This window comes from Streptomyces sp. NPDC049887, from assembly GCF_040656535.1.
Classification (GTDB): domain Bacteria; phylum Actinomycetota; class Actinomycetes; order Streptomycetales; family Streptomycetaceae; genus Streptomyces.
In genome coordinates this window covers 170310-285652 of record NZ_JBFAMM010000004.1, presented here as the reverse complement: position 1 = coordinate 285652, position 115343 = coordinate 170310, and the positions used below count along the sequence as shown (strand labels likewise).

At 72.0% G+C, this 115343-nt stretch carries 87 protein-coding genes, 3 tRNA genes and 2 pseudogenes (2 of these 92 cut by a window edge); 42 read left to right on the top strand and 50 right to left on the bottom strand.

The annotated features are described in order from the left end of the window. The 8 genes from mrdA to AB0J10_RS07265 all read right to left on the bottom strand — a co-directional run. On the bottom strand, window positions 1-2166 hold the 5' portion of the coding sequence (gene mrdA / locus AB0J10_RS07300; RefSeq protein ID WP_363058715.1) for a penicillin-binding protein 2. 9 nt of this gene lie to the left of the window's left edge; 2166 of the gene's 2175 nt are visible here — the first part of the coding sequence; its start codon is at window positions 2164-2166; its stop codon lies off the left edge, out of view. Window positions 2167-2185: 19 nt separating this feature from the next. Next, entirely contained in the window at window positions 2186-2851 is a 666-nt protein-coding gene (gene mreD, locus AB0J10_RS07295; RefSeq protein WP_363058713.1) for a rod shape-determining protein MreD, read from the bottom strand. A gap of 18 nt (window positions 2852-2869) precedes the next feature. After that, a complete protein-coding gene (gene mreC / locus AB0J10_RS07290; RefSeq protein WP_363058711.1) occupies window positions 2870-3886 on the bottom strand; it encodes a rod shape-determining protein MreC in 1017 nt (338 codons plus the stop codon). Window positions 3887-4027: 141 nt separating this feature from the next. Continuing rightward, on the bottom strand, window positions 4028-5047 hold the full coding sequence (locus tag AB0J10_RS07285) for a rod shape-determining protein (RefSeq protein WP_017944902.1): 1020 nt from the start codon (window positions 5045-5047) through the stop codon (window positions 4028-4030). Window positions 5048-5364: 317 nt separating this feature from the next. Continuing rightward, on the bottom strand, window positions 5365-5775 hold the full coding sequence (ndk, locus tag AB0J10_RS07280; RefSeq protein ID WP_269730389.1) for a nucleoside-diphosphate kinase: 411 nt from the start codon (window positions 5773-5775) through the stop codon (window positions 5365-5367). A 106-nt stretch (window positions 5776-5881) separates the two neighbouring features. Then, window positions 5882-6247 carry a DUF4233 domain-containing protein gene (locus AB0J10_RS07275; RefSeq protein WP_363058708.1) on the bottom strand — a complete coding sequence of 122 codons (366 nt, stop codon included), beginning with the start codon at window positions 6245-6247 and terminating at the stop codon, window positions 5882-5884. A gap of 4 nt (window positions 6248-6251) precedes the next feature. After that, a complete protein-coding gene (locus tag AB0J10_RS07270) occupies window positions 6252-7766 on the bottom strand; it encodes a folylpolyglutamate synthase/dihydrofolate synthase family protein (protein ID WP_363058706.1) in 1515 nt (504 codons plus the stop codon). Window positions 7767-7929: 163 nt separating this feature from the next. Then, window positions 7930-10578: a valine--tRNA ligase gene (locus tag AB0J10_RS07265; protein WP_363058704.1), complete on the bottom strand. Its 2649-nt coding sequence runs from the start codon at window positions 10576-10578 to the stop codon at window positions 7930-7932. 138 nt (window positions 10579-10716) lie between these two features. Between AB0J10_RS07265 and AB0J10_RS07260 the strand changes: the two genes are divergently transcribed. Then, the gene (locus AB0J10_RS07260; protein ID WP_363058702.1) at window positions 10717-11781 is read left to right on the top strand and encodes a hypothetical protein; all 1065 of its coding nucleotides are present in this window, start codon (window positions 10717-10719) and stop codon (window positions 11779-11781) included. A gap of 83 nt (window positions 11782-11864) precedes the next feature. On the opposite strand, the gene clpX is transcribed toward AB0J10_RS07260, so the two are convergent. The 5 genes from clpX to AB0J10_RS07235 form a co-directional block, all read right to left on the bottom strand. Further along, complete coding sequence (gene clpX, locus AB0J10_RS07255; RefSeq protein ID WP_017944896.1) at window positions 11865-13142, bottom strand: ATP-dependent Clp protease ATP-binding subunit ClpX; 1278 nt, start codon at window positions 13140-13142, stop codon at window positions 11865-11867. A 143-nt stretch (window positions 13143-13285) separates the two neighbouring features. Beyond that, complete coding sequence (locus AB0J10_RS07250) at window positions 13286-13969, bottom strand: ATP-dependent Clp protease proteolytic subunit (RefSeq protein WP_017944895.1); 684 nt, start codon at window positions 13967-13969, stop codon at window positions 13286-13288. Window positions 13970-14053: 84 nt separating this feature from the next. Beyond that, window positions 14054-14659 (bottom strand): ATP-dependent Clp protease proteolytic subunit, encoded by a 606-nt coding sequence (locus AB0J10_RS07245; RefSeq protein ID WP_283296451.1) that lies wholly within the window; start codon window positions 14657-14659, stop codon window positions 14054-14056. Between the two features lie 420 nt (window positions 14660-15079). Then, window positions 15080-16462, bottom strand: coding sequence for a trigger factor (gene tig, locus AB0J10_RS07240; RefSeq protein ID WP_363058700.1), 1383 nt, complete (start codon window positions 16460-16462; stop codon window positions 15080-15082). A gap of 191 nt (window positions 16463-16653) precedes the next feature. Next, a tRNA-Pro gene (locus AB0J10_RS07235) sits at window positions 16654-16730 on the bottom strand. A gap of 188 nt (window positions 16731-16918) precedes the next feature. Here AB0J10_RS07235 and AB0J10_RS07230 point away from each other — a divergent pair. Further along, window positions 16919-16992: transfer RNA gene (locus AB0J10_RS07230), tRNA-Gly, on the top strand. 72 nt (window positions 16993-17064) lie between these two features. Here the strand turns inward: AB0J10_RS07230 and AB0J10_RS07225 are convergent. After that, entirely contained in the window at window positions 17065-17715 is a 651-nt protein-coding gene (locus AB0J10_RS07225) for a site-specific integrase (protein WP_363058698.1), read from the bottom strand. 868 nt (window positions 17716-18583) lie between these two features. Between AB0J10_RS07225 and AB0J10_RS07220 the strand changes: the two genes are divergently transcribed. After that, the gene (locus AB0J10_RS07220) at window positions 18584-18730 is read left to right on the top strand and encodes a hypothetical protein (RefSeq protein WP_363058696.1); all 147 of its coding nucleotides are present in this window, start codon (window positions 18584-18586) and stop codon (window positions 18728-18730) included. Window positions 18731-18969: 239 nt separating this feature from the next. Here AB0J10_RS07220 and AB0J10_RS07215 read toward each other — a convergent pair whose 3' ends face one another. Beyond that, a complete protein-coding gene (locus AB0J10_RS07215) occupies window positions 18970-19164 on the bottom strand; it encodes a hypothetical protein (protein WP_363058694.1) in 195 nt (64 codons plus the stop codon). Between the two features lie 401 nt (window positions 19165-19565). Between AB0J10_RS07215 and AB0J10_RS07210 the strand changes: the two genes are divergently transcribed. Beyond that, window positions 19566-20765: an acyltransferase family protein gene (locus tag AB0J10_RS07210; RefSeq protein ID WP_363058692.1), complete on the top strand. Its 1200-nt coding sequence runs from the start codon at window positions 19566-19568 to the stop codon at window positions 20763-20765. Here the strand turns inward: AB0J10_RS07210 and AB0J10_RS07205 are convergent. Then, a complete protein-coding gene (locus AB0J10_RS07205; RefSeq protein ID WP_363058690.1) occupies window positions 20713-21162 on the bottom strand; it encodes an HD domain-containing protein in 450 nt (149 codons plus the stop codon). The two genes, AB0J10_RS07210 and AB0J10_RS07205, sit on opposite strands and share 53 nt — an antisense overlap. Window positions 21163-21198: 36 nt before the next feature. Then, window positions 21199-22341: a PP2C family protein-serine/threonine phosphatase gene (locus AB0J10_RS07200; protein WP_269730381.1), complete on the bottom strand. Its 1143-nt coding sequence runs from the start codon at window positions 22339-22341 to the stop codon at window positions 21199-21201. Window positions 22342-22447: 106 nt separating this feature from the next. On the opposite strand from AB0J10_RS07200, the gene AB0J10_RS07195 reads away from it, so the two are divergent. Next, window positions 22448-23677 carry a GNAT family N-acetyltransferase gene (locus AB0J10_RS07195; RefSeq protein WP_363058688.1) on the top strand — a complete coding sequence of 410 codons (1230 nt, stop codon included), beginning with the start codon at window positions 22448-22450 and terminating at the stop codon, window positions 23675-23677. A 286-nt stretch (window positions 23678-23963) separates the two neighbouring features. Here AB0J10_RS07195 and AB0J10_RS07190 read toward each other — a convergent pair whose 3' ends face one another. Both AB0J10_RS07190 and AB0J10_RS07185 read right to left on the bottom strand, forming a co-directional pair. Further along, window positions 23964-24782 (bottom strand): DNA-formamidopyrimidine glycosylase family protein, encoded by an 819-nt coding sequence (locus AB0J10_RS07190; RefSeq protein WP_363058686.1) that lies wholly within the window; start codon window positions 24780-24782, stop codon window positions 23964-23966. Then, complete coding sequence (locus tag AB0J10_RS07185) at window positions 24782-25276, bottom strand: ribose-5-phosphate isomerase (protein ID WP_363058684.1); 495 nt, start codon at window positions 25274-25276, stop codon at window positions 24782-24784. The genes AB0J10_RS07190 and AB0J10_RS07185 overlap by 1 nt, the downstream gene beginning before the upstream one ends. Window positions 25277-25480: 204 nt before the next feature. Between AB0J10_RS07185 and AB0J10_RS07180 the strand changes: the two genes are divergently transcribed. Continuing rightward, window positions 25481-26977 (top strand): amino acid permease, encoded by a 1497-nt coding sequence (locus AB0J10_RS07180; protein ID WP_363058682.1) that lies wholly within the window; start codon window positions 25481-25483, stop codon window positions 26975-26977. Window positions 26978-27170: 193 nt separating this feature from the next. Here the strand turns inward: AB0J10_RS07180 and AB0J10_RS07175 are convergent, their stop codons facing one another. Beyond that, window positions 27171-27767: a biotin transporter BioY gene (locus AB0J10_RS07175; protein WP_363058680.1), complete on the bottom strand. Its 597-nt coding sequence runs from the start codon at window positions 27765-27767 to the stop codon at window positions 27171-27173. 302 nt (window positions 27768-28069) lie between these two features. Here AB0J10_RS07175 and AB0J10_RS07170 point away from each other — a divergent pair, with 302 nt between their 5' ends. The 3 genes from AB0J10_RS07170 (at window position 28070) to AB0J10_RS07160 (ending at window position 31970) form a co-directional block, all read left to right on the top strand. Next, window positions 28070-29464, top strand: coding sequence for an amino acid permease (locus AB0J10_RS07170; protein ID WP_363058678.1), 1395 nt, complete (start codon window positions 28070-28072; stop codon window positions 29462-29464). Window positions 29465-29575: 111 nt separating this feature from the next. Continuing rightward, window positions 29576-31036: an amino acid permease gene (locus AB0J10_RS07165; protein ID WP_363058676.1), complete on the top strand. Its 1461-nt coding sequence runs from the start codon at window positions 29576-29578 to the stop codon at window positions 31034-31036. Between the two features lie 289 nt (window positions 31037-31325). After that, a complete protein-coding gene (locus tag AB0J10_RS07160) occupies window positions 31326-31970 on the top strand; it encodes a superoxide dismutase (RefSeq protein WP_363058674.1) in 645 nt (214 codons plus the stop codon). Between the two features lie 167 nt (window positions 31971-32137). Here AB0J10_RS07160 and AB0J10_RS07155 read toward each other — a convergent pair whose 3' ends face one another. Continuing rightward, window positions 32138-32761 (bottom strand): DsbA family protein, encoded by a 624-nt coding sequence (locus tag AB0J10_RS07155; protein WP_363058672.1) that lies wholly within the window; start codon window positions 32759-32761, stop codon window positions 32138-32140. Window positions 32762-32896: 135 nt separating this feature from the next. Between AB0J10_RS07155 and pepN (AB0J10_RS07150) the strand changes: the two genes are divergently transcribed. The 9 genes from pepN (AB0J10_RS07150) to AB0J10_RS07110 all read left to right on the top strand — a co-directional run bounded on the left by pepN (AB0J10_RS07150) (window position 32897) and on the right by AB0J10_RS07110 (window position 47656). Continuing rightward, the gene (gene pepN / locus AB0J10_RS07150) at window positions 32897-35488 is read left to right on the top strand and encodes an aminopeptidase N (RefSeq protein ID WP_363058670.1); all 2592 of its coding nucleotides are present in this window, start codon (window positions 32897-32899) and stop codon (window positions 35486-35488) included. Window positions 35489-35652: 164 nt separating this feature from the next. After that, window positions 35653-36660: a hypothetical protein gene (locus tag AB0J10_RS07145; RefSeq protein ID WP_363058668.1), complete on the top strand. Its 1008-nt coding sequence runs from the start codon at window positions 35653-35655 to the stop codon at window positions 36658-36660. Between the two features lie 573 nt (window positions 36661-37233). Further along, entirely contained in the window at window positions 37234-40563 is a 3330-nt protein-coding gene (locus AB0J10_RS07140) for a S8 family serine peptidase (protein ID WP_363058666.1), read from the top strand. A gap of 191 nt (window positions 40564-40754) precedes the next feature. Beyond that, complete coding sequence (locus AB0J10_RS07135; RefSeq protein WP_363058664.1) at window positions 40755-41783, top strand: aspartate-semialdehyde dehydrogenase; 1029 nt, start codon at window positions 40755-40757, stop codon at window positions 41781-41783. 212 nt (window positions 41784-41995) lie between these two features. After that, window positions 41996-44566, top strand: coding sequence for an aminopeptidase N (pepN, locus tag AB0J10_RS07130; RefSeq protein WP_363058662.1), 2571 nt, complete (start codon window positions 41996-41998; stop codon window positions 44564-44566). A gap of 202 nt (window positions 44567-44768) precedes the next feature. Further along, a complete protein-coding gene (locus AB0J10_RS07125) occupies window positions 44769-46283 on the top strand; it encodes an ATP-binding protein (protein WP_363058884.1) in 1515 nt (504 codons plus the stop codon). After that, on the top strand, window positions 46280-46687 hold the full coding sequence (locus AB0J10_RS07120) for a roadblock/LC7 domain-containing protein (RefSeq protein WP_269730365.1): 408 nt from the start codon (window positions 46280-46282) through the stop codon (window positions 46685-46687). The genes AB0J10_RS07125 and AB0J10_RS07120 overlap by 4 nt, the downstream gene beginning before the upstream one ends. Next, on the top strand, window positions 46684-47046 hold the full coding sequence (locus AB0J10_RS07115; RefSeq protein WP_363058659.1) for a DUF742 domain-containing protein: 363 nt from the start codon (window positions 46684-46686) through the stop codon (window positions 47044-47046). Before AB0J10_RS07120 ends, AB0J10_RS07115 begins: the two co-directional genes overlap by 4 nt. Continuing rightward, window positions 47027-47656, top strand: coding sequence for an ATP/GTP-binding protein (locus tag AB0J10_RS07110; RefSeq protein WP_363058657.1), 630 nt, complete (start codon window positions 47027-47029; stop codon window positions 47654-47656). Before AB0J10_RS07115 ends, AB0J10_RS07110 begins: the two co-directional genes overlap by 20 nt. A 128-nt stretch (window positions 47657-47784) precedes the next feature. Here the strand turns inward: AB0J10_RS07110 and AB0J10_RS07105 are convergent, their stop codons facing one another. After that, a complete protein-coding gene (locus AB0J10_RS07105) occupies window positions 47785-48459 on the bottom strand; it encodes a hypothetical protein (RefSeq protein ID WP_363058655.1) in 675 nt (224 codons plus the stop codon). A 623-nt stretch (window positions 48460-49082) separates the two neighbouring features. On the opposite strand from AB0J10_RS07105, the gene AB0J10_RS07100 reads away from it, so the two are divergent. Continuing rightward, window positions 49083-50312, top strand: a complete 1230-nt coding sequence (locus AB0J10_RS07100) for a S8 family peptidase (protein ID WP_363058653.1) — start codon at window positions 49083-49085, stop codon at window positions 50310-50312. Window positions 50313-50471: 159 nt separating this feature from the next. Here AB0J10_RS07100 and AB0J10_RS07095 read toward each other — a convergent pair whose 3' ends face one another. From AB0J10_RS07095 to AB0J10_RS07080, 4 genes are all read right to left on the bottom strand, one after another. Further along, the gene (locus AB0J10_RS07095) at window positions 50472-51203 is read right to left on the bottom strand and encodes an alpha/beta fold hydrolase (protein ID WP_363058651.1); all 732 of its coding nucleotides are present in this window, start codon (window positions 51201-51203) and stop codon (window positions 50472-50474) included. 186 nt (window positions 51204-51389) lie between these two features. Then, window positions 51390-51632 (bottom strand): hypothetical protein, encoded by a 243-nt coding sequence (locus AB0J10_RS07090; RefSeq protein WP_290349326.1) that lies wholly within the window; start codon window positions 51630-51632, stop codon window positions 51390-51392. A gap of 20 nt (window positions 51633-51652) precedes the next feature. Then, entirely contained in the window at window positions 51653-53824 is a 2172-nt protein-coding gene (malQ, locus tag AB0J10_RS07085) for a 4-alpha-glucanotransferase (RefSeq protein WP_363058649.1), read from the bottom strand. Continuing rightward, entirely contained in the window at window positions 53825-54085 is a 261-nt protein-coding gene (locus AB0J10_RS07080; RefSeq protein ID WP_363058647.1) for a hypothetical protein, read from the bottom strand. Window positions 54086-54350: 265 nt separating this feature from the next. Between AB0J10_RS07080 and AB0J10_RS07075 the strand changes: the two genes are divergently transcribed. Beyond that, a complete protein-coding gene (locus tag AB0J10_RS07075) occupies window positions 54351-57275 on the top strand; it encodes a beta-N-acetylglucosaminidase domain-containing protein (protein ID WP_363058645.1) in 2925 nt (974 codons plus the stop codon). A gap of 87 nt (window positions 57276-57362) precedes the next feature. Here the strand turns inward: AB0J10_RS07075 and AB0J10_RS07070 are convergent, their stop codons facing one another. After that, entirely contained in the window at window positions 57363-57899 is a 537-nt protein-coding gene (locus AB0J10_RS07070; RefSeq protein WP_017944864.1) for an HNH endonuclease, read from the bottom strand. 245 nt (window positions 57900-58144) lie between these two features. On the opposite strand from AB0J10_RS07070, the gene AB0J10_RS07065 reads away from it, so the two are divergent. From AB0J10_RS07065 to AB0J10_RS07010, 12 genes are all read left to right on the top strand, one after another. After that, window positions 58145-59197, top strand: a complete 1053-nt coding sequence (locus AB0J10_RS07065; protein ID WP_363058642.1) for a mechanosensitive ion channel family protein — start codon at window positions 58145-58147, stop codon at window positions 59195-59197. Between the two features lie 1120 nt (window positions 59198-60317). After that, window positions 60318-61925 (top strand): ricin-type beta-trefoil lectin domain protein, encoded by a 1608-nt coding sequence (locus AB0J10_RS07060; RefSeq protein ID WP_363058640.1) that lies wholly within the window; start codon window positions 60318-60320, stop codon window positions 61923-61925. 378 nt (window positions 61926-62303) lie between these two features. Continuing rightward, the gene (locus tag AB0J10_RS07055) at window positions 62304-63464 is read left to right on the top strand and encodes an ROK family transcriptional regulator (RefSeq protein ID WP_363058638.1); all 1161 of its coding nucleotides are present in this window, start codon (window positions 62304-62306) and stop codon (window positions 63462-63464) included. 463 nt (window positions 63465-63927) lie between these two features. Beyond that, window positions 63928-65235 carry a 6-phospho-beta-glucosidase gene (locus tag AB0J10_RS07050; protein ID WP_363058636.1) on the top strand — a complete coding sequence of 436 codons (1308 nt, stop codon included), beginning with the start codon at window positions 63928-63930 and terminating at the stop codon, window positions 65233-65235. After that, window positions 65226-66251, top strand: a complete 1026-nt coding sequence (locus AB0J10_RS07045; RefSeq protein WP_363058633.1) for a BadF/BadG/BcrA/BcrD ATPase family protein — start codon at window positions 65226-65228, stop codon at window positions 66249-66251. The genes AB0J10_RS07050 and AB0J10_RS07045 overlap by 10 nt, the downstream gene beginning before the upstream one ends. A gap of 359 nt (window positions 66252-66610) precedes the next feature. Beyond that, window positions 66611-68044 (top strand): hypothetical protein, encoded by a 1434-nt coding sequence (locus AB0J10_RS07040; RefSeq protein ID WP_363058631.1) that lies wholly within the window; start codon window positions 66611-66613, stop codon window positions 68042-68044. A gap of 11 nt (window positions 68045-68055) precedes the next feature. Continuing rightward, a complete protein-coding gene (locus AB0J10_RS07035) occupies window positions 68056-69144 on the top strand; it encodes a glutamate ABC transporter substrate-binding protein (protein ID WP_363058629.1) in 1089 nt (362 codons plus the stop codon). 134 nt (window positions 69145-69278) lie between these two features. Continuing rightward, a complete protein-coding gene (locus AB0J10_RS07030; RefSeq protein WP_363058627.1) occupies window positions 69279-70565 on the top strand; it encodes a hypothetical protein in 1287 nt (428 codons plus the stop codon). Between the two features lie 295 nt (window positions 70566-70860). Beyond that, on the top strand, window positions 70861-73500 hold the full coding sequence (locus AB0J10_RS07025; RefSeq protein ID WP_363058882.1) for a tetratricopeptide repeat protein: 2640 nt from the start codon (window positions 70861-70863) through the stop codon (window positions 73498-73500). A gap of 85 nt (window positions 73501-73585) precedes the next feature. Next, window positions 73586-75061, top strand: a complete 1476-nt coding sequence (locus AB0J10_RS07020; protein WP_363058625.1) for a PP2C family serine/threonine-protein phosphatase — start codon at window positions 73586-73588, stop codon at window positions 75059-75061. Window positions 75062-75149: 88 nt separating this feature from the next. Next, window positions 75150-76508 carry a VWA domain-containing protein gene (locus tag AB0J10_RS07015; protein ID WP_363058623.1) on the top strand — a complete coding sequence of 453 codons (1359 nt, stop codon included), beginning with the start codon at window positions 75150-75152 and terminating at the stop codon, window positions 76506-76508. Between the two features lie 101 nt (window positions 76509-76609). Beyond that, entirely contained in the window at window positions 76610-77806 is a 1197-nt protein-coding gene (locus AB0J10_RS07010; RefSeq protein WP_363058621.1) for an FHA domain-containing protein, read from the top strand. 6 nt (window positions 77807-77812) lie between these two features. Here the strand turns inward: AB0J10_RS07010 and AB0J10_RS07005 are convergent, their stop codons facing one another. Next, the gene (locus AB0J10_RS07005; protein WP_363058619.1) at window positions 77813-78832 is read right to left on the bottom strand and encodes a methyltransferase domain-containing protein; all 1020 of its coding nucleotides are present in this window, start codon (window positions 78830-78832) and stop codon (window positions 77813-77815) included. Between the two features lie 128 nt (window positions 78833-78960). On the opposite strand from AB0J10_RS07005, the gene AB0J10_RS07000 reads away from it, so the two are divergent. Next, window positions 78961-79365, top strand: a complete 405-nt coding sequence (locus AB0J10_RS07000) for a globin (protein WP_363058617.1) — start codon at window positions 78961-78963, stop codon at window positions 79363-79365. 259 nt (window positions 79366-79624) lie between these two features. Here the strand turns inward: AB0J10_RS07000 and AB0J10_RS06995 are convergent, their stop codons facing one another. From AB0J10_RS06995 to AB0J10_RS06960, 8 genes and pseudogenes are all read right to left on the bottom strand, one after another. Further along, window positions 79625-80293 (bottom strand): hypothetical protein, encoded by a 669-nt coding sequence (locus AB0J10_RS06995; protein WP_363058615.1) that lies wholly within the window; start codon window positions 80291-80293, stop codon window positions 79625-79627. Then, a complete protein-coding gene (locus AB0J10_RS06990; protein ID WP_269730338.1) occupies window positions 80290-80721 on the bottom strand; it encodes a thioesterase family protein in 432 nt (143 codons plus the stop codon). Before AB0J10_RS06990 ends, AB0J10_RS06995 begins: the two co-directional genes overlap by 4 nt. A gap of 12 nt (window positions 80722-80733) precedes the next feature. Beyond that, on the bottom strand, window positions 80734-82398 hold the full coding sequence (gene ettA, locus AB0J10_RS06985) for an energy-dependent translational throttle protein EttA (RefSeq protein ID WP_283296733.1): 1665 nt from the start codon (window positions 82396-82398) through the stop codon (window positions 80734-80736). Window positions 82399-82895: 497 nt separating this feature from the next. Continuing rightward, window positions 82896-83285, bottom strand: coding sequence for a hypothetical protein (locus tag AB0J10_RS06980; protein ID WP_363058612.1), 390 nt, complete (start codon window positions 83283-83285; stop codon window positions 82896-82898). A gap of 351 nt (window positions 83286-83636) precedes the next feature. Then, window positions 83637-85037: a TQXA domain-containing protein gene (locus AB0J10_RS06975; protein WP_363058610.1), complete on the bottom strand. Its 1401-nt coding sequence runs from the start codon at window positions 85035-85037 to the stop codon at window positions 83637-83639. A gap of 601 nt (window positions 85038-85638) precedes the next feature. Next, window positions 85639-86031, bottom strand: a pseudogene (locus tag AB0J10_RS06970) (single-stranded DNA-binding protein); the annotation flags it as partial. 316 nt (window positions 86032-86347) lie between these two features. Beyond that, the gene (locus AB0J10_RS06965) at window positions 86348-88336 is read right to left on the bottom strand and encodes a GTPase (protein ID WP_363058608.1); all 1989 of its coding nucleotides are present in this window, start codon (window positions 88334-88336) and stop codon (window positions 86348-86350) included. Beyond that, window positions 88333-89952, bottom strand: a complete 1620-nt coding sequence (locus tag AB0J10_RS06960) for a dynamin family protein (RefSeq protein WP_363058606.1) — start codon at window positions 89950-89952, stop codon at window positions 88333-88335. The genes AB0J10_RS06965 and AB0J10_RS06960 overlap by 4 nt, the downstream gene beginning before the upstream one ends. A gap of 314 nt (window positions 89953-90266) precedes the next feature. On the opposite strand from AB0J10_RS06960, the gene AB0J10_RS06955 reads away from it, so the two are divergent. From AB0J10_RS06955 to AB0J10_RS06945, 3 genes and pseudogenes are all read left to right on the top strand, one after another. Then, window positions 90267-90339, top strand: a tRNA-Arg gene (locus AB0J10_RS06955). A gap of 100 nt (window positions 90340-90439) precedes the next feature. Beyond that, window positions 90440-90583, top strand: a pseudogene (locus AB0J10_RS06950) (VapC toxin family PIN domain ribonuclease); the annotation flags it as partial. A gap of 95 nt (window positions 90584-90678) precedes the next feature. After that, window positions 90679-91107 (top strand): VOC family protein, encoded by a 429-nt coding sequence (locus AB0J10_RS06945; protein ID WP_363058604.1) that lies wholly within the window; start codon window positions 90679-90681, stop codon window positions 91105-91107. Between the two features lie 395 nt (window positions 91108-91502). On the opposite strand, the gene AB0J10_RS06940 is transcribed toward AB0J10_RS06945, so the two are convergent. The 3 genes from AB0J10_RS06940 to AB0J10_RS06930 all read right to left on the bottom strand — a co-directional run bounded on the left by AB0J10_RS06940 (window position 91503) and on the right by AB0J10_RS06930 (window position 94535). Beyond that, a complete protein-coding gene (locus tag AB0J10_RS06940; RefSeq protein ID WP_363058880.1) occupies window positions 91503-92015 on the bottom strand; it encodes a flavoprotein in 513 nt (170 codons plus the stop codon). 303 nt (window positions 92016-92318) lie between these two features. Further along, window positions 92319-93620, bottom strand: a complete 1302-nt coding sequence (locus AB0J10_RS06935) for an MFS transporter (RefSeq protein ID WP_363058602.1) — start codon at window positions 93618-93620, stop codon at window positions 92319-92321. Window positions 93621-93623: 3 nt separating this feature from the next. Continuing rightward, window positions 93624-94535 carry an alpha/beta hydrolase gene (locus tag AB0J10_RS06930; protein ID WP_363058600.1) on the bottom strand — a complete coding sequence of 304 codons (912 nt, stop codon included), beginning with the start codon at window positions 94533-94535 and terminating at the stop codon, window positions 93624-93626. A gap of 480 nt (window positions 94536-95015) precedes the next feature. Here AB0J10_RS06930 and AB0J10_RS06925 point away from each other — a divergent pair, with 480 nt between their 5' ends. Beyond that, on the top strand, window positions 95016-95504 hold the full coding sequence (locus tag AB0J10_RS06925) for a hypothetical protein (protein ID WP_363058598.1): 489 nt from the start codon (window positions 95016-95018) through the stop codon (window positions 95502-95504). A gap of 56 nt (window positions 95505-95560) precedes the next feature. Here the strand turns inward: AB0J10_RS06925 and AB0J10_RS06920 are convergent, their stop codons facing one another. The 4 genes from AB0J10_RS06920 to AB0J10_RS06905 form a co-directional block, all read right to left on the bottom strand. Next, complete coding sequence (locus AB0J10_RS06920) at window positions 95561-96022, bottom strand: anthrone oxygenase family protein (protein WP_363058596.1); 462 nt, start codon at window positions 96020-96022, stop codon at window positions 95561-95563. Between the two features lie 124 nt (window positions 96023-96146). Next, on the bottom strand, window positions 96147-97754 hold the full coding sequence (locus tag AB0J10_RS06915; RefSeq protein ID WP_363058594.1) for a von Willebrand factor type A domain-containing protein: 1608 nt from the start codon (window positions 97752-97754) through the stop codon (window positions 96147-96149). Window positions 97755-97952: 198 nt separating this feature from the next. Continuing rightward, the gene (locus AB0J10_RS06910) at window positions 97953-98846 is read right to left on the bottom strand and encodes an ABC transporter permease (protein WP_363058592.1); all 894 of its coding nucleotides are present in this window, start codon (window positions 98844-98846) and stop codon (window positions 97953-97955) included. Further along, on the bottom strand, window positions 98843-101671 hold the full coding sequence (locus tag AB0J10_RS06905) for an alpha/beta fold hydrolase (protein WP_363058590.1): 2829 nt from the start codon (window positions 101669-101671) through the stop codon (window positions 98843-98845). The genes AB0J10_RS06910 and AB0J10_RS06905 overlap by 4 nt, the downstream gene beginning before the upstream one ends. Before the next feature lie 518 nt (window positions 101672-102189). On the opposite strand from AB0J10_RS06905, the gene AB0J10_RS06900 reads away from it, so the two are divergent. Further along, entirely contained in the window at window positions 102190-103359 is a 1170-nt protein-coding gene (locus AB0J10_RS06900) for a S8 family peptidase (protein WP_363058878.1), read from the top strand. Window positions 103360-103959: 600 nt separating this feature from the next. Beyond that, complete coding sequence (locus AB0J10_RS06895) at window positions 103960-105402, top strand: MFS transporter (RefSeq protein WP_363058588.1); 1443 nt, start codon at window positions 103960-103962, stop codon at window positions 105400-105402. 224 nt (window positions 105403-105626) lie between these two features. Here AB0J10_RS06895 and AB0J10_RS06890 read toward each other — a convergent pair whose 3' ends face one another. The 5 genes from AB0J10_RS06890 to iolC are packed head-to-tail and all read right to left on the bottom strand — an operon-like array spanning window position 105627 to window position 111861. Next, complete coding sequence (locus AB0J10_RS06890) at window positions 105627-107129, bottom strand: CoA-acylating methylmalonate-semialdehyde dehydrogenase (RefSeq protein WP_363058586.1); 1503 nt, start codon at window positions 107127-107129, stop codon at window positions 105627-105629. 23 nt (window positions 107130-107152) lie between these two features. Next, on the bottom strand, window positions 107153-109069 hold the full coding sequence (gene iolD, locus AB0J10_RS06885; protein WP_363058584.1) for a 3D-(3,5/4)-trihydroxycyclohexane-1,2-dione acylhydrolase (decyclizing): 1917 nt from the start codon (window positions 109067-109069) through the stop codon (window positions 107153-107155). Next, the gene (iolB, locus tag AB0J10_RS06880) at window positions 109066-109893 is read right to left on the bottom strand and encodes a 5-deoxy-glucuronate isomerase (protein WP_363058582.1); all 828 of its coding nucleotides are present in this window, start codon (window positions 109891-109893) and stop codon (window positions 109066-109068) included. Before iolB ends, iolD begins: the two co-directional genes overlap by 4 nt. A gap of 16 nt (window positions 109894-109909) precedes the next feature. After that, entirely contained in the window at window positions 109910-110800 is an 891-nt protein-coding gene (locus AB0J10_RS06875) for a deoxyribose-phosphate aldolase (RefSeq protein ID WP_363058580.1), read from the bottom strand. Further along, complete coding sequence (gene iolC / locus AB0J10_RS06870) at window positions 110797-111861, bottom strand: 5-dehydro-2-deoxygluconokinase (RefSeq protein ID WP_363058578.1); 1065 nt, start codon at window positions 111859-111861, stop codon at window positions 110797-110799. Before iolC ends, AB0J10_RS06875 begins: the two co-directional genes overlap by 4 nt. A 130-nt stretch (window positions 111862-111991) precedes the next feature. Here iolC and AB0J10_RS06865 point away from each other — a divergent pair, with 130 nt between their 5' ends. The 3 genes from AB0J10_RS06865 (at window position 111992) to AB0J10_RS06855 (ending at window position 114002) form a co-directional block, all read left to right on the top strand. Further along, window positions 111992-112903 (top strand): sugar phosphate isomerase/epimerase, encoded by a 912-nt coding sequence (locus AB0J10_RS06865; RefSeq protein WP_363058576.1) that lies wholly within the window; start codon window positions 111992-111994, stop codon window positions 112901-112903. A gap of 229 nt (window positions 112904-113132) precedes the next feature. Further along, entirely contained in the window at window positions 113133-113330 is a 198-nt protein-coding gene (locus AB0J10_RS06860) for a MerR family transcriptional regulator (RefSeq protein WP_283296751.1), read from the top strand. Window positions 113331-113414: 84 nt separating this feature from the next. Beyond that, window positions 113415-114002, top strand: a complete 588-nt coding sequence (locus AB0J10_RS06855; RefSeq protein WP_363058573.1) for a GNAT family protein — start codon at window positions 113415-113417, stop codon at window positions 114000-114002. 13 nt (window positions 114003-114015) lie between these two features. Here AB0J10_RS06855 and AB0J10_RS06850 read toward each other — a convergent pair whose 3' ends face one another. Further along, complete coding sequence (locus tag AB0J10_RS06850; protein WP_363058571.1) at window positions 114016-115074, bottom strand: zinc-dependent alcohol dehydrogenase family protein; 1059 nt, start codon at window positions 115072-115074, stop codon at window positions 114016-114018. A gap of 93 nt (window positions 115075-115167) precedes the next feature. Then, a protein-coding gene (locus AB0J10_RS06845) for an MMPL family transporter (protein WP_363058569.1) crosses the window boundary here: on the bottom strand, window positions 115168-115343 show its final stretch. The gene runs 2167 nt beyond the window's last position; 176 of the gene's 2343 nt are visible here — the last part of the coding sequence; the start codon falls outside the window, past its right edge — the gene reads right to left on this strand; its stop codon occupies window positions 115168-115170.

Genomic DNA, 115343 nt, shown 5'->3' with positions numbered 1-115343 from the left:
CCGTCCGGTGGCCGCGGGCGGGCCGGCGAGGGCGGTGTCCTCTTCGGGCTCGGGCTTGGCCGGCACATACGGCGTGATCTTCGGCGCGTCGATGGAGCCGTCCGGCTGGACCTTCGGCAGCGCCTTCTGGGGCTGCGGCAGCAGGGCCTTCTTGAGGTCCTGGTTGCCCTCCATGTCCAGCCCGTAGAGCGCGTTGTAGATGTTGCGCACGGCGGGTCCGGAGGCGCCGGAGCCGGTACCGCCCTGGGAGATGGTCATGACGATCGAGTAGTCCTTGGTGTACGTGGCGAACCAGGACGTCGTCTGCTTGCCGTGCACCTCGGCCGTACCGGTCTTGGCGTGCATCGGGATCTTGTCCTGCGGCCAGCCGCCGAACCGCCAGGCGGCGGTGCCGCGGGTGGCGACTCCCGCCAGCGCCTCGTTCATCAGCTTGCGCGTCCTGGCGTCCATGGGCAGCTTGCCGTGGGACTTGGGCTTGATCTCGCGGATGCTCTTGCCGTCGGCGCTGACGACCGCTTTGCCGACGGTCGGGTTCCACATGGTGCCGCCGTTGGAGATGGCCGCGTAGATGGTCGCCATCTGGATCGGGGTGACGAGGGTGTCGCCCTGGCCGATGGAGTAGTTCACGGAGTCACCGGCGCGCATCAGATTGCCTTCCAGGCAGTTCTCGTACGAGAGCTGCTGGATGTAGTCGCCGCCCTTCTTGCCGACCTTGCACCAGTAGTCCTTGTTGGCCTCCCAGAACTTCTGCTTCCAGCGGCGGTCGGGGACGCGGCCGGTGACCTCGTTGGGGAGGTCGATGCCGGTCTCGGCGCCGAGGCCGAACTGGTGGGCCGTCTTGTAGAACCAGTCCGCCGGGTTCTTCTTCGGCTTGAGGCCGCCGTCCTTCTTCCACTGCTGGTGGGAAAGGGCGTAGTAGACGGTGTCGCAGGAGACCTCGAGGGCCTGGCCGAGAGTGATGCTGCCGTGGCCCTGGGACTCGAAGTTCTTGAAGACCTGGTTGCCGATGGAGTAGGAGCTGGGACAGGGGTAGCGGCCGTTGAAGTCGTAGCCGGCGTTGACCGCCGCCGTGGTGGGGACGACCTTGAAGATGGAGCCGGGAGCGGCCTGTCCCTGGATCGCCCGGTTCAGCAGCGGGAAGTTGGACTTCTTGCCGGTGAGCCGCGCGTAGTCCTTGGCGGAGATGCCGCCGACCCAGGCGTTCGGGTCGTAGGTGGGCAGCGAGGCCATGGCGACCACGCGGCCGGTCCTGGCCTCCATGACGACGACGGCGCCCGAGTCGGCCTTGTAGTTGGTTCCGGTGTTGTCGTCGAAGACCTTGCGGGCCTCCTTCATCGCGTTGTCGAGCTCCCACTCGGCGACCGCCTGGACGCGGGCGTCGATGGAGGTGATGACGTTGGCGCCGGGCTCGGCCTTGTCGGCCTGGGCCAGGCCGATGACCCGGCCGAGCTTGTCGACCTCGTAGCGGGTGACGCCGGCCTTGCCGCGCAGGTCCCTGTCGTACGTGCGCTCGAGTCCGGAGCGGCCGACCTGGTCGGAGCGCAGGAACGGCGAGTCGGTGTCCTTGGCCTTCTCGATCTCCTCGTCGGTGACGGGCGAGAGGTAGCCGAGGACCTGAGCGGTGTTGGCCTTGCCGGGCGCGACGTAACGGCGCACGGCCATCGGCTCCGCGGTGATGCCGGGGAAGTCCTCCGCGCGTTCGCGGATCTGGAGGGCCTGCTGAGTGGTGGCCTCGTCGGTGACGGGGATGGGCTGGTACGGAGAGCCGTTCCAGCACGGCTGGGGGGTCTCGGCGTCGCAGAGCCGGACCTTGTCCATGACGTCCTTCGGCTTCATGCCGAGAACGGCCGCGAGCCGGGTGAGCACCCCCTTGCCGTCGTCCTCCATCTTCATCAGGTCGGTGCGGGACGCGGAGACGACGAGCCGGGTCTCGTTGTCGGCCAGGGGCACGCCCCTGGCGTCCAGGATCGAGCCGCGGACGGCGGGTTGGACGACCTGCTGGACGTGGTTGCTCCTGGCCTCGTTCGTGTACTCGTCGCCGTTGCGGATCTGGAGGTACCAGAGGCGCCCGCCGAGCGTGGCGAACAGGGAGAAGACGAGGACCTGGATGACGATGAGCCGGATCTGGACGCGGGGGGTCCGTCCGGTCTCGGGAATGTTGCTCACGCTGCCGATACCCCCTCGGTCACAGTCGCTTGACTCCCCTGATGCGGCCGGCGCGGGAGGCCCGCGTCCTGGCCGCCTTGATCCGCAGCCCGCCGCGCTGGCGGCCGATGCGCAGTCCCGTACCGGAGGTGGCCCAGCCGCTGGAGACGTCGCTGGTGCCGGCCGGGGACTCGGCGAGCGGATCGTTCTCGGCGCGTCTGGCGAGCGCCATGATCAGTGGCACGGTGAACGGCGCGAGGAGCAGGTCGTAAAGGGCCGCCGTGAACAGCAGTGAGCCGAGGCCGACATGGCGCGCGGCGGTGTCGCCGACGAGCGCGCCGACGCCGGCGTACAGCAGGGTCGACCCGACGGCCGCCGCCACGACCACGACCATCGGGCCGGTGGCGGAGGTCAGCCGGCCGTTCTCGGGCCGGGCCAGTCCGACGAGGTAGCCGATGACGCAGAGCACGAGGGCGTAGCGCCCGGCGGCGTGGTCCGCGGGCGGGGCGAGGTCGGCGAGGAGTCCCGCACCGAAGCCGATGAGGGCGCCGCTGGTGTGCCCGTAGACCAGCGCGAGGGCGACGACGGTGAGCAGCAGCAGATCGGGGACGGCTCCGGGGAGCTGGAGCCTGGCGAGGACGGTGACCTGGACGACGAGCGCCACCACGACGAGCGTCGTGGAGAGGAGCATCCGGTTGAAGCGCATGGTGTTCAGCTCCTCCTGCTACTCGTCGTCGCGGCCGGTTACGGCCTCGGTGCTGTCGGCCTGCGGGGTTTCCCCGCCCGGGTCCCGTTCCTCCGAGCCCTGGCTCCGCGCCTGCGGGTCGCCGTCGGCGGAGGGGGTGACCGTGACGGTCACCGTCGGCGTGGGCGTCGGCTTGGGCCTGGGAGGCAGGACCATGTCGCGCGGGTCGGTACGAGGTGCCTGGACGACCACCCCGACGATGTCGAGCTTGGTGAAGGCCGCGTACGGCCGCACGAAGACGGTGCGGGTCAGGGCGCCGCCGGAGGGATCGACGCGGACGACCTCACCCACCGGCACGCCGGGCACGAAGGGCTTGTCGGCCTGCGAGCCGAAGGTGACCAGCCGGTCGCCCTTGCGCACCTTCGCCTTGCCGTTGAGCAGCTGCACGGACAGCGGCCGGTCGCCCTGGCCGGTGGCGAAGCCCAGCTCGTCGGTCCGCTCCATCCGGGTGCCGACGGTGAAGTCCGGGTCGTTGGCGAGGAGCACGGTCGCGGTGTTCGGGCCGACGGTGGTCACCCGGCCGACGAGGCCGTCGCCGTTGAGGACGGTCATGTCGCGCCGGATGCCGTCGGCGGAGCCGGCGTCGATGGTGACCGTCCAGGAGAAGCCCTGGGCGGCACCTATGGCGATGACCTCGGCGCCCTTGATGCCGTACTGCCCGTTGGCCGCCTTCTTCAGCATGCTGTCGAGCTGGCGGACCCTGCTGCGGTTGCGGTCGTCGCTGCCGAGTCTCGCCTTGAGGGCGGCGTTCTCGCGCTCGAGGACGGAGATGCGGTCGTGCCGCTCGCCCGAGTCGCGGATCGCTCCTATGGCATTGCCCACGGGATCGACGGCGGAGGCCACGCCGTTCTCGACCGGTCCGAAGACGGCGGCGGCGGCCTGCCGGGCGCCGTCGACCGGTGACTCCTCGCCGCCGCGGATGTCCACCGTGATCAGTGCGAACGCGATGGCGATCAGCAGGACCAGGAGCAGCCGGCTCTCTTTCGTGTCCCTCACGTGCGGCGGCCGTGCCTTCCTCGTCGGAATGTGAATGCCGAGCTCTGTGGTGCGTGTTGTGTTCGTCGTGCCGTGTGTTGTTGTACGAACGACCGGCCGAACGGGTCCGCCTGACCCGAACGGCCGATCGTGGGTCCCGCGCTAGCGGCGGGGCTGGGCGTCCAGCACCTGCTGGAGCGCCTCGAACTCCTCGACGCACTTGCCCGAGCCGAGCGCCACCGAGTCCAGCGGGTCCTCGGCGATGTGGATGGGCATGCCCGTCTCGCTGCGCAGCCGCTCGTCGAGACCGCGCAGCAGCGCCCCGCCGCCGGTGAGGACGATGCCGCGGTCCATGACGTCGCCGGACAACTCCGGCGGGCACTTGTCGAGCGTGGTCTTCACGGCGTCGACGATCGCGTTGACCGGCTCCTCGATGGCCTTGCGGACCTCGGCGGCGGAGATGACGACGGTCTTGGGCAGACCGGAGACAAGGTCGCGGCCGCGGATCTCGGTGTGCTCGTCCTTGTCCAGGTCGAACGCCGAACCGATGGTGATCTTGATGCTCTCCGCGGTCCGCTCACCGAGGAGGAGGCTGTACTCCTTCTTGACGTGCTGGATGATCGCGTTGTCCAGCTCGTCCCCGGCCACCCGGATGGACTGTGCCGTGACGATTCCTCCGAGGGAGATCACGGCGACCTCGGTGGTGCCGCCGCCGATGTCCACCACCATGTTGCCGGTGGCCTCGTGGACCGGGAGGCCCGCACCGATCGCGGCCGCCATCGGCTCCTCGATGATGTGCACCTGCCGGGCACCGGCCTGGGTGGACGCCTCGATGACCGCGCGGCGCTCGACACCGGTGATGCCGGAGGGCACGCACACCACGATGCGGGGGCGGGCCGCCCACCGGCGCTTGTGGATCTTGAGGATGAAGTAGCGGAGCATCCGCTCGGTGATCTCGAAGTCGGCGATCACGCCGTCCTTCAGCGGGCGGACCGCGACGATGTTGCCGGGCGTGCGCCCGATCATCTTCTTGGCCTCGGCCCCCACGGCGAGGATGCCGCCGGTGTTGGTGTTGATGGCGACCACGGACGGCTCGTTGAGGACGATCCCCCGACCCCTGACGTACACCAGCGTGTTGGCGGTCCCGAGGTCGACAGCCATGTCACGGCCGATGAACGACATAGAGTTCCCCTTGTGTCCCATGAGGATGCGTCGGGCCTTCCCAAATCGAGCTTTGATGGCTTATTAGGCAGGCGAGGAGGGTGATGCGCGGGTGCTGTGGCGTGAAGGCTTCCATCGTAGTGCCGCCTGCGCCGACTCCGCGCGCTGGGCCCCGCCTCAATAAGGGTGACGACGAGTCGGAGCGATGCGTTCCCTGTATCGCGCCACGTATGCCGAAGGGCGACCGAAATTCCTTCGGTCGCCCCAGGGTCCGGGCGCTGTACGGCTGACTGCCGGTCAGGGAGAACCCGGCGTCGAAGCGGGGGTGAGGCGGGCCCTCAGCGACCCGGGAAGAAGATCTTCAGCTCCCGGGCGGCGGACTCCTCGGAGTCCGAGGCGTGGATCAGGTTCTCCCGGACGATCGTGCCGTAGTCACCGCGGATGGAACCGGGCGCGGCCGCGATCGGGTCGGTCGGACCGGCCAGGGCGCGCACGCCCTCGATGACCCGCTCGCCCTCGACGACCAGGGCGACGACGGGACCGGAGGACATGAAGGCGACCAGCGGCTCGTAGAACGGCTTGCCCCGGTGCTCGCCGTAGTGCTGCTCCAGGGTGTCCTGGTCCAGCTCGCGCAGCTCCAGCGCGGTGATCTGCCAGCCCGCCTTCCGCTCGATACGGCCGATGATCTCGCCGATCAGGCCGCGGCGTACGGCGTCGGGCTTGAGCAGAACGAGCGTGCGCTGGCTCACTGGGGCTCCTTCGAGTGCGGGTCCCGGGATTTCCTGGATGAGGGAGTCCGGAGGACGGACGGTGTGGCTGGTGCCTCAGAGGCTACAGGGCCCCCTCAGGCCGCCGTCACACAGCGTCAGGCTCCGCCGAACCCGCCCCGGCCTGCTGTTCCGCCCAGCGGGCCTTGGCCTCGTCCACCTTGCGGCCGTAGTGCACCGAGGCCCACCACAGGCCCGCGAACACCGCGCCCAGGGCGAACATCATCGGAACCACGAAACCGCTCGCGACCAGGCCGATCTGCAGCGCCCAGCCGAGCTGCACCCCGCCGGGGCGGGTGACCGTCCCGCACAGCAGCAGCGACAGCACCATCGCGACGCCGCTCACGGTCCACACGGTGGCAAGGGACAGATCCGGGTCCTTCATCGCCACCAGACCGGCGAAGCCGATCACGAAGAACTCACCGATCAGCGTGGACGCGCAGAGCGTACGCATGGACTCAGTCCCTTCCCAGCAGCAGCCGGGCCTCGCCGACCGTGATCACGGAGCCGGTCACCAGGACGCCCGCGCCCGAGTACTCCGCCTCCTCCTCGGCGAGCGTGATCGCCGCTTCCAGCGCGTCGTCGAGCCGCGGCTCCACGACCACCCGCTCGTCCCCGAACACCTCCACGGCGATCGCCGCCAGCTCGTCGGCGTCCATCGCCCGGTGACTGGAGTTCCGCGTGACGACGATCTCGGTGAAGATCGGCTCGAATGCCTCCAGGACCGCCTTCACGTCCTTGTCGGCGCTCGCGCCCACCACGCCGACCAGCCGCGAGAAGCCGAACGACTCCGTGATTCCCTCGGCCGCGGCCCGCGCGCCCGCCGGGTTGTGCGCGGCGTCCAGGACGACGGTCGGGCTGCGGCGCACGACCTCCAGCCGGCCCGGCGACACCACGGAGGCGAACGCGGACCGGACCGTCTCCGCGTCCAGCGTCCGCGCGTGCTCCGCGCCGATACCGAAGAACGCCTCGACCGCGGCCAGCGCCACCGCCGCGTTGTGCGCCTGGTGGGCGCCGTGCAGCGGCAGGAAGATCTCCTCGTACTCGCCGCCGAGACCGCGCAGCGTCAGCAGCTGCCCGCCGACCGCGACCTCCCGCGACGCGACGCCGAACTCCATGCCTTCACGGGCCACCGTGGCATCCACCTCGACGGCCCGCTTCAGCATCACCTGCGCGGCGTCCACGGGCTGCTGGGCCAGGATGACGGTCGCGCCCTGCTTGATGATCCCCGCCTTCTCGCCGGCGATCTCGGCCGGCGTTTCGCCGAGCCGGTCGGTGTGGTCCAGGTCTATGGGCGTGACCACGGCGACCGAACCGTCGATGACGTTCGTCGCGTCCCAGCTGCCGCCCATGCCGACCTCGACGACCGCCACGTCCACCGGCGCGTCGGCGAACGCGGCGTACGCCATGCCGGTGAGCACCTCGAAGAAGGAGAGCCGGTACTCCTGGGCGGCGTCGACCATGTCCACGTACGGCTTGACGTCCCGGTACGTGGCGACGAAGCGCTCGGCGTCGATCGGGGCGCCGTCCAGGCTGATCCGCTCGGTGACCGACTGGACGTGGGGCGAGGTGTACCGCCCGGTGCGCAGCTCGAAGGCGCCGAGCAGCGCCTCGATCATGCGCGCCGTGGACGTCTTGCCGTTGGTGCCCGTGATGTGGATCGACGGATACGCGCGCTGGGGCTCGCCCAGCACGTCCATCAGCGCGGTGATCCGGCTGACGGACGGCTCCAGCTTCGTCTCGCCCCAGCGGCCGGCGAGCTCCTGCTCGACCTCGCGGAGCGCCTTGTCCACCTCAGGGTCGACGGGCCGCCTCGGCACCTGGTCGCCCTGCGGCGGCCCGGCCTGGGTGCGCAGCGTACGGCTGCCGGCCTCGATCACCGCCAGATCGGGGTCGCGGTCGGTCTCGGCGTCGACGATCGCGTCGAACTCGTCGCCGGGTTCGTCGAAGGGCTCTGGCTGCTGGTCGCTCACGCCTGACAGTCTACGGAGCACCGCCGACACCGGGACCGAGGCCCGGCCCGTGCGCCCGCCCGCCCGTCCGTCCGCCCTTATCGGCGTCGGGGCGCGAGCCGACGCACGGGGCCCCGGAATCCGGCGGATTCCGGGGCCCCGTGCGTCTCGGCCGTGCCGCGGTTCAGCCCTGCGGCAGGTTCGCCAGCTGGGCTCCGATGCGCTCGATGTCCTCCTCGGCCTTGGCCAGCCGGCCGCGGATCTTGTCCACGACGTTGTCCGGCGCCTTGGCGAGGAACGCCTCGTTGCCGAGCTTCGCGGTGGCCTGGGCCTTCTCCTTCTCGGCGGCGGCCAGGTCCTTGGCGAGGCGCTTGCGCTCCGCGTCCACGTCGATCACTCCGGACAGGTCCAGCGCGACCTCGGCGCCCGCGACCGGGAGCGTGGCCGTGGCGTGGAAGGAGTCGCCCTCCGGCTGCAGCCGGAGCAGCTGCCGGATCGCGCCCTCGTGCGGGGCGAGGGCGGTGCCGTCGAGCGCCAGCCGGGCCGGGACCTTCTGACCGGGCTGCAGACCCTGGTCGGAGCGGAACCGGCGGACCTCGGTGACGACGCGCTGGACCAGCTCGATCTCCCGCTCGGCGGCGGCGTCGCGGAAGCCGCCCGGGGCCTCCGCCCCGGGAACGGACACGGCCCCGGGCCAGTCGGCGACGACGACCGACTCACCGCCCGTGAGCGTCGTCCACAGCGTCTCCGTGACGAACGGGACCACCGGGTGCAGCAGGCGCAGCGTCACGTCGAGGACCTCGCCCAGAACGCGGGCGGAGACCTTCGCGGGCTCGCCGCCCCCCATGAACGTGGTCTTGGAGAGCTCGACGTACCAGTCGAAGACCTCGTCCCAGGCGAAGTGGAAGAGGGTGTCCGACAGCTTCGCGAACTGGTAGTCCTCGTAGTACGCGTCGACCTCGGCGACCACCGAGTTCAGCCGCGAGAGGATCCAGCGGTCCGTCGCCGACATCTGCCCGGACGCCGGCATCGGGCCCTCGACCGTGGCGCCGTTCATCAGCGCGAAGCGGGTCGCGTTCCAGATCTTGTTGGCGAAGTTGCGCGAGCCCTGGACCCAGTCCTCGCCGATCGGGACGTCGACGCCGGGGTTGGCGCCGCGCGCGAGCGTGAAACGCAGCGCGTCGGAACCGTACTTGTCCATCCAGTCCAGCGGGTTGACCGCGTTGCCGAACGACTTCGACATCTTCTTGCCGAACTGGTCGCGGACCATGCCGTGCAGGGCGATGGTGTGGAACGGCGGGGTGCCGTCCATCGCGTAGAGGCCGAACATCATCATCCGGGCGACCCAGAAGAAGAGGATGTCGTAGCCGGTGACCAGGACGGAGTTCGGGTAGAACTTCGCGAGGCTCTCGGTCCGCTCCGGCCAGCCCAGCGTGGAGAAGGGCCACAGGCCGGAGGAGAACCACGTGTCGAGGACGTCGGTCTCCTGGTGCCAGCCCTCGCCGGACGGGGGCTCCTCGTCGGGGCCGACGCAGACGACCTCGCCGTCCGGGCCGTACCAGACCGGGATGCGGTGACCCCACCACAGCTGGCGCGAGATGCACCAGTCGTGCAGGTTGTCGACCCAGTCGAAGTACCGCTTCTCCATCTCCTGCGGATGGATCCTGACCTTGCCGTCCCGGACCGCGTCACCAGCGGCCTTCGCCAGTGGACCGACCTTGACCCACCACTGCATGGACAGCCGCGGCTCGATGGTGGTCTTGCAGCGCGAGCAGTGGCCGACGGAATGGACGTACGGACGCTTCTCGGCGACGATCCGGCCATCGGCGCGCAGTGCGGCGACGATGGCGGAGCGGGCCTCCAGACGGTCCAGCCCCTGGAAGGGCCCGTGGGCGGTGATGACCGCGCGCTCGTCCATGACCGCGAGGTTCGGCAGGTCGTGGCGCCGGCCGATCTCGAAGTCGTTCGGGTCGTGGGCGGGCGTCACCTTGACCGCGCCGGTGCCGAACTCCGGGTCGACGTGCTCGTCGGCGACGACGGGGATGCGGCGGCCGGTGAGCGGCAGCTCGATCTCGCGGCCGACGAGGTGCCTGTAGCGCTCGTCCTCGGGGTGGACCGCGACGGCGGTGTCACCGAGCATCGTCTCGGCGCGGGTGGTCGCGACGACGATCGACTCGTCGCCCTCGCCGTACCGGATCGAGACCAGTTCGCCGTCGTCGTCCTGGTACTCCACCTCGATGTCGGAGATGGCCGTCAGACAGCGCGGGCACCAGTTGATGATGCGCTCGGCGCGGTAGATCAGCTCGTCGTCGTAGAGCCGCTTGAAGATGGTCTGGACCGCCTGGGACAGACCCTCGTCCATGGTGAAGCGCTCACGGGACCAGGCGACGCCGTCGCCGAGGCGCCTCATCTGGCCGGAGATCTGCCCGCCGGACTCGCCCTTCCACTGCCAGACGCGCTCGATGAACGCCTCGCGGCCGAGGTCGTGCCGGGACTTGCCCTCCTTGGCGAGCTCGCGCTCGACGACGTTCTGCGTGGCGATGCCGGCGTGGTCCATGCCGGGCTGCCACAGCGTCTCGAAGCCCTGCATGCGCTTGCGGCGGGTGAGGGCGTCGATCAGCGTGTGCTCGAAGGCGTGGCCCAGGTGCAGGCTGCCCGTGACGTTCGGCGGCGGGATGACGATGGTGTACGGGGGCTTCTCGCTCTTCGCGTCCGCCTCGAAGTAACCGCGCTCTACCCAGCGCTCGTACAGCTTCCCCTCTACCTCGGCCGGCGCGTACTGGGTCGGCAGTTCGGGGGTGCTGGCTGGCTGCTGCTGAGTGTTCTCGGTCACGGGCCACAGTTTAGAGGTGTCACGGTCCCGTTCTGAAACGGGAATGTTCGGTAACGGAGTCGGTCCCGGTGGCATGGGGCCGGTGGGTTTCCGCCAGGATGTTCGGAACGCACAGAGCATCTGGAGGGGAACCCAGAGATGAGCTACAACCAGCCGGGCCCGTACGGCGGTCAGCCCCAGCAGCCCGGCCCGTACGGCGGTCACCCCCAGCAGCCCGGCCCGTACGGCGGTCACCCCCAGCAGCCCGGCCCGTACGGACAGCCGGGTCCTTACGGCCGGCCGCCGCAGGCCCCGGGGGGAGCCCCGGGGCCCGGCTACGGCCACCCCCAGCAGACCCCGCAGGGTGTCCCCCCGCAGCAGCCCGGCTACGGCTACCCCCAGGCCCCGCAGCCCGGCCCGTACGACCGGCCGCCCATGGGCGCGGCTCCCGGGCCGCAGGGCCCGGGAGGCCGGCCCCCGTACGGCGTGGGCCCCGGCGCCTACCCGCCCCCGCCGCCGTCGCAGCCAGGCGCCAAGAAGAACGGCCTGGTCATCGGCGGTGTCGTCGTCGCGCTCGCGGTGATCGCGGGCGGTGTGTGGTGGTTCACGTCGGGCGGGGGCGGTTCGGATGTCGCGGCCGACACCAAGGGCTACAAGCTGACGCCGGCGGCGTCGGTCGGCGAGTTCAAGAAGGACAAGGACAGCCCGGAGAAGCTCTCCGCGAAGGAGCAGGCGGAGGCCGAGACGCTCCTGGGCATCAAGGACGCCCAGCAGGCGGGCGCCAGCTACAAGGCCGGTGACCCCAGCCAACCGATGAAGGGCAAGGCGATGAGCCTGACCGGTCTCTGGGGCGAGATCGACGACCCGGAGAAGGCGCTCGACGGCTGGTTCAAGAAGCTGGAGGAGGGTGACGAGGACGGATCCGACGACGTGAAGGTCGAGTTCGTCGGCGAACCCTCCGAGGTAGAGCCGGCGGGGTTCGAAGGCGCCGTCATGAAGTGCCAGACCGCCAGGCTCACCCCCACCGGCGACACGTCGTCGGCGGGCATCGGCGCCAAGACGTTCGAGGTGCCCATGTGCGCGTGGGCGGACTTCAGCACGATCGCCGGCGTGAACGTCATCGATCTGTCGCAGATCCTGGGCGCCGGCGGCAAGGCCGTGCCGCAGAACGAGGTCGCCGACCTCACCGCGAAGCTGTACAACGGCTCCCGCAGCAAGGTCTGATCCCCCGAAACGGCGCACAACGTACAAGGGCGCCTGCCCGGTTCCTCCGAACCGGGCAGGCGCCCTTCGCGTGGGCGTGCCGACTACGCCGACTTCTCGTGGCGGCCGTCGTTCTTCACGATCCGCGGCACCAGCGTCGGGTTGACGTTGTTGTGGACGACGTCCGCGGTGATCACGACGCGGGCGACGTCCTTGCGGGACGGCACCTCGTACATCACCGACATCAGGACCTCCTCCATGATGGCGCGCAGCCCGCGCGCGCCCGTGCCGCGGAGAATGGCCTGGTCGGCGATGGCCTCGAGGGCCGGGCGGTCGAAGTCCAGCTCCACGCCGTCGAGTTCGAAGAGGCGCTGGTACTGCTTCACCAGCGCGTTGCGCGGCTCGACCAGGATCTTCAGCAGGGCCTCGCGGTCCAGGTTGTGCACCGAGGTGATGACCGGGAGACGTCCGATGAACTCGGGGATCATCCCGAACTTCACCAGGTCCTCCGGCATGACCTCCTGGAACTGGTCGCTGGCGTCGATCTCGCGCTTGGAGCGGATCGTGGCACCGAAGCCGATGCCCTTCGCGCCGGCCCGGGACTCGATGATCTTCTCCAGGCCGGCGAAGGCACCGCCCACGATGAACAGCACGTTCGTCGTGTCGATCTGGATGAACTCCTGGTGCGGGTGCTTCCGTCCGCCCTGCGGCGGTACGGAGGCCGTCGTGCCCTCGAGGATCTTCAGCAGGGCCTGCTGGACGCCCTCGCCCGACACGTCCCGGGTGATCGACGGGTTTTCGCTCTTACGGGCGACCTTGTCGATCTCGTCGATGTAGATGATCCCCGTCTCGGCCTTCTTGACGTCGTAGTCGGCCGCCTGGATCAGCTTCAGCAGGATGTTCTCGACGTCCTCGCCCACATACCCGGCCTCCGTCAGCGCCGTGGCGTCGGCGATGGCGAACGGGACGTTCAGCATCCGCGCCAGGGTCTGGGCGAGCAGCGTCTTACCGGAGCCCGTGGGCCCCAGCAGCAGGATGTTGGACTTCGCGAGTTCGATGGCGTCGTCCCGGCCCTGGCCGTTCTCGCCGGCCTGGACGCGCTTGTAGTGGTTGTACACCGCGACCGAGAGGGCCTTCTTCGCCGGCTCCTGCCCGACGACGTAACCCTCGAGGAACTCGTAGATCTCGCGCGGCTTGGGGAGTTCCTCCCACCGCACCTCGGAGGTCTCGGCGAGCTCCTCCTCGATGATCTCGTTGCAGAGGTCGATGCACTCGTCGCAGATGTACACCCCGGGGCCTGCGATGAGCTTCTTCACCTGCTTCTGGCTCTTTCCGCAGAACGAGCACTTGAGCAGGTCGCCGCCATCACCGATGCGTGCCACGAGGTGCTTCCCCTTCGCCTGGGAGCGCTTGGTTCAGCGGCTCCTGGTGCCTCATATCCGACGGTACCTTGCCGGGCCCCCGGTTCGGGCCCCCCTTGGCGCGGTTCACATTGACGTGTACCGCGCCAAGGGCAGGTTCGGCGTCAGGCGGCCGCTGCGGCCGCGCTCTTGCGGGTCGACACGATCTGGTCGACCAGGCCGTACGCGAGCGCGTCCTCGGCCGTGAGGATCTTGTCGCGCTCGATGTCCTCGCGGACCTTCTCGATCGGCGTGGAGGAGTGCTTGGCCAGCATCTCCTCGAGCTGCTCGCGCATGCGCAGGATCTCGTTGGCCGCGATCTCCAGGTCCGAGAGCTGCTCGCGGCCCGTCTGCGACGACGGCTGGTGGATCAGCACACGGGCGTGCGGCAGGGCCATCCGCTTGCCGGGGGTACCGGCGGCGAGCAGCACGGCCGCGGCGGACGCCGCCTGGCCCATGCAGACCGTCTGGATGTCCGGCTTCACGAACTGCATCGTGTCGTAGATGGCGGTCAGCGCGGTGAAGGAGCCACCGGGGCTGTTGATGTAGATGGAGATGTCACGGTCCGGGTCCATCGACTCCAGGCACAGCAGCTGCGCCATGACGTCGTTGGCGGAGGCGTCGTCGATCTGGACCCCGAGGAAGATCACGCGCTCCTCGAAGAGCTTCGCGTACGGGTCGTACTCACGCACGCCCTGGGAGGTGCGCTCGACGAAGCGGGGGACGACGTAGCGGTTGTCCACCTGCGGGCCGGTGTAGAGGCCGCTCGCGGAGGCTGCGGGGAACTGGTTCATGGTCGTGTTCACCATCCTGGTGGCGTTCGGTGGGCTGGGGCTTCGGGGGGCGGCCGGGGCGTGTGCCGGGCCGGGGGCGCGGGCCCCCGGCGTCCGGACTCAGGCGCCGGTGCCGCCGCCGCCCGGAACGCCCGAAGCGGCGGAGATGATCTCGTCGATGAGCCCGTAGTCCTTGGCCTCCTCGGCCGTGAACCAGCGGTCGCGGTCGCCGTCGCGGATGATCGTCTCGACGGTCTGGCCGGAGTGGCGGGCGGTGATCTCGGCCATGCGCTGCTTGGTGCGCAGCAGGTACTCGGCCTGGATCTTGATGTCCGAGGCCGTGCCGCCGATGCCGGCCGAGCCCTGGTGCATCAGGATGTCGGTGTGCGGCAGGGCGAAGCGCTTGCCGGCGGAGCCACCGGTCAGCAGGAACTGGCCCATGGAGGCGGCCATGCCCATGCCGATGGTGACGACGTCGTTCGGGATGTACTGCATGGTGTCGTAGATGGCCATGCCAGCCGTCACCGAGCCACCGGGGCTGTTGATGTAGAGGTAGATGTCCTTCTCCGGATCGGCGGCCAGGAGAAGGAGCTGGGCCGTGATCTTGTTGGCGATGTCGTCGTCCACCTGCTGACCCAGGAAGATGATGCGCTCGCCGAGCAGCCGGCTGTAGACCTGGTCGCCGAGGCCTCCACCGATGGACGGCTCACCGGCGGCGTTAGGCATCAGAATCGTCACGTAATCCACCTGCTCGTCTCTGACGGCTGCGGCCGTCTCAGCGTCTTGGAACCTGGGGGCGGGGCGATCCCCGCGGGCGGGTAGTCCCCTGCCCTCGTATTCATGGACCCTAACGCGCTGGTGGGCGGGCGCCATCCCGGTTCCCGAACTGTTCGCTGGCAGCGCAAGCTAGGGGGCGCGCGCCGGTATGAATACGCCCCGCGGATGTGCGGCCGGCACGGTCGGCGCCTGCTCGCCCCACGGCTCCCCGGGGTGCCCGTCCCCGCCGCCGAGGCCCTGCCGGGCACCGCCGGGGGACGGCGACGGGCCCGGGCGCGCGTGTGCGCGGCTCCGGGCCCGTCGTGCCGATCGGTGCCGGGGGGTGGGCGGAGCCGGCTCGGCTCGCCCGCGCCCGGCGGGAGTCGAGGCTCAGGCCCCGGACTTCTCCTCGTCACCGGTGGCCGCGGCGGCGACCTCGGTGGCCTCCTCGACCTCGTCCTCGTCGTCGCTCATGTCGACGACCTCGCCGTTGGTGTCCTTGACCGTCGAGGCCTCGACGACCGTGGCGAGGGCCTTGCCGCGGGCGACCTCGCCCACCAGCATCGGCACCTGGCCGCCCTCGACGACGGCCTGGGCGAACTGGTCGGGGGACATACCGGAGGAGGCGGCGCGGCGCATGAGGTGCTCGGTGAGCTCCTCCTGGCTGACGTTGAGCTTCTCCCTGGAGACCAGCTCGTCGAGGACGAACTGGGTCTTGATGCCCTTGACCGCCTGCTCCTTGGTCTCGGCGTCGAACTCCTCCTCGCTCTTGCCCTGGATCTCCAGGTACTTGGCGAGGTCGAGGCCCATCTGACCGAGCTGGTGGTGCTCCAGGTTGTGCTTGCGGGTGCGGATCTCGTCCTCGAGGAGCTTCTCGGGGACCGGGACCTCGACCAGCTCCAGGAGCTTCTCGAGCACGCGCTCCTGGGCCTGGGTGGCCTGGTCGTACTGCTTCATGTTCTCCAGGCGCTTGCGGCTGTCGGCCTTCAGCTCCTCGAGGGTGTCGAACTCGCTGGCCATCTGGGCGAACTCGTCGTCCAGCTCGGGGAGCTCGCGCGCGGCGACCTGGGTCACCTTGACGGTGATCTCGGCGTCCTTGCCCTCGGCGGAGCCGCCCTTCAGCTGCGAGGTGAAGGTGGCCTCGCCGCCGGCCTCCAGGCCGGTCACGGCCGCGTCGATGCCGTCGAGGAGCTCTCCGGAACCGATCGTGTACTGCACGCCGTCGGCGACACCGTCCGCGAGGACCTCACCGTCGACCTTGGCCTCGAGGTCGATCGTCACGACGTCGCCGTCGGCGGCGGCACGCTCGACCGGGGAGGTGGAGGCGAAGCGGGTACGCAGCTGGTCGACGGACTTCTCGACGTCCTCGTCGGAGACCTCGACCGCGTCGACCTCGACCTCGATGCCGGAGAAGTCCGGGATCTCGATGGCCGGGCGGACGTCGACCTCGGCGGTGAAGTTCAGCGTCTCGCCGTCCTTCAGCTCCGTGATGTCGACCTCGGGCTGACCGAGCGGGTTGATCTCGGCCTCGTTGACCGCCTCGGTGTAGAACTTCGGGAGCGCGTCGTTGACGGCCTCCTCCAGCACCGCGCCGCGGCCGAACCGCTGGTCGATGACGCGCGCCGGGACCTTGCCCTTGCGGAAGCCCTTGACCGTGACCTGCTGGTTGATCTTCTTGTACGCCGCGTCGAGGCTGTCCTTGAGCTCCTCGAAGGGCACCTCGACAGTGAGCCGAACCCGGGTCGGGTTCAGGGTCTCCACGGCGCTCTTCACGGTTCGGTCTCCTTGGTGGCTGAATTCTGGGGTTCTGCTGGGTCCACCACGGAGTGTCGTCCGGCGGCGGCGCAGCGGATCGGGCCCGGCGCTACGGACGCTCGGTCAGACACACGGGCACACAGATTGCATAGTAACCGCAAGGGGGATCAGCCCCACAATGCGATCTTGCCCGGGCTCGATCGCGATGTTGGTCGGGGTGGCGGGATTTGAACCCACGGCCTTCCGCTCCCAAAGCGGACGCGCTACCAAGCTGCGCCACACCCCGTCGGTGCGACACGTAGGGTACATGCCCCCAGGCAGTGGCCAGCCCCCTTTTCCCGCGGCTTCCCGGGGGCGCACGGCGCTGTTCGGGGCGGTGGGGGCACGGCCGGGGCAATGGGTGTGCGGCGGACGCCGGGGACCCGCTACGATGCTCTTCGTGCCGCGGCCACCACGACCTGCGGCGCGGTGCTTGCGGGCGTAGCTCAATGGTAGAGCCCTAGTCTTCCAAACTAGCTACGCGGGTTCGATTCCCGTCGCCCGCTCCAGATGGCTCAGGGCCAGGTCAGAGGATGATTCCTCGGCCTGGCCCTGATGCGTTCTGCGACCCTCATTCGGCCCTACGTGCCCGTCGCGTGCCCGTTCCGATGAGGATCTTGCTTGCGGGCCTGCTCGACGACGGCACTCACGGCCTGGCCGATCAGCCGCTCTCGCTCCGCTGTGGCGTGCTGGTAGATCAGCGCGGCGCGGGCGGAACTGTGGCCCATCCTGGTCATCAGCTCGCGTGTGCTCGCACCGGTCGCCGCAGCGAGGGTGTTCCCCGTGTGGCGGAGATCATGGAAGTGCAGCCCCTTGATTCCGGCCTGGTCACATGCCGTGCGCCACAGCTTGCCGAAGTGGTTCCGGCGAGGCGTCGCCTTCTTGGCGCCGATGAACACGCGACCGTCGGGACCCGGCTCGGCATAGATCGCGAGATGCGTCGCCAGGTCGGTCACGATCACTTCCGGGATGGCCACCGTGCGCCGACCCGCCGCGCTCTTGGGCTCCTTGATCAGCCGCTTGCCATTGTGCAGCTCGGCGACGTTCCGGCGGACCCGGACCGTACCCGCGTCAAGGTCGAGATCCCGGCGGCGCAGGCCGATCAGCTCGCCCCAACGGAGCCCCGTGAAGGCCGCCAGGAGGACGAGAGCCCGGTAGCGGGGCTGGATCGCCCCGGCGAGTGCGTAGACCTCCTGAACCGTGGCCGTAGGCCGCTCAGGAGTGGGAGCCACGCTCGCGCCCAGCTCCAGCCCAAAGCCGCTACGCCGACCTCACGCCGCGCAACGCCTGTAGGAGGCCGCAGCACCTGGTTACCATCTCGGCATGCCCCACATAGGAATCCCTGAACCCGTCGTTGACCTGCTACCGGGTGCACTCTTGATCTTCGCCTTGGTGGTGCTCGTCAGGGAACTGCACCGTAACGCTGTTGGACGGGGCATCAGGAAGCCGTGGTTCTTCTCTGCAGTGACGGCAATCATCCTGGCTAAGTTGCTCTGGCCCTAGCGATGGGTTCTGTAGAGCAGTGAAGCGGCAACCACGGCCGACCAGCAGCGGTCTAAGGAACCCGCTCGACCACCACAGCTACCGTCGGGCACATAGTTCAAACTGAGGGGGGCACCGTGCCCGCTGCGTGCCCGATCAGAGGGAGACGAGCGGGGAACCACGGGGAACCAGGGCAACGCAGCCACTCCGGCACAGGTCAGCGACGTCCCAGCTCAGCAGGCGTCCGCATACGTGGTCTTCCAAACTAGCTACGCGGGTTCGATTCCCGTCGCCCGCTCCAGATGGCTCAGGGCCAGGTCAGAGGGTGATTCCTCGGCCTGGCCCTGATGCGTTCCCCGACCTTCTTTCGGCCCCACGTGCCCGTTCGGCCACGGCTCTCGTGGCTCCTGGTGAGGAATCCCGGACCGTGGCCGCCGAGTGCGAGGCGGAGGAGTGGTCTCTGGAGCAGGCCGCCGAGGAGGTCCTCCAGCGGCTCGCGGACGCGCCCGGGGCGCAGTGGCCGACGTACGCCCCGCCGGGAGGCGGCGTCTGGGACCAGGCCGACGCCGAAGCACTGGTGCGCGGGGTGGAGAGGGCGGGCTCCCGATTCACGTGGACGTGTACGGGATCACCACCCCGTACACGTCGGACCGGAACCGACGCGATCTGCAGCCGCCCGTTCCCCCTGTGGGGCAGCACCGGTTCGCCTTCGAGCGCGACGGAAATGACTGGCGACTCGTCAAGGACCTGACGGCACAGCGCTGAACGAGCACACCGCCCGTGCGCGCGGGGCGGCGGCCGGGAGCCGCGGTCCGCGCCCGGCCGGGGACACGGACCTCCGTCGCCCGGTGCACACGGCTCAGGGCCGGGCCGGAAGATGTCCTCCCGTCCGGCCCTGACACGTTCCCGGCCCTGATGCGCGCCCCGGGTACGCCGGTCCGCGGGTCCCCGGCCGGGCCCGGCGCGGAGCCGGGCGATCGACGAAAGAAGCTGAGCGATACGGTTCAGAATCTGATCGCGTTGATTGAATCCGCCAGCGAGTTCAGAAAGTTGTCGATCGCCGGCGCCATACCGGTCGAGGCGAGGAAGAAGCCGAAGAGCGCCGCGACTATCGCGGGGCCGGCCTTGATCGAACCGCCACGGATCATCACCACGAGGATGATCGCCAACAGCAGCACCACAGACAGTGAAATGGCCACAACTGATCACACCCTCGGTCGGTCCGCCTTGCCCACCGGGGGGCATACGGCCCCGCACACCCCCGCCCCCACCATCGTGCCACCAACAGCCGGGCGGCGGTGACCGCGTGACGGACCATCGGCGCATGGATCAGATCACATCACGATGCGCCGACGGGTGGGCGGCGGCGCGTCACCGCTTACTGCTACCCGGCCGTGCGAAATGCACACATGCGGGTCACAGGAAATTCAGACAATACCGGTGAGGAAATTCACCGACGCCTTGCGCTTCGATGTTTCGCCCCGTTTAAGCAGGATTAATTGGGGCATATCGGACGTTTGGCGGTTGTGTCGGTGACGAATACAGGAGATCTTCCCGGTGGGTTTTACGAATTCCATTGGACCCGGTTAGGGTGCCTCGAATGTTCCACGCTCCGAATGGATTGCAGAGGGACCGCGTCCCCGACGCCCACCGTGAGCCGGAGCCCCTCCCAGGGAGGACAGCGACGGCCGAAGCGACACCTCCTGCCCCACCGGCCCCGGTGGCGCAGGAGGCGAAGGCGGCGCCGGTCAAGAGACGCGACGCCTACTTCGACAACGCCAAGTACCTCGCCATCGTGCTGGTGGCGGTCGCGCACGCCTGGGAGCCGCTGATGGACGGCAGCCGCGCCACCAGGGCGGCGTACATGTTCGTCTACACCTTCCACATGCCGGCGTTCATCATCATCTCCGGCTACTTCTCACGGAGTTTCCAGGCCCGTCCCGATCAGCTGAAGCGGCTGGTCAGCGGTGTCGTGGTGCCGTTCGTCGTCTTCGAGGTCGCCTACACCCTCTTCAAGCGGTGGGCCGACGACGACCCCGGCTACCCGTTCAGCCTCACCGACCCGCTGTACCTCACGTGGTTCCTGATCGCGCTGTTCGTGTGGCGGCTCTCGACGCCGCTGTGGCGCTCGATCAAGTATCCGCTGGCGGTGGCCCTGGTCATCGCCTCGCTCGGCTCGCTCACCCCGGGCATCGGCCAGGACCTCGACCTCCAGCGCATCCTGCAGTTCCTGCCGTTCTTCGTGCTGGGTCTGTCGATGCGGCCGGAACACTTCCAGATGCTGCGGCGCCGGGAGGTGCGGCTGCTGGCGATCCCGGTGGTCGCGGGCGCGGCGGTGTTCACCTACTGGGTGGCGCCGGACGTACGGATGGGCTGGTTCTACCGCTCCACCAGCGCCACGGAGCTGGACGCGCCGTGGTGGGCGGGTCCGCTGATGACCCTCGGGCTGTTCGGCTGCGCGCTGCTGCTGACGGCCGCCTTCCTCGCCTGGGTACCGCGTCGCAGGACGTGGTTCACCGTGCTGGGGGCGGGCACCATCTGCGGCTACCTGCTCCACGGCTTCCTGGTGAAGTCCCTGGACTACCTGGGGCTGGTGACGCAGTACCCGTGGCTGGCGGAGCCGGCCGGGGAGATCGCGGTCACGCTCGCCACGGCCGCGGCGGTGACGCTGTTCTGCACCCCGCCGGTGCGGCGTGCGCTGCGGTTCGCGACCGAGCCCGACCTGTCGTGGGCGTTCCGGCGGGACGTCACCCAGTTGTCAGGCCGAGCAGCCGCCGCATCGTCGCGTACTTCGCGGTGAGCCGGGCCCGGGTCGGTTCGTCGAGAAGGGCGAGCCGGTCCGGATCGGCGTTGTGGGCGAGATCGGCCTCCTTGACGAGACGGGCGCCCGGTGTGGCGAGGATACGCCGGGCGTACGACTCGGCATCCTCCCCCGGGCGCTTGGTCATGGCGTCCACCAAGTCCTTCACCTGCTGAGGGAGTTCGGCGGCGGCCAGCCATTCCCGCGACAGCGCGTCGTCCTCGATCGCGTCGTGCAGCCAGGCGGCGGCGATCTGCTCGTCGGTGCCGCCCCGCTTCCTCACTCCCTCCGCCACCGCCAGGACGTGCTCGGTGTAGGGCCGTCCTGCCTTGTCCGTCTGGTGCGCGTGGGCGTCCCGGGCGATCGCCTCGACCTGGTCGAGCGTGAGATTGGGCATGCGTCCGACTCTACGGGCGCCCCGCCGGCCGCTGGATCACGGCTCCCGGCGGATCAGCAGCAGGGCCCGGTCGTCGTTGACGTCCTTCGCCACGGCCTCGATGAGGTGCCAGGCGGCCCCCTCGAAACCCGTCGCCACATAACGGTCGGCCTCGCCGGTGAGCCGGTCCATGCCCTCGGCGATGTCGCGGTCGTTCGCCTCGACAAGGCCGTCGGTGAAGAGCATCAGCACGTCGCCGGGGCGCAGGGTGCCCTTGACCGGGTCGAACTGGGCGCCCTCGTACACTCCGAGCAGGGGGCCCTCCGCGGCCTGCTCCTCCCAGCGGCCGGTGCCCGCGTGGAGCTGGAGTGCCGGCAGATGGCCGGCGGAGAGCAGTTCGTAGTCGCCGGAGTCCAGGTCGAGCACGAGGTGGACGGAGGTCGCGAAGCCCTCGTCCCAGTCCTGGCGCAGGAGATAGCCGTTGGCGGCGGGGAGGAAGCCGTGCGGGGGGAGGGAGCCGAGGAGCCCGCCGAAGGCGCCGGACAACAGCAGGGCGCGCGACGCGGCGTCCATGCCCTTGCCTGAGACGTCGGTGAGGACGACTTCGAGGGTGCGGCCGCCGTTGGTGCGGGCGGCGACGACGAAGTCCCCGGAGAACGACTGGCCGCCGGCCGGGCGTAGGGCCATCTCGCGGTGCCAGCCCTGGGGCAGGCGCGGCAGGGCGCTCTGTACCCGGATCCGTTCCCGCAGGTCGAAGAGCATCGTGCCGCCCCGTCGCCAGGGCACTCCGACGCGGGCGCGGAACTGGGCGATGAGCAGCCCGAAGAGTCCGCAGGCCGCCACCACCAGCACCGTCCCCGGGGTGACCCGGGCCGGCCCTTCCGTGTAGGGGCCGAGCACGAGTGACTCGACGATCAGCGCCAGGGCCGCGGCCGCGTACAGGCCGAGCAGGCTCGCGGGCCGCAGCAGCAGTCCGCCCGCGACGATCGGCAGGACGAGGGCGGCCGGCGTGCACCAGACCGGCATGAGGATGGTGCCCCAGGCGATCGCCGGGACGGTCAGCAGGAGCCCGGCCAGTGCGATCCAGTCGGAGCCGTCGCCGCGGAAGTAGTCGACCCCGGACCTGCGCAGCGTCGTGCGGGCCCGGTGCGTCGCTTTGCGCATCCGGGCCGTGTACGAGTCCGCTGCGCCACGTGCCATCGTCGGCGACCCTATCCACACCCTCGTCCGACGTGGAGGGGGACCCCATGACATTGCGTTCGAAATCGGGTCGCGACGGGACGCGGTGCCCTGGTAGGCATGGCGCATGACGACTGAACTGCGGGTACTCCGTCGCGAGGAGTGGGACCGGTGGTACGGGAAGCTGGAGCTCGCCTTCGGCGGCGTCCCGGAGTCCCCGCCGGAACGCGAGCTCTGGAACGAACTCACGGAGTGCGAGCGTTCGATCGGCGTGCTGGACGGAGGTGACTGGGTCGGCACGGCCGGGGCGTTCTCCTTCCGGGTGTCGGTCCCGGGCGGCGCCTTCGTCCCCGCCGCCGGGGTCACGATGGTGAGTGTGGCCGCCACCCACCGGCGGCGCGGGGTGCTCACGTCGATGATGCGGCGCCAGCTGGACGACGTCCGCGCCCTGGGTGAGCCCCTGGCGCTGCTGACGGCCTCCGAGCCGGAGATCTACGGCCGGTTCGGATACGGCATCGCTACCCACCAGCTGAGTCTGGAGATCGACACCGTGCGCGCACGGATCACCGCCCCACCCGGGACGGACGACGTGCGGCTGCGGTTCGCCCCGGCCGCGGATTCGGCGGAGGCGTGCGAGGCGCTGTACCGGAGCACGCTCGGCTCGCGGCCCGGGATGCTCGCTCGCACGCCCGGCTGGGAGCGGCTTCCGCTGCTCGACCCGCCCGCCCGACGCGAGGGCGCCTCGGCGATGCAGTGCGTCCTCGCCGAACGGGACGGCGAGGTCGTGGGTTACGTCCGCTTCCACAACAAGCCCGAGTGGGACGCCTCGGGGCCGAACGGCTCGCTCCTGGTGCGGGACATCGACGCGCTGGACCCGGCTGCGTACGCGGCGCTGTGGCGCTTTCTCTTCGGCGTCGACCTGACGTCGCGGGTCCGGGCGCGCAACAGGCCGGTGGACGACCCGCTGCTGCATCTCGTCTCGGACATCCGGCGCTGCGACGTCCGGGTGCGGGACTCGCTGCACGCGCGGCTGGTCGACGTGGGCGCGGCACTGGAGGCGCGGACGTACCGGACGCCGGTGGACGTGGTGTTCGAGGTCGAGGACGCGTTCTGCCCCTGGAACGAGGGGCGTTGGCGCCTCGCGGGGGACGCCCAGGGCGCATCGTGCGAGCGCACGGCGGGCCCGGCCGATCTCTCCCTGGACGTACGGGAGTTGGGCGCCGCCTATCTGGGCGGGGTGACGCTTTCGTCCCTGGCGGGGGCGGGCCGGGTGCGCGAACTGCGCGGTGGCGCGCTGGCGGAGGCGTCGACGGCCTTCGCGTCCGACGTGGCGCCGTGGCTGCCGCACGGCTTCTAGGTGTGCTGTCCGGGGAGGTTTGCCCGGCGAGGAGCGGCGTCCGGTGCGTGGGGGCTCCCCAGGCTCTCCGGGCCGAGGGGAAGGATCGCAAGGCGCCGGATCGACCTCGTGGTGGGCCTGCTCGGCCGATTCGGCAACGCGGCGAGCCACCGTGCCGGGCGTCGCGACGGGGCGGACGTCGCGTGCCTGACGCGTCACCGGTCCGGTACCGGTGACGTCGGCCCTCCGACGCCGGTGGAGCGCAGCGATGTACGGGTGACCGGCACCAGGTCAACGGCGTCCGTTGCTAAGCGGGCTGGCAGCCGGCGCACCAGAAGAGGTTGCGGGCGGCGAGACCGGCGGTGCGGATCTCGCCGCCACAGATGTGGCAGGGCAGCTGTGCCCGGCGGTACACGTAGACCTCGCCGCCGTGGTCGTCGACGCGCGGCGGCCGACCCATCGCCTCCGGCGTGTGCTCGGGCCGCACGGTGTCGATGCGGTTGTTCCGCACCCCCTCGCGCATCAGGCCGACCAGGTCCTCCCAGAGGGCGCGCCATTCCCGCTCGGTGAGGTCCCTGCCCGCGCGGTACGGATCGATGCCGTGCCGGAAGAGCACTTCCGCGCGGTAGACGTTGCCGACGCCCGCGACGACCTTCTGGTCCATGAGCAGGGCGGCGATCGCCGTGCGGGAGCGGGAGATCCTCGCCCAGGCGCGCTCGGGGCCGTCGTGGGGCCGGAGCGGGTCGGGGCCCAACCGGGCGTGTATCGCGGCCTTCTCGCCGTCCGTGATCAGGGCGCAGGTCGTGGGGCCCCGCAGATCGACGTACGACCCGGCGTTCGCGAGCCGCAGGCGCACGGTGTCGGTGGGCGGCGGGGCGGGCGCGTCGCCGAAGTCCACCTTTCCGAACAGGCCGAGGTGGATGTGGATCCACTCACCGCCGTCGGAGCCGCCGAAGCCGAGGAAGAGGTGTTTGCCGTGGGCCTCGGTGCGCTCCAGGGCGGTGCCGTCGAGCAGCGCGGCGGAGTCGGCGAACTTGCCCTGCGGGCTGGAGACCCGCACGGACCGGCCGCCGAACCGTTCCCGGTAGTCGGCGGCCAGTCGGTGGATGGTGTGCCCTTCGGGCATCAGGCGGTCGGCTCCTGGGGGTGGTGGGCCGGGATCGGGGGGAGTTCGCCGGTGGTCTCGTACCGCTCGAGCATCTCGATGCGGCGGGTGTGGCGCTCCTCGCCCGAGTACGGGGTCTTGAGGAAGACCTCGACGAAGGTGGTGGCCTCGTCGGTCGTGTGCATCCGGGCACCGACCGCGATGACGTTGGCATTGTTGTGCTCACGCCCAAGGGCGGCGGTCTGCACGCTCCAGGCCAGTGCGGCCCGGACGCCCTTGACCTTGTTCGCGGCGATCTGCTCGCCGTTGCCGGAGCCGCCGATCACGATGCCGAGGCTGCCGGGGTCGGCGACAGTCCGCTCGGCGGCGCGCAGGCAGAACGGCGGGTAGTCGTCCTGGGCGTCGTAGATGTGGGGGCCGCAGTCGACGGGCTCGTGGCCGTGGGCCCTGAGCCACTCGACGAGGTGGTTCTTGAGTTCGAAGCCGGCATGGTCGGAGCCGAGGTACACACGCATGGTCCGAGTGTGGCACGCGCGAGGCGCGGCAGCCGTCAGCGGGGTACGGCGAGGGCCCTGTCGGATGACCGGGCAGTCACGGAGAGTGACGCAGCGGCGTGCCCATCATCACGATCCGCAGGCAGGTCTTCCTTACCGGCGGTTCAGCGGTTTGAATGCTCGGGCTCGCGACCCGTGCGAACCGCACATGTAAGGAATCGATCCATGAACCCCCAGCCGACCCTTACGAAGGCAGGCTCAGTTGCTGGCGAACCCGGCAATTCCCAGCCTTCCGACGGTCTCAAGGCCGGACTGAAGAACCGCCATCTGTCCATGATCGCCATCGGCGGCGTGATCGGTGCCGGCCTGTTCGTCGGGTCCTCCGGCGGCATCGCCGCCGCCGGCCCCGCGATCCTCGTTTCGTACCTGCTCGTCGGCATGCTGGTCGTGTTCGTGATGCGCATGCTCGGCGAAATGGCCGCCGCGAGCCCCAACTCCGGCTCCTTCTCGGCGTACGCCGACCGTGCGCTCGGCCGCTGGGCCGGCTTCTCCATCGGGTGGCTCTACTGGTTCTTCTGGGTCGTGGTGCTCGCGGTCGAGGCCACCGCGGGTGCGGTGATCCTGGAGGGCTGGATACCGGCGGTCCCCCAGTGGGCCTGGGCACTGATCGTGATGGTCGTGCTCACCGCCACCAACCTCGCCTCGGTCGCCTCGTACGGCGAGTTCGAGTTCTGGTTCGCCGGGATCAAGGTCGTCGCCATCGGCGCCTTCGTCGTCATCGGCCTGTTGGCCGTCTTCGGCGTACTGCCGGGCTCGGACAACCCGGGCGCCGGTTTCGCCCACCTGACCGACGCCGGCGGCTTCCTGCCCAACGGTGCGGGCGCCATCCTCACCGGTGTGCTGATGGTCGTCTTCTCCTTCATGGGCAGCGAGATCGTCACGCTGGCCGCCGGTGAGTCCGAGAACCCGCGCCGTGCGGTCACCAAGGCCACCAACAGCGTGATCTGGCGGATCGCGGTCTTCTACCTGGGCTCGATCTTCGTCGTCCTGACGCTGCTGCCGTGGAACGACAAGTCGATCGTCGAGAAGGGCTCGTACGTCGCGGCGCTGGACTCCATCGGCATCCCGCACGCCGGCCAGATCATGAACGTGATCGTGCTGACGGCCGTGCTGTCCTGCCTCAACTCGGGTCTGTACACCGCCTCCCGCATGGCGTTCTCACTCGGTGAGCGCGGCGACGCGCCGAAGTCCTTCGCCAATGTCAACGGCAAGGGTGTGCCGACCACGGCCATCCTGGCCTCGGTCGTCTTCGGCTTCGGAGCCGTCTGGGCCAACTACGCCTACAAGGACACGGTCTTCCTGTTCCTGCTGAACTCCTCGGGTGCGGTCGCACTCTTCGTCTGGCTGGTCATCTCCTTCACCCAGCTGCGCATGCGCGGAATCCTGATGCGGGAGGCCCCGGAGAAGGTCACGGTGCGGATGTGGCTCTTCCCGTACCTGACCTGGGCGACCGCCGCGATGATCATCTTCGTGCTGGGCTACATGCTCTACGACGACGCGAACCGCGAGGTCGTGCTGCTGTCGCTGCTGGTGGCGGCGTTCGTGGTGGCCATCGGTCTCGTGCTCCAGCGGGTGCGGCCGAAGCAGGCCGTGGAGGCGATCCCGGCCCAGCGCCCCGAGACGGCTGTCCCGGCCGCGCGTACCGAGGGCGCCAGGGGCTGACACCGGCCTCCGTCACTCCCACTCCGCGCCCGGCGGAGGGAAGGACACCCGACGAACGAGGGGTGCCCCGCACTTTCGTGCGGGGCACCCCTTCCCCTGTGTGGTCACCGGCCGCCCCGCGGAACCGACCCGACTCGGTGCGCACGGCCCGCCGTCGGAGCCCACGGGCGTTGGGGCGGAGCCCCCGGAGTGCTCAGCCCCGGCGGCCGACGAACTTCCAGGCGGCCGGCAGCACGCCCATCGCCAGCGCGGCCTTGAGCGCGTCACCGATCAGGAACGGGGTGAGGCCGGCCGCCACAGCCTGGGGCAGCGTCATGCCGGTGGCGAGCGCCAGGTACGGCACGCCGATCGCGTAGATGATCGCGGAGCCGAGCACCATCGCGCCGGCGGTACGCAGGACGGAGCGGTCCGCGCCGCGCCGGGCGAGGGCACCGACGGCGGTGGCGGCGACCAGCATGCCGAGGATGTAGCCGAGGGACGGCATGGCCCAGCCGGAGGACGCCTCGGCGAACCACGGCATGCCCGCCATTCCGGCCAGGGCGTACAGGGCGAGCGAGAGGAAACCACGGCGCGCGCCGAGCGCGGTGCCGACCAGCAGGGCGGCGAAGGTCTGGCCCGTGACCGGGACCGGGGAACCCGGCACGGCGACGGAGATCTGCGCGGCGACACCGGTGAGCGCGGCGCCACCGACGACCAGGGCTGCGTCCACCGCGGACTTGGCGCGCGAGGCGGGCAGCAGATCGGCGAGGACCAGCCCCGGGCGGGGGGCGGAAGCGGCAGCAGTGCTCATCGGGACTCCGGGTGCGAGGGCGGTGACGCCGTGGTGGGTGATGACGTGGACGTGGCTGATGACGTCGTTGTGGACATGGCGACGTTAGCCCAGCGGTGAACGGCTGTTCACCGTCAGTCGATGACAAAGGCCCGCGATGCCGCATGGTGGAGTTCACACAAACGGATGAGGACAAGCGCAGGAAGCGCGTGATGCTCGTCACTGAGGTGGTGGACCGGCGGTGCCGTTTTGGTGAAGCGGGTGACCCTCGGGAAGACTGTAGGTTCTTGCCAAAAGCCAGCACAGCCGAGAGTCCCGAGCACATGCACGACGCACCGCCCCGCCCACTGGTCACCGAGGTCGAACCCCTCTCCCACGGGCTGAAGCAGCGCCATCTGACGATGCTCGGGCTGGGCGGGGTGATCGGGGCGGGGCTGTTCGTCGGTTCCGGTGCCGGCATCGCGCTCGCCGGCCCCGGCATCGTGGTCTCGTACCTCCTCGCCGGCGCGCTGGCCATGCTGGTGATGCGGATGCTCGGCGAGATGTCCGCGGCGATGCCCGCGTCCGGGGCGTTCTCCGTGCACGCCGAGCGGGCCCTCGGCCGCTGGGCGGGATTCACGGTCGGCTGGCTCTACTGGTTCCTGCTCGTGGTCGTACTCGCCGTGGAGGCGACCGGCGCGGCGACGATCGCCAACGGCTGGGTGCCGGGCGTGCCGCAGTGGACCTGGGTGCTGATCTTCATGGTGGTCTTCACGGTGGCCAATCTGGCGGCCGTGAAGAACTTCGGCGAGTTCGAGTTCTGGTTCGCCGCGCTCAAGGTGGGCGCGATCGTGCTGTTCCTGGTCCTCGGCTCCCTGGCGGTCTTCGGACTGCTGCCGGACACGCAGCCGGTGGGCCTGGCGAATCTCACCGGCGCAGGCGGTCTGCTGCCGAACGGGTGGGAGGGCGTCGTCGCCGGGGTCCTCGCCGTGGTCTTCGCCTTCGGCGGGCTGGAGGTCGTGACGATCGCGGCGGCGGAGTCCGACGATCCGGCGCGCGCGGTCGGACGCGCGGTGCGCAGCGCGGTGTGGCGCATCCTCCTCTTCTACGTCGGCTCGATGCTGGTCATCGTGACCGTCCTGCCGTGGACGGCGATGCAGCCTGGCCGGAGCCCGTACGTCGCGGTCCTGGACACGGTCGGGGTGCCGGGGGCCGGGCAGATCATGAACATCGTGGTGTTCGTGGCGCTGCTGTCCGCCCTCAACGCCAATCTCTACGGCTCCTCGCGAATGGTGTTCTCGCTGGCCGAGCGCGGCGAGGCGCCGATGGGGCTGCTCAGGGTCTCCGGAGGAGGGGTACCGCGCCGTGCGGTGTTCGCGTCCGTCGCGTTCGGTTTCGTGTCGGTCCTGCTCAATCTGAAGTGGCCGGACACCGTGTTCCTCTACATGCTGAACGCGGTCGGCGCGGTGCTGCTGTTCGTTTGGGGCCTGATCGCCGTCTCGGAGCTGCGGCTGCGCCGCCGAATCGAGCGCGAGGCTCCGGAGAAGCTGACGTTGCGGATGTGGTGCTTCCCGTGGCTGACCTGGGTGGCGCTCGCCGGGATCGTGGCCGTGATCGTGCTGATGCTCCGGGACGAGGCCGCCCGTCCCCAGGTGCTGTGGTCGGCCGCGGCGACCGCGCTGGTGTTGCTGGTGGCGGGACTCCGGGAGTTGCGCGACATACGGGCGAGCCGTGCCTAGATCTTCACATTGTGTGAGCATCTTGTCCGTATAGCGGTCATCGATGCTCTGTGAGCGGTGCGCCCCCCAGACTGTGGGCCGCCCCCCATCCGCTCATGAACAGGCACGCCCATGTCTCGGACCTCGGCGCCCGCACCCGCCGGCACCCAAGCCGGCTCGTCGCTCGCGCACGGCCTCAAGCAGCGCCATCTGTCGATGATCGCCCTCGGCGGTGTGATCGGCGCCGGCCTCTTCGTCGGCTCCGGCGCCGGTATCGCCGCCGCCGGCCCGTCCATCGTCATCGCCTACGCCGTATCCGGCCTGCTCGTCATGCTGGTGATGCGCATGCTCGGCGAGATGTCCGCGGCGAACCCGGCCTCCGGCTCCTTCTCCGTGCATGCCGAGCGGGCGCTCGGCCCCTGGGCGGGCTTCACCGCGGGCTGGTCGTTCTGGGTGCTGCTGTCCGTCGCCGTCGGCCTGGAGGGAATCGGGGCGGCGAAGATCGTCAGCGGCTGGCTGCCCGGTACCCCGGAGTGGGCCTGGGTCGCGCTGTTCATGCTGGTGTTCTGCGGCACCAACCTGGCCGCGGTGCGCAACTTCGGTGAGTTCGAGTTCTGGTTCGCCGCGCTCAAGGTCGGCGCGATCACGCTGTTCCTGATTCTCGGCGGCCTGGCCATCCTCGGTGTACTGCCCGGGACGGAGGCGCCCGGCACCGCCAACCTCACGGGCGACGGGGGGTTCCTGCCGCACGGCGCGGAAGGGCTGGTCATCGGTCTGCTCGCGTCGGTCTTCGCCTACGGCGGTCTGGAGACGGTGACCATCGCGGCGGCCGAGTCGGAGCACCCGGTCCAGGGTGTCGCCCGGGCCGTGCGCACCGCGATGTGGCGCATCGCGCTCTTCTACATCGGCTCCATGGCGGTCATCGTCACTCTGGTGCCGTGGGACGACCCGGACGTCGCCAACCCCGACAAGGGCCCGTACGTCACCGCGCTGAACCACCTGGACATCCCCGGCGCCGGTCTCGTGATGCAGATCGTCGTGCTGGTGGCGCTGCTGTCCGCGATGAACGCCAACATCTACGGCGCCTCCCGCATGGCGTACTCCCTGGTCGCGCGTGGTCAGGGCCCGAAGGCGATCGGCCGGGTGTCGGGCGGGGTGCCGCGGATCGCGGTGCTGGTGTCCTCCGTCTTCGGCTTCCTGTGCGTACTGCTCAGCTACTGGCGTCCGGACGACGTCTTCCCGTGGCTGCTGAACATGATCGGCGCGGTCATCCTCGTCGTCTGGCTGTTCATCGCGGTGTCCCAGCTGGTGCTGCGGCGCCGCACGGAGCGCGACGACCCCGAGAAGCTCGTGGTGCGGATGTGGCTGTTCCCGGTGCTGACCTGGGTCGCCATCGCGGGCATGCTCGCCATCTTCGTCCTGATGCTGCGCCAGCCCGACACTCGTGACCAGCTGCTGGCGACCGGTCTGATGACGCTGGTGCTGGCCGCCTCCGGCCTGGTGGTGCAGCGCCGGCGCAGGCATGGGAACGGGCAGGCGGCCGACAGCGCCGGGCGGGACGCGCCTTTGGAGGCGGCGGCCGTCGAGGACTGAGCGGGACGCCGCACGCCAAACACGAGGACCCCCGGGCCGGACAGGCCAGGGGGTCCTCGCGCGTACGGAGCGGAGCCCACCACGGCCGCGGGGCCGGGAGGCCCGTCGAAGCCCGCCATCGGCCCGAATCCCCTGACGCCGGCCCCGTCGTCACGGGCCTCCCCGACCTCTGGATTGCGACCGTCCGCGACGCACGGCCCCGGGACGAAGGGCTGATCAAGTCCGGAGCCCTCCTGCTGATAGCCTGCAGTTGCGAATCACTTGCAATAAGCAGTCGGAGGGCTCGGACATGGCCATGTACACGCTTCCTGAACTCCCGTACGACTACGCGGCGCTGGAGCCGGTGATCAACCCGGAGATCATCGAGCTGCACCACGACAAGCACCACGCCGCCTATGTCAAGGGCGCCAACGACACCCTCGAGCAGCTGGCCGAGGCGCGCGACAAGGAAGCCTGGGGCTCGATCAACGGCCTGGAGAAGAACCTCGCGTTCCACCTCTCGGGCCACATCCTGCACAGCATCTATTGGCACAACATGACCGCTCCCAAGGAGGGCGGCGGCGGCGAGCCGCTCGCCGCGGACGGCGTCGGCGAGCTGGCGGATGCCATCACCGACTCCTTCGGCTCCTTCGCCAAGTTCCGGACCCAGCTGTCGAAGGCCGCCGCGACCACCCAGGGCTCGGGCTGGGGCGTACTCGCCTACGAGCCGGTCAGCGGCCGGCTGATCGTCGAGCAGGTCTACGACCACCAGGGCAACGTCGGCCAGGGCTCGGTGCCGATCCTGGTCTTCGACGCCTGGGAGCACGCCTTCTACCTGCAGTACAAGAACCAGAAGGTGGACTTCATCGACGCCATGTGGGGCGTCGTCAACTGGCAGGACGTGGCGAAGCGCTACGCCGAGGCCAAGGAGCGCACCCCGCTGATCACGCCGTGACCCGAGCCCCGTCACGGCCGTAGGCCGTCCTGCTCGTGATCGTCTTCTCAACCTTCACCGGCAGGCGGAAAGAAGAAGGACCCCCGCGAGTGTGGGCACCTCCCAGACAGGTCTCTGGGGGAGTGACCCGCGGGGGTCCTTCCGTTCCCGGCCGGGCGTCGGGCGCGTCAGGAGAAGTCGGGGCCCTTCGTCCGGGTGCGCTTGATCTCGTAGAAGCCCGGGATCGACGCCACCATCAGCGTGCCGTCCCACAGCCTGGCCGCCTCCTCGCCCTTGGGCGCCGGGGTGACGACCGGGCCGAAGAACGCGATCTGCTCGCCGTCCGCTCCGGGCACCGCGATCACGGGCGTGCCGACGTCCTGGCCGACCTTCGAGATGCCCTCCTCGTGGGAGGCGCGCAGCTCGGCGTCGTAGGCGTCCGAACCGGCGTGGTCCGCGAGTTCGGCGGGCAGGCCGACGGCCTCCAGGACCACCTCGGACGTGATCCCGCGACCCTCGTTGTGGATCCGGGTGCCGAGGGCGGTGTAGAGCGGGCCGACGATCTCGTCGCCGAACTTCTGCTGGGCGGCGATCACGACGCGCACGGGACCCCAGGCGTTCCGCATCGCCTCCCGGTACTCCTCGGGAAGCTCGTCCAGCCGGTCCTCGTTGAGCACCGCCAGACTCATGACGTGCCAGCGGACCTCCACCGGCCGCACCTTCTCCACCTCGAGCATCCAGCGGGAGGTCATCCAGGCCCAGGGGCACAGCGGGTCGAACCAGAAGTCGGCGGGTGTCCTGTCGTCGGACATGTCACTCCTCGTACTCGTGATGGGCGCACGCTCCGGGAACTCAACACCGGGCCTCGCCGACCGCATTCCCCGACACCTCGGTCACGAGCGCGTGCGAGGATCGGTGCTGTCCGAACGAGACACGAAGGAGTGGACGTGCCCGGAGAGAATCTGTCCCGCGACGAGGCCCGCGCCCGGGCCGAGCTGCTGTCGGTCGACGGGTACGAGGTCTTCCTCGATCTGCGGTCCGCGACGGCGGAGGGCGAGGAGGCACAGCCGCGGACGTTCCGCTCGGTCACCACGATCAGGTTCCGGCGGACCGGCGCGGGCGACAGCACCTTCGCCGACCTCGTCGCCCCCTCCGTGAACGCGGTGACGCTCAACGGTCGCGAGCTCGACCCGGCCGAGGTCTTCGACGGCTCCAGGATCGCCCTGAGCGGCCTGCAGGCCGAGAACGTCCTGGTGGTGGACGCCCAGTGCGCGTACAGCCGGACGGGCGAGGGCATGCACCGGTTCGTCGACCCGGAGGACGGCGAGGTCTACCTGTACACGCAGTACGAGCCCGCCGACGCCCGGCGGGTCTTCGCCGACTTCGAGCAGCCGGACCTGAAGGCCCCCTTCCGCTTCGAGGTGGCCGCACCCGAGGACTGGACGGTCTGGAGCAACGGCGCGGTGGAGTCCCGCGAGGGCGGGACCTGGCGGTTCGCGGAGACCAAGCCGATCTCCACCTACATCACGGCGGTCGTGGCCGGCCCGTACCACTACGAGACCGACCTCTACACCCGCACCCTCGACGACGGGACGACGCTGGAGGTCCCGCTCGGCGCCATGTGCCGCAAGGGGCTGGCCAAGCACTTCGACGCGGACGACGTCTTCCTGGTCACCAAGCAGGGCCTGGACTTCTTCCACGACCACTTCGACTACCCGTACCCGTTCGGGAAGTACGACCAGGCGTTCGTGCCCGAGTACAACATCGGCGCGATGGAGAACCCGGGCTGTGTGACCTTCCGGGAGGAGTTCGTCTTCCGGGGCAAGGTGACTCAGGCGTCCTTCGAGCGCCGGGCCAACGTCATCCTGCACGAGATGGCACACATGTGGTTCGGCGACCTGGTCACCATGCAGTGGTGGGACGACCTGTGGCTGAAGGAGTCATTCGCCGACTTCATGGGGGCGTTCTCGCTGGTCGAGGCGACCCGCTTCCAGGGCGGCTGGGTGACGTTCGCCAACAACCGCAAGGCGTGGGCGTACCGGGCCGACCAGCTGCCGTCCACGCATCCGATCACGGCGGACATCCACGACCTGGAGGACGCCAAGCTCAACTTCGACGGGATCACCTACGCCAAGGGCGCCTCGGTCCTGAAGCAGCTCGTCGCCTACGTGGGGCCCGAGGCGTTCCTGGAGGGCGCGCGGCGCTACTTCAAGCGGCACGCCTACGGCAACACCCGTCTCGACGACCTGCTGTCGGTGCTGGAGGAGACCTCCGGCCGGGACATGAAGGCGTGGTCGCGCTCGTGGCTGGAGACCTCGGGGGTCAACACGCTGACGCCGCAACTCACCTGTGACGCGGGCGACCGGATCACCGAGCTGGCGGTCGTGCAGGACGGCGAGACACCCTCCGCCGCCCCGTCGCCGGCGCGGCCGCACCGGGTGGCCGTCGGCCTGTACCGGCACGAGGGCGCCGAGCTGGTGCGCTACGCCCGGGCCGAGGTGGACGTCACCGGGGCGCGGACGGTCGTGGAGGAGCTGACCGGCCGGGAACGCCCGGCGCTGGTGCTCGTCAACGACGACGACCTCACCTACTGCAAGGCCCGGTTCGACGAGGGCTCCCTGGCGACGCTGCGCGGGCACCTCGGCTCGGTCACGGACCCGCTGGCGCGGGCGGTGTGCTGGTCGGCGCTGTGGAACCTGACGCGGGACGCCCTGATGCCGGCGCGGGACTTCGTCGGGATCGTCCTGGACTTCGCCGGCCGGGAGTCGGACATCGGGGTGCTGCAGATGGTGCACGCCTGGTCCCGCACCGCGCTCGTCCACTACGCGGCGCCCGAGTGGCGCGAGGAGGGCGGCCGGCGGCTGTCGGAAGGCGCACTGCGGGAGCTGCGGCTCTCCGAGCCGGGCAGTCAGCACCAGCTGACGTGGGCACGTTTCTTCGCGTCCGTGGCGGCCACGGACGCGGATCTCCAGCTGCTGCAGGGCCTGCTGGAGGGCAGCGCCGAGATCGACGGTCTCGACGTGGACCAGGAGCTGCGCTGGGCGTTCCTGGAGCCGCTGGCCTCGCACGGGGTGGCAGACGAGGCCGCGATCGCCGCGGAGCTGGCTCGCGACGACACCGCGTCCGGCAAGCGCCACCAGGTGCGCTGCCTGGCCGCGCGGCCCTCCGCCGCGGTCAAGGACCAGGCGTGGGCGCAGGTCGTGGAGTCGGACGCACTGTCCAACGCGCTGGTGGAGGCGACGATCTCGGGCTTCGCCCAGGCGTCCCAGCGGGAACTGCTCGCGCCGTACGCCGAGAAGTACTTCGCGGCGATCGAACGGGTCTGGGCGGAGCGGTCGATCCAGATCGGCATGGACGTGGTCCGCGGTCTCTTCCCCGACCTCCAGGACGACGAGGCCACGCTCCGGGCGACGGACGCGTGGCTCGCCTCCCGCACGGACGCGCCCCCGGCGCTGCGCCGGCTGGTGCTCGAGTCCCGGGACGACCTCGCCCGAGCGTTGCGGGCCCAGTCCTGCGACGCGGCGGCCTCCGGCCGCTGAAGCCGGCTCCCCCCACCGGGCCCAGGAGCCCGGTGGGGGGAGGCAGCCGGCGGCAGAACTGATCGGCATTCGAACGTCCGTACTTTAGGACGGGGATGTCCAGAATTGTCGACGGCTGTGTAACAGCGGTTAGGGGCCCGCCTCCGCGCGGGAATTGGCGGGGCATGAACCACAACACGCCTCTGTCCCCCCGCCCGTTGAGCGACCTCTCCGATGTGCGGCGGCGCGTGCTGACGGCCGCGCAACTGCGCGCCCGGGGCGTGGCCGCCGAGCGCGTCGCCGAGCGATGCGGTCCCGGCGGTCCCTGGCAGCAGCTCCTGCCCGGTGTGTTCCTGCTGCACCCGGGGACGCCCACCAGCGAGGAGCGGCTGCACGCCGCGGTGACGTACGCCGGCCGCCCCGACCAGGGCGAGGTCATGGTGACGGGGCTCGCGGCGCTCGCGCTGCACCGGTTCACCTCCGCGCCGTCCCTGATGGCTCTGGAACGCATCGACGTGCTCGTGCCGCGCACCCGGCGGCTGCGCTCGGCCGGCTGCGCACGGCTGATCCGCACCCACACGATGCCGAGGCCGGACGTGGTGACGGGGCTGCCCGTCGCCCCCGTGGCGCGTGCGCTGGCCGACGCCGTCGCACGGCTGACCGACCCGCGGGCGGTGCGGCGTCTGCTGACCGAGGCCGTGCGCGCCGGCCACTGCGAACCGGGCGCCGTGGTGGCCGAGCTGACCCGTGCACGGTTGCTGTCCCGCCCCCACGTCGTGGACGCCGTCGACCTCCTCCTCGCCGAGGGGCGCACGGTCGCGGAGGGCCGCCTCTACGACCTCGTACGGCTGTACGGACTCCCCGAGCCGGTGTGGAACGTGGATCTGCGCCTGCCGGGCGGCCCTCAGCTGGGCAGCGTGGACGCGTACTGGCCCGAGGAGGCCGTCGCCGTCGAGCTGGACACCCGCGCCCCGCGCCCCGCGGCCGTCCCGGACGGGCCCGACGCGGACCCGGAGTGGTCCGCGTCCAGCCGCCGGCGCGAGCAACTGGAGCGGCTCGGGATCACCGTCGTACGGGTCGCCCCCAGGAAGCTGCGGGACGTCCCCGTGCAACAGGCGATGGTGCTCCGTACGGCCTTGATGGCCGCCGCGGACCGGGAACCGACGCCGTACGTCGTCGTACTCCCCCGCTGAGGACTCGCAGGGGCCTCCGGCCACCGTCTCGACGACGAGCCCGGCGGGCACATGACCGGTGTCGGAGTGGTGCCGGCCGGCGCCGGGGGCGGATCGCGGCAGGGAGTGCCGTCACACGGGTCTCCCCTCCGCGCGCCGTCGCGAACGCGCTCGCGGGCGGAATCGGGGACGGGGAAGCGGACAGGGCGGGCAGGGCGGAGTGCAGAGGTGCCGGAGGTCGAGCGGCTCCCGGCCCGCGCCGTGGGCCCCGCCGTCCACACCGGCGAGCGTGTCCGCACGGGCCGAGCGCGGGCCGGGTACGCACAGCTCCAGCGGTGCTCCGCACCCTCGACGCACCGGCGCCGAATCCGCCCGCCGATGCAAAAACCGTCCATTGTTGAACGGCCTGACAGGCCGGATGGATGGGCTATCCACCCCTTTGCCCCTCGCGGTGCACGTTCCGCCAGTGGCGGATGTCCGCCATGACCACATCCCGCCCCGGCCAACTCTCCACAAACCCCTGTCACTTGCGAAAGGCTGAGCGGTCATCCGGTACCGAATTCCGGACCCTTCTTTCACAAAACAGGGAAGCTGATGACAACCCTCGAGTCCCAGGGCTCCATATCCGGGCCAAGACGCGTGGCCCGGATCGCCGCCGCCGCAGGCCTCGTGGCCGCGCTGGTGGCCACCGGTGCCGCCCCCGCCTTCGCCGCCACCTCGGTGGACGACCCGGCGGGCGGTCCGGTCAAGACCGCCGAGACGCCCGCCGACAAGCTCGGCCAGGCGGACGCCCAACTCCTCGCCGAAGCCGAGGCGAAGGGCCAGAAGACCGTCACCGTGATGGTCGCCACCGTTCCCGGCCGGACCGAGCAGGTCGCCGGTCAGCTGGACGCCGTTCCCGGCGCGGTCGTCGGCCAGCGGGACGACAAGCTCGGCTACGTCCGGGCCACGCTCCCCACCGCCAGGGCGAAGAGCGCCCTCGGCAAGGCCGGGGAACTCGCCACGGTCCAGGGCATGGACCTCCAGCGCGAGATCAAGCTGGACGATCCGAGGCCGGACGCGGGCGCCAGGGGTACCGCTTCCGCCGCCTCGGTGTCGTCCACGTACCCGGCTCCGGGCAAGAAGACCAAGGCGAAGAACCCTTACAACCCGTCCCACGAGACGGGCGCCGTGGAGTTCGTCGAGGACCACCCGCGGGCCGACGGCCGCGGCGTGACCATCGGCATCCTCGACTCCGGGATCGACCTCGGGCACCCGGCCCTGCAGAAGACCACCACCGGCGAGCGCAAGATCGTCGACTGGGTGACCGCGACCGACCCGGCCCGGGACGGCGACGGCACCTGGCGGCGGATGGACACCGGGGTGACAGGCCCCGTGTTCACCGTGGGCGACCGCAGCTGGAAGGCACCGGCCGGCGAGCACCGGTTCAGTGTCTTCGAGGAGCGGGCCACCCTTGGCGGCGACATGGCCGGGGACCTGAACCGCGACGGCGACACCACCGACAAGTGGGGCGTGCTGTACGACGCCGCCGCCGGGACCGTCCGCGTCGACCTGAACGACGACGCCGACTTCACCAACGACGTCGCGATGAAGCCGTACAAGGACGGCCACCAGGTCGGGTACTTCGGCACCGACGACCCCGCCACCGACATCGCCGAGCGCATCCCGTTCGTGGTGGAGATCCGCAAGGACGTCGAGTTCGAGGCCGGGAAGTTCTCCGACTATGTCAGCATCGGCGTCGTCGAGGGCTCGCACGGTACCCATGTGGCCGGTATCGCCGCCGCCAACGGCCTCTTCGGCGGCCGAATGAGCGGCGCGGCGCCCGGCGCCAAGCTGGTCTCGTCGCGCGCCTGCACCTGGAGCGGCGGCTGCACCAACATCGCGCTGCTCGAGGGCATGCGGGACCTGGTCGTCAACCGCGGCGTGGACATCGTCAACATGTCCATCGGCGGTCTGCCCGCGCTGAACTACGACGACAGCGACCGCGGCGACGACGCCGACAACGCGCGCGCCCTGCTCTACAACCGCCTGATCGACACCTACGGCGTCCAGCTGGTCATCTCGGCCGGCAACTCGGGCCCCGGCGTGAACACGATCGGCGACCCGGCCCTGGCCAACAAGGTCGTCTCGGTCGGCGCTGCCATCTCCCGCAGCACCTGGGCCGCCAACTACGGCTCGCAGGTCGAGAAGCGCTACAACATGTTCAACTTCTCCTCCCGCGGCCCGACGGAGAACGGCGGATTCACACCGACGATCACCGCGCCCGGCTCGGCGATCAACACGATCCCGACCTGGCAGGCGGGCGCCCCGGTGCCCGAGGCCGGCTACACCCTGCCCGCGGGCTACGGCATGCTGAACGGCACGTCCATGTCCGCGCCGCAGGCGACGGGCGCCAGTGCGCTGCTCATCTCGGCCGCCAAGCAGCGTTACACGAAGCTCTCCCCGCTCACCCTGCGGACCGCGCTGACCAGCACCGCCAAGCGCATCCCCGGGGTGAAGGCGCACGAGCAGGGCGCGGGTCTGATCGACGTCGACGAGGCGTGGGAGTCCATCCGGGACGGCGCCACCGCCCACTCCTACACGGTGAAGGCACCGGTCGACACCGCGCTCGACCACCTGCTGAAGCCGGAGGCGGGCTTCGGAGCCGGCATCTACGACCGCGAGGGCGGGTTGAAGCCCGGCCAGCGCAAGACCTACGACGTCACCATCACGCGCACGAGCGGCCCGAACCGGCCGGTCGAGCACGAGCTCGACTTCCGTAACAACGACGGCACGTTCCGTCTCGTCGGCGACGACGAGGTGGACCTGCCGCTGAACAAGCCGGTCACCGTCAAGGTGCAGGCCAAGGCCGGTTCGACCGGCGTGCACAGCGCCATCCTGGAGGTGGACGACGAGCGCACCGAGGGCGTCGACAAGCAGATCCTCACCACCGTGGTCGCCTCGAACGAGCTGGTGAAGCCCGGCTTCTCCTACTCCGCCAAGGGGTCGGTGCAGCGCAACAGCGCCAAGTCCTACTTCGTCACGGTGCCGCAGGGCGCCAGGACGCTGGAGGTCGCGCTCGGCGGTCTCGCCGCGGGCAGCCAGACCCGGTTCATCTCGATCCACCCGTACGGCGTGGCCTTCGAGAGCACGGCGTCCACGGTCTGCTACCCGAACTACGACAACCCGGCCAACACCTGCCGTCCGGACGTGCGCTCCTACGCGAACCCGCAGCCGGGCGTCTGGGAGATCGAGGTCGAGTCGCGCCGTACGTCCCCGGTGCTGGACAACCCGTACAGGCTGGACGTCACGCTGCTCGGCGCCACGTTCGACCCGGCGGTGAAGACCCTCCCCGCGGCCACGGTCGGCACGCCGGCGACGGTCGACTGGACGGTCACCAACGACGCCGCCGCGCTGGAGGGCAAGCTGCAGGGCGGCTCGCTCGGCTCCGCGAAGACGGCGACACCGACCATCGCACAGGACGAGCGCCAGGTGTCCACGGTCACGATCGGCGCGGGTGTCGAGCGGCTGGACGTGGTGATCGGGAACACCTCCGACAAGGGCGCCGACCTGGACCTCGCGGTCCTCAAGGACGGCAGGCTCGTCGGTCAGTCCGCGGACGGCGACTCCGAGGAGTCGGTGTCCCTGACCAACCCGGCCGCCGGTACGTACACGATCCTCGTCGACGGCTACGCGGTGGCGCCCGGCGGCACCACGTACGACTACAAGGACGTGTACTTCTCCTCGGCGCTCGGCACCGTGAAGGTCGACGGGGCGAAGACCGTCTCCCTGGCCAACGGCGCGAGCGCGCAGGTCTCCGCCGAGGTGCTGGTGGCCGGTCCCGCGCCGGAGGGCCGCCGGTTCTTCGGCGAGGTCCGGCTGCTGAATGCGCGCGGCACCGCCGCGGGCACCGGCAGCGTGGTGATCGAGAAGGTCGTCCCGTAACGGGATGACCTGGTCACGAGGGCGGGCGTCCGGCGTGACGCCCGCCCTCCGTGCGTGCGGGCCTGCTCGGGTGTGAGCAAGGCCATGCGTCCCGCCCCTCGGACAATGGATTGGACAAAACGGCCGTGGACAGACGCATCATGGAAGACACCCAGGCCATGCAGGCTGCACAAGCGTACGGAGGAATCCCCGTGAAGGTCGGAATCGTCGGAGCCACCGGGCAGGTCGGCACGGTCATGCGCAAGATCCTCGCCGAGCGGAAGTTCCCGGCCGACGAGCTCCGGCTGTTCGCGTCCGCCAGGTCCGCGGGGTCCACGATCGAGTGGCAGGGCCGGGAGATCACCGTCGAGGACGCCGCCACCGCCGACTACTCCGGCCTGGACATCGTGCTCTTCTCGGCCGGCGGCGCCACCTCCCGTGCGCTCGCCGAGAAGGTGGCCTCCCAGGGTGCCGTCGTGATCGACAACTCCTCCGCCTGGCGCCGGGACCCCGAGGTGCCGCTGGTCGTCTCCGAGGTGAACCCGCACGCGGTCAAGGACCGCCCGAAGGGGATCATCGCAAACCCGAACTGCACGACCATGGCCGCGATGCCCGTGCTGAAGCCGCTCCACCGGGAGGCCGGGCTCACCTCGCTCGTCGCCACCACCTACCAGGCCGTCTCCGGCTCGGGCCTGGCCGGTGTCGCCGAGCTCGACGGCCAGGTGAAGGCCGTCGCCGAGCGGGCCGCAGAGCTGACGCACGACGGCGAGGCCGTCGTGTACCCGGAGCCGGGGGTCTACCAGCGCCCCATCGCCTTCAACGTGCTCCCGCTGGCCGGTTCCATCGTCGACGACGGCTCCCACGAGACCGACGAGGAGCAGAAGCTCCGCCACGAGTCCCGCAAGATCCTGGAGATCCCGGAGCTCAAGGTCTCCGGCACCTGCGTCCGCGTCCCCGTCTTCTCCGGGCACTCGCTGCAGGTCAACGCGCGCTTCGAGCGTCCGCTGAGCGTGGAGCGGGCCTACGAGCTGCTGGCCGGCGCGGAGGGCGTCGAGCTCTCGGACATCCCCACCCCGCTGCAGGCCGCGGGCAAGGACGCCTCGTACGTGGGCCGCATCCGGGTCGACGAGACCGTCGAGAACGGTCTCGCCCTCTTCGTGTCCAACGACAACCTGCGCAAGGGCGCCGCGCTGAACGCGGTACAGATCGCCGAGCTGGTGGCCGACGAGCTCAAGGGCTGATCCGCCCGCCGCATCGCGGGGCGGGGTCGCGTGCCGAGCGCACGGGACCCCGCCCCGTCGTCGTGCGGGGCCGGCCGGTGGTCCGGGCGGAGGGGCACCGGAACGGGCCTCGCCGGGCAGTCCGCCCGGGGGACGGGCGGGCCGCGGGGGGCGCGTGGAAGGATGGGCCGAAACGTCACATACCGAGGACGCAGAAGCGAGGAGATGACCGGGTGCCTGGCACAAACCTGACCCGCGAAGAGGCACAGGCGCGGGCGCGCCTGCTCACCGTTGACTCGTACGAGATCGACCTCGATCTCACCGGGGCGCAGGAGGGCGGCACCTACCGGTCCGTGACCACCGTGCGCTTCGACTCCGCGGAACACGGCGCGGAGACCTTCATCGACCTGGTGGCTCCCGCGGTGCACGAGGTCGTGCTGAACGGCCACCCGCAGGACGTGGCCGCGGTCTTCAGGGACTCGCGGATCGCGCTGCGCCATCTGCACGAGGGCCCGAACGAGCTGACGGTCGTCGCGGACTGCGCGTACACCAACACGGGCGAGGGGCTGCACCGGTTCGTCGACCCGGTGGACCAGCAGACCTACCTCTACACCCAGTTCGAGGTGCCGGACGCCCGCCGGGTGTTCGCGAACTTCGAGCAGCCCGACCTGAAGGCCACCTTCCGGTTCACCGTGAAGGCGCCCGAGGGCTGGACCGTGGTCTCCAACTCGCCGACGCCGGAGCCCAAGGACAACGTCTGGCACTTCGAGCCGACCCCGCGGATCTCCACGTACATCACCGCGCTGATCGTCGGTCCGTACCACTCCGTGCACAGCTCCTACGAGAAGGACGGGCAGAGCGTGCCGCTGGGCATCTACTGCCGTCCGTCGCTCGCCGAGTTCCTGGACGCGGACGCCGTCTTCGAGGTCACCCGGCAGGGCTTCGACTGGTTCCAGGAGAAGTTCGACTACGCCTACCCGTTCGCGAAGTACGACCAGCTCTTCGTGCCGGAGTTCAACGCGGGCGCGATGGAGAACGCGGGCGCGGTGACCATCCGCGACCAGTACGTGTTCCGCTCGAAGGTGACCGACGCGGCCTACGAGACGCGCGCCGAGACCATCCTGCACGAACTGGCGCACATGTGGTTCGGCGATCTGGTCACCATGGAGTGGTGGAACGACCTGTGGCTGAACGAGTCGTTCGCCACCTACACGTCGATCGCCTGCCAGGCGTACGCGCCCGGCTCGAAGTGGCCGCAGGCGTGGACGACGTTCGCCAACTCGATGAAGACCTGGGCCTACCGGCAGGACCAGCTGCCGTCCACCCACCCGATCATGGCCGAGATCAGCGACCTGGACGACGTGCTCGTCAACTTCGACGGCATCACGTACGCCAAGGGCGCCTCGGTGCTGAAGCAGCTCGTCGCCTACGTCGGCATGGACGAGTTCTTCCGCGGCGTGCAGGCGTACTTCAAGCGGCACGCCTTCGGGAACACCCGGCTGACGGATCTGCTGTCGGCGCTGGAGGAGACCAGCGGCCGCGATCTCAAGACCTGGTCCCGGGCCTGGCTGGAGACCGCGGGGATCAACGTCCTGCGGCCGGTGATCGACACCGACGCGGCCGGGACGATCACCTCGTTCGCGGTAAAGCAGGAGGCCCCGGCGCTGCCGCCGGGTGCGAAGGGCGAGCCCGTGCTGCGCCCGCACCGCATCGCGATCGGCTTCTACGACCTGGACGAGGCCGGGAAGCTGGTGCGCACGCACCGCGTCGAGCTGGACGTCGACGGCGAGTTCACGGCGGTGCGGGAGCTCGTGGGCAAGCACCGCCCGGCGGTCGTGCTGCTCAACGACGACGACCTCACCTACGCCAAGGTCCGTCTGGACGAGGAGTCGCTCAGGACCGTCACCGAGCATCTGGGCGACTTCACCGACTCGCTGCCCAGGGCCCTGTGCTGGGCGTCCGCGTGGGACATGACCCGCGACGCGGAGCTGCCGACCCGCGACTACCTGTCGCTGGTGCTGTCGGGCGTCGGCAAGGAGTCGGACATCGGCGTGGTGCAGTCGCTGCACCGGCAGGTGAAGCTCGCCCTGGACCTTTACGCGGCGCCGGAGTGGCGCGAGACGGGTCTGACGCAGTGGACGGACGCCACGCTGGCGCACCTGCGCTCGTCGGAGGCGGGCAGCGACCACCAGCTGGCGTGGGCACGGGCGTTCGCGGCGACCGCGCGCACCCCGCAGCAGCTGGACCTGCTGCAGGCCCTGCTGGAGGGCCGGGACTCGATCGAGGGACTGGCCGTGGACACGGAGCTGCGCTGGGCGTTCCTGGAGCGGTTGGCGGCCACCGGGGTCTACGACGAGGAGGAGATCGCGGCCGAGCTGGAGCGGGACCGCACGGCCGCCGGCGAGCGGCACGCGGCGACGGCCCGGGCGGCCCGTCCGACGCCGGAGGCCAAGGCCGAGGCCTGGGAGTCGGTCGTCGAGTCCGGCACGCTGCCGAACGCGGTGCAGGAGGCGGTCATCGGCGGCTTCGTCCAGACCGACCAGCGCGAGCTGCTCGCCCCGTACACGGAGAAGTACTTCGCGGCGGTCAAGGGCGTGTGGGAGTCGCGTTCCCATGAGGTCGCCCAGCAGATCGCCGTGGGTCTCTACCCGGCGCTCCAGGTGTCGGCGGAGACGCTGGACGCGACGGACGCATGGCTGGATTCAGCCGCTCCGAGCGCGGCGCTGCGGCGACTCGTCCTCGAGTCCCGCGCGGGTGTCGAGCGGGCCTTGAAGGCCCGCGCGGCGGACGCGGCAGCGTCCTGACCTGCGGGGCCGCGAGCCCCGCACGGCGCATGTGAGGGCGCCTCGGAACCATTGGGTCCGGGGCGCCCTCGCGTATGTCCGACAAGCCCCATCAAGGGTGTGTCCGAAGTGTGACCCGGCGTCAACAACCGTGCCATGAAACGACTATGCTCCCTCACCGACGTCATATGATCGTTTCCGTTCAGATGATTTAAGGGTGCTGATGATCCGTGAGGAATCGTCGCCCGGAAGTGGAAGCCCGCGATCCGCGGCCGCTTTCGGGTGGCTGCTGCCCGCCGCTCTGACAGCCGTCGCCACCGTGATCACGGTGCTGCTGCTCCCCGCTCCGGCCCGAATCCCCGTCGCGGTCATCGGCGCCGTCGCCGCGGTCGTGATCGCCGCCATCGGCGCCGAGGCAGCCCGCCGCGGCAGGGTGATCGACTCACTGCGGCGCGCCGTCGCCGAGCGCGACTCCGTACTGTCCCACCAGGCCTCCCAGACGGCGCACCTCGCCGGCACCCTGCTGCCAGAAGTCGTGGAGCGGCTCCGCAGGGGCGAGTTCCCGGAGGACGTCCTCGCCTCGCTCAACGCCCCGGAGGCCCACCAGGCCGTCGTCCGCACCGTCGTCGACGCCGTCGTCGCAGAGGAGGACCTGCGCGAGTCCGCACAGCGCGCCTTCGTGAACATCGCGCGCCGGGTGCAGGCCATCGTCCACCAGCAGGCCCAGGAACTGCGGGAGATGGAGGACCGGCACGGCAAGTCCCCTGACGTCTTCGGCGATCTGCTCCGCCTCGACCACGGCACCGCGCTGATCGGCCGCCTCGCCGACTCCATCGCCGTGCTCGGCGGCACCAGGCCCGGCCGCCAGTGGAGCCGGGCCGTGCCCCTGTACAGCGTGATGCGCGGCGCCATGTCGCGGATCATCGACTACCAGCGCGTCGAACTGCACTCCGTCTCCGAGGTGGCCGTCACCGGCCCGGCCGTCGAGCCGCTCATCCACGCGCTGGCCGAGCTCCTCGACAACGCGACCCGCTACTCCCCGCCGCAGACCAAGGTCCATCTGACGGCCGTCGACGTCCAGTCGGGCATCGCCGTCGAGATCGAGGACGGCGGCGTCAGCATGAGCGAGGAGGCCCGCAAGCGGGCCGAGCGGATGCTCCGCCAGGCACAGCAGGGCATCGACCTCAACGACCTCGGCGAGACACCACGACTCGGCCTCGCCGTGGTCGGGCGGCTCGCGCAGGCGTACGGCTTCCAGGTGTCGCTGCGGCCGTCCGCCTACGGCGGCGTCCGCGCGGTCCTCGTCGTGCCGCAGGACCTGATCACCACGACCGCGACCGCCACCGGTCTCGCCCACGGCATCGGAGCCGCGTCCGTCCCCCGGACGACGCTCCCGCCCGAGGCGGTCCACGCCCCGCCGGCGCCCCGGGCGGCCGCCGTCCCCCCGGTGACCGCCGGCACCCAGGTTCCCGCTTCGCGGCGCCCTGCCACCGGCCCGGTGGCCTCCGGGCCGGACCCGGTGGTGGTCGAGCGGGCCCCGAACGGCCTCCCCCAGCGGCGCCGCAAGACACCCGCCGTCGCACCCGACGCACCCACCACGCCGGCGTCGTCCACGCCGAACGCGGCTCCGGAGCAGGAGCCCACTCCGCAGGTGCAGCCCGGAATGTGGCTGGCCGCCTTCCAGAGCGGTCTGTCCGGGGAGCCCACTGACGCTAGCAAGGGGAACACGCAGCCATGATTCAGCAGCAGGCCAATATGGACTGGATGCTCAAGGACCTCGCGGAAGGCGTGCCGCAGACCAGGCATGTGGTCGTGCTCTCCGCCGACGGTCTGCGCATGGCCCAGTACGGCACGGACACCGACACCGCGGACCGGCTCGCCGCCGCGTGCGCCGGGCTCCAGTCCCTCGCCGCCGCGGTGGGCTCGGAACTCCCGCGCAGCGAGGGCCGGATGAGGCTCGTCGTGATCGAGATGGACGGCGGCTTCTTCTATCTCATGGCCGCGGGCGCCGGGGCCTTCCTCGCCGTGCTCGCCGACGAGGGCGTGGACGCCGGGCTCATGGGACAGCGAATGCGCGACCTGGTGCTGCGGATCGGGGACCACCTCAGCAGCCCGCCTCGCCAGGACGGTGTGGCCAGGTGAGCGACCCGGGCGGCGGGGACTGGGAGGAAGCCAGTCCCGAGCGGCTCTACGTCATCACGGGCGGCCGCAGCAGCACGTCCGCCCCCGTCGAACTGGACCTGGTCACGCTGATCGTGGCCAGGTCCCGGCCGAAGCCCGGAATGCAACCGGAGCACGCGGCGATCATCGAGCTGTGCCAGTCGCCCCTGTCGGTCGCGGAGGTCTCCGCGTACACGGGGCTTCCGGTCAGTGTCGTCACCGTCCTTCTCGGCGATCTCCTCGCCGACAACCGGGTGGTCGCCCGCGCGCCCGTCCCACCCGCCAGACTCCCCGACCGCGCTTTGATTGAGGCAGTGATCGATGGACTTCAAAAGCTCTGAGCAGTCGGCGCCGACGGCCGGGCCGCGGAGCGAGGACGCGCTGCCCGAGACGGCCGCGGCCGCCGTCAAGGTGGTGATCGTCGGGGGCTTCGGCGTCGGGAAGACGACCCTGGTCGGATCCGTCAGCGAGATCCGGCCGCTGACCACCGAGGAGACGATGACCCAGGCGGGAGTCGGCATCGACGACACCTCGGGCATCGGCGGCAAGACCTCCACGACCGTGGCCATGGACTTCGGCCGCATCAGCGTCAACGAGGAACTGGTGCTGTACCTGTTCGGCACGCCGGGGCAGGAGCGCTTCTGGTTCCTGTGGCGCGGGCTGTTCGAGGGGGCGCTGGGTGCGGTGGTCCTGGTGGACACCCGGCGGCTGGAGGTCAGCTTCGACGTCATCGGCCGGCTGGAGGAACGGGCCGTCCCGTTCGTCGTGGCCGTCAACTCCTTCCCGGACGCCCCCGAGTACCCGATCGAGGAACTGCGCGGCGCGCTCGACCTACCGGACTCGGTGCCGATCGTGCCGTGCGACGCCCGGCAGCGCTCGTCGAGCCGGGACGTGCTGATGACACTGATGCGGTACCTGCAGAGTCTCGCCATGACGCAGGAAGCGTCCTGAGCAGACCGCCGGCGGCAGCGGGAGCGGTGCGGTGGGGCCCTGATCAGCGACGACGTCGGCGCCCGTGAGCGCGAGGGGCCGGCACCCGGAGGCGCCGGCCCCTCGCGCTCAAGGCCGTGCCCGACGCGTCAGTGCTGCTTGACGAACGCCCGGCCCGCCTTCGAGCCCGCCGAGCAGGACTTCTTCTCCGCCGCGGTCATCTTGCGGCTCTTGACGACCACCGCGTTGCTCTTGCCGTCCGTGCCGTTCTTGGCCGGGCCGGTGATGGTGTCGCCCCAGAACCAGTAGTAGTGGTTCCACTTGGGGCTGTCGAAGTGGGTCTGCCAGGTGCCGGAGACCCGCTGCATCACCTGGGCCCGGGAGATCCAGCCGACCTCCCCCGGCCGCACCGTCATGTTCAGCGAGCTGCTCGCCGTGTGCGTGCTGGTCCAGCTGTGGTCGTAGCTGGCCGTCACGCTCAGGTCGACTATGCCCGCGATGTTCCCGCCGGCCGTGACCGAGACGCCCACCGAGTCCGTGGAGCCGACCGAGTCGGTCCACGTCATCGACTGGGTGGCGGGAGACGTACTGCAGTTGAAGAGCGAGTCGGAGACCTGACGGAACTTTCCGAGGTACGCCTCGCCCAGCGTCGGGTCGTTGAAGCTGCACTTCCCCACGCCCGACTCGCAGTCCGCCCTCAGGAGTTCGCGGGTGGGTCCGCCGTCCGCGGCCGCCGTGGAGGTGGCCGCCACGAGGATTCCACAGGTTGCCGTCGCAACGGCGAGTGCCCGGACGCCCCGGCTCAGGGCGTGACTCATCGTCATGCTGGTGCCTTTCACGCTGTGTGGGGAGTCGGTGAACTGCGCTGCCACGCCCGGAAGTCGGGCGCCCTGACCAAGCCGCAATCACCGCCTGTGAACGTGAGATTGTCCCAATAGTCACGCCAACCCCACCAAGAACAAGCAAAGTTGTAGTTGATTGCGAAACCGAACTTTTCGGTAACCGCACCAAACACGAACAACCACGGACGGACCTTCGACGAACCCTTCGACGAACCCTTCGGCGCACCTCGACGCGCCTCGGGCGCGACCGGACGGACACGGCCGGACGGGACGACCGGCAGGATCGAACGGCAGGGACCTGCCGCCCGGCCGGTCCCGGGGAGCACGGCGGCACGAGGCGTACGGCAACGAGGCGCGCGACATGCCGACGGTCGCGCACCCGCCGGTTCGGACCCGGCCCGCGCCCCGCCGTCGCCGTCGCCGTCCGCGGGCGGCTCCGCCCGGACGGTCCGTCACCCGGGTGGCGCCACGATCCCGGGTGAGTGGCAGCAGTCGGGGGAGATCCGTGCCCACGTCCCGGCGATCGGCTGACAAGGGCTCAAGCGGCGGCGCGACCGGGTCGAAAAAACGGTGACATGATCACCGTCGATCGGATGGGAGTATCCATGCGACTGTTCGCGCGCCGCGCGGCCGCCGCTCTGCTGCTCGCCGTGTCCGCCGCCGCACCCGGGGTGACCGCGCAGGCCGATACGGGAGGGCCCACCCCGGCCCCGCTGTACCGGTCGGCCGAGCCGGTGAAGGGCAGCTACATCGTCGCTCTGCGCGAGGGCGCCGACCCGGTCGCGGTCGCCCGGGACACGGGCGTGAAGCGCAGGTACACGTACAACCGGGCCATGCGCGGGTTCTCCGCCACGCTGAACGCGAACCAGCTGGAGACCATGCGCCTCGCGCCCGGCGTCGCGGCCGTGGAGGAGGACGCTCGGGTGTCCGCGCGCCGGGCCCCGGAGGGTCCGCGCGTCCCGTCCCTGGACCGGCTCCCGGGCCCGCGCGGTGCCACCGCCCTCCGCCGCCAGGCCGCGAGCTGGGGGCTCGACCGGGCGGACCAGCGGGCCCTGCCGCTGGACGGGCAGTTCACCGCGGCCTCCACGGGCAAGGGCGTCACGGTCTACGTCCTCGACACCGGGATCGACTACGACCACGTCGAGTTCGGCGGCCGCGCCGCCCTCGGGTTCGACGCCGTCGGCGACGGCCGCCGGGGCCAGGACTGCGAGGGCCACGGCACCCACGTCGCGGGGACGGCCGCGGGGGCCACCTACGGGGTTGCGCCCGAGGCCCGCCTGGTCAGCGTGCGCGTGCTCGACTGCGAGGGCGAGGGTGCCTGGTCCAAGATCATCGCGGGCCTCGACTGGGTGGCGAAGAACGCCCAACAGCCCGCCGTGCTGAACGCCTCCCTCGGCGGCTCCACGTCCCCCTCCGCCAACGCCGCCGCCAAGGCGGTCTTCGACAGCGGCGTGCTGCCCGTCGTCGCGGCCGGCAACTCCGCCGAGGACGCGTGCGGCGTCTCGCCCGCGAGCGCGCCGAACGCCCTGACGGTCGGTGCGACAGACATGGAGGACACCGAGACCGACTACAGCAACTACGGGCGGTGCCTCAGGCTCTACGCACCGGGCAGCGACATCAGGTCCGCGCGGATGGGCGGTGGCACCACGGCGATGAACGGCACGTCGATGGCCGCCCCGCACGTGGCCGGCGTCGCCGCGCTCTACAAGGCGGCCCACCCCGCGGCCGGCCCCCAGGAAGTCACGGACTGGCTCGTCGCCCAGTCCACGAAGAACGTCGTGAAGAGCATCACCCGGGGATCGCCGAACCGGCTGCTGTTCACCGGCGGACTGTGACCGCGTCCCCGGCTCGGACCGTGCCGCCGCGGGGCCGGCGGCTGCGTACCGTCGGCCTCGCGGCCGTACCGGCGCGGTCCCGCCCTCGACCGGCGCCGCGTCCCGGGCACCAGGGGGCCGAGCCTCCACCGGAGCCGCCGCCGGATGCGAGCGGGCCCCTCAACCGCCGGCCGCGAGCTGCCGCGCGAAGCGGCGGACGGCGTCGCTGAAGGCCGCCGGGTCGTCGAAGTTCGCCAGATGGCGGGCCCGGGGGATCAGCTCGACGCGCGCGTCGGGATGGGCTCGGGCGAAGTCCCGCTCCCCGGACCGGAAGACGGAGTCCTTCTCCCCGTTGAGGATCAGCACCGGGGCCGCCACATGGCGCATCGCACCCGCGTCGAAGCGGCCCAGCACCTCGCCCCATGCGTCGGGCAGGGTGTGGAACGCGTAGCCGGCACGGATGGTCGCCTCCACCACCCGGGGTGGGTAGAGCCTCCGCAGCATCCGGTCGTTCCACCGGGTGAGCCGGTCCGCCGGGATGCGCGGGACCAGCCCGGCGACGAAGCGGTACGGCGCCGCCCAGGCGCCCCGGGTCGAGGCGCTGGCCCCCGCGAGGACCAGTCCGCGCAGCAGTTCCGGCCGGTGGCGCGCGAACTCCAGGGCGGCGTAACCGCCGAGCGAGTGCCCGACGACGAGGGCCGGCCCGCGGTCCAGTGAGTCGACCGCGCCGGCGATGACCTCGGTGGCGGCGTCCAGGCTCCAGGGCTCGTCGCCGCGCTCGCCGTGGCCCGGCAGGTCCACGGCGGCGGCCGGGAACTCCTCCCCGAGCGCGGCCAGCTGCGGGCTCCACTGCCCCGCGCTGAGGCGCGTCCCGTGCACGAAGACGATGGGCGGTGCGCCCGCTGCCGTCATCAGTACCCCCCGTATGGCGTAATCCCCGACAGATTCCCAAGCCGCGGGTGTCCGCACGGTCACGACCCGCCGGTGCACGCACAAGGGCGCCGCACGGTGCGCGTACCGTGCGGCGCCCTCGGAGGTGCGCGGCGCGGCGCCGGCGGTGCGGCGCCCGCCCGGTGCCCCGGGCCTCGCGTCGGAGGGTCAGGCCTGCTTCTTCTTCGGCCTGTCGGACTTGTCGAGGACCATCACCAGGCCCGCGATCAGTACGAACAGCGCGATCGGCGCCACGACGAACAGACCGAGCGTCTCGGCCACGCTCAGGCCGGTACCCGGGTCGTCGCCGTCGTCGCGGGTCAGGGCGAGCGCGGGGGACGACATGAGCAGCATCATCAGCGTCGTACCGGCCGCGACGGCGCCGGCGCGCAGGGCGTTCTTCTTGTCCACGGTGCAAACGTAGCGAACGGCTAGGACGGCCGCGCGTCCGGGGTGCCCGTACGGGGAGCGGAGCCCGGTCGGAACACCTCCATGAGCGCGTGCAGCCTGGGCGAGGCGGCCAGGTCGTCCAGGGTCATCGGGCGGCCGGCGGCGTCCGCGACGGGCAGCCGCCAGTTCGGGTACTGGTCCCAGGTGCCGGGCAGGTTCTGCGGCCGGCGGTCCCCGACGGCGTCGGGCAGCCAGACGCCGACCATGCGGGCCGGGGTGCGCAGCAGGAACCGGTACACCGCGCGGATCTCGCCCTCCTCGTCGTGGGTGCCCTCGGGGAGCAGACCCTGCCGGGTCAGACAGGCGCGCCATTCGGCCACCTCGGCGGAGTCCTCCGTGCGTTCCTGGTCCAGCGGCCGGGTGAGCAGGCCCAGCCGGTGGCGCAGCGCCACGTGCTCGCCCGTGAGCCGGGCCGCGGTGGACGGCAGGTCGTGGGTGGTGGCCGTGGCGACGCAGCCCTCGCGCCAGTGCTCCGCCGGCAGCGGCCGGCCGCTGCCGGCCCAGTCGCGTTCGAACCAGAGGACGGACGTGCCGAGCACGCCCCGGCGCGAGAGGGCCTCGCGCACCCCGGGCTCGACGGTGCCGAGGTCCTCCCCTATGACGACCGCCCCGGCGCGGTGGGCCTCCAGGACGAGGACGGCGAGCATCGCCTCGGCGTCGTAGCGGACGTAGGTGCCCTCGGTGGGCTGGGCCCCGACGGGTACCCACCAGAGCCGGAACAGACCCATGACGTGGTCGAGCCGCAGTGCTCCGGCGTGCCGCAGGAGTCCGCGCAGAAGCCCCCGGTAGGGGGCGTAACCGGAGGCGGCGAGGACGTCGGGCCGCCACGGAGGCAGGCCCCAGTCCTGGCCCCGGGCGTTGAACGCGTCGGGCGGGGCGCCCACCGACATGCCCGGGGCGAAGGCGTCCTGCTGGGCCCAGGCGTCCGCGCCGCCGGGGTGCACGCCGACAGCGAGGTCGTGCACGATCCCGACGGCCATCCCGGCGTCCCTGGCCGCCGCCGCGGCCGCGGCCAGCTGCTCGTCGGTCAGCCAGGCGATCCGGCAGTGGAAGTCGACGCGGTCCATGAGGTCCCCGCGGGCGCGGGCCGTCTCCGGGGAGCGCGGGTCGCGCAGGCCCTCGGGCCAGGCGTGCCAGTCCGAACCGTGGACCTCGGCGAGGGCGCACCAGGTGGCGTGGTCGTCCAGCGCCCGGCCCCGCTCGGCCAGGAACGCGCAGTACGCTGCCCAGCGGCCGGGTCCGAGGGGGACCCGCAGGACCAGCTCCAGTGCCCGGTGCTTGAGCCGCCACACGGCGTCGCGGTCGATCAGCGCGCCCTTGTCCAGGACGGAGGCACGCAGTTCGGCGGCCTTCTCCAGGAGCGCGTCCAGCCGGAGCCGGTCCTGGCCGGTGACATAGGCGTACTCGGGGATGTCCTCGATCCGCAGATGCACCGGATCGGGGAACCGGCGCGAGGAGGGGCGGTAGGGGGACGGGTCGGTCGGCGTGCCGGGCACGGCCGCGTGCAGCGGGTTGACCTGCACGAACCCGGATCCGAGGGCGCGGCCCGCCCAGGACGCCAGCTCCGCGAGGTCCCCGAGGTCGCCCATGCCCCAGGAGCGGCCGGACAGCAGCGAGTAGAGCTGGACCAGGAAGCCGTGGACCCGTTCGGCGGGCTGGTCCACGGCCTCGGGGGCGACGACGAGTACGGCGCTGCCGGTGCGCCCGCCGGTCGTGCGCACGGTCAGCCGGTGCACCCCGGTGGGCAGTTCCGCCCAGCCGGACGGGGCGGAGGAGCCGCTTCCGGCAGCGGGCCGCTCGGCGGACGGTGTGTCGGTGGAGCCCGGCGCGGGCGCGTGGGGGACGGTTTCGCGCCATTCCAGCAGGCCGCCGTCCTCCAGGTCCACGCGCACACGGGCGCCGGGCGGGACCGCGACGGGGGGCGGCCCGGTGACGGGGAGCCACGCCACCACGGTGGGCGGGAGCAGCCGCTCCCCTGCGGCGGACTCGGCTGCCGCGAGGGCCGCGCGGACCGCGCCCGGCGTGGCTGCGTCCACACCGAGGGCGGCGAGCACCGCTACGACCGTGGAGTCGGGGACGGGGACGCTGACGCCTGCCGAGGGCGAGTACGTGGTGGCGACACCGTGCAGCGCGGCGAGCCGGGCCAGGCCCATTCAGACTCCTGGGGACTCCGAGCCTCCGGCGTCGCCGGTGGCGGTGGGCTCGCTGGTGAGGGGCGCGGCGTCGACGAGGGGAGGCTCACTGGTCAGCGGCAGGGCGGCCGCGAGCGGGGGCTCGCTCGTGAGCGGACCGACATCTGCGAGCGGAGGCTCGCTGGTCAGGGGCGGTACGGAGGTCAGCGGCGGCTCGCTGGTGAGCGGGCCGGGCACCGGTTTGGACAGGGCGGGGAGCAGAAGCTGTGCGGCTGCGGCCACGGAGGGCCTCCTCACGGTGGGTCAACAGGACATTGGCAGCCCTACCCAGTGGGCGCGGCCGCAGACGTACACCTCTCTTCAACGTGTTCCGTGTCACATTCTGCTCCACGCATGGGAGTTGAACCGGCCGGTCGCGACTCTCGCGCGTCGATGGGCAAATACGACACAACCGTCAGCCGCATTGACACCTTCACCACCGCGGTGGTGGGCTCGAACCCGTTTCGTGGGGCACCGTGGGGCACGGGGAGTCGAGGGGAGACCGGACGTGCGGTTCGGGCGCAGGAAGCAGACGGCGACCGCCGTCGCCGTCGCCGTGATCGGCGGACTGCTCGGGACGGCTCCCGGAGCCGCCGCGGCCCCGGACGTACCGGGCTCCGCGGGCACGGCCGCCCGCGACCGGCAGACCGCCGGACCAGTGCCCCCGGTCTGGCCCCGGCCCCAGGTGCTGAGGGCCACGGGCCCGGCGGTGCCGCTGGGCGAGGACGTGACGCTCCTCGCGGCCCCGGACGCCGACCCCGACGCCGTCCGGACCGTGCGCGAGGCGCTGCGCGCCGCGGGGGTGCGGACCGTGCACACGGAGCTGCCCGGCCGCGGGACGGTGCTCCGTCTCGGCGGATCGGGAGCGTTCGACGCACTGCGCGCCCTGCGCGTGCCGGAACGCGCCGATCTGCCCGCGGGCGGCTACCGGATCGGCACCGGCCGGGTGGACGGACGCCACACGGTCGCCGTGGACGGAGTCGGGGCGGACGGGCTCTTCCACGGGGCCCAGACGCTGCGGCAGCTCGTCGGGGACCGCGCGGTGCCCGGTGTCGCCGTACGGGACTGGCCGGGCACGGCGGTACGCGGAGTGACCGAGGGCTTCTACGGCCGCCCGTGGAGTCATCGACAGCGCCTGGAGCAGCTCGACTTCATGGGCCGCACCAAGCAGAACCGCTATCTCTACGCGCCGGGCGACGACCCGTTCCGGCAGACCCGCTGGCGCGACCCGTACCCCGCCGCCCAGCGCGCCGAGTTCCGCGAGCTGGCCGAGCGGGCCCGGCGCAACCACGTGACGCTCGCCTGGGCCGTCGCCCCCGCCCAGTCGATGTGCCTGGCCTCCGACGACGACGTGAAAGCGCTCAAGCGCAAGATCGACGCGATGTGGGCACTCGGGGTGCGCGCCTTCCAGCTGCAGTTCCAGGACGTCAGCTACAGCGAGTGGCACTGCGACCGGGACCCCGACGCCTTCGGTTCCGGCCCGGAGGCCGCGGCCAGGGCGCACGCGAAGCTCGCCGGGGAGATCGCCGGGCATCTCGCCGACCGCCACCCCGGCGCGGAGCCGCTGACGGTGATGCCGACGGAGTTCTACCAGGACGGCGCGACCGAGTACCGCACCGCGCTCGCCTCGCGACTGGACCACGGCGTCCAGGTCGCCTGGACGGGGGTCGGGGTCGTGCCCCGCACCATCACCGGACGGGAACTGGCCGGGGCCCGCGAGGTCTTCCGGCACCCGATGGTCACGATGGACAACTACCCCGTCAACGACTACGCGCAGGGCCGCATCTTCCTCGGGCCCTACACGGGACGCGAGCCGGCCGTGGCGTCCGGTTCGGCCGCGGTGCTCGCCAACGCCATGGAGCAGGCGACCGCATCCCGGATCCCGCTGTTCACTGCGGCCGACTACGCCTGGAACCCCAAGGGTTACCGGCCCCTGGAGTCCTGGCGCGCGGCGCTGGACGACCTCGCCGGCGGCGACCCGCGGACGAGGGAGGCGCTCGGCGCGCTCGCCGGGAACCACTCCTCGTCCGTCCTCAGCCCCACCGAGTCGGCGTATCTCCAGCCCCTGCTCGCCGAGTTCTGGCGCTCGCGCACCACGAACGACGCCAAGGCCAGGGACGAGGCGGCACGCCGGCTGCGGTCGGCCTTCACCGTGATGCGGGAGGCCCCGGAGCGGCTGGCCGGGCTGGACTCCGAGGTGGGGCCGTGGCTGGACCAACTGGCGCGCTACGGCACCGCCGGAGAGCTCGCCGTCGACATGCTGCAGGCCCAGGCGCGCGGTGACGGCGAGGCCGCCTGGCGGGCGTCGCTGGCGCTCGCCCCGGTGCGCTCGCAGATCAGCTCGGGCAGGGTGACCGTGGGCAAGGGCGTGCTCGATCCCTTCCTCACCCGGGTGGCGAAGGAGTCGGCGGTGTGGACGGGTGCGGACCGCCGGCCCGGCCCGGTGACCCGCACCGGCGACGCGTACACGGTGCGGCTGGACCGCGCCCGGCCCGTGGAAGCCGTGACGGCGATGACCGAACCCGGCGCGGACGGCCCCACGGGCACACTGGAGGCGCACGTGCCCGGCCAGGGCTGGCGGCCGCTCGGCGGGCTCGCCCCGTCCGGCTGGACCCAGAGCCGCCCCCAGGGGCTGCGCGCGGACGCCCTCCGGATCACCGGGGCACCGCAGGCGCCCGCGGTGCACGCGCTCGTGCCGTGGTTCGCCGACGAGCCACGGGCCCGGCTGGCCCTCGGCCGGGACGAGCTGGACGCGCCGATCGGCGGCGGCCCGCAGCGCACCGAGGCGTTCGTCGCCCCCCAGCGGCCGGACGAGGTGCGCGGCGCGCTCACCGCCAAGGCCCCGAAGGGCATCACCGTGGCCGTGCCGAAGGAGGTGCGGGCACCGCGCGGCAGGAGGACGGCCGTGCCCGTCGAGGTGACGGTCCCCCCGGGGACCCCGGCGGGCGAGTACCAGGTGCCGTTCGCCTTCGGCGGGGAGGAGAGCACGCTGACCGTACGGGCCTATCCGGCGGCCGGCGGCCCCGATCTGTTCCGCACGGCGGTGGCGTCGTCCTCGGGGGACGAGACGCCGGACTTCCCGGCCGCCGCGGCGGCCGACGGCGACCCGGGCACCCGCTGGTCCTCCCCCGCGGAGGACGGCGCCTGGTGGCAGGCGGAGCTGGCCAGGCCCGCCCGGCTGGGCCAGGTCGTTCTGCGCTGGCAGGACGCCTACGCGGCGAGGTACCGCATCCAGGTCTCTGCCGACGGGCGCACCTGGCGCACCGCCGCGACCGTCCGCGACGGCAGGGGGGGCCGGGAGTCGGTCCGGATGGACGCGCCGGGAACCCGTTTCGTCCGGGTCCAGGGCGACGGGCGGGCGACCCGCTTCGGTTACTCGCTGTGGTCGGTGGAGGCGTACGCGGTGTCGGAGCAGGGTGGCGGTGCGCCCTGATCGGCGCGCGTCCCTGCCGGCGTCAGGGCACGGACCGGCGCGCGCCCGCCGGTCCGGAGCGCGCGCACAAGACAGTGGCCCGGATCCTCAGGCGGATATGCCGTCGATCCGGGCCATGGCGTCGTCCGCGCCGTACGGCTGCAGATATGGCAGCCAGCGCGGGTCCCTGTGCCCGGTGCCGATGATGCGCCAGGCGAGGCCGCTCGGCGGGGCGGGCTGGTGCCGCAGCCGCCAGCCCAGCTCGCGCAGGTGCCGGTCGGCCTTGACGTGGTTGCAGCGGCGGCACGCCGCCACCACGTTGTCCCAGACGTGCTGACCGCCGCGGCTGCGCGGAACGACGTGGTCGACGCTGGTTGCGACGCCACCGCAGTACATGCAGCGGCCCCCGTCGCGGGCGAACAGCGCGCGGCGGGTCAGAGGAACGGGCCCCCGGTAGGGGACCCGGACGAAACGCTTGAGCCGGACCACGCTGGGCGCGGGGATCACCCGGGTCGCGCTGTGCATGAAGGCGCCGGACTCCTCGAGGCAGACGGCCTTGTTCTCGAGGACGAGGACGAGCGCGCGGCGGAGCGGTACGACGCCGAGCGGCTCGTACGACGCGTTGAGGACCAGGACATGCGGCACGGATGCCTCCTTGTACGCCGGCGGCGCGTGGCTCGCGCCGGGACGATCTGTACTCAGTCTCTCCTCATGCCTGGTCGAAGCGCCACTACGTACCCGTAACGGGCCGGAGGGATTCTGTGTGCGCTCGGCCACACCGGGAGGTTCCCCGGGTGAGGCTCGTCTCTCCGTTGTGGAGAACGTCGGAGGCACGGCGTATGCCCCGATAGTGTGGATGGTCCGCCGATCGCACCAACGGAGGTTCCGCAGTGTTCCTGGCCGTCGATCCGTCCGCGCCGCCCGTCAGTCTCGACGAGGCCGCGGACCGGGCCAACGAAGCCGCCGGATGGGTGGAGCAGAACTGGTCCACCTGGTTGAACGTGGGCCTGCGGATCCTGTTCATCCTCGTGATCGCGATCATGCTGCGTGCCGCCGTCCGCCGCGCGCTCACCAAGTTCATCGAGCGGATGAACCGCAGCGCCCAGGCCATGGAGGGCACCGCCCTCGGCGGTCTGCTGGTCAACGCCGAGCGGCGCAGACAGCGCTCCGAGGCGATCGGTTCGGTGCTGCGGTCGGTCGCCTCGTTCGTGATCCTCGGCACGGCGGGTCTGATGATCCTCGGCGCCCTCAACATCAACCTGGCACCACTGCTCGCCTCCGCCGGTGTCGCGGGGGTGGCCTTGGGCTTCGGCGCGCGGAACCTGGTCACCGACTTCCTCTCCGGCGTCTTCATGATCCTGGAGGACCAGTACGGCGTCGGCGACACGATCGACGCCGGGGTCGCCTCGGGCGAGGTGATCGAGGTCGGCCTGCGCGTGACGAAGCTGAGAGGCGACAACGGCGAGATCTGGTACGTCCGCAACGGCGAGGTCAAGCGGATCGGCAATCTGAGCCAGGGCTGGTCGACCGCCTCCGTGGAGGTGAACGTGCGGCCGGCCGAGGACCTGGGCCGGGTGCGCGAACTCATCGAGGAGGCGGCGACGGCGATGGTCAAGGAAGAGCCGTGGAACGAGCGGCTGTGGGGCCCGGTCGAAGTCCTCGGCCTGAGCGAGGTGCTGATCGACCGGATGACGGTCTCCGTCGCAGCGAAGACGATGCCGGGCAAGGCGCTCGGCGTGGAGCGCGAGCTGCGCTGGCGCATCAAGCGCGCCTTCGACGAGGCCGGGGTCCGGATCGTCGGCGGGCTGCCGCAGCAGGCCGACGGGGATCAGGCGAGCGATCCGACGGCGGGCATGGCGGCACCGTCCGCGTACGCCTCCGCCACGTCGCCGCAGTCGGTGGCGGCTTCCCCGATCTCGCCCCCGGCACCCCTGTCGAAGTAGCGCCACGGCCGGAGCGGGCACTCGGGCACCGCGAGACGCGCTCCCGCTCCCCGTGGGCACCGCTTCCGCGGAGCAGTGCTCCTCACTCCGGTCATCGGGCCCGCCGCACGGGCGGGGGCCTGCCGTATCCTGCTCGCCACCAAGGGCTGCCGGTCACCACCAAGGACGGCCGGCTTCGGCCTCTCCGCGACGGGAGACGACGACCTGTGATCCGGCAGTGGACCGACCTGGCCTTCCTCACGCCCCTGCCCGCCGGCGTGGTTCCGCGCACGGGCCGGACACCCCACCGGCGGTGCGCCCGCCCGGTGCGGGCGCTTCCCCGGCGGAGGACGCTCCGGGCCGGGTACGCCGTCGCGCCGGTGGACGCGATCCCCCGTCCGGTCGGTGCCCCGCCCGCCACGGCCTGCGGCGGCTCGCCGGCCGTCGAGGGATGCACGACGGCCGCCTTCACCGCCCGGCACTCCCGGGCGGCTGCCCGATGAGCGGCCGCTCCCGCAGGTGGCGGCTCGGTGGGTCGCTCATCGGGTGGTGGCTGCTGTTCGCCCTGGGCCTGTGGCTCGTGGGCCAGGCCATCGGCCGGCCCGCCTCCCCGACGGCGTGCGCCGCCTCCGCCGCCCTCTTCGGATTCGTCGGGGAAACCGGTGACTGGGTGCGAAGACGCCTGCGAGCACACCGCGCCAGGCCCGGTGCCCGACCGGCTGCGCGCGGCGGGCCCGCTCGACGGTGAGCGGGCGCTGTCACGATCGGGCCGCTGCGACGGCTCGCGGCCTCTGCCGGCAGTTCCGCCCTGTCGTCGCCTGTGACGAGATCGGGAAGGGCGTGGACGAGCCCCGCCCGGGGCCGGGTGGGATCGGTGGGGGCAGCGGTCCGCACCGGGCCGATCAAGCGCCCCGGGCCGCCGCAAGATCCCCGGACATCACGCCACATTCCACTCCGCGCCCCGAACTTACCAGCGGAAACACCTACCGCGCGCCAGTCCGGTCCTTCACTATGAAGGCCACCCAACCGCAGTACGGGGTTCAGGAGTTGAGCGGAACCAGCCCGCTCCCCCGTAACGACCGCCCCGCTGCGGCGTCCGAAGCACCACGGATGCGGAGCGGTGCAGCAAGTGAGGGGCCCGATGCCGAGGCTGCAGAAGGTCGGTTTGACAACGGTGTCCTGGGGTGGCGTTCGCATCGAGCCGACGGACGCGGAACTCGCCGAGCGCATCCGCTCACGCGGCACAGCAGGCCCCGGGCCCGAGAACGAGCTGAAGCAGCGTCACCTCTCGCACGCGGTCACCTGCGCGCAACTGTGCACCCGGGGCCGGACGGCCGCCGACCGGCTGGCGCGCGAGGCGCTGCAGCGGGCGGCCGAGGCCGCCCGCTCGGGTATCGACCCCTTCGGCACCTGGCGCCACTTCATCCTGACGCACGTGCACCACACAGCCAGGAGCTGGGCCCGGACCGGCAGACGGGCCCTGCTCAGGACCTCCTTCCTCACCTGGGCGGACGACCACGGCGAGGGCGGCGCCGGTCGGCCTGACGGCACACCCGCGGAGTCGGGGGAGAAGCAGGCGCTCCGCAACGGCTTCTTCTCCCTTCCCGAGGCCGCCAGGGGCGTCCTGTGGTACTCGCTCGTGGACCAGGAGCCGGACGAGAGGGTCGCGACCTACGTCGGGGTGGCAGCGGACGCCGTCCCTGCCCTTCGGGCCAAGGCCCGGAAGTCCCTGCGCGACGCCTTCCTCCAGGCGCATGCGGAGCGTGCCGGTGACACCCGCTGCAACGGTTTCCGGCGCCTCATCGAGGCCACGGCGGTCGCGGACGACAGTCCGCACTGCGGCGACCTCGCCCTCCACCTCGACACATGCCTCGACTGCGAGGGGCTGCTGACGCAACTGATCCTGCTCTCCGACGACCTGCGCACGGCGCTGGCCGACGCACTGCTCGCCCGGGACGGAGCGGCATACGCGTCCGCCGTCGTCCAGGGGCGACGCACGCCGGAATCCGGACTCCCGCCCGGCGGCGGGACGGACTCCGGGGGCACGGGGGAGCACCCCGGCCCGGCAGACGGTGCCGCCCACCCACCACGTCCGAGGAGGCGCGGGGCGCGCATTGCCGGTGCCGTGGCCGCGGTGGCCGCCGTCTCGGTCCCCCTTCTGCTCATCGCCGCAGGTCTCTCGGGGGAGGAGACGGACGCCGACCGCGGCCGGGCCGAGGGCCGCCCGTCCGCTTCGGCAGCCCCGGGCAACGCCGCAACCAGCCCCGCACAACCAGGGTCGGGGAGCACGCTTCCGCCCGGCGACCTCGTCTACGGACGGATCGTGCACGCGGGCAGCGGGCTGTGCCTGGACATCGAGGACGGGGTGATCACCAAGCGCGGCGGCGCCGTGGCGGCCCCGTGCACCGAGGCGCTCACCCAGCGGTGGGCCCTGGACGCGCAGGAACGGCTTCACAACCGCGACGACCCCACGTTCTGCCTGAAGGCGGACGGCGACGGAGAGGGGGTCGGCATCCGCCCGTGCTCCTCGGACGACCCGGAGAAGCTCGACAAGATGGCCTTCCTCGTCGAACCCGCAGGCGTGATCCGGCCGAGGTCCGCCCCGACGGTCGCGCTCGTCCCCGACCCGGAGTGGGTGGAGAGCCCCGTCCCTCTGGAACTCCGCGCCGTGAACGACCGGAGCGACCAGCGCTGGACCATGGAGTCCCTCGTGTCGGCCACGCGGGACGGGGCGACGGACGGGCCGTGACGCCCGGGCGCCGTGGCGTCGCCGAGTCACGCAGCCGGCCCGAGATCGTTCCGCGCGGGTCAGCAGCGCATCGCGCCTTCGCCCCGCGCCGGGGCGTGGGGAGTCCCGTGGCCGCGCCGGGGGTCCGGTGCTGCCCGCGCCGATCCCGGCCTGCCGCTGTCTGCGCTCCCGGAAGGGAGCGGTGTGCCACGGAGGACCGGGCAGGGGAGGGCCGCCCTTCCGCATACCGCGCCCGCACCGGAGGCCACCGGGTGTTGACGAACTCATGGCGGCGGCCTAGGTTCCGAATGGACAGGAAGGTTTACTAACAGACTTGTACGAAGGACGAGGTGGGTCGTGGCCGCTACGACTCCCGGAACCCCCCGTGTGCTCCGCGCCATGAACGACCGGGCGGCGCTCGACCTCCTGCTGGAGCACGGCCCGCTCTCACGTACCCGGATCGGCGGGCTGACGGGCCTGTCCAAACCCACCGCGTCCCAACTGCTGGCCCGGCTGGAGGCCGCCGGGCTGGTCGTCGCCACCGGCACCAGCGAGGGCGGACCCGGGCCGAACGCCCAGCTGTACGCGATCAACGCCCGCACCGCCTTCGCCGCCGGCCTCGACGTGACCCGCCGGCGCATCCGCGCGGCCGTCGCCGACATCACCGGAGCGACCGTCGGCGAGCACGTCACCGAGACCCGAGGGCGGCGGTCGGAGAGCGTCGTACGGCAGGTCGCCGAGGCACTGGACGGCGCGGTGGAGGCAGCCGGGATCACCCTGGGCGACGTCCACCGCCTGGTCGTGGGCACCCCGGGCGCCTTCGACCCCGCCACGGGGCGCCTGCGATACGCCTCCCATCTGCCCGGCTGGCACTCCCCCACCCTGCTGGACGAACTGGCTGCCGCGCTGCCCATGCCGGTCGAGTACGAGAACGACGTCAATCTGGTCGCCGTGGCCGAGCAGCGGCTCGGAGCCGCCCGCGGCCACGACGACTTCGTACTGCTGTGGAACGAGGAGGGGCTCGGAGCCGCCCTCGTCATCGGCGGCCGGCTGCATCGCGGCTTCACCGGCGGCGCGGGCGAGATCGGCTTCCTGCCGGTGCCCGGTACTCCGCTCGTGCGGCAGGTGTCCAAGACCGGCAGCGGCGGCTTCCAGGAGCTGGCCGGTGCTCGGACCGTGCCCCGGCTGGCCCGCGAACTGGGCATGACCGATGTCCCGCAGGGCCCCCACCACGAGGTGGCGGCCGGCCTGCTGGCGCGGGCCGCGGCGGCCGGACAGGGACCGTACCGCGTCCTCCTGGACACCTTCGCGACCGCGCTGGCCACCGGCCTCGCCTCCCTGGTCGCCGTCCTCGATCCCGGACTCGTCGTCCTCTCCGGACCGCTCATCGCGGCCGGCGGGGAACCGCTGCGCGAGCGGGTCCGGTCCGAACTCGCCGAGCTTGCCCCGTCCAGGCCGCGGCTCGTCATCGGTGACGTACAGGAGCACCCCGTGCTGCGCGGGGCTCTGGAGAGTGCCCTGGCCGCCACGCGCGACGAGGTCTTCGACACCTCCCGCTGAACCCCGACCCGAAATCCGCACCCCCGTCACGAACCCCGCTTCCCGCACTCCGCGCCTCCCCGACCCGACCGCCCGCCCCGCCCCACCCCACCCCCAGGGAGACACCCCCCATGCCCGCAGGACGACGCTCCACGGCCGCGGCCGTCGTCACGGCCGCCGCGTCGGCACGACGGTGCGGATCGTGCCGCCGACGGCGGGGCCGGCGATCGCCGCGGTGGCGCCTTTCCTCTCCTCCCCCCTGCCGGAACGACTGCTCCGTCCCGCGGATCCACGACTCGCAGAACCCCGCCGCACGGACGCTCCCCACGGGCCGGGGTCCTTCAAGGGCGTCGCACCAGACGGACCGGAGCCCGACCACGGCCGCGACCGTGATGATCGCGGCGCAGGTGATCACCCTGCTCCTCCTCGCGCAGAAGGACTTCGTCGAGGTAGTCGCACCGATCGGATCGAAGGGCTGACGCACATGCGGCAATCCAGCGGGGGACGCCCCCCGAACCCCCGGCGTACGAAGATCGCGGTCGTGGGTGGCGGGTCCACCTACACACCCGAACTGATCGACGGGTTCGCCCGATTGAGAGAGACCCTGCCGGTCGGCGAACTGGTGCTGATCGACCCGGCCGCCGAACGGCTGGACCTGGTGGGCGGCCTCGCCCGGCGGATCTTCGCCCGGCAGGGCCACCCCGGGACCATCACGGCCACCTCCGACCTGGACGCGGGTGTGGCGGGCGCCGACGCCGTGCTGCTGCAGCTGCGCGTCGGCGGCCAGGCCGCGCGGGAGAAGGACGAGACCTGGCCGCTGGAATGCGGCTGCGTCGGGCAGGAGACGACCGGCGCCGGCGGTCTGGCCAAGGCGCTGCGCACCGTCCCGGTGGTGCTGGACATCGCCGAACGGGTACGGCGCGCCGCCCCCGGCGCGTGGATCGTCGACTTCACCAACCCGGTCGGGATCGTGACCCGCGCCCTCCTCCGGGCCGGGCACCGGGCGGTCGGGCTGTGCAACGTGGCGATCGGCCTGCAGCGGAAGTTCGCCTCGCTGCTGGACGCCTCCCCGGGCGATGTGCACCTGGACCATGTGGGCCTCAACCACCTGACCTGGGAAACGGGTGTGCGGCTGGGCGGTCCGGAGGGCGAGAACGTGCTGCCGCGGCTGCTCGCCGAGCACGGCGACGCCATCGCCGGGGACCTGCGGCTCCCCCGGCAGCTCCTGCACCGCCTCGGCGTGGTCCCGTCGTACTACCTGCGCTACTTCTACGCGCACGACGCGGTCGTCCGGGAGATGCGGACCAAGCCGTCCCGGGCCGCCCAGGTCGCGGCGATGGAGCAGCGGCTCCTGGAGATGTACGGAGACCCCTCGCTGGACGAGAAGCCCGCACTGCTCGCCCAGCGGGGCGGCGCCTACTACTCGGAGGCCGCCGTCGACCTCGTCGCGTCGCTCCTCGGGGGAACGGGCAGCCCCCACCAGGTGGTCAACACGTACAACAACGGCATCCTGCCGTTCCTGCCCGACGACGCCGTCGTCGAGGTGCAGGCCGCCGTCGGCACCGAGGGCGCGACGCCGCTGCCGCTGCCGGAGGTCGACCCTCTGTACGGCGGGCTGATCGCGAACGTCACGGCCTACGAGGAGCTGGCGCTGGAGGCGGCGCTGCGGGGCGGCCGCGACCGGGTCTTCAAGGCGCTGCTGTCCCACCCGCTGATCGGCCAGCACGAGAACGCCGAGGCGCTCACCGAGCGGCTGGTCGCCCACAACCGGGAGCACCTTCCGTGGGCGTGAACGAACCGGGCGGGCACGAGCAGGCCGGGGGCGGCTCCGCGGCGACCGGTCCCGCGCCCGCCGTCCTCGCCGTCGACGCCGGCAACAGCAAGACGGACGTGGCGGTGGTCGACGCGGAGGGATCGGTCCTGGCCACGGCCCGCGGCGACGGGTTCCAGCCGCCGCGGACGGGCGTCGCGGCGGCACTGGACGGGCTGGACGACACGGTCCGGCAGGCGCTCCGCGCCGCCGGGCTCCGGTCCGTCACCCATGTCTCCGCCTGTCTGGCCAACGCCGATCTCCCCGTCGAGGAGGCCGAGTTGGCGACGGCGGTACGGGCCCGCGGCTGGGGTCGGACGGTCGAGGTCCGCAACGACACCTTCGCGATCCTGCGGGCCGGGGCCGACGAGCCCAGGGGTGTCGCCGTCGTCTGCGGCGCAGGCATCAACTGCGTGGGCATGGTGCCGGACGGCCGCACCGCACGCTTCCCGGCCGTCGGCCGGATCTCGGGCGACTGGGGAGGGGGCGCGGGCCTCGCGGAGGAGGCCCTGTGGTTCGCCGCGCGGGCCGAGGACGGGCGCGGGGAGCCGACCGAGCTCGCCCGGACGCTCCCCGGGCACTTCGGGCTGCCGTCGATGTACGCGCTCATCGAGGCACTGCATCTGGGGCGGATCGCGGCCGGCCGACGGCACGAGCTCGCTCCCGTCCTGTTCTCGACGGCGGCCGCCGGGGACGCCGTCGCCTGCGCGGTCGTCGACCGGCTGGCCCACGAGGTCGTCCTGATGGCCACGGTGGCGCTCGGCCGGCTCGGGCTGCTGGGCGAGCAGGCCCCGGTGGTGCTCGGCGGCAGCGTGCTGGCGGCGCGGCACCCCCGGCTCGACGACGGGATCGCCGAGTCGCTCGCCGTCCGGGCGCCGAAGGCCGTCCTCTCCGTGGTGACCGCACCCCCCGTCCTCGGTGCGGCGCTGCTGGGACTCGACCGTCTCGGCGCACAATCCTGGGCACAGGCCCGGCTGCGGTCACGGTACGGGGGCTGAGGGCCGCGGGCCGGCGGGGGATCGAGGTGTTGCCTCCCCGCACGCCCTCAGGGCGTCCGACCAGGAGCGGGGGGTGCACCGCCCGCGCGCGAATCGAAGGGGCGCACGCGGTGACACCCCGTGCACGCCGACGCGGCCGGCCCATCGGGCGGAACCGATCCGCCGTCGGCGGCGTACTCATGAAAGGGGCGCTGAACAGGGGGCGGCATTGACGCGACACGCGGGATGACACAAGATCCAGTGAATCCTGGGTGTGGAATGCCGGCCCCCACGGCCATACTTCTGGCCGGAAGCCGTCCTCCCCCGCCCGCAGGAGGTGGGACGCCGTCAGTGACCGAGGGGGAGGTCAAGTGACACACATGCCGAGCGCGGCAGGCCCGCCCGCGCCACCGGTGCCGCATGTCCCGGCACAGCCGGCCCCGTCGCCCGGCCCGCGGTCGGACCCCTCCGCCGAGCGGTCGGCGCCGCCGTCGGGACCGCCCGCGCGGCGAAGCGCCCGGGCGGAGACGACGGCGCGGTTGCGCGCCGCCGCGACGACGGAGCCGGGCCGGTTGCGGATCATCGGCGCCGTACTGGCCGCCCTGGTCGTGGCGTTCGGCGCCGTGACGGCCCTCGAGATCGCCGACCGCGCCTCTTCGGCCGACGCCGTGGTCAACCGCAGCCAGCCGCTCAGCGCGGACGCGGCGAGCATCTACCGCTCGCTCGCCGACGCCGACACGGCCGCGGCGAGCGGCTTCCTGGCCGGGGCGCAGGAGCCCGAGGCGATGCGGGAGCGCTATCGCGCGGACATCGCCAGCGCCTCGCGGCTGCTGGTGAAGGCCGCCGGGAACACGGACGGTTCGACGGACTCGCGCCGCTGGATCGCCACGCTCAACGAACAACTCCCCCGCTACACGGGGCTGGTCGAGCGGGCCCGGGCCAACAACCGCCAGGGCCTCCCGCTCGGCGGCGCATATCTGCGCTACGCGAACCAGCTGATGACCACCGAACTGCTGCCGGCGGCGCAGAAACTGTACGAGGAGGAGACGGCCCGACTCGACGAAGACCACGACGACGCCCGGACGTGGCCCTTCCTGTCGCTGGGTCTCGGCGTGGTGGCGCTCGGCGGACTTGTCTGGGCACAGCGCCGCAACTACCTGCGTACGAACCGGGTGTTCAACCACGGGCTGCTCGCGGCCACCGCCGCTTCCGCGGTGGTGCTGCTCTGGCTGGGCATCGGGCACGCCGTCGCCAGGGCGGGGCTCGACGAGGCCCGGGCCGACGGGCAGGAGTCCCTGAAGGTCCTCAACGACGCCCGGATCAGCAGTCTGAAGGCCCGGGCCAACGAGAACCTGACCCTCGTCGCGCGCGGTGCGGTGCTCACCGCGGACGGCAAGAGCGACAAGTACGAGAGCGACTACACCGCGGGCATGAGCAGTCTCACCGCCTCGCTCGGCCGCGCCGGGCGGCTCGCCGACGACGGCGCGGGCCGTACACCGGTCGCCGACGCGGTCTCGGCGGCGTCGGAGTGGAGGAACCGGCACAAGGACGCCGGTGAGACGGACAGGGCGGGTGACTACGACGGCGCGCTGGCCAAGGTGATCGGCAGCGAGGGCTCCACGGGCCAGTGCTTCGATCGCGTGGACGCCGCGCTGGAGAAGGCGCTGGCCCACGAGCAGGCCGAGTTCACCGAGTCCGCCGAGGGCGGCCGGGGGGCGCTGGGCGGCCTGCCGGTCGGCGCGGCCGTGCTGGCCGTCCTCGCGGCGGCCGGCGCCGTCCTGGGCATCGGCCGCAGGCTTTCGGAGTACCGGTGAGAGGGGGAGGGATGGCTGACGCGATGCCTGACGGGGCACCGGACGTGACACCGCGGGCCGGGACCGCAGCGGACGCCCGGCAGCGCCTTCCGCACCGGCGGGGACGCCTCACGGGCCGGCTGCGCGGCTGGGGCGGCGTCGCCGGGATGGCGGCGGCCTGTGCGGTGACCGCCGTCCTCACCCTGGTCCCGCTCTCGCACGGGGGACCGCCGACCGGGGTGACCCCGGGCGCCGATCCGGCGGCGGTACCGCCCGCGAAGGCGGACGACTGCACGAGCCCGGAGGCGTCCCTGCGGCCGTCCTCGGCGGACGGCCCGGCGATCGGGGAGATCAAGCAGCGCGGCAAGCTGGTCGTCGGCGTCGACCAGAACAGCTACCGCTGGGGCTATCGACGGGCGGACGGCCGCCTGGAGGGCTTCGACATCGATCTGGCCCGGGCGATCGCACGGGACATCCTGGGCGACCCCGACAAGATCATCTTCCGGGCGGTCCCGACCAACCAGCGGATCACGGCGCTCAACAACGGCACGGTGGACCTCGTCGTACGGACGATGACCATCAACTGCGCCCGGATCAAGCAGGTCGCCTTCTCCACCGCCTACTTCCAGACCGGCCAGCAGGTCCTCGCCCCCCGGCAGTCGGCGATCACCGGCTTCGACGGGTCCCTCAAGGGCCGGCGGGTGTGCTCGGCCGAGGGCTCGACGGCGTACGACGCGCTGGAGAAGGACCCGCACGGAGCGGTCTTCGAGGACGAGGACGACGAGGGCCCCGGCGACCGGGACAGGCTCACGGTCCCCAACCAACTGGACTGCCTGGTCCGGCTCCAGCTGGGCGAGGTGGACGCGGTCGTGACGGACGCGGCCCTCGCCGCGGGCCAGGCCGCACAGGACCCATCCGTCGAACTCAAAGGCGACAGGCCCTTCACCACCGAGTACTACGGCGTGGCCGCCAGACTGGGCAGGGACGACCTGGTCCGCAGGGTCAACAAGGTGCTGGAGGAGTACCGGACGGGCCCGTGGATGCAGGCGTACGCCAAGTGGCTGAAGGAGGACCTGCCCGGCATACCGGGTCCTCCGGCGCCGAAGTACCTGGACAATTGAGACCGTTGGGAAGGCATCCGGCGGAAGCAGGCCGCCCGGCGGGGAAACCGGGCCGGCCGGACCTTCCGGCGGTGGACCCGAGTACACGAGCGGAGAGGTGATCGATGGGCGTCGCGGGACCCCCCGGGCCGGTAATGGACCGGGACGAGGTGGACCGTGCGCTGGCGCGGCTCGGGGAGGAGCACGAGGCGATCGAGACCTCGCTCCTCGCCCTCCAGGACCACGCGGGCCGCAGGCTCCTGGAGGGTGCGGAGCTGACGGGTGTCACCAAGGACCGCTGGACCTCCACCGAACAGGCGATCACCCTGCTGTGGGCCTACTTCGACGCGTACACGGGGGCGCTGCGCTCGGCTCGTGAACTGCGGGCACGGCGCCGCTGGCCGAGCCGGGACGACCTGGTGGCGCTCACGGACCGGCTGCGCGGCCCCAGCGTCGCCGTCGCGAGCTCCGCGGTCCATCCCGCGCCGTCGGTGACCGGCCCGGCCAAGCTCTCCGAGCGCTTCACGCTGGAGGGCCTGGTCAGCCGGATGAACACGCTGTACGCCCGCTCCCTGGACGTGGTGGTGGCCGCCGACACGGTCTGGTCGGCCCTGCCCGCGCGTATCGACCTGCTCGCCGCGGAGCTGCAGCGCACCCGCTCGCTGGCGCACTCGGTGGGCGTGCGGCCGGGCGAGCACCCGGCGGGCGACGAGCTGGAGTCGATCACCCACGAACTGTCCGCGCTCCGGGCTCAGGTCGTGTCGGACCCGCTGGCGTTCTGGTCGCCGGCGACGGCGAGTTCGGCGCCGGGCGGCGGCCGCCCCGACACGGGACGCTACGACCGCGCCGCGCGTTCGCTGGAGGACGTCCGGCGTGAGATCGAGGCGGTCCTCGCGGTGCGGCAGGACTCGGAGACCCGGCTGCTGCGGTTGCGGGACGTGCTCTCGCGCGCGGACCGCACCCTCACGGAGGCGCGTGCCGCGCGGGGTGAGGTGCTGGCCAAGATCGCAGCGTCCGAGGTCCCCGCGGTCAGCGGCCCGCCGACCGTGCTGCAGGAGCGGCTGGCCACCGCTGCGGAGTACCGCAGGCACGCCCAGTGGCACCGACTGTCCCCGCTGCTCGAGTCCCTGGAGCGGGAGGCCGAGGACGAACTGCTGCGGGCACGCGAGTCGTTGACGGCCGTGACCGCCCCGCTCGCCGTCCGTGCGGAGCTGCGCGGCCGACTCGACGCGTACAAGGCGAAGGTCGCGCGGCACGGTATGGCCGAGGACCCGCTGCTGATCGAGCGGTACGACGCGGCGCGCCGGATGCTGTGGAGCGCTCCGTGCGATCTGCGCGCCGCAGAGCAGGCGGTCCTGCGCTACCAGCGGGCGGCGGCCGAGGTCCTGGTGCCCCGGCAGCCCGGCCCGGTGGACGGCGTCGGCCGGCAGGGGGAATCGTGACCCGCGCACAGGTCACCCGTGGCTCCGCGGACCCCGTCCGCGGCGCCGGTGACGGGCCGGCGAGCAGGCAGGGGGAGCCGTGAGTGATCTGACGAAGTGCAGCCGCCCGGACTGCGGAGGCGCGTACGAGGACGTCGGTGGCGGCGAGTTCTACTGCGACACCTGCGGACTCGCCCCCGAGACCGGCCGGCGCGGCACGCCGCCGACCCCGAGCGACGGGACCTCCGGCACGGCGACGAGCGCCTGCCAGCGCCCCGGCTGCGAGGGCGCCTACGAGGACGTCGGCGAAGGCGAGCTGTACTGCGACACCTGCGGACTGGCCCCGGTCGTCGCGAGGAACGGCGCGCTGTCGTCGCCGCCCACCGGCATCACGGGAGGAGGGCGGAGCGGAGGCAGCGGCCGGAACGGGAACAGCTCCTCGGTACGAGGGAGTTCGGCGTCGGGCTCCCGGTCGTCCCGGTCGTCGCGCTCCTCGACGTCACGGCGGTCGGTCTCGGGACGGTTGTCCCGTTCGCTGTCGGGCCGCGGCTCGGGTCGCTCGGTGTCGGTCCGCAGCTCGGGATCCACGGCCTCCTCCTCGGGCCGCAACCGGCTCGGAGCCGGGCTGGTCTCGGTCCCCGACGTCCCGCGCCCGGACCCGCGTTCCGCGGTCATGGCGGAGCCGCAGGTCCCCGAGCGGAAGCGATTCTGCAGCCGCAGCGACTGCGGATCGCCGGTGGGCCGCGCCCGCGGCGACCGAGCGGGCCGTACGGAGGGCTTCTGCACCAAGTGCGGCCACCCGTACTCGTTCGTGCCGAAGCTGCGCGAGGGGGACGTCGTGCACGGGCAGTACGAGGTGATGGGCTGTCTGGCGCACGGCGGCCTCGGCTGGATCTATCTCGCCATCGACCGGGCGGTGTCGGACCGCTGGGTGGTCCTCAAGGGCCTGCTGGACACGGGCGACCAGGACGCGATGGCCGCGGCGATCTCGGAACGCCGGTTCCTCGCGGAGATCGAGCACTCCAACATCGTCCGCATCTACAACTTCGTCGAGCACCTGGACCAGCGGACCGGCTCCATGGACGGCTACATCGTCATGGAGTACGTCGGCGGCAAGTCCCTCAAGGAGATCGCCAACGAGCGGCGCGCGCCCGACGGAAGGCGCGACCCGCTGCCGGTCGAGCAGGCGTGCGCCTACGGGATCGAGGCACTGGAGGCGCTCGGCCACCTGCACAGCCGGAACCTGCTGTACTGCGACTTCAAGGTCGACAACGCCATCCAGACCGAGGACCAGCTCAAGCTGATCGACATGGGCGCCGTGCGGAGGATGGACGACGACGAGTCGGCGATCTACGGCACGGTCGGCTACCAGGCGCCGGAGGTCGCCGAGGCCGGACCGTCCGTCGCGTCGGACCTCTATACGGTGGCACGCACCCTCGCGGTGTTGACGTTCGACTTCCAGGGCTACACGAACGTGTTCGTGGACTCCCTCCCGGACCCGGACAACATCGAGGTGTTCCGGACGTACGAGTCGTTCTACCGGCTCCTCGTCCGCGCGACCGACCCCGACCCGGCCCGCCGGTTCGCCTCCGCGCAGGAGATGGCGGACCAGCTGACGGGCGTGCTCAGAGAGGTCGTGGCGCTCCAGACGGGACGGCCGCGCCCGTCGCTGTCGACCCTGTTCGGCCCGGAGCTGCGCGTCACGGACACGGAGCTGTTCGCCGAACTCCACGGCGAGGTCTCGGCGCTGGGTGCCCGGCGGCCGATTCGCCGCGGCCGCGGCACACCCGGCGCGGCCAACGCCCCGCAGCCGCCCGGACCCTTCGGCGCGGCGGCTCCGGTGCGGCCGGCCGCGCCCGCCGGACGGGTTCCGGTCCAGGCGCCCGGGACCCATGCGTACGCCGCCGCCGTACCGGGTGCCGCAGGCCCGGTCGGCCCGCGTCCCCAGCCGCCCGCCCCGGCCGGCGTCCCCCCGGAGCCGGCGGCGTCCGCACGGCCCGGGGAGCGGGCGGCGGGCGCCCCGCGGCCGCACCTCGCGGACCTCGACGTCCGCGCGACCGCACTCGCCCTGCCGGTCCCCCGCGTCGACCCCAACGACCCCAACGCGGGGTTCCTCGCCGGTCTGATGGCCTCCGCACCCGCCGAGCTGATCGCCGCACTGCACGGCGCGCCCACGAGCTCCCTGGAGCTGCGGCTGCGCGAGCTCCGGGCGCGGCTCGAGACGGGCGAGCTCGCCCACGCGACGAGCTCGCTGGCCGACCTCGAGGCCCGGCACCCCGACGACTGGCGGGTCGTCTGGTACCGGGGCGTCGCCTCGCTCGTCGCCGGCGACGACGAGACGGCCGCGCTGTCCTTCGACGCGGTCTACGACGCGTTCCCCGGCGAGACCGCCCCGAAGCTGGCGCTCGCCGTCTGCGCCGAGGTACTGGGTCAGCTGGACAACGCCGCGGAGTACTACCGCCTGGTGTGGTCCACCGATCCGAGCCATGTGAGTTCCGCGTTCGGCCTCGCCAGGGTGCAACTCGCGGCCGGCGACCGTGCCGCGGCCGTCCGCACGCTGGACTCCGTCCCGGAGGCGTCGATCCACTACACGGCCGCCCGGGTCGCCGCGGTACGGGCACGGCTGCGGCGGCGCGCCGTGCAGGACCCGCTCATCGACGACCTCACGGCCGCCGCCGACCAGGTCGCCGCACTCGAGCGGCTCGGACTGGACGCCCTGCGCCGCGAGCGCCTGTCGACGGAGGTTCTGGGTACGGCGCTGGACTGGGTACTCTCCGGCAGTGCCGGCGCCCGGCCGGCGAGAACTGTCCTGCTCGGCAGCGAACTGGACGAACGCGGACTGCGGTTCGGCCTTGAACGCTCGTTCCGGGTGCTCGCCCGGCTCGCGACGAACGGCGAGGAGCGCATCGAACTGGTGGAGCGGGCCAACCGCTACCGCCCCCGGACGTGGGTGTGATGCTGTGCTGTCGCGGGGACAGGTCCCCGGACCTCCGGCGGAAGGACCGAGGCGCGCCCGGCACATCAAGGCGAGGTGAGAGCGAATGACGCCGCAGATGCCCCAGCAGGCGGCCTGGTCGAGGTGCCCCGGATGCGAGGAACCCCTCGAATCCGGAGATCTGTTCTGCGGAGCGTGCGGGTACGACCTGTCGGCCGTACCCGAGCCACCGCGGAACGGCCAGACTGTCGCGACGGGTGCCCACGTGCACTGGCCCGAGGCTCCCGGGGCGGACGGCTCCGCCCTGCCGGGGTCGCTGCAGCGGCCCGGTGAGGTGCCGGGTACGGACTCCGGCGGCCGTGAACTGCCCGCGACGCCGGTCCGCTTCGACGGCCCGGACGGCGCAGCGGCACGTCCGGCTCCCCGGGAAGCCGGTACCGACGCGCGGTCCTGGCCGGCCGCGCCGAGCGGAGCGGCCTCCACCGCCTCCGGGGCGACCCCGGCCGACGGCCCGGCCGTCGCACCGCGCGGCTCCGGCCCCGGTTCCGACTCCGGCCCCGGCCCCGGCTCCGGCTCCGGCTCCGGGGACTTCGAGCTCGCCGCTCCCGACCCCCGCGCCGCCGGGCACTCCGGCGGGCACTCCGCCGCGCCCCCGTCCGGCGGGAAGCTCTGCGTCGCGTGCCGTGCGGGGCAGGTGGACCACGACGGCTACTGCGAGAACTGCGGGCACGCCCAGCCGCGCGAGCGCGACCACATGGAGCGGGAGCTGGGCGTGGTGGCCGCGGTCAGCGACCGGGGGCTGCGGCACCACCGCAACGAGGACTCGTTCGCGGTGTCGTCCACGGCCCTGCCCGACGGCTCCCCGGCCGTGATCGCGATCGTCTGCGACGGTGTGTCCTCGGCCACCCGGCCCGACGACGCGTCCGCGGCAGCGGCCAGTTCCGCCAACGAGCACCTTCTCGCCTCGCTGCCGCAGGGCACGCATCCGCAGCAGGCCATGCACGAGGCGATCCTGGCCGCCGCCTGCGCGGTCAACTCCCTGGCGGCGGAGCCCGGCGCGGCCATGGAGCACGACCGGCACCGCCACCAGAACGCTCCCGCGTGCACGCTGGTGGGCGCCGTCTCCGCCGGCGAACTGCTGGTGGTCGGCTGGGTCGGCGACAGCCGGGCGTACTGGGTCCCGGACGACCGCAGCGGCCCGCCCGCCCGGCTCACCGAAGACGACTCCTGGGCGGCCCAGATGGTCTCCGCCGGCCTGATGAGCGAGGCGGAGGCGTACGCGGACGAGCGCGCGCACGCGATCACCGGGTGGCTCGGCGCGGACGCCTACGAGCTGGAACCGCACACCGCCTCGTTCAAGCCGGACCGCCCCGGTGTGGTGGTGGTCTGCACGGACGGACTGTGGAACTACGCGGAGGCACCGGAGGAGATGGCACAGGTCCTGCCGCCCGACGCGGCGGGCCGTCCGCTCCACGGGGCGCAGGTGCTCGTCGGCCATGCGCTCGACGGCGGGGGCCACGACAACGTAACGGTGGCCGTGCTCCCGTTCGCCGTGCCGCGACAGGGGGCAGGATCGGCCTGAACAAGGCCGTGTCCCCTCGCCCCTGCGTCCGTTCGGCACCCTTTCGTCATGTCTGTCTGCCCAGCTGAGCCCCGAGGAGCCAGTTCAGATGGCCAATTTCTCCAAGTCGAACGTGCCGCGGTTCTCCGTCGAGGTGTACCAGAACGAGTTCCTGCCCGAGGGCGGGCGCGAGGTCAACGCGATCGTGACGGTCACCTCCACCGGCGGCGGCACGAGCGGCGGCTTTCCCGTCGCCGGAGCTTCCGCTTCCCCTTCGTCGATACCCGGGCGGCGGACGGAAGCCGCCGTGGTCGTGATGGTCGACTGCTCGGGATCCATGGACTATCCGCCCACGAAGATGCGCAACGCGCGCGACGCCACGGCCGCGGCGATCGACACCCTGCGCGACGGCACGGCCTTCGCCGTGGTCTCGGGCACGCACGTGGCCGCCGAGGTGTACCCGGGCGGCGGCAGGCTGGCGGCCGCCGACGCGACGACACGGGCCGAGGCCAAGGAGGCGCTGCGCAGGCTGAGCGCCGGCGGCGGTACCGCGATCGGTACCTGGCTGCGGCTGGCGGACCGACTGCTCGGCGACGCCGACGTGTCCATCCGGCACGGCATCCTGCTCACCGACGGGCGCAACGAGCACGAGGCGCCGGAGGAGCTGAGGGCCGCGCTGGACGCCTGCGCGGGCCGGTTCACCTGCGACGCGCGCGGCGTGGGCACGGACTGGGAGGTCAAGGAGGTCACCGGCATCGCCTCCGCACTGCTCGGCACGGCCGACATCGTCGCGGACCCGTCGGGACTCGCCGCCGACTTCACGCGGATGATGGAGAACGCGATGGGCAAGGAGGTCGCGGACGTGTCGCTGCGGCTCTGGACGCCCCTCGGCGCGGAGATCGCGTTCGTCAAGCAGGTGGCACCCACGGTCGAGGAACTGACCGGCCGGCGCACGGAGGCGGGGCCGCGCGCCGGGGACTATCCGACGGGTTCATGGGGCGACGAGTCCCGCGACTACCACGTGTGCGTGCGGGTGCCGGAGGCGGGCGTGGGCCGGGAGATGCTGGCTGCACGGGCCTCCCTGATCATTCCGGATCCGGCCGGCGGCACCCCGCGGCCCCTCGCCCAGGGGCTCGTACGGGCGGTGTGGACGGACGACATGGCGGCTTCGACATCCATCAACCCCCAGGTCGCGCACTACACCGGGCAGGCCGAACTGGCGCAGGTCATCCAACAGGGCCTGGACGCCCGCAAGTCGGGGGATCTCGACAACGCGACCGCGAAACTCGGCCGCGCCGTCATGCTGGCGGCGGCCTCCGGCAACGAGGACACCGCGAAGCTGCTGGCGAAGGTGGTGGACGTCGTCGACGCGGCGACGGGTACTGTGCGGCTGAAGGCAAGGGTCACGGAAGCGGACGAGATGACACTCGAAACGCGCTCTACGAAGACAGTTCGCGTGAAGAAGTAGACGCTCGGCGAACACGGACCAGCCGAAAGCGGTCGATAAACGACGAAGAGCACAAAGTGTCCGGCTCGCCGGCCGGACGGAGGAGAGGGGGAAGCGCCGACATGCCGACCTGCCCGAACGGACACCAGTCGGGTTCCGACGACTGGTGCGAGGTCTGCGGCCATCGCATGGCCGGGGCGGGGGCTCCGGCGGGCGCGGTTCCGCCGCCTCCCCCGCCGCCGGCTCCTTCGCCACCGCCCGCACCCGGCTACGGCTACCCGGGGCCGGGCGATCCGAACGCCACGGCCCAGGCGGAACTGTGCCCGCAGTGCCGTACGCCCCGCGAGCCGATGGCACCCTTCTGCGAGGAGTGCCGCTGGAACTTCCTCACCCACACGGCTACGTCGTACACCCCCGTGGCCCCGCCCCCCCGAGGGGCACCCGGCGGTCCGCCGCCCGGCCTGAACCTGCCGCCGGGCTTCCAGGCCCAGCAGCCTCCGCGCCCACCGGACCCATTCGACTACCAGGGCTCGCGGCCCTCGCAGATGAACCGGCCCGCCGAGCCGATCGGCGGCGAACCCCCGGCACCCCGGCCGCCGCAGGCCGGACCGCCGGCCCCGCCGCCGTTCCCCCAGCCGGGCACGTCCGGCTCCTCCGACGTCTCCGAGTCGCCCGGTCAGCACCGGCCCCCGGGTCCGCCCGAGTTCAGCAGGCCGGCGCCGCCGCCCCCGCAGCAGGGATTCCCGACCGGCCCGCCCGCGCCTCCCGGCTTCCCGCAGGCCGTCCCGGCCCCGCCGCAGCGGCCGCAGGGCGACGACGACTGGATGATCTCCCCGCCCTCGCAGCAGCACGCTCCGCCCCATCACGGACAACAGCACCCGGCGCCTCCACCGCAGCAGATTCCGTACGAGCCCGCGGGCTGGACCGCGGTCATCGCGCCCGACCGCGAGTACTTCATGGCGATGATGCAGCGCAGCGGCCCCGAAGCCGCCGGGCTGAACCTGCCCGCGTACTCACCGGAGCAGCAGCTCGCGCTCTCGGGCAACGAGGTGACCATCGGCCGCCGCCGGCACTCCACCGGCGAGTCGCCCGACATCGACCTCTCCGTGCCGCCGGAGGACCCGGGCGTCTCGCACCAGCACGCCGTGCTGGTGCAGCAGCCCGACGGCTCCTGGGCCGTCGTCGACCAGAACTCCACGAACGGGACGACGGTCAACGGCGCCGAGGACCCCATCCAGCCCTACGTCCCCGTCCCCCTGCGGGACGGCGACCGGGTGCACGTGGGCGCCTGGACGACGATCACCATCCGCCGGGGCTGACGGCGTTCACGACGGCGTCGACCGCTCGGTGCCGGGCGCGCCGAGGGTCCAGGCGTACGGACCCTCGGGGTCGTCCAGCCACGCCCACTGGCTGTCCCCGCTGACGGTGACCCCGAAGCGCTCCCGCTCCGGCCGGCCTTCGCGCCGCCAGAGCGAGAGCGCTTCGTGCGGATCCAGCACGCCCGCGGTCAGCGTGAGCAGGAAGCGGAACTGCTCGCTCTCCGCCACGCGCCTCGGCAGCCCGCCCACGTGCGGGACGGAGGTCCGCACCGGCCCGCCTCCGCGCAGCGGGACGAAGTACGCGGGCGTGTGCAGGAAGCGCCCCTCCGCGTGGCCCTGGTCGTGCACCCGCAGCACGACCAGCCCGTTGGCGAGCGGGGCGAGGAGCAGTCCACCCGGCACGGACTGCTCCAGCCAGGCCCGCGGCACCGATGGAAGGGCGCAGGTGGCGATGATGCGGTGGAACGGGGCACGCCCCGGGCAACCGCGCGCACCGTCTCCGGTGATCACGGCCGGATGGTGGCCGGCGGCCGCGAGGTGGCGACGCGCGGCCTCGGCGATCTCCGGGTCCAGGTCGACGGTCGTCACCAGCGGGTCCCCGAGCCGGTGCGTCAGCAGTGCCGCGTTGTAGCCGCTGCCCGCGCCGATCTCCAGCACGCGATGCCCGTCCTCCACCTCCAGCGCCTCCAGCATCCGCGCCATCAGGGACGGCTGGCTGCTGGAGGAGACGATTTCGCCGTCGCGGACGCGGGTGGCGAGCGGGCCGTCGGAGTACGCGCCCCTCAGCCAGCGCTCGCGGCGGTCCGCGTCGGGGTCGCCGGACCAGAGCCGTTCATACCCGGCGAGGGTCGGCACGTAGTAGTACGGCACGAACAGATGGCGCGGAACCTCCGCGAACGCCGCGCGCCAGGCCGGGTCCCGCAGCGCGCCGGCCGCGGCGATCCTCCGCACCAGCGCCGCGCGCACCTCGGCGGCGGGCCCGGCGTAGGGGTCCGGTACCGCGCGCGCGTCCTGGTCCGCACCCATGCCTCCACTGTCCTGCGGGCCGGTACGGGAGGCGAGCACCCCGGCCGGGGGCTTCCCGGCCGGAGTGCTCTTCGGGCCGGGGTCCTAGGGCCCGGGTCCTCGTCCGGTCCGTCTGAGAGCATGGAGCGGTGAACGAGATTCCGCGGGGCACGCTTCAGGAGCAGACCTTCTACGAGCAGGTGGGCGGTGAGGAGACCTTCCGCCGCCTCGTGCGGCGTTTCTACGAAGGCGTCGCCGAGGACCCCCTGCTGCGGCCCATGTACCCCGAGGAGGACCTGGGCCCGGCCGAGGAACGCCTCACGCTCTTCCTGATGCAGTACTGGGGCGGCCCCCGCACCTACAGCGACAACCGCGGCCACCCCCGCCTGCGCATGCGCCACGCCCCGTTCACCGTCGACAAGGCCGCGCACGACGCCTGGCTCAGGCACATGCGAGTCGCGGTCGACGAACTCGGCCTCGCCGAGGAGCACGAGCGGCAGCTCTGGAACTACCTCACGTACGCCGCCGCCTCGATGGTGAACACGGCGGGCTGACGCTCCGGCCGACCCCGGGCCTGCCGCACGCACCCACCGGTGGGTGCCGCGCGGTGACCGACCGGGGCGGATCAGGGCGGACCGGGGCGGACCGGGGCGGACCGGAGCAGGTCCCGAGGCGGGGACGAGGAGCGGGCCTGCAACCGGGCGAAACCCGGGTGGGGCCTTCCCCGGGGGGTCAACAGGCCGGGCCCCACCCTGTCTGCCTGCAGATCGAAGGCATATGGCCTCTCGGCCTTGGACGAGATCTACCTACGCATCAGGCGGGGGTGACGTTCAGCGCGCCGAGCCCCGCCCTGCGCACCGCGACGGAGCCGAACGGCGTGCGCAGCCGGAGCCAGCCGCCGGAGGCCAGGAGCGCGGCGCCCGGGACTCCCTCCGGGGTGGGGCGCAGAAAGCCCAGGGACTGGGCTGCGTGCACGGCCCGCAGTGGCAGGCCCGTCTCGTCGAGGGTCCGGGACCAGATCTCGCGGCCGATCCGGTCGCGCTCGGCGCGGGTGCGCCGCTCGGCGGGCAACGCCTCGTCCCGTGAACGGAATTCGGCGACCGCGGCGGCCACCGCGCCCCGCATCCGGTCGACTTCGGGCAACCCCGGAAGCTCCCGCCAACCTCCGCGGGGAGGCAGCAACCCGGCCCACGGCGGCCCCGTGACGGCGGACGGTACTGCGAGCGCCGAGCCCTCGACGGACTCCAGCAGTTCACCCGCGGACACGGTCGTGTCCAGCTCGACCGGTTCCGCCAGCCGCGCCGTCCGGACCGCGAGGACCTCGAACGACGGCGGCCTGCCGAACACGGCGAGCGCTCCCCCGCCGGCCTGCAGCCGCACGGCTGCGGCCCGGTCGTAGTGGATCAGCCGGCCGAGGAAGGCGGCGAGGTCCGCCGCCTCCCTGGCATCGGCCAGCCGCAGGGTCTGCACGGGAGCGGTCATGCCGCGAGCGCGTCCTTCACGCCTTCGTCCAGGTACTCCTGGAGGAAGGACTTCTCCTCGGCGGTGATACGGCGCGGACGCCCGGCCGCCAGGTCGTACGGGACGACGACGGTCGAGGCCCGGACGTACACCTGGTCCGGGTCCTTGATCTCGTAGGCGATCGTGAGCGACGCCGCGCCGACCTTCGTCACCCAGGACTCGACGGTCACCGGTTCGTGGCGGTGCACGAGCGGTCGTACGTAGTCGATCTCATGACGGGCCACGACGGACCCGCCGGAGAACGACGGGGAACCGTTCCCCGGTGCCAGCCGGAACATGAAGTCGATGCGGGCTTCCTCCAAGTAGCGGAGGAAGACCACGTTGTTGACGTGCCCGAAGGCGTCCATGTCCGACCAGCGCAGAGGACAGCTGTAGATGTGCCGAGCCACTTGCTGCCTGCCTCAGCCCCGGGTGAGCTTCTTGTAGGTGGCGCGGTGCGGGCGAGCCGCGTCCGGGCCGAGTCGCTCGATCTTGTTCTTCTCGTAGGACTCGAAGTTGCCCTCGAACCAGAACCACTTCGAGTCGCCCTCGTACGCCAGGATGTGCGTGGCGACCCGGTCGAGGAACCAGCGGTCGTGGGAGACGACCACGGCGCAGCCCGGAAAGTCGAGCAGGGCGTTCTCCAGCGAGGAGAGCGTCTCGACGTCGAGGTCGTTGGTCGGCTCGTCGAGGAGCAGCAGATTGCCGCCCTGCTTCAGGGTGAGCGCCAGGTTGAGGCGGTTGCGCTCACCGCCGGAGAGCACCCCGGCAGGCTTCTGCTGGTCAGGGCCCTTGAAGCCGAACGCCGAGACGTAGGCACGTGAGGGCATCTCGACCTGGCCGACGTTGATGTAGTCCAGCTCGTCGGAGACGACCGCCCACAGCGTCTTCTTGGGGTCGATGTTCTCGCGGCTCTGGTCGACATAGCTGATCTTGACGGTGTCGCCGACCTTGATCTGGCCGGAGTCCGGCTTCTCCAGGCCCTGGAGCATCTTGAACAGCGTGGTCTTGCCGGCGCCGTTCGGGCCGATGACACCGACGATGCCGTTGCGCGGCAGGGTGAAGCTCAGGTCGTCGATGAGGACCTTCTCGCCGAACGCCTTGCTGAGGTTCTCGACCTCGACGACGACGTTGCCCAGGCGCGGGCCCGGCGGGATCTGGATCTCCTCGAAGTCGAGCTTCCGGGTCTTCTCCGCCTCGGCGGCCATCTCCTCGTAGCGGGCGAGTCGCGCCTTGGACTTGGCCTGGCGGCCCTTGGCGTTGGAGCGGACCCACTCCAGCTCTTCCTTGAGGCGCTTCTGGCGCTTGGCGTCCTTCTGGCCCTCGACCTTGAGACGCGCGGACTTGTTCTCCAGGTACGTGGAGTAGTTGCCCTCGTACGGGTGGGCACGGCCGCGGTCCAGCTCGAGGATCCACTGGGCCACGTTGTCCAGGAAGTACCGGTCGTGGGTGATGGCGACGACGGTGCCGGCGTACTTGGCGAGGTGCTGCTCCAGCCACTGGACGGACTCGGCGTCCAGGTGGTTGGTGGGCTCGTCGAGAAGCAGCAGGTCGGGAGACTCGAGCAGCAGCTTGCAGAGTGCGACGCGGCGCTTCTCGCCACCGGAGAGGTTGGTGACCGGCCAGTCGCCGGGCGGGCAGCCCAGCGCGTCCATGGCCTGCTCGAGCTGCGCGTCGAGGTCCCAGGCGTTGGCGTGGTCCAGGTCCTCCTGGAGCTTGCCCATCTCCTCCATCAACGCGTCGGAGTAGTCGGTGGCCATCAGCTCGGCGATCTCGTTGAACCGGTCGAGCTTGCCCTTGACCTCCGCGACACCGTCCTGGACGTTCTCCAGGACCGTCTTGCTCTCGTCGAGCGGGGGCTCCTGCAGCAGGATGCCGACGCTGTAACCGGGCGAGAGGAAGGCGTCACCGTTGGAGGGCTGCTCAAGACCGGCCATGATCTTCAGCACGGTCGACTTACCGGCGCCGTTCGGGCCGACCACACCGATCTTCGCACCGGGCAGGAAGCTCAGCGTGACGTCGTCAAGGATCACCTTGTCGCCGTGCGCCTTGCGCGTCTTGCGCATGGTGTAGATGTACTCAGCCAAGAGAAACCGTCCGGCAATCAGTGAGTGGGCAGATACACCCCATCTTGCCTGACCGCCACCCCGGGAACGAAACCCGTCTGGCCAAGGGCCTCTGACCTGCGCCTTCACGAGGCAAACCAGTAGCTGATCCGTCACCGCCGGTCGTCATCGGTCGGCGTTGATCCGCTTCGCACGGCCCACGGACGGCCCACGGACGGCCCCGCAGGGCGAGCCGACCGGCGACTCCTCGGTCTCTCGGACGGGCGGGAGCGTCCGGCGCCCCCTGGCTCGTGACTCCCTTGTACCCGGCACGCGGCAGGACGCCTTCACGATGCGCCTTGACGGCGAACGCACCGCTCCCCATGAGCAAGGTCTGCACCGACTCCACACGGCCCCACCTCGCGCCTCCGGCCCCAGGAGTGACCCCGACGTCGTCACGACGGTCGGAAGGAGCGGCTTTGGTCGGGAGCTGCCATGGGGTGAGAGACGGCCCTGGCTGTCGAGGTGTCAGTGGGCGGTCAGGCGTCAGGGTCGACTTCGGGGTGCGTGAACCGCACGGGCTTGCCCAGCGACCGGGCGTAAACGATTTCGGCTCGGGTGCTGTCTCCGATGTAGTCGCCGACCACGAGCACCTCATCAGCGAGCCGGATCTTCGCCCGGTGCAGATCGTCGAGTCGAACCTTCAGGGCCTCGGCCTGGACAGGATCGGACCAAAGCTCGTGCGGCGACTTCATGTCACAGCCCGGTTTGACGACAATCCTTCCGGCTTCGGTCTCCCGCAGATCGGCCTCGTTCATCGCGGTCATGAAGCGGGTGGAACCGCAGACCACGACGATAGGCGGGAGGCTCGACAGCTTCTTCGCGTCGGCGAGTTTCTCCTCGGGTGTGAGCAGTTGCGGGTGTGACACTGGTTTCTCCTGGTGGTGTGGCGCGGCTGAGCCCGGTCAGGTGATCCAGGCACTCCCGGCCCGTCGCCTCGTTGGCGAAGCCCCGGTTGACTACGGCCGCCGGTTCGCGGCTGGCCATGAGCTGGGAGGCAGGGGTTGCCGATCGCCCTTGAGCGCCCACTCGCCGTGGTTCACGGCCTGCTCCATGCGCCTTGCGTGGCTGCGACCACACCGAGCGTGGTCCGCGCCTCCGCCATGCGCATCGGTGACCGCTCGGATCACCTCGTGGGCAAGGTTCTCGGCGAAGCGGTCCTCCCCGCCCGAACCGCCGGTGTCCTCGGGGCTTTCCGCCGGACGCGTGCCGCCGGACGCTCAGTCCTCCGTGGAGGGCGCCTTCTTCCTGCGTACGAAGAGGACAGCGGCGCCGCCGACGACCACGAGCCCGATGGCCACGCCCGCGATGATCGGGGTGGCGCCGGAGGCGCCGGTCGCCGCCAGGTTCTCGTCGAGGGCAGTACCGCCGGCCGAGGCCGCGCTGGGCTGAGGCTCCGGCTCGTCCGTCACCGGACCGACACTGCCGGTGGTCCTGCAGTCCAGCACGCCCTTGAAGCTCTTCGAGAAGCCGCCCGGCCCCGTGATCGTGAAGTCGTAGGCCTGGTCCTCGGGGACGGGGACGGTCACGGTGCGGGACTCGCCGGGGGCTATCGCGTGCTTGAGCCCCTGCAGCTCGAAGGTGAACTTCGCGTCGCCCCTGTTGGTGGCGGTGATGTCGATACCGCCCCCGGCGCAGTTCTTCTTCGCGGTGAGCGCGGGTATCGGGCCCTTTGTGGCCCAGGTGGCGGTGGCCGTGGCGGAGACGGTGGAACGGCTGGAGCCGGCCAAAATCTGCGTCTGGCTCTTGGTCACCCCGGAGAACGCCCGCCCCACCGGCACATTGGTGGTGGCCTGCAGGCTCAGAGCGGCCGTGCCGTCGGTGGCACCTGCGGGCACGTCGAAGTACAGCCTGCTGCCGTCGGCCGCGGTCGTGACGGGCTTGCCGGCTTCATCCGTCACGATGACGCCGCTGGCCGCGGAGTCCAAGGGCGGTGTCACGGTCACGCCGTCGGCGTCGGTGCGGACCGTGACGGGTCCGAGCCGGCCGCCTGCCTTCCCCGAGACCGCGTTCGGCTCCAGGCTCAGCGAGGCACGGGGCTCCTCGACGCTCTTGGCCTTCTTCTCAAGCCAGTCGGCGAGTTCTTCCGCCGCGGGGTCGAGCGCCTCGACCTCGGCGCCATCGGAGTACCGCCAGATCGCGACCTGTGTGCCGGCTGCCGCGGTCCGCTCGGTGAGCGGCCCCGTGCCCGCCCGTTCGGCCAGTGCCGTGAGGTCGTCGACCTGCGGATAGGAATGCTGCAGGATCCACCGGATCTTCCCGGCGCCGCTGTTGGCGCCGAGCGAGGTCTGGTCCCAGGGGGTCTCCAGGTACTTCGCCTGCTCCTGCGTCGGGTTGTGTATGTCGATGCAGTAGGTCTTGAGTCTGCCCCCACCGTCGACGGTCATCTCGAACAGCCCTGCGGGCAGTTCGTGGCGCTGTCCGCCGTCGTGCAGGACGGCTCGGTCGAAGGTGGTCAGGCCGTCGAGCGTCGCGGACACACCACCCTGGTGCTGCGGGATGTCCTCGGCCGCGACCGGTCCGGCGGAGGCCAAGGATCCCGCCGCGAAGAGACCCGCTACCAGGGCCGTCACGGCGAGCCGGGCGGCGCCCCGCCCGCGTACAGAGAGCGCAGTAAACACAGAATTCCCCTTCGGGCGAGGCCCTTTCGCGTGGGGTGCGTGGGGGGATTGCCTCGCCGGCAGACTCAAGTGCCCCGTGAGTACTGAGGATCCTAAGGACGTGGTGCGACCCGATCCCCCGTCATACCGTCAGACAACCATTCCGAATCAGAATCGTTATCGCCTGCGACGCATCCCCGTCCAGCTGTCGGCAGATCTCCACAGCGCCCGCTCGGGGTGGTCAGGGGACACCGGCCGCAGCCGAGCCGCGGGCTCCGGGCGTGGTTCCCGGAACACACGCCGGGGCGGGAGGAGCTGATGCAGGAAGGCTCCCGGCCGCCTCGGCACTCCGCATGCCCCCGGTCACCGTCGCCGTCGCCGAAGCGGCACGGGACCGGCCGCGAGCCCGGCCCGAGCCGGGCATGCCCGAGCAGAACGGGTCCGCCTCGGTCGCCTCACCCGGGCCCGGCGTCGGCGGAGTCGTCGCCGCCGACGGGACGGCCGAGGCGCGCTGGGCGCCCACGGCCGGGGCCACCGAGGGCCCGGGCCAGACCGAGTTGACCGGTGGCGTCGGAGGCAGTGGCCCTGACGGCATGGCAGGCTGCGGACCCGTGCCGCCCGCCACTGCCGAAGGACGGCTCGTCAGATCGCCGTCCGTTCTCGTCACCCGGCGGAAAGCCGACGTCCCTCGCGTCAGGTCGTGCCCGGCCGCCACGGCGTCGACGTCGACCGACGTCCTGACCTTGCCCTCCCACTCCTCCTCGCGCACCCTCAGACGCCCGTGCACGACGAGAGGTTCGCCCACCGCCACCGACGCCGCGAGATTGGCCGCCAGCGCACGCCAGGCCCACACCGTGTAGAAACTGGTGGGTCCGTCGGTCCAGCCGTCCCGCTGACGGTCCCACCGCCGGGAGGGCACGGCGAACCGGAAGCGAGACCTGCCCCCGGCCGCCGACTCCCGGTAGTCCACGGCCGTCGCGACATTGCCCACCAGCGTCACCATCACGTCACTCATGACGATCCCCCTGCCTCGTTGTCCGATCCGGAGTCGGCGCCGTCGCCCCGACGGGTCCATGCTGCTCGGCCGGGCGCATTCCCGCTGACGCCTGTGGACACGGACCCGACTGTGGAAAACCCCGCCGCCCTCCCGGGTGACGGGGCACTCCTGAACGGCGGTCCTACAGCGCTCCCCGGCTGCCCCGACCGTCTCCCGGTCGATCCGGAAGCGCTTCCGCCGGCCCGCGCGGACTGCCACCGGTACGCCACCCGGCGCGGCGGCGTCCGCCACCGCGCTGCGGCCGCCCTCCTCGCGCGACGGCCCGGGCTCCCGCTCAGCGTCTGAACGACACCGCCCCGTACTGCTCCCGCACCTCCCGGTAGCGAAGCAGTTCCGCCGCGATCGGATCGAGCACCTTCGCCCTGCCGCAGGCCGCCGCCGCCTCCCGCAAGCGCCGTTCCGCGTCCTGTCCGTACCGTCTCGCGGGCCCCTTCGCGGCCGCCGCGCACGCCCACTCCACGAGCGGCCCGCCGATGATCCCGGCGAGCATCACCAGCACCGGCGGAAGCAGCCCCGGCTCCAGTACCCCGATGATCTGGCCTACCAGCCACAGCCCGCCGAAGATCTGCAGCAGCGTCATGCACACCTGGACGAGCACCGCCGCGGGCCACCACGCCGGACGCGGCAGACGGCCGCTGGGCGTGCCCAGTTCGGCGGCCAGGTCGTCGAGTTCCTCAGGAAGCCCCTCCGCACCGCGCACCGCCGCCTCGCGCACCGCCTGCGCCCACGGGGCCGGCAGTCCGTGGGCAGCGTCGTCGGCCACCGTCCGTACCGCCTGCTCGACGCGCTGACGGGCGGTGAGTTCCTCCTCCGCGGGCTGCTTGGGCTGGGGCATCCCCCCGCCGGGCATACGGACGCGTTCGTACCAGCGCCACAGCCTCAGCCACGGCGTCCCGCAGGCCCTCCCGGCGTTCCTGCGCCACCGGCGTTCGGCCTCCTCGCCGACGGCGGAGGCGCCGACCGCGTTCGCCAACCGGGCCGTGAAGTCGTCCCGGGCCCGCTCACTGAGACCCGGCCGTCCGTCGGCGACGTACATGGACCGCAGCCGACCGGCCGCCGCGTCGATGTCGGCGGAGACGCGGCGGGCCGCGGCGGACTTGTCCTGGACGAGTCGGCCGAGCAGTTCTCGCAGCTCACCGACGCCCTCACCGGTGAGAGCCGACAGCGCGAGGACGGTGGCGCCCGGCTCGCCGTGCTCACCGACCGCCATCCCGTCCTCGTCGAGCAGTCTGCGCAGGTCGTCCAGCACTTGGTCGGCGGCGTCGCCCGGCAGCCGATCGATCTGGTTGAGGACGACGAAGGTGATCTCGGCGTGCCCCGCGAGCGGCCGCAGATAGCGCTCGTGGAGCGCCGCGTCCGCGTACTTCTCCGGGTCGACGACCCAGATGACCGCGTCGACGAGCTTGAGGACCCGGTCCACCTGGTCCCGGTGCACCGTCATCGCCGAGTCGTGGTCGGGAAGGTCCACCAGGACGAGGCCCTGCAGCGCCTCGTCGCCGCTTCCGCCCGCGAGCGGCCTGCGACGCAGCCGGGGCGGGATGGCGAGCCGGTCGAGCAGCCCGGCGGCCCCCTCGGACCAGCTGAGCGAGATCGGTGCCGACGTCGTCGGCCGACGCAGTCCGGTCTCCGAAATCGGCACCCCGGCCAGGGCGTTGAAGAGGGTCGACTTACCGCTGCCGGTGGCGCCCGCGATGGCGACGACGGTGTGCCGCGCCGACAACTGCTGCCGCGCCGCCGCCTCGTCGAGCACGCGGCCCGCTTCTGCCAGGGCCTTGTCGTCGAGGCGGGTGCGGGAGAGCCCGACGAGTTCACGGAGCGCGTCCAGCCTGCCGCGCAGCGGGGCGGCGTACGGGCCACCGATGGGGACGTGCCCTTCGCCGCCGACCAGCGAGCCTTCGTCGCGCGCGAGATCGGACGGGTCGACGGCCCGGCGGGCGATCAGGCCGTCGTCCCACCGGTCTCCGTCGCCTTCCTCGGGGGCATCGGCCCCGCGGCCTTCCTCGTGCTTCCCCTCGGCGCCCGACGCGGGGTCCGTGGCGCCCCCGGCCCCGTCGCCCCGCGCCCGCTCACCGCCCCCGGGGGACGCGTGCCCGCCCTCGGGACGGGCCTCCCCGCCGAGGCCGCCGGGGCGCCCCGGCGCCGCGTTCCCGACCTCGGCATCACCCCCGGCCCCGGGCTCGTTCCGCGCTCCTGACGCGTTCCCGGTGCCGCCCGGCGAGCGGCGGTCCTCGGTCTCGCCAGTGACTGCCGTCACCGCGGTCACCTCTCCTTCTGCAGTACGGACAGCGCGGCGATCAGCTCGGCCTGCGGCTCCGGGCACAGTTCGAGGGAGTCGAGCGGCGCGAGGCGCCGGTCGCGCTCCTCGTTCATGACACGTTCGATGTACGTGGTGACCAGTTCCCCGCCCCTGTCGCGCAGCCTGAGCGCGCCCTGGGCGCCCATCCGCTCCGCCAGCAGCTCCCCGGCGGCCCTGGCCCGCCGGCCGCCGAGCAGCGCGGTGGAGAGCAGCGCGGCGACCGTCTCGGCGTCGGGTGCGGCGGAGCGTTCCATCGCGCGGACCTCCTCCTCGGCGAGCTCCTCGATGACGCGACGCCAGCGCCGCACGGCCATGCCGATGCGCTCGGGCGTCTCTCCGTCGGCCCGTGAGTGCCGGGCGAGCGCGGGGCCGGCCGGTTCGCGCCTCCATGCCTCCTGGAGCCGCTCGTCGGCGGCGGCGACCGCGCACTGCAGCAGGGCGGTCAGGCTCTCCGCCAGTGCGTCGAGGAGTTCGCAGGCCGAACTGTCGCGCGGCCAGCCCCGCCATCGGGTGCGCGCGTCACCCGCGAGAACGGATCCGCGCTGAACGTGCTTGCGCACCCGCTCGGTCTCGACGCCGTACGCCTCCTCGACCGCGGCGGAGAGACGCACGGCGGCCGCGTACTGGGCGGCCACGGCCCCCGCGAGCTCCGGCATCCGGGCGTTCAGCGAGTCGATGACCCCGGCGGCGGTTCGGACGACCGTCTGCTGGCGCGCGGCGGGATCCAGGGCCCGGTGCGCCAGCCAGTCGCGGAGCGCGGCGACGGCGGTGTCCGGAAGCAGCCCCCGGCCGCCACCGGTGGACTCGGGCAGCTCCGGGATCGTGAAGCGCGGTACGTGCCCGAGCCCGGCCTTGGTGAGCAGGGCCGCGTACTGCCGGGAAACCTCGTTGATCACCTGGTGCGGCACCCGGTCGAGCACCGTCACGAGCATGGCGTCGTACTCCTTGGCCGTGCGGAGCAGATGCCAGGGGACCGCGTCCGTGTACCGGGAGGCCGTGGTGACCATGATCCATACGTCCGCGGCACAGATCAGCTCGGACGCCATGATCCGGTTCTCGACGACGAGGGAGTCGATGTCGGGCGCGTCGAGCAGAGCCAGCCCCGGCGGCAGCGACGCCGCGGTCTCGATCCTCAGCGCCCTCTCCTCGGGCTTGGCCTTGGCCTTCGTCCTGCCGCGCACGGGTCCGGGCGGCTGGTCCGTCTCGTCCTGCTGCGGCAGCCATACGCGGGTGAAGTTGGGCAGTACGCGCATGTCGGCGAACCAGTGGCGATCGTCCGGGTGGCAGACGAGCACGGGCGTGCGCGTGGTCGGTCGCAGCACCCCCGCCTCGGTCACCCGCCGCCCGACGAGGGAGTTGACCAGGGTGGACTTGCCGGCTCCCGTCGAACCGCCGACGACCGCGAGCAGCGGCGCGTCGGGGTCCTTCAGCCGGGGCACCAGATAGTCGTCGAGCTGCGCGAGCAGCTCAGCTCTCGTCTGCCGCGCCCGCGGAGCACCTGGAAGGGGGAGTGGAAGACGCACGGCTGCGACTCGGTCGCGCAGGGCGGAGAGTGCGTCGATGAGCTGAGGCCGTACTTCCATGGTCACCACATGCGAAGAATGCCCAATTTTGGAGGTTTTTTGAAGCGTATGAGCCCCCCTGCGCGCCGATCAGGCCGACGGGACAGACGGGACGAGTGGGGCACAGGCATAACGAGTGCACAACACCCGAGGTGTGACGTGAAAAAAGCGCTGCGAGAATCGCATCTGCCTGCGATTATCGGTTCGCTTCACTGAACCTCCACATCGTGCCACGCAGGTGAAGCATCCGGGGCAGGGCGATCGGAGCCCTATCCTTGTCCCGGCAAGGTCACGGCCGACCCACCAGGGGCTCCAGGCCACCGAGGCCACATCGGGCCCCCGTAGCTCAGTGGATAGAGCAGGCGCCTTCTAAGCGCTTGGCCGCAGGTTCGAGTCCTGCCGGGGGCGCATATAGCCTCTCACCTGCGAAAACGCGTGAGGGGCTCTTTTGTGTCCGGATGCACACCGCTCCACGAGCAGGCGCCTTCACCTGTTCACGATCGCGGGCGCCTAGATGGCCATCGGCGCCGTCATCCTCGCGGAACTCTCCACTGGGCCCCACCAGGTGCGCGGCACCGGCGAGCAGTGCGACTACGACGAACACACCGAGCGGGCCCGCCGCATGGACGTTCTGCAGCGCGCCGAGAACGATTCGACCCCATCCCCACCCTGCTCGACCGGTAGCGCCGCGTCCACCCTGCCCTGCGCCGGCGCCTCGGTGCCGACACGCACCCGTACAGTGCCCGAATGACACCGATCAGGAAGTTCCAGGTCACCTTCGACTGCGCAGAGCCTGAGCGCCTCGCTCGCTTCTGGTGCGAGGTGTTGGGGTACGTCATACCTCCGCCACCGGAGGGGTTTGCCACTTGGGGCGATTTCCAGCGCTCTCAGCCACCTGAGCAGCGGGATTCCTGGTTCGCCTGCATTGATCCTTCAGGTGTGGGCCCGCGGCTGTTCTTCCAGCGCGTCCCCGAGGGGAAGGCGGCCAAGAACCGGGTGCATCTGGATGTGCGGGTCGGCACCGGACTCGTGGGCGAGGAGCGCCTCGCCGCGCTTGAGGCGGAATGCGCACGACTGGTCCCGCTCGGTGCGGTACACGTGCGAACGTTGTACGACGGCAATGATGCGTGCATCCCGATGCTGGACATCGAGGGCAACGAGTTCTGTATCGACTGAGAGGCCACCGACGTGTCTGCGCCCTGTCCCCATGAGTCAGGACGAAGGCACGAGGGGCGGTCGTCAGCCGAAGGTCCCCCGGCATTGAGACCGAGCGCTTTGGCTGCATTCGTTCGCATGTGACCAGCGAAGACGCAGGTGAGTACACCGCTCGGCCCTGACACTTCCAAGCGCTTGACCGCAGGTTCGAGTCCTGCCGGGGCGCACAGAGTGCACGGCCCGCAGGCCCTCCCTCCGGGAGGGCCTTCTTGCCGGCCAGGGGGACACCAGCGGGCCGGCGGTGGAGGACGGGTAGGCGCCGGAACGCCGGGGTGCGCTCCACTCCGGGATGTCTGCCGGGGGCGTTGTCGTTCCAGGGCGGCCCCACTTCGCGGCCCGAGCACACGGTCCGCGTTTCAGGGAGCAGTCTTCGGCGTGAGCAGATCGAGCGCCTCCTCCCAGCGGAACACGTCGGCACCGACGGTCTCCGGCTGGGCGGACGGTTCGTGGGAACCGATCAGCACGCCCATCCCCCGCAGCCGCTGCAGGCTCTGCCGGTAGGCGGGGTGGGCGGCCTGGGCCGCGTTCAGGCACGGCAGCACGGCGGTCGGGACGCCGGAGCCGCAGGCCTCGCACAGGATGCCCAGCGCCAGGGTGTCGGAGATTCCGGCGGCCCACTTGTTGATGGTGTTGAAGGTGGCCGGGGCAACCGCTATCGCGTCCGGGGGAGGCAGCGGGCGGGGGTCGCCGGGCCGCCGCCAGGCCGAGCGGATCGGGTGGCCGGTCAGGGTCTCGAGGGCGTTCCGGTCGATGAAGTCCAGGCTCTGGGGAGTGGCGACGACCCCGACGTCCCAGTCCCGCTCCTGTGCCGCCGTGATGAGTTTGCCGACGCCTCCCGCGATTCCCGCGGCGCAGACGACGACGTACAGGAACGGTTTTCCGCCCGGGCCGGGCTGCCCGGGGCCCGCGGGTCGCCGGGGGCTGCCGGCGGAGGTGGCCTGCACCGGTCCACTGGGCCTGTTCGGCTGGTCGCTCACGTCGGGTCCCCCGGTCGGCGGCTGAGGCGTTGCGCTCAAGGCAGGGTATGCGCAACGGCGGGCGCCTCAGGGCCACTCCCTTACGGCAGGGGCGCAGATCCGTCCGCCCGGGACGGATGCCGCCGGCGGGGCCCGCCCGACGCGCTCGGCAGAATGGTGCCCGGCGGCCGGGCGACTGCTCCGCACGGCGGAGGGTCAGACCGTCCTGTCCCGCTCCCTCGGACCAGGAGGCTCGGCCGCCTCCGGTGTTTCCGGCGACGGAGGTGTCGCACCGGCCCCTCCGGTCCGGTCCCCCTCTGCTTCCCGCGCCGTCGCACGCTCCACCAGCAGTGCCGCGATCGCGGCGGCCAGTGACACGAGGCCGCCCACGACCAGCCCCGAGCGCGCGCCGAAGCGCTCGGCGAGCCAGCCGGTACCCAGTGCCCCCAGCGGGGTGGACCCCTGGACGATCAGGGTGTAGAGCGCCATGACCCTGCCGCGGTAGCGCGGGTCGCTGCCCAGCTGGATGCGGTGGTTCGCCGCCTGCACGAAGTAGATCGAGGCGAAACCGGTGAGCGCGAGCAGCACCATGGCGGCCATGAAGCCGGGCGACCATCCGGCCACCGTCTCCAGCGCCCCGAACAGGAGCGCCGACACGACCACCGTCCGGCCCGACGGACGGTCTCGGCGCGTGGTGGTGGCGAGCGCCGCCGCGAGCGAGCCGGCGGCGAACGCCGTGGTCAGCAGTCCGAAGGCATCCGCGTCCGCGCCGAAGACGGTCTTCGCCAGCAGCGGGAGGGTCAACTGGAAGTTCAGCCCGCACAGTCCGACGACCGCGAGCAGCGCCAGCGGCAGCACCAGGTCCGGCCTGACCAGCACATGACGCAGCCCGTCGACGATCCTCGCCCGGGTCTCCGGGGCGCCGCGGTGCAGTTCCTGCGGGCGCATCATGCGCAGCGCCACCACCGTCGCCAGATAGCTCACCGCGTTGAGCAGCATCACCCAGCCCGTGCCCAGGGCGGCGATCATCACTCCGGCCAGGGCCGGCCCGACGACCCGGGCGGTACTGAAGTAGGCGGCGCTCAGCGCCGAGGCGTTCGGCAGCAGTTCCGCGCCGACCATCTCGCTGACGAACGACACCCGGGCGGGCACCTCGACCGCGTTGACGATGCCGAGCGCCAGTGCGAACAGACCGATGTGCCACAGGCGCGCCTCCCCGGCCAGCACGAGTGCGGCGAGCAGCAGGGCGAGAACCCCCGAGAGCGCGTTGGCCACCGTCAGCAGCAGCCGCTTGTCGTGGCGGTCCGCCAGACGACCCCCGAAGAGGGTGAGGAGGAGGAGCGGGGCGAACTGCAGGGCCGTCACCATCCCGAGCGCACCGGCGGAGTCGTCCGTCAGGGCGAGAACCAGCCAGTCCTGGGCGACGATCATCATCCAGGTGCCGGCCACGGACACCACCTGGCCGACGGTGAAGAGCCGGAAGTTGCGTACCGCCAGCGACCGGAACGGGCCCGCCACCGGTCAGACCGCCGCCGCGTGGGGCTCGGGTGGCGTGCCTGACGCGTCCCGGCCGCCGCCTGCGGACTGCAGGCACTCCTCCAGGAAGCCCAGCGCCCGCAGATGGTAGGCGCGGGCCGCCCATCCGAGGCTGATGTTGTGCCCCGCGCCCGGCAGCCGGTCCACCAGGATCCGCGGCGCGGCGAGCTGCGCGGTCAGCTCGGACACCGCCTCATCGTCATGGCGCCACCAGGCCTCGAACTCGGCGAAGGTCAATCGGACGGGTACGCGTACGTCGGCGGCGACGGTGGGGAACTCCTCGGGCCAGCGCGCCGCTTCCCTGCGTTCCCGGACCGGCATCCCGGCCACGACCGAGGCCGCGGTGGTGAAGGTCTCCGGCGGGTACAGGCCGAGCGGCCCCCAGTTCAGCCTGCGGCTTCCGTGGGCCCCCTCGTCGGGCAGTTCCTCCGGGGCGACGTCGTAGCGGTGGCCGCAGCCGGAGACGTCCAGGCCGAGAAGCCGGTCGTGGACGGCCCGCGCGGCCGCCGTCAGCGCGAGTTTGCCGCCGTAGGAGTGCGCGAGCAGGAACAGGCCCGCGCCGTACGGGTGGACGGAGGTGAAGCCGTGCAGGGCGGCGCTCAGTGTCGCGGCCTGCTCGGCGAGCGTCTGGCCCTCCGGCAGCCGTTCGGCGGAGGCTCCGTAGCCGGGGCGGTCCAGCGCGAGGACGGTGTAGCCGAGGCGGGCGCCGAGGGTGAGCAGGGACAGGCCCGGGTCCGCCTGGCCGTCGAAGTAGCCGGCGTTCATGCCCCCGCCGTGCAGGGCGACGACGGTGGCGCGCGGTGTGCCCGCGGGGACGGCCACCAGGGCGGAGAGCGGCAGGCCGTCGGCGTCCAGGGTGATGCGCCGCACTCCTCGGGAGTGGAGGGGACGGGACATGGCTGCTCCGTGAGTTGTCGGGCGGCCCGGGAGGAGGGCCGGGGAGTCGGGCGTGCCAGGAGTCCCGCGGAACGGTGCACGGTGGGCACTCCCGTCGTGGCGGGCGGGCTCCGCCGTGGGCGCGGGCCCGGGTCCGAGCGGTTTCCAGACCCCGATCCGCGGTCCGGCCCGGGGGCGATCCGCGCTGGGCTCCCGGTGGGGACCTCCGCGTCCCGGCACGGATCCGTGCCGGGACGCGGGGCCCCGGTGTCGGGTGCGGACGGAGTAGGGCACGGGACGACCGTATGTGCATCCCCGTTCAGGGCGGCGTCACCACGGCACGGCCACGGCGGGGCGGCTCACCCGCTCGGCGCAGCGCGGGACGGGCGGGCGGTCGGCACACATGGCTTGTCCGGCTCGGGCGGGCACACAACACGGGGTACCATGCGGGCCTTTGGGGTCCAGGATCCGATGGGGACACGAGCGCAGGAGGAACGACACATGGCGCCCACTCCCCGGCCAGGCGTGCTCGCACTGCTGACCGAGCTGACCGGCGATCTGCCACCGGACCGGGCCGGGGCGCTGTGGCGTCTGGCGGAGGAATCGCGGCAGCTCGACGCGAACCTGGTGCGGCTGCCCGCCGGTGGCCGGATCGCCGGGCATGTGGAACCCGACCTGGATGTACTGCTGTACGTGGCCGCCGGTGACGGAGTGCTCGAACTGGAAGGCAGGCCGCAGGACGTGGTCGCGGGCTCGGTGGTATGGCTGCCACGCGGCAGCCAGCGGGCGCTCCGTGCGGGACCCGGCGGCCTGGTGCAGTTGAGCGTTCACCGCAGGCGCCCCGGACTCGCCATCAAGACGGCCGCGGCGGCCGAGGGCGGCGAGGCCGCTTGTCTGCTGGACCGGGTCTGCTCGGGGTGCGGGCGCCTGGCGGCGGAGTCCGGCGCTCGGTACTGCAGCCGGTGCGGGGAGGAACTGCCCGGCCGCTGAGCGGCCGCCGCGAGGGCGTCGAGGTCCCGGGGCCGGGTGTCACCGTCGGATTCGCGTCAGGTCAGCGTCGCGCCGACGAGGAGGACGAACGCGCCGAGGACCAGGAGGGTACGCATCCGGTGGTAGCGGTTCCACCTGCTCTCGAAGGCGGCACGGACCTCGGCGTCCGGCGACGATTCCGAGGAGGCCAGCGCGTTGTTCAGCGGGATGTTCCCGGCGATGGTCACCAGGTGGTTCAGCGCGGCGCACACGAGCGCCGTCAGCACCAGCCACATGCGCGTGGCCGAGCCCCCCTCGCCCGGCACGGCGAGGGCGGCGGCCGGGAACAGGACGACGGCCAGGAACACCGCCAGGAACACCGGCCGCGGCACCTCTTCGTTGATGCGACGCATCACGGGCACGAAGCGGTCGTCGGGCAGCCTGGCGAGCGCGGGCATGACACCCGTCTGGAAGATCAGCATGAAGCCCGCGTACAGACCGGTCGCGATGACGGCCAGGGCGAGCAGCAGGTCGGCCATGGTGCTCATCATGGCCCGAACGACGGCGTACCGCTGCCCACTCGACCGGGGAGGGACGCGGCGACACCGGCGGGCCGGGGCGGGTCGCGGAGGTCACCGCGCCCCGCCCCGCGCCGGCCGGTCCTCAGTCCAGCAGCTCGTCCGCGCTGCGGATCGACTCGGCGAGCCGGCGCACGGAGGCGTCCTCGGTGCGGCGCGCCAGTCCGGCCGCACGTTCCGCGAGGACACCCAGCCGGGGCGCGCCGGGGGTCTCTGCACCCCGCAGCCGCTGGGCGAAGTACGCGGCGGCGGCGCTGACCTGGAGGCGCGGCGGAGTGCCGCGCGACCACAGTTCGCCGGCGAGTCCGGCCGCCTCGACGGTGCCGGTCGCCTCGTGCGGCTCCCGGGTGCGCGGGTCGAGCCAGCGTACGGTCGCCGTGGCGACGCGCCCGGAGGCGCCTTCCTTCAGCCGCACCGCGTACAGCGCCGTGACCGCGTGGCCGGGGCCGACCTCGCCACCGTCCACCCGGTCGTCGCGGAAGTCCTCGTTCTCGACGTGCCGGTTCTCGTATCCGAGGAGGCGGAACTCCCGGACCGCCGCGGGGTCGAAGGCGACCTGCGCCTTGGCGTCACGGGCGCGCAGTTCCAGGTGGGCGGGGAGCTGGTCGACGAAGACCTTCCGGGCCTGGGCGGGGGTGGAGACGTACGTGGTGTGTCCGTCACCGCGGTTCGTGAGGCGCTCCATGAGCCGGTCGCCGTACTCGCTGCCGACCCCGACGCCGAAGAGGGTGATGCCGAACTCCTTGCGGGCGCTCCCGATCCGCTCCAGGATGGCGTCCGCCTCGGTCTCGCCGGTGTTGGCGAGCGCGTCGGAGAGGAGCACGACCCGGTTGTTGGCGCCGCGCCTGCGGCCTTCGACGGCGACGTCGTAACCGGTGCTGACGCCCGCCTCCACATTGGTGGAGTCGGTCGGCTCCAGGGAGGCGACGACCTCGTGGACCCGGTCGCGGTTGCCGTCGAGGCGGGTCATCGGAAGCCGGGTCTCCGCCTCGTCGCTGAAGGTCACCAGGGCGATGGAGTCGTCGTCGCGGAGCTGGTCGGTGAGGATGCCGAGGGATTCCTTGACCAGGTCGAGCCGGCCCGGCTCGGCCATCGACCCGGAGATGTCGACGACGAACGTCAGCGCGGCCGGGGGCCGCTCGGCGGTCCTGCTCGACGGGCGCGTGGCCAGTCCGACCCGCATCAGCGACCAGTCCCCGCCGTCCCCGCGCTCCACCCGCGCGCCGTCCACGGTCACCGAGAAGCCGTCGCCCTCGGGCCGCGGATAGTCCTGGCGGAAGCTGTTGACGAACTCCTCGGGCCGCACCGAGCCGGGTTCCGGCAGCCGGCCGCCGGCCAGGACGCGGCGGGCGTAGCCGTAGGAGGCCGTGTCCACGTCCAGGGCGAAGGTGGACACGAGGTTCGGCGCGGGAACGGCGTCGTGCCTCTCCCCGTCCCGCTTTCCGCCCGCGCCGTCGTCCCGGTCGCCCTCGGCCGCACGACCGCCGCCGTCGGGTGCCATCGGCGCCGGAGCGCCGTCCGCGCGGCGCTGTCCGCCGTCCGCCGAGGAGCGGTCGGCCTGCGCCCCCGCACCGCAGCCGGTCAGCAGCACGGCCCCCGCGAGCAGCGCCGCCAGTGCCGCCCGCGCGGTACGGGCGGGTGCCCCCGGCCCCGTCGTGGATTCCGTCGGTCGCGTCCTCGTCCAAACCGTCATGCTCCGCCCCCTGAAATCGTCAGCACTCGTGAATGTGACGTGCGGGGCGGCCCGACGGAGCAGACGAACGCGTTGCGGATGGGTCTCGATGCGGCAACGGACGCCCGTGGTCGCACGGTTGCCTACGGCGGACGCGCGTACGGGGCCGGGCCGCCGGAAGGACGTCCCACACCGCACGGAAGGGGGCCGCCGAGCCGCTCAGGACACGATGTCCTTGCGGGCGAACCCTCGGAAGGCGAGGGCGATCAGCACGACGGCGTAGGTCACGGACACCGCGGCGCCCTTCAGCATGCCGCCCCATTCGAGCTGGGGCTGGAGGGCGTCCGCCCAGGCGAACTGCCAGTGCGCCGGCAGGAAGTCGCGCCACGAACCGAGCGCCGTCACGGCGTCCAGGACGTTCCCGATGATCGTCAGCCCGACCGCGCCGCCGACTGCTCCCAGCGGTGCGTCGGTCTTGGTGGACAGCCAGAACGCAAGTCCGGCGGTGACCAGTTGGGAGACGAAGACGTACGCGACGACCAGCACGAGCCTGGGCAGCGTGTCGGCCGTCGCCAGCGAGCCGCCGGCCGGCAGCCGCAGGGGCCCCCAGCCGTACGCGACGGTCCCCACCGCCAGGCCGACCAGCGGCAGCAGGAGCATGGCCGCCGCGCTGAAGCCCAGCGCGACCGCCAGTTTCGACCACAACAGCCGGGACCGGGGGACGGGCGCCGCCAGCAGGTACCGCAGGGACGACCAGCTCGCCTCGGACGCCACGGTGTCGCCGCAGAACAGTGCGACCGGCACCACCAGCAGGAACCCTGCCGACACGAAGAGGCAGGTGGCCGCGAAGTTGGCGCCCGACGCGGTCGCCGTGTCCATCAGGTTGATCCGGCCGCCGCCGTCGCCGCGTTCGTCGGGTGAGCCGCCGATCGCGAAGGCCACGATCAGCACGAACGGCAGCGCCGCCAGGATGGCGCCCATCACGAGCGTCCGCCGCCGCTTCAGCTGGCGCACCGCCTCGACGCGCAGCGGGAGGGTGCGCCGCGCCCGGTAGCCGGGCGCCGTCGGCACGCTCGCCTCGCGGGTGCCGGGGCGCACGGGGGTGGTGCTCATGCTGATGCTCCTCCGATCAGGGTGAGGAACGCGTCCTCCAGTCGCCGGTGCGGTCCGACTGCGGTCACCGGCACGTCCAACCGGACGAGTTCGGCGACCAGGGCTGCGGCGCTCGCTCCGTCGAGGCGGACCAGCACACCGCCTCCTCCGTCGGCGCGGACGGCGGATCCGACCCCCGGCAGCGCGGCGATCTTCTCCACGAGCGGTGCCGACGGTTCCTCGGCCGTCGTCACCAGCAGGGTGTCGCCGGCGCCGGTGATGTCGGCGACGGGGCCCGCCTGCACCAGGCGGCCGCGGTCCATGACGACGAGGTGCGTGCAGGACTGCTCCACCTCCGAGAGGAGGTGGCTGGAGACGATGACGGTCCGGCCTCCGGCCGCGTACCGGATCATCACGTCCCGCATCTCGCGGATCTGCGGCGGGTCCAGTCCGTTGGTGGGTTCGTCCAGGATGAGCAGATCCGGCAGTCCGAGCATGGCCTGCGCGATGGCGAGGCGCTGCCGCATGCCCTGCGAGTAGGTGCGGACCGCGCGGGCGAGGGCGTCGCCGAGGCCCGCGATCTCCAGGGCCTCCTCGACGTGGGAGTCCTCGGCGGGGCGGCCGGTGGCCCGCCAGTACAGCTCCAGGTTCTCCCGGCCGGACAGATGCGGCAGGAAGCCCGCGCCCTCGACGAAGGCGCCGACCCGGGAGAGGACGGGAGCCCCGGGCCTGACGGCGTGTCCGAAGACCCTGATCTCGCCCTCGTCGGGGGTGATGAGTCCCATCAGCATGCGGAGCGTGGTGGTCTTGCCGGCACCGTTCGGGCCGAGGAGCCCCAGCACCTGGCCCTTCTCGACGCGGAAGGAGAGGTCCCGCACCGCGTACCGGTCGGACGAGCCGGCGTACCGCTTGGTGAGTGCGGTGATCTGCAGCGGTACGTCGGCGAGTCCGGGTTCGGGGGCGGGCGCCGCGGTCCGGCGGTGCGCGGTGAGCAGCAGAACCGCCGCGATCGACACGCCCGCCACGGGGAGGCCCCAGACCCACCGGGGCGTACCGGCCGCCTGGGTGGTGACTCCGGGTGCGGTGGGCACGCTCAGGGGGCCGGCGGGGGTGACGGAGTAGGCCGCCGGGGCGGCGGGTGAGGCGTGGGCGAGGTCGGTGGCCGCGAGTACGAGTCGGAGGCGATGGCCCGCCTCGACCTCGTGGTCCACCGCGGGGAGCGTCAGTTCGACGGTCCGGCCGGCCGTGGCGTCCTCGATCCGGACCGGGGCGACGAGCTGAGCGGGAAGCACCTGCTGTCGGCCGTCCGGGCCGACGTCGTAGACCTTGCCGAAGAGGACCGCTTCCCCACTGTCCGAGCCGACCTTCACCCGGACGGTGGGCGAGCCGGTGATCCGGGTACGGCGGTCGAGCGGCGCCGAGTCGAAGCGCGCGTGCTGCCCTGGGAAGTCGAGCGAGAGCCCGACGCCGAGCGAGGAGAACCGCGAGAGCCCGCCGCCCAGTCCGGGCACCGTGGAGATCCCCGGCGGGTTGGCCCCGGCGGGGTTCCGGAAGGTCTGCGTCCCGCCGGCCAGTCCGAACGCGCGGAGTCCCGCTCCCAGGCCCGGGTACGCATCGGCCGTGGCTCCGCGCAGGGTCGCCTGTCCGTCGGTGGAGTCGACGCCGCCGCTTCGGCTCACGCGGAACGCGGGTCCGGTGTCGACGGCCTCGTCGCCGTTCAGGTACCGGTCGAACCAGGCGGAGATCCGTCCCTGGACCCGTGCCGTCTCCAGATCGCCGCCGTCGTGCCCGCCGGCGATCCAGTCGACGGCGACGGGTGCACCGTTTCCGGTGATCGCCCGGGCCATGGCGTCGGCGTGGGAGAGCGGGAAGAGCGAGTCGGACTGTCCCTGGACGATGAGCGCGGGGACCTCGATCCGGTCGGCAACCGCGGACGGGCTGCGGGTCTCCAGCAGTGCCCGGGCCGCGGCGTCGGGCCTGCCGCTGGTCGCGACACGTTCGTACATGGCGCACAGGGCTGGCTCGAAGCGTCCGCAGGCCGCCGGGGGCGGGCCGGCGGGGGCGCGGCCGTCGCGGCCCGTGGCGCCGGGCTGCGTCGGGGCTCCGGTGCCCGTACCCGTGCCGGCTTCGCCGTCCCGGGCCCTGCCGGTGCCCGTTCCTGCCCCGGCGGGAGTGCCCACGGGCTGTTCGCCGGCGTCGGGAACGAGCCCCGACCCGCCGGCCGAACCGGCCGTGAAGAACATGCCCGCCCAGAGCTTCTTGAAGACGCCCTCCGGGAAGAGTGCGTCGGCGAGGTTCCAGTACGTGATCTGCGGAGCGATGGCGTCGACCCTGCGGTCGTGGCCCGCCGCGAGCAGGGCGACGGCGCCTCCGTAGGACACACCGGTGACCCCCACGCGGGGGTCGCCCTCGGCGTCCAGCTCGACCTCCGGTCGCCCGGCGAGCCAGTCGATCAGCCGTGAGACGTCCTTGACCTCGTGCTCGGGGTCGTTCAGCCCGATGGCACCGGTGCTCTTGCCGAAGCCGCGCGCGGACCAGGTCATGACGGCGTAGCCGTCCCTGGCCAATGCCTCCGCCTGCTGCCGTACGGAGTCCTTGCTGCTGCCGAAGCCGTGTCCGATCAGCACCGCGGGCCTGCGGCCGCCGCCGGACGTGAAGTACGAGGTGTCGATCCTCGCGCCCGGCACGGTCAGCATCCGGTCCTCGCGGTGCACCGCGGGCTCGTCGTCCGATGCCGCGGCGGTCCAGGTGCCCGCGCCCGCGAGCACGGCGAAGGCGGCGACGGCCGCGAGCCATCGGCCTCGGCGCCGGGGCAGCACGGCTCGACCGGGAAGTCGGATCCTCATGTCCGAAACCATAGGCGGACGGCCGGCCCGGCTGCCGCTGCCGCCGGTCGGAACTCCATGACCTCCTCGGGTAGTACCGTGCGCCCTCGCCGTACACCAGCCGCGGTACGCGGAACGGGGGCACGGGAGTGCGGGACGGGCCGGCCGCTGAACGGGAAGCCGGGCGGACGCGGCGAACCGGGCGGCAGTCCGGACGGGGGCCGGAGACGTCCGGAGCGGAGTGGATTCGCCGTCTTCGAGCGGCACTTGACACCGTGCCGCTTATGGCTGGTTCATCCCGATGGCAGATGGGGTCGCACATGCCCGCGTGCACCGTGCAGATGTCGCCGATGTCCGCCAAATTGCCCATGCCACCAGGGCTTTTGCTCTAACCCATCGGTAACAACCCCTTGTGTGCCGCACCACCTCACGAGACGCTGTGCCGGCATCCGCACCGCCGCGCGGATGCTTGTCGTGTTCCGATCAAAGAGAGAGGTCAGGTGCACGAGATGAGATTCACTGCCCGCCGCTCCATACGCATGGGCGCGCTGCTCTCCGCAGCCGTCGTCGCGGCCGGTCTCCAGTTCGCCGTCACCCCCACAGCGCACAGTGCGCCGCTCGGCGATCTCCGTCTCGCCCCCACTGCAACCGCCGTACAGAACAGCTGGATCGTCGTCCTGAAGGACGGCGGCACCCGCGTCTCCGAATTCGCCGCCGACCAGGACGTGACCCCCAAGCGCGTCTTCCGGTCGGTGCTGAACGGCTTCTCCGCCTCCATGTCCAAGGCCGAGGCCGAACGACTCGCCGCCGACCCGCGGGTGGCGTACGTGGAGCAGAACAGCGTCATCCGCCTCAACGAGACCCAGACGAACGCCACCTGGGGCCTGGACCGCGTGGACCAGCGCAATCTGCCGCTGTCGACGACGTACACGTACAACACCACGGCGGCGAACGTGAACGCCTACATCATCGACACCGGCATCCGCACCTCGCACGGCGAGTTCGGCGGCCGGGCGAGCGTCGGCACCGACACCGTCGGCGACGGCCAGAACGGCCAGGACTGCCAGGGCCACGGCACACATGTCGCCGGCACCGTCGGCGGCAAGACGTACGGGGTCGCCAAGGGCGTCGACCTGATCGCGGTGCGCGTCCTGGGCTGCGACGGCTCCGGTACGACCGAGGGCGTCATCGCGGGCGTCGACTGGGTGACGGCGAACGCGTCCAAGCCGGCCGTGGCCAACATGAGCCTCGGCGGCAGCGCCAGCGCCGCCCTGGACGACGCGGTGAAGCGTTCCATCGCCTCGGGTGTCAGCTACTCGATCGCGGCGGGCAACGGCATCCTGATCGGCATCCCCGTGAACGCGTGCAACTACTCGCCGGCCCGCGTCCCCGAAGCCATCACGGTCGGCGCGACCGACAGGACGGACCGACGGGCGTCGTTCTCCAACTACGGTTCGTGCCTCGACCTGTTCGCCCCCGGCGTGGACGTCACCTCCGCGTGGAAGGACAGCGACAGCGCGACGAACACCATCTCCGGTACGTCGATGGCCACCCCGCACACCGCGGGTGTCGCCGCGCTCTACCTGGCGAACAACCCCACGGCGTCCCCGGCACAGGTCCGCGACGCCCTCGTGAACAACGCGACCAGCGGCAAGGTCACGGACCCGCGCACCGGGTCCCCGAACAAGCTGCTGCACTCGTTGTTCTGATCCCGGCGGCCCGCCGGGAGGAACGGCCCGGTCCGGTATCCCGGCCAGGACGATCCCCGCCCCCACGGCGACGGATCGGGACATGCCGGAGCAGCGGCCGTGAGATGCCCGAGGAGCCCCTCCCCGACGGGGCGGGCCCGCTCCTCGGGCATCAGCCGTCCGTGCGGCCTCGCGATCCCCGCTGCGTACCGGGGACGGGGATCGCGTGCGCGAGCGGGGTCAGACCGTCGGTGCACACGGTCCGCCCATCGACGAACCTGGCCGAAGCCTCCCCTGCGCGTCCTGGTCGCGGCGTGCCGTACGGCAGGGACGCAGGCCGCTGCGGTACGTCGCCCGGAGGAAGGACGGCGTCGGCAGCGGGCGGCGCCCACGGCCGCCCCGACCGGGACCCTCCGGCTCCCGCGCGGCTCCCGGTCCGCACCCGGGCGGCCGGAACGGCAACACAGGCCAGACGGATGCGGCATTCGTCGAAATGCGGAGCAAATACCCTCGAACAACACCCGCGTCTTGCATAGTGAGCACACCACGACACGGGTCATCGGATCAGCCGTCTCCGCCCGACCCGCCCGGCCCGTGTTCACAGCCGCACGGGAGAGCGCCATGAACTCCGGTCAGCCGCACGGGAAGCGCCGTTCCGGCGAAACCACACCGCACCCGCCCGGGACCGGCTCCCGGCCGTCGCGTCCCGGACTGACGCTGATCGCCTCCTCGCTGTGCATCTTCGTCGTGCAGCTCGACTTCCTGGCGCTGAACCTGGCCCTGCCCCAGATGGCCTCGGACCTGGGCACGACCACCACGGACCTCCAATGGGTGATCAGCGGCTACATGCTGGCGCTGGCCGCCGCCCTGATCCCGGGAGGCAGACTCGGGGACATCGTCGGCCGCCGACGGATGCTGATCGCGGGCCTCGTCGTCTTCTCCCTGTGCTCACTCGGTGCCGGTCTCGCCTCCACCCCCGAAGCCGTGATCGTGATGCGGATCGTCCAAGGCGCCGGAGCGGGGGTGCTGTTCCCGCTCGCCATCGCCGTGATCACCGACGCCTATCCGCCCGACCGGACGATGCGGGCCATCGGGAACGCCTACGGGGTGGGAGCCCTGGCCCTGGCTCTCGGCCCCGTGTTCGGCGGCGGGGTGACGGAGCTGCTGAGCTGGCGAGTGGTGCTGTTCGTCAACGTCCCCGTGGGCGCAGCGGCCATCGCCATGGTCGTCGCCGGGGTGCGCGAGTCGCGTGACACCACGGTGCCCCGCTCGATCGACCTGCCGGGCCTGGTCATGGTGACCCTCGGCATCGCTCTTGTGACGCTCACCGTGGACCGTCTGCGGGCCTGGCCCGCCGGAGTCACCGCGGGTGTCGCGGCCGCCGGGGTGCTGCTCCTGGCCGGGTTCGTACTGCGGGAGCGAGTGGCGCGCTGGCCGCTGGTCGCGCTCGATCTCTTCCGCAACAGGCCCTTCGTGGTCATCACGCTGATGGCGACCGTCGCGAACATCTCCTTCGTCCTGGCCATGTACGGGGTCACGATCTACCTGCAGCAGGCTGCCGGGCACACGCCGCTCGCCGCCGGAATGATCTTCTTGGCCGCATCCGTCGCCGCGGGCGTGGCGGCGCCGCTCTCCGGGCGGCTCGGCGAGCGCTTCGACGTGCCGCGGACGATGGTCGTCATGACCCTGGTCGGGGCGCTCGGCCTCTTCCTCGTGTCGCTCGGCGGCGACTTCCGGTCCTACGTTCCCGGTCTCGCGCTGACCGGATTCGGATACGGCATGGGGTGGACGATGGGAAGCAGCGGCACCCAGGCCGTCGTCCCCTCCGAGCGGGCCGGTCAGGCATCCGGCGTGGAACTCGCCATCGTCATCGGGGTCGCCGGCATGTGTGTGGCCGCCGGTGCGACCCTGATCGAAGTCCGCACCAGCAGTGTCGGTCTTGCGGCGGCGATCGACGGCGTACTCCGATGGATCGCGATCGGCAGCGCCGTCGCCGCGGCCGTCCTGGGCCTCGTCACCGCCCGAATGACACCGTCGGAGCACGGTCGCGGGTCCACTGCGTGAAGCCGTGCCGCGGTTGCTGCGTGGGCGGCTCCTCACCTCGCCACCCGGCTGCTTCCTGCACCGGCGGGAACGACGCGCGGTGCCGCAGCCGGCCTGACGGCACCCCCGCGCGGCCCGCGGACGGCCGGTCTCCCGTGACGCCGCACGCGGCCCGCACGGGTGAGGGTTCCGTACGGGCCGCGTGGCGTCGTGGGCCGGGTGGCGCCGAGGTGCGGCGCGGGCCGTCAGTGGTTGCGCGGGAAGCCGAGGTCGACGCCGCCGTGGGGCTCGGAGGGGTCCGGCCAGCGGGTCGTGACGACCTTGCCGCGGGTGTAGAACTGCACCCCGTCGTTGCCGTAGACGTGCAGGTCGCCGAAGAGGGAGTCCTTCCAGCCGCCGAAGGAGTGGTAGCCCACCGGGACCGGGATCGGCACGTTCACGCCGACCATGCCCGCCTGCACCTCCAGCTGGAAGCGCCGGGCGGCACCGCCGTCGCGGGTGAAGATCGCCGTGCCGTTGCCGAACGGCGAGGCGTTGATGAGCGCGAGGCCCTCCTCATAGGTGTCGGCGCGCAGCACGCACAGGACGGGGCCGAAGATCTCGTCCCGGTACGCGTCGGAGTCGGTGGACACCTTGTCCAGCAGCGACAGCCCGATCCAGTGGCCCTCCTCGTAGCCGTCGACCGTGTGGCCCGTGCCGTCGAGGACGACCTCGGCGCCCTGGTCCGCGGCGCCGTGGACGTACGAGGCGACCTTGTCACGGTGCGCCTTGGTGATCAGCGGGCCCATCTCCGACGTCGGGTCGTCGCCAGGACCGATTTTGATCTTCTCGGCCCGCTCGCGGATCTTGTCGACGAGTTCGTCGCCGATCGCGCCGACGGCCACGACCGCGGAGATCGCCATGCAGCGCTCGCCCGCGGAGCCGTACGCGGCGGAGACGGCGGCATCGGCGGCCGCGTCCAGGTCGGCGTCCGGGAGGACGAGCATGTGGTTCTTGGCACCGCCGAGCGCCTGTACGCGCTTGCCGTTCGCCGAGGCGGTGGTGTGGATGTGGCGGGCGATCGGGGTGGAGCCGACGAAGGAGATCGCCGAGACGTCCGGGTGCTCCAGCAGCCGGTCGACGGCCGCCTTGTCGCCCTGGAGGACGTTGAAGACGCCGTCCGGCAGCCCGGCCTCGGCAAGCAGCTCGGCGATCTTCAGCGACGGGGACGGGTCCTTCTCGCTGGGCTTGAGGACGAAGGTGTTACCGCAGGCGATGGCGAGCGGGAACATCCACATCGGCACCATCGCGGGGAAGTTGAAGGGCGTGATGCCGACGACGACGCCCACGGGCTGGCGGATCGCCGCCACGTCCACCCGGTTCGACACCTGGGTCGACAGCTCCCCCTTGAGCTGGGTGGTGATCCCGCAGGCCAGGTCGACGATCTCCAGACCACGGGCCACCTCGCCGAGCGCGTCCGAGTGCACCTTGCCGTGCTCCGCGGTGATCAGTTCGGCGATCGCGTCGCGGTTGGCGTCGAGCAGCGCGCGGAAGCGGAAGAGGATCGACGTCCGCTGGGCCAGGGAGGAGGTGCCCCAGGTCTCGAAGGCGGCCTTGGCCGAGGCGACCGCGCTGTCGACCTCGCCGACGGACGCGAGCGCGACCCGCGTGGTCACGGCACCGGTCGCCGGGTCGGTGACCGGCCCCCAGTTGCCGGACGCGCCCTCGACGGTCTTGCCACCGATCCAGTGGTTGACGGTCTTCGTCATGACGGAAAGCTCCTTCGGGTCCCTCAGAGATGGCGGCGCCGGGCTGCGACTTGCCGGTCGTACTCCTCCCGGGCCTTGACCGCCGACGGCCGGGTCGCGGTCTCGGCCACAGGAACATCCCACCACGCCTGTGCCGGGGGTGCGCCCGACACAGTGTCTGCCGTTTCGGTCTCGACGTAGACACATGTGGGGCGGTCCGCCGCTCGGGCCTCGGCAAGGGCTTCGCGCAGGTCACGCAGAGTCCTGGCGCGAATGACCCGCATCCCGAGCGATGCGGCGTTGGCGGCGAGGTCGACCGGGAGGGGCTCTCCCGTGTACGCGCCTCCCCCGGCGCCCCCGGGCCCTCCCGGTCCGCCGGCCTGCGACGCCCCCGGCTCCCGGTGGCGGTAGGCGGTGCCGAACCGCTCGGAGCCGACCGCCTCGGAGAGCCCGCCGATCGAGGCGTACCCGTGGTTCTGCAGGACGACCACCTTGATCGGAACGTTCTCCTGTACCGCTGTGACGATCTCGGTGGGGTTCATCAGATACGTCCCGTCTCCGACGAGCGCCCACACGGGGCGCCCGGGAGCGGCCATCGACACCCCGATGGCGGCCGGGATCTCGTAGCCCATGCACGAGTAGCCGTACTCCACGTGGTACTGGTCGCGGGAGCGCGTCCGCCACAGCTTGTGGAGGTCGCCCGGGAGCGAGCCGGCCGCGTTGATCACGATGTCCTCCCCGGTGACCAGGCCGTCGAGGGCACCGAGGACCTGGGTCTGGGTGGGGCGGACGTCCTCGTCGGGCGCCTCGTAGGCGGCGCCGACCCGGCGCTCCCAGCGCTCCTTGCCGTCCGCGTACTCCGTCTCGTAGCCGTGTTCGACATGGTGTCCGCGCAGGGCCTCGGTCAGGGCCTCCAGTCCGGTCCTGGCGTCCGCCACGAGCGGGAGCGCGGCGAGCTTGTGGGCGTCGAAGCCGGTGATGTTGAGATTGAGGAAGCGGACACCCGGGTTGCCGAAGAGGGTCGCCGAGGCGGTCGTGAAGTCGGTGTAGCGGGTGCCGATGCCGATGACCAGGTCGGCCGTTCCCGCGAGTTCGTCGGCGACGGCGGTGCCGGTGTGGCCGATGCCGCCGATGTCCGCCGGGTGGTCGTACGGCAGGGAGCCCTTCCCGGCCTGTGTCGAGGCGACGGGGATCCCGGTGGCCTCGGCGAAGGTCCGCAGGGCGCCCTCCGCCCTGCTGTGGTGCACGCCCCCGCCGGCGACGACCAGGGGCCGCCGCGCGGACCGTACGACGCGGACCGCCGCCGCCAGCTCCTCCGGATCCGGCTGAGGGCGGCGCACGTGCCAGACTCGCTCGGCGAAGAACTCCTCCGGCCAGTCGTACGCCTCCGCCTGCACGTCCTGGGGCAGCGCGAGGGTGACCGCCCCGGTCGCGGCCGGGTCGGTGAGGACCCGCGCCGCGGCGAGCGCCGCCGGGATCAGCGCTTCGGGGCGGGTGATCCGGTCGAAGTAGGCCGACACCGGGCGGAGGCAGTCGTTCACCGACACGTCGCCCGCGTACGGGACCTCCAGCTGCTGGAGGACGGGGTCCGCGGGGCGGGTCGCGAAGGTGTCGCCGGGGAGGAGCAGGACCGGCAGCCGATTGACGGTGGCGAGAGCGGCCCCGGTCACGAGGTTGGTGGCACCCGGACCGATGGAGGTCGTGACGGCGTGCGTGGACAGGCGGTTGGACTGGCGGGCGTGACCGACGGCCGCGTGCACCATCGCCTGCTCGTTGCGCCCCTGGACGAAGGGCAAGTCATCGGACTCGAGGAGGGCCTGGCCGATCCCGGCCACGTTGCCGTGGCCGAAAATGCCCCACATGGCCCCGACGAGCCGCTGCCTGTGGCCGTCGCGCTCGGTGTACTGGCGGGCCAGGAACCGCACCAGCGCCTGGGCGACGGTCAGCCTCGGTCCGCTCATCGGTAACCCTCCGTGTGGTCGGGGTGGAAGCAGATCCGCCAGGCGCGTTCCGGACCGGGGCCGGCCATGACGTTCAGGTAGTACATGCCGTGGCCCGGAGCCGCGATGGAGGGGCCGTGCCAGCCGTCCGGGACGAGGACGGCGTCACCGCTGCGGACCTCGGCGAGCAGATCCGTGCCCCCGGGACGGGACGGCGAGATCCGCTGGTAGCCGAAGCCGTGCTCGCCCTCGATCTCGAAGTAGTAGATCTCCTCGAGCTCCGTCTCCTCGCCGGGGCGGTGCTCGTCGTGCTTGTGCGGCGGGTACGAGGACCAGTTGCCGCCAGGGGTCAGCACCTCGACGGCGATGAGGCGGTCGCAGTCGAAGGTGCCGGCGGCGGCGAAGTTGTGCACACGGCGGGCGCAGGTGCCCGAACCCCGGTCCTCGACCGGAACCTCCGGCGCGGGGCCGCGGCGAGCGGGGAGTCGTCGCTCGCACCTCGCTCCTGCCAGGGCGAAGCGGCCTCCCGCGCCGGAGGCGATCAGTGCCCGGGCGTCGCGCGGGACGTACGCGAAGTCGGTGACTCCGGCGAACACGTGCTCCCTGCCCAGCAGTTCCATGGTCGTACCTTCGGTCCGCACCGAGCACCCGCCCTCCAGCGGCAGCACGATCCACTCGCTGTCCCCGGCCTCCAGCAGGTGGGAGGCGCCGGGGGCCAGCTCCAGGACCCGCAGGGCGGAGTACCCCCAGCCGGCCCTCCCGGGATCGATGTCGAGCGCGTACGGTCCGGCGGCCGCGGTTCCGGCCCGCAGATGCCGTTCTGGTGCCGTGTCCCTGTGATCCATGAGTCCTCCGTACCCCCTAGAGCAGGCCCACGGCCGTGTCGACCGCCGCCGTTACGTCGCCGTCGACCGGATAGAGCAGTGAACGGCCCGCCACCAGTCCCTGGACCGTGGGAAGTTGCAGCGCTCCGCGCCACTTCTCGTACGCCGCCGCCTGCCCGCCCGCGGTGTCGCCCACGTCGCCACCGAGCAGCACCGCGGGGAGCGTCGACGTCTCCATCACCCGCGCCATGTCGTCGGGGTCCTCCGTGACGGGGATCTTCAGCCAGGTGTACGCCGAGGTGCCGGCGAGCCCGGAGGCAATGGCCATGGAACGGGTGACCGCCTCGGCGGAGAGATCGTTGCGCAGCACCCCGTCGACGCGGCGGCAGATGAACGGCTCGACGAAGACCGGCAGCCGGCGGGCGGCCATCTCGTCGATGGCGCGCGCGGTGGAGTGCAGGGTGGCGAGGGAGCCGGGGTCGTCGTAGTCGATGCGGAGGAGCAGCTTGCCCGCGTCGAAGCCCAGCCGCGCGAGGTCCTCGGCGCGGTAGCCGGTGAACCTGTCGTCCAGCTCGAAGGCGGCCCCGGCGAGCCCGCCGCGGTTCATCGATCCGATGACGACCTTGTCGTCGAGTGCCCCGAGCAGGAGGAGGTCCTCCAGAATGTCGGCGGTGGCGAGGACGCCGTCGACGCCCGGGCGTTCCAGCGCGGTGCACAGACGCTCCAGGAGGCCCAGTCGGTTGGCCATCGCGTACCGCTGGTCGCCGACGGCCAGCGCTCCGCGGGCGGGGTGGTCCGCCGCGACGATCATCAGCCTGCCGCTGCTGCCGACGAGGGCCCGCCGCCGACGGCGGGCCGCCGCCTCGGCCACGGCCTCCGGGTGGCTGACCCTGATCCTGACGAGGTCGGTGAGGGCGACGCGGGTCACGACGGCGCTCCGGGCGCCGCCGCGGTTCCGGGACCGCCGTGCGTGCCGGGTGGGGGGCCGGTCTCCGCCACGGGGCCGGGGTCCGCCTCGGGGCCAGGTGCATGGCCGTCGAGAAGGGCTTCCACCTCCGCGGCGTAGGGCATGGCCGACGAACAGGCGAGGCGGGCGGCGACGATCGCCCCCGCGGCGTTGGCGAACCGCATCACCCGCTCCAACTCCCAGCCGGCGAGGAGTCCGTGGACCATCGCCCCGCCGAACGCGTCGCCCGCGCCGAGACCATTGACGACGTCGACCTTCACCGGGGGCGCTTCCGCCACCGTGCCGTCGTCGCGCACGGCCAGCACGCCGTTGGGGCCCTGCTTGACCACGGCCAGCTCGACCCCGGCGGCGAGCAGGGCACGGGCGGCGGCGTACGGTTCGCGCTCCCCGGTGGCGATCTCGCACTCCTCGAGATTGCCCACGGCGACGGTGGCGCGGGCGAGCGCCTTCGCGTAGTACGGCCGGGCCCCGTCCGCCGCCGAACCGGTCGGGCCGTCCCAGAACATGGGCCGCCAGTCCAGGTCGAAGACGGTCGTCCCGGACCTCGCCCGGTGCTCGAGCGCGGCGAGCGTGGCCTCCCTGCTCGGCTCGGCGCACAGCCCGGTGCCGGTCATCCAGAAGACCCGCGCCGCGCCGATGGCGTCCATGTCCAGCTCTTCGGCGCGCAGTTCGAGGTCGGGAGCCTTGGGCTGCCGGTAGAAGTACAGCGGGAAGTCGTCCGGCGGGAAGATCTCGCAGAACGTCACGGGGGTCGGCAGCCCCGGCACCGCGGTCACCCAGCGGTCGTCGACCCGGAACTCGCGGAGCGCCTGGTGGAGGTAGTCCCCGAAGGCGTCCCGGCCGGTCCGGGTGACGACGGCGGCCCGCCGGCCGAGGCGGGCCGCCGCGACCGCCACGTTCGCGGCGGAACCCCCGAGGAACTTCCCGAAAGTGTCGACCTGGGCCAGCGGGACCCCGGACCGAAGGGGATAGAGGTCCACTCCGATCCGGCCCATCGTGATGACGTCGTACGGCTGAGGCATACGTGTCCCTTCGGTTCCACGCCCGGCTGCCCCCTGGTCTAGCCCGCCTTCCCGAGCACTGTCAACATTTTGTCCTTACATTCGGACGAAAGCTTGACACCTTTCTCCGGCGGCCGGAAAGCTGGCCGCCATGACCTCCTCCGCAGCCTCGTTCGACCGCATCCGGATCGGGTCGGCCCCTGACTCCTGGGGCGTGTGGTTCCCCGACGATCCCCGTCAAGTCCCCTGGCAGCGCTTCCTCGACGAGGTGGCACGCGCCGGCTACGAATGGATCGAACTCGGCCCGTACGGCTATCTCCCCACCGACCCCGCACGGCTCACCGAGGAGACCTCGTCCCGCGGGCTGAGGGTCTCGGCCGGCACCGTCTTCACCGGACTGCACCACGGCCCGGCCGTCTGGGAGAAGACCTGGGCCCATGTTTCCGGGATCGCCGCCCTCACCCGTGCGATGGGCGCGGACCACCTCGTCGTCATCCCGTCCTTCTGGCGCGACGACAGGACCGGCGAGGTACTGGAGGACCGGAGCCTCACACCCGAACAATGGCGGCACCTCACCACCCAGACCGAACGCCTGGGGCAGGAGGTGGGGGACCGCTTTGGACTGAGGATCGTGGTCCACCCCCACGCGGACACCCACATCGACGGCGAGGAGAACGTCAGCCGCTTCCTCGACGCGACCGACGCCGACCTGGTCTCGCTCTGCCTCGACACGGGCCACTACGCCTACTGCGGCGGCGACAGCGTCAAGCTCATCGAGACCTACGGCGAACGGATCGGCTACCTCCACCTCAAGCAGGTGGATCCGGAGATCCTCGCCGAAGTCGTCGCGAACGAGGTGCCGTTCGGCCCCGCCGTGGCGCGCGGGGTGATGTGCGAACCGCCGACCGGAGTGCCCGCGCTGGAGCCGGTACTGGCCGCGGCCCAGCGCCTGGACGCGGAGCTCTTCGCCATCGTCGAGCAGGACATGTACCCCTGCCCGCCGGAGAAGCCGTTCCCCATCGCCGAACGCACCCGGCGCTTCCTCCGCTCCTGCGGCGCCTGAACTCCTGCTCCCTCCGCCTCCGCACCTCCGTCCTGTCACAACAGTCGCCCCTTCGTCACACATGTCTGCGTTACGCGGGCCTTGTGTCACAGGACCTCGACAGCCCCTCCCCTGCCGTCACTCTGCGTCGTTCAACGGGCACAGGCTGAGTGATCGCCAGTGCCCGCGCCGCAGCTCCCCCGACGGCTCCCCCGGCCGCCGCTGCGGCGCGTACAGGGAGGTGCCACAGATGACGGACAGAAGACTCTGGTCCTACAAGGACATCGCCGCGCACATCAAGGTGCAGCCGGACACGGTCCGTTCGTACCGCAAGCACGGCCTCCTGCCCCCACCGGACCATGTGGAGTCGGGCAAGCCCTACTGGTACGCCGACACGATCCGCGTCTGGGTCGCCAACCGCCCCGGCAACAGGGGGCGCAGGAGCTGAGACGCCGGGCCCCGCATCCCCGGGTGCGGGGCCCGACGGGCAAATGGCTTGCCTCTCGCACCGCGCCCTTCCGACAATCCTGCGGTGACCGAGCGACGACAGGCGGACTTCTCCGTCAAGCCCACCCTCACCGGAACGAAGGTGGTCCTGCGCCCCCTCACCGAGGAGGACGCCCCCACGATGGCGGCGATCCTGGGCGACACCGAGGTGCTTCTCCTCACCGGTTCCGCCGGTACCCCGCCTTTCCCGGACGAGCGGTTGCGCTCCTGGTACGCCACCCGCGGTGATCAACCCGACCGTCTCGACCTCGGCGTGGTCGACCGTGACTCGGGTGAACTCGTCGGCGAAGCCGTCCTCAACAACTGGGACGAGCGGAACGGCAGCTGCAACTTCCGCATCCTGATCGGCCCTCGCGGCCGTGACCGCGGCCTGGGCACCGAGGCCGTCCGGCTCGTCACCGGCTACGGCTTCGAGCGGCTCGGACTGAACCGGATCTCCCTCAGCGTCTACGACTTCAATCCGCGGGCCCGCCGCGCCTACGAGAAGGCGGGCTTCGTCGCCGAGGGCACCGAACGCGAGGTCCTGCGCCACGAGGACGGCTGGGTCGACGCCACGAACATGTCGGTCCTCGCCCGTGAGTGGGCCGTTCACCGGGGCAGGCCCGAGGAATGAACCGACAGGGGAGTCAGGCGACCCGCCCCGGCTCGATGATCGTCACCCCCGCCCCCGGCGCCGTGCCCATGGCCGCCAGCGCTGCCGGGGCGGCGTCGAGCGGGATCACCGCGGCCACCAGCAGATCCGGCCGCAGAGCCCCCGAGCGAACCATGTCCAGCATCGGCCCGTAGGCATGAGCGGCCATCCCATGGCTGCCCACGATCTCCAGCTCCTCCCCGATGACCCGCCCCATCGGCACCACGGGGTCACCTGCGGCCGAGGGCAGCAGCCCCACCTGCACATGGCGTCCGCGCCGGCCCAGGCTCCGGACCGATGCGGCACACGTGGCAGGGGAGCCGAGGGCGTCCAGCGAAAGACGGGCGCCCCCGGCCGTCAGCTCACGCACCCTCAGCGCGGTGTCCTCGGCGCCTCCGAGCCCACTCCCGTCGACGCACTCCGCCGCGCCGAACCTCCGCGCCAGGTCCAGGGCCCTGGGAGAGACGTCCACCGCCACGACCCGTGCCCCGCACGCCGCCGCGATCATCACCGCGGAGAGCCCGACCCCGCCGCAACCGTGCACCGCGACCCACTCCCCCGGGGCCACCCGCCCCTGGGCGACCACTGCCCGGAAGGCGGTGGCGAACCGGCAGCCGAGTCCCGCCGCCGCAGCGAAGGACAGCTCATCGGGGACGCCGACGAGATTGACGTCCGCACGCTCCAGCGCGACGTACTCGGCGAACGAGCCCCAGTGAGTGAAGCCGGGCTGCGTCTGGCGCTCGCACACCTGTTGGTCCCCCGCCGAACAGGCCGCACAGCGGCCACAGGCGCACACGAACGGCACGGTGACCCGATCACCCGGCCGCCAGTCGACGACACCTGGACCGACGGCCTCGACCACTCCGGCGAGCTCGTGCCCGGGAACGTGCGGCAGCGAGATGCCGGGGTCGTGTCCCATCCAACCGTGCCAGTCACTCCGGCACAGTCCGGTGGCCTCGACGCGCACGACGACCCCGTGCTCCGGCGCTACGGGGTCGGGCACCTCACGCACCTCGGGCTCCTGCCCGTATCGCTCGAACACGACGGCCCTCATCCGCCCGCCTTCCCTGCTCCATTCGCTGCGCCCGCTGGTTCCTACGCCACCCGCTCCCGCGCCGCCAGCACTGCCACCGGCCCCGGCACGAACCTAACCGCCCACAGGGACGTTGTCGCGGTCGCGTTCGCCGTTTCGGTCGTCCGCCTCGTCCGCGGCACCGCCCCTGTCAGCCGTGGAGAGCCCGCCCCGCTCCTCGGTGTCGCGCTCCTGCGCGACGGAGTCCGCCGGGGCGGGCCCGGATATCCCGCCCTCGCTGAGACCGAACC

Bases quoted from the DNA above. Each gene is read 5' to 3' on its own strand.
- mreD (WP_363058713.1), bottom strand. From the start codon at position 2,851: ATGCGCTTCAACCGGATGCTCCTCTCCACGACGCTCGTCGTGGTGGCG.
- AB0J10_RS07285 (WP_017944902.1), bottom strand. From the start codon at position 5,047: ATGTCGTTCATCGGCCGTGACATGGCTGTCGACCTCGGGACCGCCAAC.
- AB0J10_RS07275 (WP_363058708.1), bottom strand. From the start codon at position 6,247: ATGCGTACGCTCTGCGCGTCCACGCTGATCGGTGAGTTCTTCGTGATC.
- AB0J10_RS07260 (WP_363058702.1), top strand. From the start codon at position 10,717: ATGAGCTACAACCAGCCGGGCCCGTACGGCGGTCAGCCCCAGCAGCCC.
- AB0J10_RS07250 (WP_017944895.1), bottom strand. From the start codon at position 13,969: ATGGTGAACACGACCATGAACCAGTTCCCCGCAGCCTCCGCGAGCGGC.
- AB0J10_RS07245 (WP_283296451.1), bottom strand. From the start codon at position 14,659: ATGCCTAACGCCGCCGGTGAGCCGTCCATCGGTGGAGGCCTCGGCGAC.
- AB0J10_RS07210 (WP_363058692.1), top strand. From the start codon at position 19,566: ATGTTCCACGCTCCGAATGGATTGCAGAGGGACCGCGTCCCCGACGCC.
- AB0J10_RS07205 (WP_363058690.1), bottom strand. From the start codon at position 21,162: ATGCCCAATCTCACGCTCGACCAGGTCGAGGCGATCGCCCGGGACGCC.
- AB0J10_RS07200 (WP_269730381.1), bottom strand. From the start codon at position 22,341: ATGGCACGTGGCGCAGCGGACTCGTACACGGCCCGGATGCGCAAAGCG.
- AB0J10_RS07195 (WP_363058688.1), top strand. From the start codon at position 22,448: ATGACGACTGAACTGCGGGTACTCCGTCGCGAGGAGTGGGACCGGTGG.
- AB0J10_RS07190 (WP_363058686.1), bottom strand. From the start codon at position 24,782: ATGCCCGAAGGGCACACCATCCACCGACTGGCCGCCGACTACCGGGAA.
- AB0J10_RS07185 (WP_363058684.1), bottom strand. From the start codon at position 25,276: ATGCGTGTGTACCTCGGCTCCGACCATGCCGGCTTCGAACTCAAGAAC.
- AB0J10_RS07180 (WP_363058682.1), top strand. From the start codon at position 25,481: ATGAACCCCCAGCCGACCCTTACGAAGGCAGGCTCAGTTGCTGGCGAA.
- AB0J10_RS07175 (WP_363058680.1), bottom strand. From the start codon at position 27,767: ATGAGCACTGCTGCCGCTTCCGCCCCCCGCCCGGGGCTGGTCCTCGCC.
- AB0J10_RS07170 (WP_363058678.1), top strand. From the start codon at position 28,070: ATGCACGACGCACCGCCCCGCCCACTGGTCACCGAGGTCGAACCCCTC.
- AB0J10_RS07165 (WP_363058676.1), top strand. From the start codon at position 29,576: ATGTCTCGGACCTCGGCGCCCGCACCCGCCGGCACCCAAGCCGGCTCG.
- AB0J10_RS07160 (WP_363058674.1), top strand. From the start codon at position 31,326: ATGGCCATGTACACGCTTCCTGAACTCCCGTACGACTACGCGGCGCTG.
- AB0J10_RS07155 (WP_363058672.1), bottom strand. From the start codon at position 32,761: ATGTCCGACGACAGGACACCCGCCGACTTCTGGTTCGACCCGCTGTGC.
- AB0J10_RS07145 (WP_363058668.1), top strand. From the start codon at position 35,653: ATGAACCACAACACGCCTCTGTCCCCCCGCCCGTTGAGCGACCTCTCC.
- AB0J10_RS07140 (WP_363058666.1), top strand. From the start codon at position 37,234: ATGACAACCCTCGAGTCCCAGGGCTCCATATCCGGGCCAAGACGCGTG.
- AB0J10_RS07125 (WP_363058884.1), top strand. From the start codon at position 44,769: ATGATCCGTGAGGAATCGTCGCCCGGAAGTGGAAGCCCGCGATCCGCG.
- AB0J10_RS07120 (WP_269730365.1), top strand. From the start codon at position 46,280: ATGATTCAGCAGCAGGCCAATATGGACTGGATGCTCAAGGACCTCGCG.
- AB0J10_RS07110 (WP_363058657.1), top strand. From the start codon at position 47,027: ATGGACTTCAAAAGCTCTGAGCAGTCGGCGCCGACGGCCGGGCCGCGG.
- AB0J10_RS07105 (WP_363058655.1), bottom strand. From the start codon at position 48,459: ATGACGATGAGTCACGCCCTGAGCCGGGGCGTCCGGGCACTCGCCGTT.
- AB0J10_RS07100 (WP_363058653.1), top strand. From the start codon at position 49,083: ATGCGACTGTTCGCGCGCCGCGCGGCCGCCGCTCTGCTGCTCGCCGTG.
- AB0J10_RS07095 (WP_363058651.1), bottom strand. From the start codon at position 51,203: ATGACGGCAGCGGGCGCACCGCCCATCGTCTTCGTGCACGGGACGCGC.
- malQ (WP_363058649.1), bottom strand. From the start codon at position 53,824: ATGGGCCTGGCCCGGCTCGCCGCGCTGCACGGTGTCGCCACCACGTAC.
- AB0J10_RS07060 (WP_363058640.1), top strand. From the start codon at position 60,318: ATGCCGAGGCTGCAGAAGGTCGGTTTGACAACGGTGTCCTGGGGTGGC.
- AB0J10_RS07055 (WP_363058638.1), top strand. From the start codon at position 62,304: ATGAACGACCGGGCGGCGCTCGACCTCCTGCTGGAGCACGGCCCGCTC.
- AB0J10_RS07050 (WP_363058636.1), top strand. From the start codon at position 63,928: ATGCGGCAATCCAGCGGGGGACGCCCCCCGAACCCCCGGCGTACGAAG.
- AB0J10_RS07040 (WP_363058631.1), top strand. From the start codon at position 66,611: ATGCCGAGCGCGGCAGGCCCGCCCGCGCCACCGGTGCCGCATGTCCCG.
- AB0J10_RS07035 (WP_363058629.1), top strand. From the start codon at position 68,056: ATGGCTGACGCGATGCCTGACGGGGCACCGGACGTGACACCGCGGGCC.
- AB0J10_RS07030 (WP_363058627.1), top strand. From the start codon at position 69,279: ATGGACCGGGACGAGGTGGACCGTGCGCTGGCGCGGCTCGGGGAGGAG.
- AB0J10_RS07020 (WP_363058625.1), top strand. From the start codon at position 73,586: ATGACGCCGCAGATGCCCCAGCAGGCGGCCTGGTCGAGGTGCCCCGGA.
- AB0J10_RS07015 (WP_363058623.1), top strand. From the start codon at position 75,150: ATGGCCAATTTCTCCAAGTCGAACGTGCCGCGGTTCTCCGTCGAGGTG.
- AB0J10_RS07010 (WP_363058621.1), top strand. From the start codon at position 76,610: ATGCCGACCTGCCCGAACGGACACCAGTCGGGTTCCGACGACTGGTGC.
- AB0J10_RS07005 (WP_363058619.1), bottom strand. From the start codon at position 78,832: ATGGGTGCGGACCAGGACGCGCGCGCGGTACCGGACCCCTACGCCGGG.
- AB0J10_RS06995 (WP_363058615.1), bottom strand. From the start codon at position 80,293: ATGACCGCTCCCGTGCAGACCCTGCGGCTGGCCGATGCCAGGGAGGCG.
- AB0J10_RS06960 (WP_363058606.1), bottom strand. From the start codon at position 89,952: ATGGAAGTACGGCCTCAGCTCATCGACGCACTCTCCGCCCTGCGCGAC.
- AB0J10_RS06945 (WP_363058604.1), top strand. From the start codon at position 90,679: ATGACACCGATCAGGAAGTTCCAGGTCACCTTCGACTGCGCAGAGCCT.
- AB0J10_RS06930 (WP_363058600.1), bottom strand. From the start codon at position 94,535: ATGTCCCGTCCCCTCCACTCCCGAGGAGTGCGGCGCATCACCCTGGAC.
- AB0J10_RS06925 (WP_363058598.1), top strand. From the start codon at position 95,016: ATGGCGCCCACTCCCCGGCCAGGCGTGCTCGCACTGCTGACCGAGCTG.
- AB0J10_RS06920 (WP_363058596.1), bottom strand. From the start codon at position 96,022: ATGGCCGACCTGCTGCTCGCCCTGGCCGTCATCGCGACCGGTCTGTAC.
- AB0J10_RS06915 (WP_363058594.1), bottom strand. From the start codon at position 97,754: ATGACGGTTTGGACGAGGACGCGACCGACGGAATCCACGACGGGGCCG.
- AB0J10_RS06910 (WP_363058592.1), bottom strand. From the start codon at position 98,846: ATGAGCACCACCCCCGTGCGCCCCGGCACCCGCGAGGCGAGCGTGCCG.
- AB0J10_RS06905 (WP_363058590.1), bottom strand. From the start codon at position 101,671: ATGAGGATCCGACTTCCCGGTCGAGCCGTGCTGCCCCGGCGCCGAGGC.
- AB0J10_RS06900 (WP_363058878.1), top strand. From the start codon at position 102,190: ATGGGCGCGCTGCTCTCCGCAGCCGTCGTCGCGGCCGGTCTCCAGTTC.
- AB0J10_RS06895 (WP_363058588.1), top strand. From the start codon at position 103,960: ATGAACTCCGGTCAGCCGCACGGGAAGCGCCGTTCCGGCGAAACCACA.
- AB0J10_RS06890 (WP_363058586.1), bottom strand. From the start codon at position 107,129: ATGACGAAGACCGTCAACCACTGGATCGGTGGCAAGACCGTCGAGGGC.
- iolD (WP_363058584.1), bottom strand. From the start codon at position 109,069: ATGAGCGGACCGAGGCTGACCGTCGCCCAGGCGCTGGTGCGGTTCCTG.
- iolB (WP_363058582.1), bottom strand. From the start codon at position 109,893: ATGGATCACAGGGACACGGCACCAGAACGGCATCTGCGGGCCGGAACC.
- iolC (WP_363058578.1), bottom strand. From the start codon at position 111,861: ATGCCTCAGCCGTACGACGTCATCACGATGGGCCGGATCGGAGTGGAC.
- AB0J10_RS06865 (WP_363058576.1), top strand. From the start codon at position 111,992: ATGACCTCCTCCGCAGCCTCGTTCGACCGCATCCGGATCGGGTCGGCC.
- AB0J10_RS06860 (WP_283296751.1), top strand. From the start codon at position 113,133: ATGACGGACAGAAGACTCTGGTCCTACAAGGACATCGCCGCGCACATC.
- AB0J10_RS06850 (WP_363058571.1), bottom strand. From the start codon at position 115,074: ATGAGGGCCGTCGTGTTCGAGCGATACGGGCAGGAGCCCGAGGTGCGT.